At 72.9% G+C, this 114907-nt stretch carries 99 protein-coding genes, 1 tRNA gene and 1 riboswitch (1 of these 101 cut by a window edge); of the genes, 43 read left to right on the top strand and 57 right to left on the bottom strand.

The genetic code is table 11. The annotated features are described in order from the left end of the window. From K7787_RS05350 to K7787_RS05335, 4 genes are all read left to right on the top strand, one after another. Positions 1-3502, top strand: a 3502-nt coding sequence (locus tag K7787_RS05350) for a multifunctional oxoglutarate decarboxylase/oxoglutarate dehydrogenase thiamine pyrophosphate-binding subunit/dihydrolipoyllysine-residue succinyltransferase subunit (protein ID WP_223000632.1), incomplete at its 5' end; no start/stop codon positions are given. Positions 3503-3707: 205 nt separating this feature from the next. After that, a complete protein-coding gene (locus K7787_RS05345; protein WP_014674941.1) occupies positions 3708-3887 on the top strand; it encodes a DUF6104 family protein in 180 nt (59 codons plus the stop codon). 206 nt (positions 3888-4093) lie between these two features. After that, the gene (locus K7787_RS05340) at positions 4094-4987 is read left to right on the top strand and encodes a DUF4097 family beta strand repeat-containing protein (protein ID WP_223000631.1); all 894 of its coding nucleotides are present in this window, start codon (positions 4094-4096) and stop codon (positions 4985-4987) included. Between the two features lies 1 nt (position 4988). Beyond that, entirely contained in the window at positions 4989-6017 is a 1029-nt protein-coding gene (locus K7787_RS05335) for a PadR family transcriptional regulator (RefSeq protein WP_223000630.1), read from the top strand. A 55-nt stretch (positions 6018-6072) separates the two neighbouring features. Here the strand turns inward: K7787_RS05335 and K7787_RS05330 are convergent, their stop codons facing one another. Further along, positions 6073-7038: a zinc-binding dehydrogenase gene (locus tag K7787_RS05330; RefSeq protein WP_019980412.1), complete on the bottom strand. Its 966-nt coding sequence runs from the start codon at positions 7036-7038 to the stop codon at positions 6073-6075. A 369-nt stretch (positions 7039-7407) separates the two neighbouring features. Then, positions 7408-8631 carry an NAD(P)-dependent malic enzyme gene (locus tag K7787_RS05325; RefSeq protein WP_009190581.1) on the bottom strand — a complete coding sequence of 408 codons (1224 nt, stop codon included), beginning with the start codon at positions 8629-8631 and terminating at the stop codon, positions 7408-7410. A 556-nt stretch (positions 8632-9187) separates the two neighbouring features. Between K7787_RS05325 and K7787_RS05320 the strand changes: the two genes are divergently transcribed. From K7787_RS05320 to K7787_RS05310, 3 genes are read left to right on the top strand one after another with little or no spacing between them, the layout of a single operon-like run. Continuing rightward, a complete protein-coding gene (locus K7787_RS05320; RefSeq protein WP_019980411.1) occupies positions 9188-10150 on the top strand; it encodes an ABC transporter substrate-binding protein in 963 nt (320 codons plus the stop codon). 33 nt (positions 10151-10183) lie between these two features. Beyond that, positions 10184-11125 carry an amino acid ABC transporter permease gene (locus K7787_RS05315; RefSeq protein WP_019980410.1) on the top strand — a complete coding sequence of 314 codons (942 nt, stop codon included), beginning with the start codon at positions 10184-10186 and terminating at the stop codon, positions 11123-11125. Then, positions 11122-11928: an amino acid ABC transporter ATP-binding protein gene (locus tag K7787_RS05310; protein ID WP_372456604.1), complete on the top strand. Its 807-nt coding sequence runs from the start codon at positions 11122-11124 to the stop codon at positions 11926-11928. The genes K7787_RS05315 and K7787_RS05310 overlap by 4 nt, the downstream gene beginning before the upstream one ends. A 62-nt stretch (positions 11929-11990) precedes the next feature. On the opposite strand, the gene K7787_RS05305 is transcribed toward K7787_RS05310, so the two are convergent. Next, positions 11991-12767, bottom strand: coding sequence for a class I SAM-dependent methyltransferase (locus tag K7787_RS05305; protein WP_009190577.1), 777 nt, complete (start codon positions 12765-12767; stop codon positions 11991-11993). 100 nt (positions 12768-12867) lie between these two features. Between K7787_RS05305 and K7787_RS05300 the strand changes: the two genes are divergently transcribed. Then, positions 12868-13497 (top strand): CGNR zinc finger domain-containing protein, encoded by a 630-nt coding sequence (locus tag K7787_RS05300; RefSeq protein ID WP_009190576.1) that lies wholly within the window; start codon positions 12868-12870, stop codon positions 13495-13497. On the opposite strand, the gene sodX is transcribed toward K7787_RS05300, so the two are convergent. Continuing rightward, on the bottom strand, positions 13401-13835 hold the full coding sequence (gene sodX / locus K7787_RS05295) for a nickel-type superoxide dismutase maturation protease (RefSeq protein WP_009190575.1): 435 nt from the start codon (positions 13833-13835) through the stop codon (positions 13401-13403). The two genes, K7787_RS05300 and sodX, sit on opposite strands and share 97 nt — an antisense overlap. 145 nt (positions 13836-13980) lie before the next feature. Between sodX and sodN the strand changes: the two genes are divergently transcribed. Next, positions 13981-14376 carry a superoxide dismutase, Ni gene (gene sodN, locus K7787_RS05290; protein WP_009190574.1) on the top strand — a complete coding sequence of 132 codons (396 nt, stop codon included), beginning with the start codon at positions 13981-13983 and terminating at the stop codon, positions 14374-14376. 306 nt (positions 14377-14682) lie between these two features. Continuing rightward, positions 14683-15429, top strand: a complete 747-nt coding sequence (locus K7787_RS05285; RefSeq protein WP_223000629.1) for a VOC family protein — start codon at positions 14683-14685, stop codon at positions 15427-15429. 8 nt (positions 15430-15437) lie between these two features. Here the strand turns inward: K7787_RS05285 and K7787_RS05280 are convergent, their stop codons facing one another. The 3 genes from K7787_RS05280 to K7787_RS05270 form a co-directional block, all read right to left on the bottom strand. Then, positions 15438-16133, bottom strand: a complete 696-nt coding sequence (locus K7787_RS05280; RefSeq protein ID WP_223000628.1) for a GNAT family N-acetyltransferase — start codon at positions 16131-16133, stop codon at positions 15438-15440. 316 nt (positions 16134-16449) lie between these two features. Further along, positions 16450-17613, bottom strand: coding sequence for a family 2 encapsulin nanocompartment cargo protein polyprenyl transferase (locus tag K7787_RS05275; protein ID WP_223000627.1), 1164 nt, complete (start codon positions 17611-17613; stop codon positions 16450-16452). A 118-nt stretch (positions 17614-17731) separates the two neighbouring features. Continuing rightward, positions 17732-19138 carry a family 2B encapsulin nanocompartment shell protein gene (locus K7787_RS05270; RefSeq protein WP_009190570.1) on the bottom strand — a complete coding sequence of 469 codons (1407 nt, stop codon included), beginning with the start codon at positions 19136-19138 and terminating at the stop codon, positions 17732-17734. A 212-nt stretch (positions 19139-19350) separates the two neighbouring features. Between K7787_RS05270 and K7787_RS05265 the strand changes: the two genes are divergently transcribed. Further along, positions 19351-20268, top strand: a complete 918-nt coding sequence (locus K7787_RS05265) for a 1-aminocyclopropane-1-carboxylate deaminase/D-cysteine desulfhydrase (protein ID WP_223000626.1) — start codon at positions 19351-19353, stop codon at positions 20266-20268. A 13-nt stretch (positions 20269-20281) separates the two neighbouring features. On the opposite strand, the gene K7787_RS05260 is transcribed toward K7787_RS05265, so the two are convergent. Continuing rightward, entirely contained in the window at positions 20282-21877 is a 1596-nt protein-coding gene (locus K7787_RS05260; protein ID WP_009190568.1) for a Na+/H+ antiporter, read from the bottom strand. 81 nt (positions 21878-21958) lie between these two features. Here K7787_RS05260 and K7787_RS05255 point away from each other — a divergent pair, with 81 nt between their 5' ends. From K7787_RS05255 to K7787_RS05245, 3 genes are all read left to right on the top strand, one after another. Further along, the gene (locus K7787_RS05255; RefSeq protein ID WP_009190567.1) at positions 21959-22219 is read left to right on the top strand and encodes a UBP-type zinc finger domain-containing protein; all 261 of its coding nucleotides are present in this window, start codon (positions 21959-21961) and stop codon (positions 22217-22219) included. Positions 22220-22468: 249 nt separating this feature from the next. Beyond that, the gene (locus K7787_RS05250) at positions 22469-22885 is read left to right on the top strand and encodes an ATP-binding protein (protein WP_009190566.1); all 417 of its coding nucleotides are present in this window, start codon (positions 22469-22471) and stop codon (positions 22883-22885) included. Between the two features lie 17 nt (positions 22886-22902). Beyond that, on the top strand, positions 22903-24072 hold the full coding sequence (locus K7787_RS05245; protein WP_223000625.1) for an RNA polymerase sigma factor SigF: 1170 nt from the start codon (positions 22903-22905) through the stop codon (positions 24070-24072). A 176-nt stretch (positions 24073-24248) separates the two neighbouring features. Here K7787_RS05245 and K7787_RS05240 read toward each other — a convergent pair whose 3' ends face one another. Next, positions 24249-24737, bottom strand: coding sequence for a hypothetical protein (locus tag K7787_RS05240; protein ID WP_009190564.1), 489 nt, complete (start codon positions 24735-24737; stop codon positions 24249-24251). Positions 24738-24873: 136 nt separating this feature from the next. Between K7787_RS05240 and K7787_RS05235 the strand changes: the two genes are divergently transcribed. Both K7787_RS05235 and K7787_RS05230 read left to right on the top strand, forming a co-directional pair. After that, positions 24874-25842 carry a diacylglycerol/lipid kinase family protein gene (locus tag K7787_RS05235; RefSeq protein WP_019980397.1) on the top strand — a complete coding sequence of 323 codons (969 nt, stop codon included), beginning with the start codon at positions 24874-24876 and terminating at the stop codon, positions 25840-25842. Between the two features lie 319 nt (positions 25843-26161). After that, on the top strand, positions 26162-26419 hold the full coding sequence (locus K7787_RS05230) for a WhiB family transcriptional regulator (protein WP_003992873.1): 258 nt from the start codon (positions 26162-26164) through the stop codon (positions 26417-26419). Positions 26420-26755: 336 nt separating this feature from the next. Here the strand turns inward: K7787_RS05230 and K7787_RS05225 are convergent, their stop codons facing one another. Further along, the gene (locus tag K7787_RS05225) at positions 26756-28222 is read right to left on the bottom strand and encodes a sensor histidine kinase (protein ID WP_019980396.1); all 1467 of its coding nucleotides are present in this window, start codon (positions 28220-28222) and stop codon (positions 26756-26758) included. 972 nt (positions 28223-29194) lie between these two features. On the opposite strand from K7787_RS05225, the gene nagB reads away from it, so the two are divergent. The 7 genes from nagB (at position 29195) to K7787_RS05190 (ending at position 37542) form a co-directional block, all read left to right on the top strand. Then, on the top strand, positions 29195-29980 hold the full coding sequence (gene nagB, locus K7787_RS05220; RefSeq protein WP_009190561.1) for a glucosamine-6-phosphate deaminase: 786 nt from the start codon (positions 29195-29197) through the stop codon (positions 29978-29980). Positions 29981-30311: 331 nt separating this feature from the next. After that, on the top strand, positions 30312-31076 hold the full coding sequence (locus tag K7787_RS05215) for a GntR family transcriptional regulator (RefSeq protein ID WP_009190560.1): 765 nt from the start codon (positions 30312-30314) through the stop codon (positions 31074-31076). Between the two features lie 150 nt (positions 31077-31226). Further along, positions 31227-31490: a DUF3311 domain-containing protein gene (locus K7787_RS05210; protein WP_223000624.1), complete on the top strand. Its 264-nt coding sequence runs from the start codon at positions 31227-31229 to the stop codon at positions 31488-31490. Further along, positions 31487-33115 (top strand): monocarboxylate uptake permease MctP, encoded by a 1629-nt coding sequence (gene mctP, locus K7787_RS05205; protein WP_223000623.1) that lies wholly within the window; start codon positions 31487-31489, stop codon positions 33113-33115. The genes K7787_RS05210 and mctP overlap by 4 nt, the downstream gene beginning before the upstream one ends. 207 nt (positions 33116-33322) lie before the next feature. Beyond that, on the top strand, positions 33323-33829 hold the full coding sequence (locus K7787_RS05200) for a GNAT family N-acetyltransferase (protein WP_223000622.1): 507 nt from the start codon (positions 33323-33325) through the stop codon (positions 33827-33829). A gap of 62 nt (positions 33830-33891) precedes the next feature. After that, a riboswitch (cobalamin riboswitch) is annotated at positions 33892-34028 on the top strand. Between the two features lie 122 nt (positions 34029-34150). Beyond that, positions 34151-36523, top strand: a complete 2373-nt coding sequence (locus K7787_RS05195) for a ribonucleoside-diphosphate reductase subunit alpha (protein WP_223000621.1) — start codon at positions 34151-34153, stop codon at positions 36521-36523. Then, entirely contained in the window at positions 36523-37542 is a 1020-nt protein-coding gene (locus K7787_RS05190; protein WP_169437757.1) for a ribonucleotide-diphosphate reductase subunit beta, read from the top strand. The genes K7787_RS05195 and K7787_RS05190 overlap by 1 nt, the downstream gene beginning before the upstream one ends. Here the strand turns inward: K7787_RS05190 and K7787_RS05185 are convergent. Continuing rightward, the gene (locus tag K7787_RS05185; RefSeq protein ID WP_199293653.1) at positions 37455-37724 is read right to left on the bottom strand and encodes a hypothetical protein; all 270 of its coding nucleotides are present in this window, start codon (positions 37722-37724) and stop codon (positions 37455-37457) included. The genes K7787_RS05190 and K7787_RS05185 overlap by 88 nt on opposite strands. 93 nt (positions 37725-37817) lie before the next feature. Here K7787_RS05185 and K7787_RS05180 point away from each other — a divergent pair, with 93 nt between their 5' ends. After that, on the top strand, positions 37818-38783 hold the full coding sequence (locus tag K7787_RS05180) for a helix-turn-helix domain-containing protein (protein ID WP_223000620.1): 966 nt from the start codon (positions 37818-37820) through the stop codon (positions 38781-38783). A 71-nt stretch (positions 38784-38854) separates the two neighbouring features. Here the strand turns inward: K7787_RS05180 and K7787_RS05175 are convergent, their stop codons facing one another. The 10 genes from K7787_RS05175 to K7787_RS05130 all read right to left on the bottom strand — a co-directional run bounded on the left by K7787_RS05175 (position 38855) and on the right by K7787_RS05130 (position 49222). Further along, complete coding sequence (locus K7787_RS05175; protein ID WP_169437759.1) at positions 38855-40231, bottom strand: bifunctional albaflavenone monooxygenase/terpene synthase; 1377 nt, start codon at positions 40229-40231, stop codon at positions 38855-38857. Beyond that, positions 40228-41313, bottom strand: coding sequence for an epi-isozizaene synthase (gene cyc1, locus K7787_RS05170; RefSeq protein ID WP_223000619.1), 1086 nt, complete (start codon positions 41311-41313; stop codon positions 40228-40230). The genes K7787_RS05175 and cyc1 overlap by 4 nt, the downstream gene beginning before the upstream one ends. A 285-nt stretch (positions 41314-41598) precedes the next feature. After that, complete coding sequence (gene def / locus K7787_RS05165; RefSeq protein WP_009190551.1) at positions 41599-42249, bottom strand: peptide deformylase; 651 nt, start codon at positions 42247-42249, stop codon at positions 41599-41601. A 59-nt stretch (positions 42250-42308) separates the two neighbouring features. After that, a complete protein-coding gene (locus K7787_RS05160) occupies positions 42309-43289 on the bottom strand; it encodes a tetratricopeptide repeat protein (RefSeq protein WP_009190550.1) in 981 nt (326 codons plus the stop codon). Between the two features lie 105 nt (positions 43290-43394). Next, entirely contained in the window at positions 43395-44633 is a 1239-nt protein-coding gene (locus K7787_RS05155; RefSeq protein WP_223000618.1) for an HD-GYP domain-containing protein, read from the bottom strand. After that, a complete protein-coding gene (locus tag K7787_RS05150; protein WP_223000617.1) occupies positions 44630-46063 on the bottom strand; it encodes an HD-GYP domain-containing protein in 1434 nt (477 codons plus the stop codon). Before K7787_RS05150 ends, K7787_RS05155 begins: the two co-directional genes overlap by 4 nt. 225 nt (positions 46064-46288) lie before the next feature. Continuing rightward, positions 46289-46603 carry a mycothiol system anti-sigma-R factor gene (gene rsrA, locus K7787_RS05145; RefSeq protein WP_009190547.1) on the bottom strand — a complete coding sequence of 105 codons (315 nt, stop codon included), beginning with the start codon at positions 46601-46603 and terminating at the stop codon, positions 46289-46291. After that, positions 46600-47295, bottom strand: a complete 696-nt coding sequence (gene sigR / locus K7787_RS05140; protein WP_009190546.1) for an RNA polymerase sigma factor SigR — start codon at positions 47293-47295, stop codon at positions 46600-46602. The genes rsrA and sigR overlap by 4 nt, the downstream gene beginning before the upstream one ends. Before the next feature lie 316 nt (positions 47296-47611). Beyond that, positions 47612-48334, bottom strand: a complete 723-nt coding sequence (locus K7787_RS05135; RefSeq protein ID WP_223000616.1) for an alpha/beta hydrolase family protein — start codon at positions 48332-48334, stop codon at positions 47612-47614. Between the two features lie 72 nt (positions 48335-48406). Further along, a complete protein-coding gene (locus K7787_RS05130; protein WP_164389121.1) occupies positions 48407-49222 on the bottom strand; it encodes an SOS response-associated peptidase in 816 nt (271 codons plus the stop codon). A gap of 49 nt (positions 49223-49271) precedes the next feature. Here K7787_RS05130 and K7787_RS05125 point away from each other — a divergent pair, with 49 nt between their 5' ends. The 4 genes from K7787_RS05125 to K7787_RS05110 all read left to right on the top strand — a co-directional run bounded on the left by K7787_RS05125 (position 49272) and on the right by K7787_RS05110 (position 53205). Next, positions 49272-49994: a M50 family metallopeptidase gene (locus K7787_RS05125; RefSeq protein ID WP_009190543.1), complete on the top strand. Its 723-nt coding sequence runs from the start codon at positions 49272-49274 to the stop codon at positions 49992-49994. Between the two features lie 284 nt (positions 49995-50278). Next, positions 50279-51607, top strand: coding sequence for a 3-phosphoshikimate 1-carboxyvinyltransferase (gene aroA, locus K7787_RS05120; RefSeq protein ID WP_009190542.1), 1329 nt, complete (start codon positions 50279-50281; stop codon positions 51605-51607). 16 nt (positions 51608-51623) lie between these two features. Beyond that, on the top strand, positions 51624-52637 hold the full coding sequence (gene rsgA, locus K7787_RS05115) for a ribosome small subunit-dependent GTPase A (RefSeq protein WP_009190541.1): 1014 nt from the start codon (positions 51624-51626) through the stop codon (positions 52635-52637). Between the two features lie 244 nt (positions 52638-52881). Beyond that, positions 52882-53205, top strand: a complete 324-nt coding sequence (locus K7787_RS05110) for a DMT family transporter (protein ID WP_009190540.1) — start codon at positions 52882-52884, stop codon at positions 53203-53205. Positions 53206-53251: 46 nt separating this feature from the next. Here K7787_RS05110 and K7787_RS05105 read toward each other — a convergent pair whose 3' ends face one another. Then, the gene (locus tag K7787_RS05105; RefSeq protein WP_223000615.1) at positions 53252-53992 is read right to left on the bottom strand and encodes a TetR/AcrR family transcriptional regulator; all 741 of its coding nucleotides are present in this window, start codon (positions 53990-53992) and stop codon (positions 53252-53254) included. A 230-nt stretch (positions 53993-54222) separates the two neighbouring features. Here K7787_RS05105 and hisN point away from each other — a divergent pair, with 230 nt between their 5' ends. Continuing rightward, on the top strand, positions 54223-55023 hold the full coding sequence (gene hisN, locus K7787_RS05100) for a histidinol-phosphatase (RefSeq protein WP_223000614.1): 801 nt from the start codon (positions 54223-54225) through the stop codon (positions 55021-55023). A gap of 149 nt (positions 55024-55172) precedes the next feature. Further along, positions 55173-55568, top strand: coding sequence for a CBS domain-containing protein (locus tag K7787_RS05095; protein ID WP_019980377.1), 396 nt, complete (start codon positions 55173-55175; stop codon positions 55566-55568). A 133-nt stretch (positions 55569-55701) separates the two neighbouring features. On the opposite strand, the gene K7787_RS05090 is transcribed toward K7787_RS05095, so the two are convergent. Next, positions 55702-57153, bottom strand: a complete 1452-nt coding sequence (locus K7787_RS05090) for a catalase (RefSeq protein WP_223000613.1) — start codon at positions 57151-57153, stop codon at positions 55702-55704. A gap of 144 nt (positions 57154-57297) precedes the next feature. On the opposite strand from K7787_RS05090, the gene K7787_RS05085 reads away from it, so the two are divergent. Then, positions 57298-57714: a Fur family transcriptional regulator gene (locus K7787_RS05085; RefSeq protein ID WP_169437767.1), complete on the top strand. Its 417-nt coding sequence runs from the start codon at positions 57298-57300 to the stop codon at positions 57712-57714. 126 nt (positions 57715-57840) lie between these two features. On the opposite strand, the gene K7787_RS05080 is transcribed toward K7787_RS05085, so the two are convergent. The 3 genes from K7787_RS05080 to K7787_RS05070 form a co-directional block, all read right to left on the bottom strand. Next, positions 57841-57914 (bottom strand) — tRNA-Met (locus tag K7787_RS05080). A gap of 202 nt (positions 57915-58116) precedes the next feature. Next, positions 58117-59949: a tetratricopeptide repeat protein gene (locus K7787_RS05075; protein WP_199293657.1), complete on the bottom strand. Its 1833-nt coding sequence runs from the start codon at positions 59947-59949 to the stop codon at positions 58117-58119. Between the two features lie 215 nt (positions 59950-60164). Further along, positions 60165-63140, bottom strand: coding sequence for a UPF0182 family membrane protein (locus tag K7787_RS05070; protein WP_223000640.1), 2976 nt, complete (start codon positions 63138-63140; stop codon positions 60165-60167). Positions 63141-63315: 175 nt separating this feature from the next. Between K7787_RS05070 and K7787_RS05065 the strand changes: the two genes are divergently transcribed. Then, on the top strand, positions 63316-63858 hold the full coding sequence (locus K7787_RS05065; protein WP_043261277.1) for a PPA1309 family protein: 543 nt from the start codon (positions 63316-63318) through the stop codon (positions 63856-63858). Between the two features lie 93 nt (positions 63859-63951). Here the strand turns inward: K7787_RS05065 and K7787_RS05060 are convergent, their stop codons facing one another. From K7787_RS05060 to K7787_RS05045, 4 genes are all read right to left on the bottom strand, one after another. Beyond that, positions 63952-65046 carry a YlbL family protein gene (locus tag K7787_RS05060; RefSeq protein ID WP_169437768.1) on the bottom strand — a complete coding sequence of 365 codons (1095 nt, stop codon included), beginning with the start codon at positions 65044-65046 and terminating at the stop codon, positions 63952-63954. Positions 65047-65108: 62 nt separating this feature from the next. Next, positions 65109-65273: a hypothetical protein gene (locus tag K7787_RS05055; protein WP_223000612.1), complete on the bottom strand. Its 165-nt coding sequence runs from the start codon at positions 65271-65273 to the stop codon at positions 65109-65111. A 173-nt stretch (positions 65274-65446) separates the two neighbouring features. Further along, positions 65447-65908: a molybdenum cofactor biosynthesis protein MoaE gene (locus K7787_RS05050; RefSeq protein WP_223000611.1), complete on the bottom strand. Its 462-nt coding sequence runs from the start codon at positions 65906-65908 to the stop codon at positions 65447-65449. A 250-nt stretch (positions 65909-66158) separates the two neighbouring features. Next, a complete protein-coding gene (locus K7787_RS05045; RefSeq protein WP_009190525.1) occupies positions 66159-67271 on the bottom strand; it encodes an SDR family oxidoreductase in 1113 nt (370 codons plus the stop codon). Between the two features lie 191 nt (positions 67272-67462). Between K7787_RS05045 and K7787_RS05040 the strand changes: the two genes are divergently transcribed. After that, entirely contained in the window at positions 67463-68956 is a 1494-nt protein-coding gene (locus K7787_RS05040; protein ID WP_223000610.1) for a zinc-dependent metalloprotease, read from the top strand. Then, positions 68953-69468 (top strand): NUDIX hydrolase, encoded by a 516-nt coding sequence (locus tag K7787_RS05035; RefSeq protein WP_223000609.1) that lies wholly within the window; start codon positions 68953-68955, stop codon positions 69466-69468. The genes K7787_RS05040 and K7787_RS05035 overlap by 4 nt, the downstream gene beginning before the upstream one ends. Positions 69469-69577: 109 nt before the next feature. Here the strand turns inward: K7787_RS05035 and K7787_RS05030 are convergent, their stop codons facing one another. The 4 genes from K7787_RS05030 to K7787_RS05015 all read right to left on the bottom strand — a co-directional run bounded on the left by K7787_RS05030 (position 69578) and on the right by K7787_RS05015 (position 73503). Continuing rightward, the gene (locus K7787_RS05030) at positions 69578-70333 is read right to left on the bottom strand and encodes an AIM24 family protein (RefSeq protein WP_009190522.1); all 756 of its coding nucleotides are present in this window, start codon (positions 70331-70333) and stop codon (positions 69578-69580) included. A gap of 15 nt (positions 70334-70348) precedes the next feature. Next, positions 70349-71029, bottom strand: coding sequence for an AIM24 family protein (locus K7787_RS05025; RefSeq protein ID WP_164391513.1), 681 nt, complete (start codon positions 71027-71029; stop codon positions 70349-70351). Positions 71030-71040: 11 nt separating this feature from the next. After that, complete coding sequence (locus tag K7787_RS05020) at positions 71041-72777, bottom strand: TerD family protein (protein ID WP_223000608.1); 1737 nt, start codon at positions 72775-72777, stop codon at positions 71041-71043. Positions 72778-72906: 129 nt separating this feature from the next. Next, positions 72907-73503, bottom strand: coding sequence for a M48 metallopeptidase family protein (locus K7787_RS05015; protein WP_043261274.1), 597 nt, complete (start codon positions 73501-73503; stop codon positions 72907-72909). 239 nt (positions 73504-73742) lie between these two features. Between K7787_RS05015 and K7787_RS05010 the strand changes: the two genes are divergently transcribed. Together K7787_RS05010 and K7787_RS05005 are read left to right on the top strand one after the other, a co-directional pair. After that, complete coding sequence (locus K7787_RS05010; protein ID WP_223000607.1) at positions 73743-74957, top strand: TOMM precursor leader peptide-binding protein; 1215 nt, start codon at positions 73743-73745, stop codon at positions 74955-74957. Beyond that, positions 74950-76326 (top strand): ABC1 kinase family protein, encoded by a 1377-nt coding sequence (locus tag K7787_RS05005; protein WP_223000606.1) that lies wholly within the window; start codon positions 74950-74952, stop codon positions 76324-76326. Before K7787_RS05010 ends, K7787_RS05005 begins: the two co-directional genes overlap by 8 nt. A gap of 96 nt (positions 76327-76422) precedes the next feature. Here the strand turns inward: K7787_RS05005 and K7787_RS05000 are convergent, their stop codons facing one another. From K7787_RS05000 to K7787_RS04980, 5 genes are all read right to left on the bottom strand, one after another. Then, positions 76423-76770: a hypothetical protein gene (locus tag K7787_RS05000; RefSeq protein ID WP_223000642.1), complete on the bottom strand. Its 348-nt coding sequence runs from the start codon at positions 76768-76770 to the stop codon at positions 76423-76425. A gap of 141 nt (positions 76771-76911) precedes the next feature. Further along, positions 76912-77235, bottom strand: coding sequence for a putative WhiB-interacting protein (locus tag K7787_RS04995; RefSeq protein ID WP_009190517.1), 324 nt, complete (start codon positions 77233-77235; stop codon positions 76912-76914). Then, positions 77232-77600 (bottom strand): WhiB family transcriptional regulator, encoded by a 369-nt coding sequence (locus K7787_RS04990; protein WP_009190516.1) that lies wholly within the window; start codon positions 77598-77600, stop codon positions 77232-77234. The genes K7787_RS04995 and K7787_RS04990 overlap by 4 nt, the downstream gene beginning before the upstream one ends. A gap of 173 nt (positions 77601-77773) precedes the next feature. Then, positions 77774-78097, bottom strand: coding sequence for a hypothetical protein (locus tag K7787_RS04985; protein WP_009190515.1), 324 nt, complete (start codon positions 78095-78097; stop codon positions 77774-77776). Between the two features lie 166 nt (positions 78098-78263). Beyond that, on the bottom strand, positions 78264-80486 hold the full coding sequence (locus tag K7787_RS04980) for an ATP-dependent DNA helicase UvrD2 (RefSeq protein ID WP_223000605.1): 2223 nt from the start codon (positions 80484-80486) through the stop codon (positions 78264-78266). A 180-nt stretch (positions 80487-80666) separates the two neighbouring features. Here K7787_RS04980 and K7787_RS04975 point away from each other — a divergent pair, with 180 nt between their 5' ends. Further along, complete coding sequence (locus K7787_RS04975) at positions 80667-80909, top strand: mycoredoxin (protein WP_009190512.1); 243 nt, start codon at positions 80667-80669, stop codon at positions 80907-80909. 111 nt (positions 80910-81020) lie between these two features. Here the strand turns inward: K7787_RS04975 and nudC are convergent, their stop codons facing one another. The 5 genes from nudC to K7787_RS04950 all read right to left on the bottom strand — a co-directional run bounded on the left by nudC (position 81021) and on the right by K7787_RS04950 (position 91480). Further along, positions 81021-81965: an NAD(+) diphosphatase gene (nudC, locus tag K7787_RS04970; protein WP_043261270.1), complete on the bottom strand. Its 945-nt coding sequence runs from the start codon at positions 81963-81965 to the stop codon at positions 81021-81023. Positions 81966-82123: 158 nt separating this feature from the next. Beyond that, entirely contained in the window at positions 82124-83527 is a 1404-nt protein-coding gene (locus tag K7787_RS04965) for a dipeptidase (RefSeq protein WP_164388858.1), read from the bottom strand. Between the two features lie 10 nt (positions 83528-83537). After that, a complete protein-coding gene (locus K7787_RS04960) occupies positions 83538-87131 on the bottom strand; it encodes an ATP-dependent helicase (RefSeq protein WP_223000604.1) in 3594 nt (1197 codons plus the stop codon). Between the two features lie 185 nt (positions 87132-87316). Continuing rightward, complete coding sequence (locus K7787_RS04955) at positions 87317-90898, bottom strand: ATP-dependent helicase (RefSeq protein ID WP_223000603.1); 3582 nt, start codon at positions 90896-90898, stop codon at positions 87317-87319. Between the two features lie 162 nt (positions 90899-91060). Further along, the gene (locus K7787_RS04950) at positions 91061-91480 is read right to left on the bottom strand and encodes an MGMT family protein (protein WP_247720542.1); all 420 of its coding nucleotides are present in this window, start codon (positions 91478-91480) and stop codon (positions 91061-91063) included. A 186-nt stretch (positions 91481-91666) separates the two neighbouring features. On the opposite strand from K7787_RS04950, the gene K7787_RS04945 reads away from it, so the two are divergent. Further along, on the top strand, positions 91667-94606 hold the full coding sequence (locus tag K7787_RS04945) for a lysylphosphatidylglycerol synthase domain-containing protein (protein ID WP_223000601.1): 2940 nt from the start codon (positions 91667-91669) through the stop codon (positions 94604-94606). 87 nt (positions 94607-94693) lie between these two features. Further along, positions 94694-96253 (top strand): alpha/beta hydrolase, encoded by a 1560-nt coding sequence (locus tag K7787_RS04940; RefSeq protein WP_223000600.1) that lies wholly within the window; start codon positions 94694-94696, stop codon positions 96251-96253. A 93-nt stretch (positions 96254-96346) separates the two neighbouring features. Here the strand turns inward: K7787_RS04940 and moeZ are convergent, their stop codons facing one another. The 12 genes from moeZ to K7787_RS04885 all read right to left on the bottom strand — a co-directional run bounded on the left by moeZ (position 96347) and on the right by K7787_RS04885 (position 112036). After that, positions 96347-97525 (bottom strand): adenylyltransferase/sulfurtransferase MoeZ, encoded by a 1179-nt coding sequence (gene moeZ / locus K7787_RS04935; RefSeq protein ID WP_164387823.1) that lies wholly within the window; start codon positions 97523-97525, stop codon positions 96347-96349. A 63-nt stretch (positions 97526-97588) separates the two neighbouring features. After that, positions 97589-98374: a spherulation-specific family 4 protein gene (locus tag K7787_RS04930; RefSeq protein WP_043261266.1), complete on the bottom strand. Its 786-nt coding sequence runs from the start codon at positions 98372-98374 to the stop codon at positions 97589-97591. Continuing rightward, entirely contained in the window at positions 98362-99324 is a 963-nt protein-coding gene (locus tag K7787_RS04925) for an NAD-dependent epimerase/dehydratase family protein (protein ID WP_009190500.1), read from the bottom strand. The genes K7787_RS04930 and K7787_RS04925 overlap by 13 nt, the downstream gene beginning before the upstream one ends. A 445-nt stretch (positions 99325-99769) precedes the next feature. After that, the gene (locus K7787_RS04920) at positions 99770-101014 is read right to left on the bottom strand and encodes a hypothetical protein (RefSeq protein ID WP_223000599.1); all 1245 of its coding nucleotides are present in this window, start codon (positions 101012-101014) and stop codon (positions 99770-99772) included. 104 nt (positions 101015-101118) lie between these two features. After that, on the bottom strand, positions 101119-102840 hold the full coding sequence (locus tag K7787_RS04915; RefSeq protein ID WP_223000598.1) for a DUF3492 domain-containing protein: 1722 nt from the start codon (positions 102838-102840) through the stop codon (positions 101119-101121). Between the two features lie 264 nt (positions 102841-103104). Continuing rightward, on the bottom strand, positions 103105-104739 hold the full coding sequence (locus K7787_RS04910; RefSeq protein ID WP_223000597.1) for a dipeptide ABC transporter ATP-binding protein: 1635 nt from the start codon (positions 104737-104739) through the stop codon (positions 103105-103107). Then, entirely contained in the window at positions 104736-105743 is a 1008-nt protein-coding gene (locus K7787_RS04905; RefSeq protein ID WP_223000596.1) for an ABC transporter permease, read from the bottom strand. The genes K7787_RS04910 and K7787_RS04905 overlap by 4 nt, the downstream gene beginning before the upstream one ends. After that, positions 105740-106873: an ABC transporter permease gene (locus K7787_RS04900; RefSeq protein ID WP_223000595.1), complete on the bottom strand. Its 1134-nt coding sequence runs from the start codon at positions 106871-106873 to the stop codon at positions 105740-105742. Before K7787_RS04900 ends, K7787_RS04905 begins: the two co-directional genes overlap by 4 nt. Positions 106874-106877: 4 nt before the next feature. Further along, positions 106878-108596 (bottom strand): ABC transporter substrate-binding protein, encoded by a 1719-nt coding sequence (locus tag K7787_RS04895; protein ID WP_223000594.1) that lies wholly within the window; start codon positions 108594-108596, stop codon positions 106878-106880. 198 nt (positions 108597-108794) lie between these two features. Continuing rightward, on the bottom strand, positions 108795-108887 hold the full coding sequence (locus K7787_RS32380) for an Ms4533A family Cys-rich leader peptide (protein WP_019980341.1): 93 nt from the start codon (positions 108885-108887) through the stop codon (positions 108795-108797). Between the two features lie 57 nt (positions 108888-108944). Then, positions 108945-109997 carry a DUF3152 domain-containing protein gene (locus K7787_RS31580; protein ID WP_223000593.1) on the bottom strand — a complete coding sequence of 351 codons (1053 nt, stop codon included), beginning with the start codon at positions 109995-109997 and terminating at the stop codon, positions 108945-108947. A 944-nt stretch (positions 109998-110941) separates the two neighbouring features. Next, positions 110942-112036 (bottom strand): alpha/beta fold hydrolase, encoded by a 1095-nt coding sequence (locus K7787_RS04885; protein ID WP_223000592.1) that lies wholly within the window; start codon positions 112034-112036, stop codon positions 110942-110944. Between the two features lie 195 nt (positions 112037-112231). On the opposite strand from K7787_RS04885, the gene K7787_RS04880 reads away from it, so the two are divergent. From K7787_RS04880 to K7787_RS04865, 4 genes are all read left to right on the top strand, one after another. Then, entirely contained in the window at positions 112232-112459 is a 228-nt protein-coding gene (locus K7787_RS04880; RefSeq protein WP_043261261.1) for an Rv3202a family protein, read from the top strand. A 306-nt stretch (positions 112460-112765) separates the two neighbouring features. Then, positions 112766-113410, top strand: coding sequence for a TetR/AcrR family transcriptional regulator (locus K7787_RS04875; RefSeq protein WP_009190489.1), 645 nt, complete (start codon positions 112766-112768; stop codon positions 113408-113410). A 161-nt stretch (positions 113411-113571) separates the two neighbouring features. Then, positions 113572-113799, top strand: a complete 228-nt coding sequence (locus tag K7787_RS04870) for a DUF3107 domain-containing protein (RefSeq protein WP_019980336.1) — start codon at positions 113572-113574, stop codon at positions 113797-113799. A 186-nt stretch (positions 113800-113985) separates the two neighbouring features. After that, the gene (locus tag K7787_RS04865; protein WP_050790764.1) at positions 113986-114306 is read left to right on the top strand and encodes a hypothetical protein; all 321 of its coding nucleotides are present in this window, start codon (positions 113986-113988) and stop codon (positions 114304-114306) included. Between the two features lie 111 nt (positions 114307-114417). On the opposite strand, the gene K7787_RS04860 is transcribed toward K7787_RS04865, so the two are convergent. Then, positions 114418-114907: the 3' portion of a ferritin-like fold-containing protein gene (locus K7787_RS04860; RefSeq protein ID WP_009190486.1), read on the bottom strand. Its footprint extends 266 nt past the window's final position; the window shows 490 of its 756 coding nt (coding positions 267-756); its start codon lies off the right edge, out of view; it ends in the stop codon at positions 114418-114420.

Below are 114907 nucleotides of genomic sequence, written 5' to 3'. Positions count from 1 at the left end.
GCAGCCCGCCGCCCCGGCTCCGGCCGCCGCACCGGCGAAGGCCGCGGCGCCCGCGAAGGCTCCGGCGCCCGCCAAGGCCCCGGCGCCCGCCAAGCCGGCCGCCGCCAAGCCCGAGCCCGCCGCCGCCTCCCCCGAGGGCCCGGAGTTCGTGACGCTGCGCGGCCCGTCCGCCGCGGTCGCCAAGAACATGAACGCCTCCCTGGAGCTGCCCACGGCCACGTCCGTGCGCGCCGTCCCGGTGAAGCTGCTGTTCGACAACCGCATCGTCATCAACAACCACCTCAAGCGGGCCCGCGGCGGGAAGATCTCCTTCACGCACCTGATCGGGTACGCGATGGTGCAGGCCATCAAGGCCATGCCGTCGATGAACTACTCCTTCGGGGAGAAGGACGGCAAGCCGACCCTGGTCAAGCCGCCGCACGTCAACCTCGGTCTCGCCATCGACCTGGTCAAGCCCAACGGCGACCGCCAGCTCGTCGTCGCGGCGATCAAGAAGGCCGAGACGCTGAACTTCTTCGAGTTCTGGCAGGCCTACGAGGACATCGTCCGCCGCGCCCGCGACGGCAAGCTGACGATGGACGACTTCACCGGCGTCACCGTCTCCCTGACCAACCCCGGCGGCCTCGGCACCGTGCACTCCGTGCCGCGCCTGATGCCCGGCCAGTCGGTGATCATGGGCGTCGGCTCCATGGACTACCCGGCGGAGTTCCAGGGCACCTCCCAGGACACCCTGAACAAGCTCGGCATCTCCAAGGTCATGACGCTCACGTCGACCTACGACCACCGGGTGATCCAGGGCGCCGCCTCCGGCGAGTTCCTGCGCCAGGTCGCCAACCTGCTGCTCGGCGAGAACGGCTTCTACGACGAGATCTTCAAGGCGCTGCGCATCCCCTACGAGCCGGTCCGCTGGCTCAAGGACATCGACGCCAGCCACGACGACGACGTCACCAAGGCCGCCCGCGTCTTCGAGCTGATCCACTCCTACCGGGTCCGCGGCCACGTCATGGCCGACACCGACCCGCTGGAGTACCGCCAGCGCAAGCACCCCGACCTGGACATCGTCGAGCACGGCCTCACCCTGTGGGACCTGGAGCGCGAGTTCGCCGTCGGCGGCTTCGCCGGCAAGTCGATGATGAAGCTGCGCGACATCCTCGGCGTGCTGCGCGACTCGTACTGCCGCACGGTCGGCATCGAGTTCATGCACATCCAGGACCCCAAGCAGCGCAAGTGGATCCAGGACCGCGTGGAGCGCCCGCACTCCAAGCCGGAGCGCGAGGAGCAGCTGCGCATCCTGCGCCGGCTGAACGCGGCGGAGGCCTTCGAGACCTTCCTGCAGACCAAGTACGTCGGCCAGAAGCGGTTCTCCCTGGAGGGCGGCGAGTCGGTCATCCCGCTGCTGGACGCGGTCCTCGACTCCGCGGCCGAGTCCCGCCTGGACGAGGTCGTCATCGGCATGGCCCACCGCGGCCGCCTGAACGTGCTGGCGAACATCGTCGGCAAGTCGTACGCGCAGATCTTCCGCGAGTTCGAGGGCAACCTCGACCCGAAGTCGATGCACGGCTCCGGCGACGTGAAGTACCACCTGGGCGCCGAGGGCGTCTTCACCGGCCTGGACGGCGAGCAGATCAAGGTCTCGCTGGCCGCGAACCCCTCCCACCTGGAGACGGTCGACCCGGTCATCGAGGGCATCGCCCGCGCCAAGCAGGACATCATCAACAAGGGCGGCACGGACTTCACCGTCCTGCCGGTGGCGATCCACGGCGACGCGGCCTTCGCGGGCCAGGGCGTGGTGGCCGAGACCCTGAACATGTCGCAGCTGCGCGGCTACCGCACCGGCGGCACGGTCCACATCGTCATCAACAACCAGGTCGGCTTCACCGCCGCCCCGGAGTCCTCGCGCTCCTCGATGTACGCCACCGACGTGGCCCGCATGATCGAGGCCCCGATCTTCCACGTGAACGGCGACGACCCGGAGGCCGTCGTGCGCGTGGCGCGGCTCGCCTTCGAGTTCCGCCAGGCGTTCAACAAGGACGTGGTGATCGACCTCATCTGCTACCGCCGCCGCGGTCACAACGAGTCGGACAACCCGGCCTTCACCCAGCCGCTGATGTACGACCTGATCGACAAGAAGCGCTCGGTGCGCAAGCTCTACACCGAGTCCCTGATCGGTCGCGGCGACATCACCCTGGAAGAGGCCGAGCAGGCGCTCCAGGACTACCAGGGCCAGCTGGAGAAGGTCTTCACGGAGGTCCGCGAGGCCACCGCGCAGCCCGCCGTCCCGGCCTCCGCCGACCCGCAGGCCGGCTTCCCGGCCGAGGTCGACACGGCGATCTCCGCCGAGGTCGTCAAGCGGATCGCCGAGTCCCAGGTCAACCTCCCCGAGCACTTCACCGTCCACCCGCGTCTGCTGCCCCAGCTGCAGCGCCGGGCGGCGATGGTCGAGGACGGCACCATCGACTGGGGCATGGGCGAGACCCTCGCCATCGGCTCGCTGCTGCTGGAGGGCACCCCGGTCCGGCTGTCCGGCCAGGACTCGCGCCGCGGCACCTTCGGCCAGCGCCACGCGGTCCTCATCGACCGCGAGACCGGCGAGGACTACACGCCGCTGCTGTACCTCTCCGACGACCAGGCCCGCTACAACGTCTACGACTCGCTGCTCTCCGAGTACGCGGTCATGGGCTTCGAGTACGGCTACTCGCTGACCCGCCCGGACGCGCTGGTGATGTGGGAGGCCCAGTTCGGCGACTTCGCCAACGGCGCCCAGTCGGTCATCGACGAGTACATCTCGGCCGCCGAGCAGAAGTGGGGCCAGACCTCCGGCGTCACGCTGCTGCTGCCGCACGGCTACGAGGGCCAGGGCCCGGACCACTCCTCGGCCCGGATCGAGCGCTACCTCCAGCTGTGTGCGCAGAACAACATGACGGTCGCGATGCCGACCCTGCCGTCGAACTACTTCCACCTCCTGCGGTGGCAGGTGCACAACCCGCACCACAAGCCGCTGGTGGTCTTCACCCCGAAGTCGATGCTGCGCCTGAAGGCCGCCGCCTCGAAGACGGAGGAGTTCACGACGGGCCGCTTCCGCCCGGTCATCGGCGACGCCTCGGTCGAGGCGAACGCCGTGAAGAAGGTCGTCTTCTGCTCCGGCAAGGTCTACTACGACCTCGACGCCGAGCGGAAGAAGCGCGGCGTGACGGACACCGCGATCATCCGCATCGAGCGCCTGTACCCGCTGCCGGGTGCCGAGCTGCAGGCGGAGATCAAGAAGTACCCGAACGCCGAGAAGTACCTGTGGGCCCAGGAGGAGCCGGCCAACCAGGGCGCCTGGCCGTTCATCGCCCTCAATCTGATCGACCACCTGGACCTGGCGGTCGGCGCGGACGTGCCGCACGGCGAGCGCCTGCGCCGTATCTCCCGCCCGCACTCCTCCTCTCCGGCCGTGGGTTCCGCGAAGCGGCACCAGGCGGAGCAGGAGCAGCTGGTGCGCGAGGTGTTCGAGGCGTAGCCGCCGCCGCGGGCGTCCTCGTCCGCGGGTCGCACATGGCCGGGCCGCATCCCCGAGTGGGGGGTGCGGCCCGGCCGCTTTCGCGGGGGGGGGTGGTGCGGGCGGCCCCGCTTTCGCGGTGGGTGGTGCGGGCCGGGGCGTCCCGGGTGCCGGGCGCGCGGACCGGGCGTTTCCGCGGACTTTCGGCGCACTTATCCTTGGGCGCATGTACTTCACTGACCGTGGCATCGAAGAGCTGGAGAAGCGGCGGGGCGAGGAGGAGGTCACCTTCGAGTGGCTGGCCGAGCAGCTGCGGACCTTCGTCGACCTGAACCCGGACTTCGAGGTTCCGGTGGAGCGGCTGGCCACCTGGCTGGCGCGGCTGGACGACGAGGAAGACGAGTAGGGCCGGGACGGCCCGGTATCGGAGGCCCGGACGGGCCGGACCGGTGCCGGCCGGGCGTGGGCCGGTGGCCCGACTGCGAGGCGCTCCTTCGGGGGCGCCTCTTTCGTGTGTCTTGACTTTCCGTGTCCGCGATATATCGTGTCTGGTGGTGGACACGATATGGCGTGTCGCGTCACCGTTCCGGTCCGTCCCAGGAGGTCAGCACCATGTCCGAGTGGTCCGTGGGGGAGCCCAGGAAGCTCACCTTCGACAAGCCCGTGACCGAACTGCACGTCCGCATCGTCAACGGCACGGTGAACGTCGTGGGCACGGACGACGACTCCGCCCGCTTGGAGGTGTCCGAGATAGAGGGACCTCCCCTGCTGGTCACCCAGCAGGGCGGCGCCCTGACCGTCGCCTACGACGACCTGCCCTGGAAGGGCTTCCTCAAGTGGCTCGACCGCAAGGGCTGGCGGCGCAGCGCCGTGGTCTCCCTGGCCGTCCCGGCGAGCACGCGGGTCGAGGTCGGGGTGGTCGGCGCCGCCGCGGTGGTCTCCGGGATCGACGGCCGCACGGAGGTCAGGGGCGTCACCGGCGACACCACGCTGGTGGGCGTCACCGGCCCGGTGCGCGCCGACACCGTCTCGGGCAGCGTGGAGGCGCAGGCCCTCTCCGGGGACCTGAGCTTCCACTCGGTCTCCGGTGACCTGACGGTGGTCGAGGGCGCCGGCTCCTCGGTGCGGGGCGACTCGGTGAGCGGTTCGATGATCATCGACATAGACCCGGCGAGCCGGCCCACCGACATCTCCCTGACGAACGTCTCCGGTGAGATCGCCATCCGGCTGCCCCACCCCGCGGACACCCGGGTGGAGGCGAACACCGCGAGCGGTTCGGTCTCCAACGCCTTCGAGGACCTCCGGGTGAACGGCCAGTGGGGCGCCAAGCGGATCACCGGCCGGCTGGGGACGGGCCAGGGCAGGCTGAAGGCGACGACCGTCTCCGGCTCCATCGCCCTGCTGCGCCGCCCGCAGGCCGCGGACGACTCCTGGGGCTCCGCTCCGGGCGGGACCGGCCCCGCCGACGACCCGGCCGACGGCACGACCGACAAGAAGGTGCTCTGACATGCCTCCCGTCTTCGCCCATGGACGTCTGCGGCTGTATCTGCTCAAGCTGCTCGACGAGGCCCCCCGCCACGGCTACGAGGTGATCCGCCTCCTGGAGGAGCGCTTCCAGGGGCTGTACGCGCCCTCGGCGGGCACCGTCTACCCGCGGCTGGCCAAGCTGGAGGCCGAGGGCCTGGTCACCCACACCACCGAGGGCGGCCGCAAGGTCTACGCCATCACGGACGCCGGCCGCGCCGAACTGGCCGACCGCAGCGGGGAACTGGCCGATCTGGAGCTGGAGATCCGCGAGTCGGTCGCCGAACTCGCCGCCGAGATCCGGGCCGATGTGCGCGGCGCGGCGGGCGATCTGCGCCGGGAGATGCGCGCGGCGGCCTCCGCGGCCCGGCAGGGTGCGGCGAAGGGCGGCTGGGAGTCCGGGACCGGCGAGGCGGGCGGCGCGGGCGACGAGAAGGAGGCCTGGCGGGCCGCCAAGGAGGAGATGCGCCGGGTCAAGCAGGAGTGGAAGGAGCAGGCCCGACGCGCCAAGGACGAGAGCCGGCGGGCCCGAGAGGAGGCCCAGCGGGCACGGCGCCAGGCCAAGGAGGCGCAGGAGCGCGCCCGGGCTCAGGCGCAGGAGGAGTTCCAGCGCGTCGCCCGGCGCCTCCAGGAGCAGGTGCAGGACCACTTCGCGCGGGGCGACTGGCCGACGGGGGTGCGCGAGGGACTGACCGAGATCGCCAAGGAGTTCGGCGACTTCGGGAAGAACTTCGCGTTCGGCCGCCCGTCCGCCGGTGAGGCGGCGGGGCGCGCCGAGTACTCCCAGACCCCGGAGGACTTCCCGGCCGCCTATGAACCCTCGTGGGCGCACGAGGACTTCACCGGCGACCCGGCCCGCGATCTGGACCGGCTGCTGGACCGCTTCCGCGACGACATCCGGGACGCGGCCCGCGACCAGGGCGTCACGACCGATCAGCTCCGTGAGGCCCGCCGCCATCTGTCGACGGCGGCGGCCCACATCGGCGCCCTGCTGCGCGGCCCGAAGGTCTGAGAGCCACACGGCCGGAAGGTCTGAGAGCCACGCGGCCTGACGGTCTGACGGGTGCTCAGGACGAGGTGAGGACGATCTTTCCGAACTGGTCGCCGGCGGCCAGCCGTTCGAAGCCCTCGCGGGCGCGGTCGAGCGGCAGCACCTCGTCGATGACGGGGCGGACGCCGGTGGCGGCGCAGAAGGAGAGCAGGTCCTCCAGCTCGTCCTTGGTGCCCATGGTGGAGCCGACCACCTTGAGTTCCAGGAAGAAGATCCGGGTCAGCTCGGCGTGGGAGGGCCGGTCGCCGCTGGTCGCGCCGGAGATGACGAGGGTGCCGCCGGGGCGCAGCGACTTCACCGAGTGGGACCAGGTGGCCGCGCCGACGGTCTCGATCACGGCGTCCACCCGCTGCGGCAGCCGCGCCCCGGCCTCCACCGCCTCCACGGCGCCGAGTTCCAGGGCCCGCTTGCGCTTGGCCTCGTCGCGGCTGGTGGCGAAGACCCTGAGGCCGGCGGCCTTGCCGAGGACGATCGCGGCGGTGGCGACACCGCCGCCGGCGCCCTGCACCAGGACCGAGTCACCGGGGCGTACGCCCGCGTTGGTGAACAGCATCCGGTAGGCGGTGAGCCAGGCCGTGGGCAGGCAGGCGGCCTCCTCGAAGGAGAGTTCCTTCGGCTTGGGCAGGATGTTCCAGGTGGGGACGGCGACCTGCTCGGCGAAGGTGCCCTGGTAGCGCTCGGTCAGGATGGAGCGGGGCTCCTCGGGGCCGACGCCGTGGCCGCTCTGTCCGATGACGGAGTGGAGGACGACCTCGTTGCCGTCCTCGTCGACGCCCGCGGCGTCGCAGCCGAGGATCATGGGCAGCTTGTCCTCGGACAGGCCCACGCCCTTGAGGGACCAGAGGTCGTGGTGGTTCAGTGAGGCGGCCCTGACGTTGACGGTGCTCCAGCCGGGGCGGGCCTCGGGGGCCGGGCGCTCCCCCGACTCCAGTCCGTTCAGCGGCTGGTCGCGGTCGATTCGGGCGGCATAGACAGCGAACATGACCTTGACGATAGGCCCGCCCCGCCCGTCACGGAACCGACCGCCCCTGTGACACACACCCTCTTGCCAACGATGCCGTGCGTGCGGCGGGACATACGGCGCCGCGTTCCGCCGGATGCGCAGCCGCTGCGCCGGCGAGGTGGGCCACCGAGCCCGCCCCTCTTCCCCGTGCGCGTACGGCCGGGTGCGCCGGCCCTCCCCGGGCGCGCGTCCCGTCGAGCGCGTCACCCGTATGGCCGACTGGGGGCCGCCCTGTTCGCACCCCGTTCCGCGCTACGGGCCGTCCCCGGTGGCGTGCCCGGGCACGTGAATGGCCCCGCCCTTGCGGGCGGGGCCATCCGGGTTCGTACCGGCTCGTGCCGGGTCACCTCAGCGGCGGGCGACGCCCTCCGCGCGGGCCGCCGCGGCGACCGCCGCCGTGACGGCGGGGGCGACCCGCTCGTCGAACGGCGAGGGGATGACGTAGTCCGCGGCCAGGTCGTCGCCGACGACCCCGGCCAGCGCCTCGGCCGCCGCGATCTTCATGCCCTCGGTGATCCGCGACGCCCGCACCTGCAGCGCGCCGGCGAAGATGCCGGGGAACGCGAGGACGTTGTTGATCTGGTTGGGGAAGTCGGAGCGCCCGGTGGCCACGACCGCCGCGTACTTGTGCGCGACCTCGGGGTGCACCTCGGGGTTCGGATTGGCCATCGCGAAGACGAAGGCGCCCTTCGCCATGGAGGCGACGGCCTCCTCGGCCACCGTGCCGCCGGAGACGCCGATGAAGACGTCGGCGCCGTTCAGCGCGTCCTCCAGCGTCCCGCTGAGGCCGGCCTTGTTGGTGAACTCGGCCAGCTCGCGCTTGACCGGCGTGAGGTCCTGCCGGTCGGCGGAGACGATGCCCTTGCGGTCGGCGACCGCGACATCGCCGATGCCGGCCTCGACCAGCATCTTGGCGATGGCGACACCGGCCGCGCCCGCGCCGGAGATGACGGCGCGCAGCTCGGCGATGGTGCGCCCGCTCAGCCGGGCCGCGTTGCGCAGCGCGGCGAGGGTGACGACCGCCGTCCCGTGCTGGTCGTCGTGGAAGACCGGGATGTCGAGGCGCTCCTGGAGCTTGCGCTCGATCTCGAAGCACCGCGGCGCCGAGATGTCCTCCAGGTTGACGCCGCCGAAGGACGGCGCGAGCCGCACGACGGTCTCGACGATCTCGTCGGCGTCGGTGCAGTCGAGGGCGATCGGCACCGCGTCCACGCCGCCGAACTGCTTGAACAGGATCGCCTTGCCCTCCATCACCGGGAGGGAGGCTTCGGGTCCGATGTCGCCGAGGCCGAGCACGGCCGTCCCGTCGGTCACGACGGCGACGACGGACGACTTCCACGTGTAGTCGTTGACCAGGTCCGGCTGCTCGGCGATGGCGGTGCACACCCGCGCTACGCCGGGCGTGTACGCCAGGGACAGGTCGTCCTTGTCGCGGACGGGCACGGTGGCCTGCACGGCCATCTTGCCGCCGCGGTGCAGCGCGAACGCGGGATCGAAGGAATCCAACGGCTCTGCCCCGCCGTCCTGATCCGTACTGCTGTCGCTGCGAGGATTGACGATCTCCGCTGCCACTTGGTTTTACCCCTTAATTGTTCATGGTTTGAGGGTGGCCACTCCTGGTGAGGGGTGGGCGGGACCGCGCACAGCCCTGTGAGTGATGCTTCGGGCGCATACGCGTCGGGCGCGCCGCACACGCGCCCTGAGCCCCAGGATGAGGGGTGTAAAGAACCTTCATACCGGACGGACGGCGTCGGCGACGAGTCCATAACGCGAAGGTCACATGACGACGCCCCGACACTTGGCCCAATATGGGGACAAGTGCTCGTCGAATGTTTGACAAGGCCCTGGAATCACCCAAAAGACGTGTTCCTTTGATCCACATCCCGAGACGGACAGCAGATCTTCCGGCCGGAAGAAGGCATTCCCGCAGATGATCCGGCCTTGCTGGGGCGCATAGGAGGGGTTCGGAGGTCTCCCGTTATCCGATTTTGACATGGCGAGTCCCCTGATTGGCGCATCCCGAATGGCAAGATGCGTCAATCGCACGAGGTCGCGACACCCGAAGGTGTGTTGTCGTCGACCCCACCACCCATCGGCAACGCCACCCATCCGCCGGAGGAGAACCACCATGACCGCACGCTCCACCCGTCGTACGACCACCGCCAAGCACTCCCGTCTGGCAGCGGCCGGTGCGATCGCGGTCGCAGGCGCCCTGATCCTCACCGGCTGCGGTGACCAGACCAAGGACACGGACAAGTCGTCCGACAACGCGTCGGCCGCCTCGGCGCCGCTGGCGAGCAAGCTCCCGGCCTCGATCCGCGACAAGGGCGTCATCCGGGTCGGCTCCGACATCTCCTACGCCCCGGTCGAGTTCAAGGACGCCTCCGGCAAGGTCGCCGGCATCGACCCGGACCTCGCGGACGCGATGGGCAAGCAGCTCGGCGTGAAGTTCGACTTCCAGAACGGCACCTTCGACGCCCTGCTCACCGGCCTGCGCTCCAACCGCTACGACATCGCGATGTCGGCGATGACGGACAACAAGAACCGCCAGGACGGCGTGGACCCGACCACGGGCAAGAAGGTCGGCGAGGGCGTCGACTTCGTCGACTACCTCCAGGCCGGCGTCTCCATCTACACCCGCAAGGGCGACACCAAGGGCATCGCCTCCTGGTCGGACCTGTGCGGCAAGAAGATCGCCGTGGAGCGCGGCACCGTCTCCGAGGACCTCGCCAAGTCCGAGACGAAGAAGTGTCCGGCCGGCAAGAAGATCACCATCCAGGCCTTCGACGACAACCAGCAGGCCGAGACCCGCCTGCGCTCGGGCGGCGCCGACGCCGTCTCCGCCGACTTCCCGGTCGCCGCCTACGCGGTCAAGACCTCCGGCGGCGGCAAGGACTTCGAGATCGTCGGCGACCAGGTCGAGGCGGCCCCGTACGGCATCGCGGTCGGCAAGTCGAACACCCAGTTGCGGGACGCCCTCCAGGCCGCGATGGACGCCGTCATCAAGAGCGGCGAGTACCAGAAGATCCTGGCCAAGTGGGGCGCCCAGGACGGCGCCGTCCAGCAGTCCGCCGTCAACGGCGGCAAGTGACCGCCCCCGCGCGGCCACCGAAAGGCAACACCTGTGAGCGCTGACATCGACAAGACGGCGGAGCCCAAGGGCACGCCCCCCGCAGGACCGCAGGCCGTGAAGGCCATCCCGGTCCGTCACTACGGGCGGTACGTCACCGCCGTCATCGCGATCGCCCTGCTCGCCGCGATCATCTACGCCTTCAGCCAGGGCAAGATCAACTGGCAGGCCGTCCCCGACTACTTCTTCGACGACCGGATCACCACCGGCGTCGGCAAGACCCTCCTGCTGACGGTCCTGTCGATGCTGATCGGCATCGTCGGCGGCATCGTCCTCGCGGTGATGCGCCTGTCGAAGAACCCGGTGACCTCGTCCATCGCCTGGTTCTACATCTGGTTCTTCCGCGGCACCCCGGTCCTGGTCCAGCTGTTCCTCTGGTTCAACCTGGGCCTGGTCTTCGAGTACATCAACCTGATGCCGTTCTACAAGGACTACTGGTCGAACTTCATGACGCCGCTGCTGACGGCGCTGCTCGGCCTGGGTCTAAACGAGGCGGCGTACATGGCGGAGATCTGCCGCGCCGGCCTGCTCGCGGTCGACGAGGGCCAGACCGAGGCGGCCCACGCGCTCGGCATGAGCCACGGCAAGACCCTGCGCCGGATCATCATTCCGCAGGCCATGCGGGTGATCGTGCCGCCGACCGGCAACGAAGTGATCAACATGCTGAAGACGACCTCGCTCGTGGCGGCCGTCCAGTATCCCGAGCTGTTCCGCTTCGCCCAGGACATCGGCACGGTCTCCGGCGCCCCGGTGGAGATGTACTTCCTCGCCGCCGCCTGGTACCTGATCCTCACCTCCGTGCTGAGCGTCGGCCAGTACTACCTGGAGCGCTACTACGCACGCGGCTCCAGCCGCAGCCTGCCGCCGACGCCGTGGCAGAAGGTCAAGGCCAACATGTTCTCCATCGGCCGGCCGAAGGGAGCCGTGGGCGCATGAGCGACAAGCTCACGAAGCAGGACGCCACCCCGCGCGACACCACCGTCGCGATGGTCAAGGCGGAGGGCGTGCACAAGTCCTTCGGCCAGGTGGAGGTGCTCAAGGGCATCGACCTGGAGGTGAAGCCGGGCGAGGTGTTCTGCCTCATCGGCCCCTCCGGCTCGGGCAAGTCGACCTTCCTGAGGTGCATCAACCACCTGGAGAAGATCAACGCGGGCCGGCTGTACGTGGACGGCGACCTCGTCGGCTACCGCCAGCACGGCGACAAGCTCTACGAGCTGCGCGACCGCGAGGTCGCCATGAAGCGCCGCGACATCGGCATGGTCTTCCAGCGCTTCAACCTGTTCCCGCACATGACCGCCGTCGAGAACGTCATGGAGGCGCCGGTCCAGGTCAAGGGCGCGAGCCGGGCCGAGGCCCGGGAGCGGGCGATGGGCCTGCTGGAGCGGGTGGGCCTGGCCGAACGCGCCGGCCACTACCCCTCGCAGCTGTCCGGCGGCCAGCAGCAGCGGGTGGCGATCGCCCGGGCCCTGGCCATGGACCCCAAGCTGATGCTGTTCGACGAGCCGACCTCGGCGCTCGACCCGGAGCTGGTCGGCGACGTCCTCGACGTCATGCGCGACCTCGCCGAGTCCGGTATGACGATGGTCGTCGTCACCCATGAGATGGGCTTCGCCCGCGAGGTGGGCGACAACCTCGTCTTCATGGACGACGGCGTGGTGGTCGAGTCCGGCCACCCGCGCGAGGTCCTGACCAACCCGCGGCACGAGCGCACCCAGTCGTTCCTGTCGAAGGTGCTGTAACCCCGGCGGACGCGGAAAGGGGCGGTACGGGATTCCCGTACCGCCCCTTTCGCCGTGGTCGGCTACTTCAGCGCCAGCAGCAGCGTGTCCGACGGGGAGCACCAGACCGGGCGGGCCTCGGCGAAGCCCTTCTCGCGCAGCACGCGCGCGTGCCAGGCCGGCGACGGCATGTCGCCGTCGGCGTGCTCGCCGTAGATCTCGAACCGGCGGGCGGTCGGCTCGGCCAGCACCGGGTCCTGCGCGGCCAGCTGCCACCACTCGGCCCAGTCCAGCGCGCCCCCGTCCCTGGCCCGATCCATGCGGGCGTGCCGCTGCGCGCGCTCGGCGGCGTTGATCCGGGGGGTGGTCTCGTCGATCATGTGGTCCGCGTTCATGAAGACGCCGCCGTCGCGGACGAGGTCCGCGATCGATCCGTACAGGGCCGCGAGGGGTTCGCAGTGCAGCCAGTGCAGGGCCGTCGCGGTCAGGACGGCGTCGTAGGAGTCGTGCGGCAGCTTCGCCGTCCAGTCGGGGTCCTTCAGGTCGGCGGTGACGAAGGAGACCCGCTCGTCGCCCTCGAAGGTGCCGCGGGCGATGGCGAGCAGCGCCGGGTCGAGGTCGACGCCGGTGCTGGTGGCGCCGGGGAAGCGGGCGAGCAGGCGGGCGGTGATGGTGCCGGTGCCGCAGGCGAGGTCGAGGACGCGCGGCGCGGTGCCGACGAGGGCCTCGACCATGTCGAGCATGATGCGGAAGCGGTCCTCGCGGTCCGGCATGTACCACTCCTGCTGCCGGTCCCAGCTTCGCTGCCAGGCCTGCCAGTCGGCTCCCGCAGCGGTGAGGTCCGGGTGCGTGTCCGTCATCGTCGCCCTCCCTGACGTAGGTCGCGTAATACCCTGGAAGCACGACCGTCTGTTACAAGGTCGTGCCCACGACCATAGGGCACACCGGTAAGGACTACAAGTGGAACTGGCCTATTACTCGGACTACGCCGTCCGTCTCGTCAACACCGAGGAACCGGCCCGGGGGAAGGACACCCTGACGTCGGTGGAGGCGGTCCGGGAGCTGTTCGGCGCCAACGGCTCGGCGGCCCGCCGCGCCACCGAGGCCGATGTGACGCGCTTCCGCTCGGTGCGGGCCCGGCTGCGGGCGGTCTTCGAGGCGGCCGACCAGGGCGACGAGACCCTGGCGGTGGCGCTGCTGAACTCCCTGCTGCTGGAGTTCCCGGTGAGCCCGCAGATCTCCGGGCACGACTACCGGGACGAGGACGGCCGCCCGCTGTGGCACATGCACCTGGCCGACCACCCGTCGAACGCCACGGCCGGCTACGCGGCGATCGCCGCGATGGGCCTCGCCTTCCATCTGACGGAGTACGGCGTGGACCGGCTCGGCCTGTGCGAGGCCGCGCCCTGCCGCAACGCCTACCTCGACACTTCCACCAACCGCTCGCGCCGCTACTGCTCCGACCGCTGCGCCACCCGGGCCAACGTGGCCGCCTACCGCGCCCGCAAGCGCCTGGAGGCCGACCGGTCGGCGAACACGGGCCTGGCGGCCGACAGCGCCCAGCGCACCAGCGCCGGCCCGAAGCGCTGACCGGGCCGCCGCGGCCGGTAGCGGAACCACACCTTCCCGAGCACCAGCTCCTCGGGGACGGCGCCGTAGTCGGTGCTGTCGCCCCCGGCGTACGCGTTGTCCGCGAGCACCCACCAGCCGCCCTCGCGCCGCTCCGCGGCCCGTTTGACGACCAGCAGGTCCTGCTGGAACGGATGGCGCAGGACGATCACGTCACCCGGCCGGATGCGCGCCCCGTACCGCACCAGGAGCCGGTCGCCGTGGTACAGCGTCGGCACCATGGACGGCCCGGTCACCTCGGCCAGCCCGAAGGGCACTACGGCGGCCCCGCGCTCGGTCTCCTGCGACAGCTCCGGCATCCCCGGCACCTCCCCGGTCCGTTCGTCCACCAGTCTCAGTCTGACCCTGGACTTTTGTCCTAAGCCCAAGGGGGCACCCGAGAAATCACGCCTTGCAGGGAGTAATGTCCCACCTGAGAAGACGATCACGAGGAAGGAATGCTCCATGCTTTCCCGCCTGTTTGCCCCCAAGGTCAAGGTCAGCGCCCACTGCGACCTGCCCTGCGGCGTGTACGACCCGGCCCAGGCCCGCATCGAGGCGGAGTCGGTGAAGGCCGTTCAGGAGAAGATGGCCGCCAACGAGGACCCGCAGTTCCGGGTGCGTGCCATTGTCATCAAGGAGCAGCGCGCCGAGCTGGCCAAGCACCACGTCTCCGTGCTGTGGAGCGACTACTTCAAGGCCCCGCACTTCGAGAAGTACCCGCAGCTGCACCAGCTGATCAACGACACCCTGAAGGCCCTCTCGGCCGCCAAGGCCTCCGCCGACCCGGCGACGGGCCAGCAGGCCCTGGACCTCATCGCCGAGATCGACAAGATCTTCTGGGAGACCAAGAAGGCCTGAACCCCAGGCTTCGGCGGCGGCCCCCTCACCGGGGCCGGCGCCCAGAGCGTGACCCAGGGAGGCCCGGCCGCTTCGCGCGGCCGGGCCTCCGCTCGCGTTCTGGGAGATCGTCTGGGAGATCCTCGGCGGTGTGGCCGACCGAGGGGGAGAGTGGTCCGGGGCAGGGAGCGTGGTCCGGGGCCGCGGAGGGCGGTCGGGGCGCCGAGGGCGGTCGGGGCTCGGAGGGCAGTCGGGGTGGTCGGCCCGCGACGGCCGGCTCACGGCGGTCGGCTCGGGGGTGTCGGTTCGGCGGCCTACGATCGGCGTATGAGCATCCGCTGGACCTACGCCTTCGTCGACCGGCCCGCCGCGCGGTTCGCCCGTGCGCTGGAGTTCTGGACGGCCGTCACGGACACCCGGCTGTCCGAACTCCGTGGCGATGAAGGGGAGTTCACCACATTGCTGCCGGACGGCGCCGATCCGTGCGTCAAGGCGCAGGCCGTCGGTCCGGGGGACGGTGGCGCGCATCTCGACCTCGTCGGCGAGGACGTCCGGGGAGTGATGGCGGCGGCGGTGCGGCTCGGGGCCGTGATCGTCGCCGATCACGGCGAGTGGGCCGTACTGCGGTCGCCCGGTGGGCAGTTGTTCTGCGCGGTGCCCTGGGGCGGGGAGTCCGTGCGTCCGCCCGTCGTCCGGGGCAGCCGGCTCGATCAGGTGTGTCTGGACGTCCCGCCCTCCGCCTTCGCCGCCGAAGTCGCCTTCTGGGGCGGGCTGCTGGACGACTGGGAGTCGCGGCCCGGCTCCCGGCCCGAGTTCCACGTCCTCACACCGCCGCCCGGCCTCCCGGTCCGCCTCCTGCTGCAGCGCCTGGACGGGGAACGGCCCGCCGGCGCCCATCTGGACCTCGCCTGCGCGGACATCGCCGCCACCCGCGCGGACCACGAGCGGCTGGGCGCCACCCATGTGGCCGACCATCCGCACTGGACCGTGCTGCGCGACCCGGCCGGCGGTCTGTACTGCCTGACCGGGCGGGACCCGGAGACGGGCGGGCTGCCCGCCGCCGGGCGGGGCTGAGGCGGGGATCAGTTCCCGAGAGGCTTCGCCGCGTTGGCCGTGGGCGCGGGACCGGTGCGGGGTTCACGCCACATGGGCCACATCTGGGGGCCGTCGGGGAGGTCGAGGGTGCGGCCGGTGAACGTGAATCCCAGCCGCTCGTACAGCTTGGTGCTGCGGGTGCTGCTGGCCTCCAGATAGGCCGGCAGTCCCTCCCGGTCGCAGCGGTCGAGGACGTGCCGGATCAGCGCGCCGCCCAGTCCCTCGCCCTGCCGCTCCGGTGCGACGCCGATCATCCACAGGTATTCGTGGGCACGGCCGGCCGGGTGCGACGCGGCCAGCAGCCGGGCGATCTCCTCGACCCGGGGGTTCGCCGGGTCCACGGACTCCCGCATCCGCACCGCGTCGTCGGCCTCGTCGGCTCCCACGGGCCCGTCGGGGCCCTCCGGTGCGGCGGCCGTGCCGCCTTCGTCCGGGCCCTCGTGGCCGTCGGCCGGTACGGACAGCCAGAGCGCGCACGCCGAGCCGTCCTCGGTGACATCGATCCGGCCCTCGGCGAGGACGATGTCGGTGAAGGCGGCCATCAGCCGGTGGTGGGTCGTGCGGCGGTACTCCTCGCCGGGGAAGACCCAGCCGCTCACCGGGTCGTCCTGGAACGCCTCGTCCAGCAGCAGCACGATCAGCTCCCGGTCGCCGGCGCCCGCCGCCCGAATCGCCACGCCCATCTTCCGCCCCTCTGCCCTCGAACTTCCTCAGAAGCAACGGGAGTTGAGCGTACCCGGGGAACGGGCCGGGTGAGGAGCGGGCCCCGCACACCGTGGGGAAGTGCGGGACCCGCCGGGCCGAAGCCGCCAAGGTCCGTACGGGGTCAGGAGCCGTACGGACCCGGCGACTCCGGGGTCTGCGTCCGCCCGTCCGGGTTCTCCATGGGGAAGCTCCGTCCCCGCCCCGGGGATTCCCTGTGGAGTTGCGGACTCGCGGAGTCGCGGCGCTGTGGAGTTGTGCCGTCGCCCGGCGCCGGCAGCGATGCCGGCGCCGGCGTCAGCTGGTGCGTCTGGTCACGAACTCGGCCAGGGCCAGCAGGCCCCCCGCCGCAGCGGGGTCCGGGATCGCCCGGGACAGTTCGTGGACCGCCTGGGCCATCCGGTCGGCCGCCTGGGACTGGGTCCAGTCCCGGCCGCCCGCCCGCTCCACCGCCAGCGTGGCGCGCTCCTCCTCCCCTTCCCGGTGGGGCCGGGCGTACAGCTCGGCGAGTTCGGCGGCCGCCGGGGTGCCGGAGGTGAGCGCGGCGACCACCGGCAGGGACTTCTTGCGGGCGGCGAGATCGGCGCCGGCGGGCTTGCCGGTGCGCTCCGGGTCGCCCCATATGCCGATCACGTCGTCGATGAGCTGGAACGCGAGCCCGGCCTGCCGGCCGAAGGCGTCCAGCGCCCGCACCTCCTCCTCGGCCGCCCCCGCGTACAGCCCGCCGACGGCGCACGCACAGCCGAGCAGCGCGCCCGTCTTGGCCTCGGCCATGGCGAGCACTTCGGCGAGCGTCACCTCCGTCGGCGCCCGGCTCTCCAGCGCCGTGTCCGCGTGCTGGCCCGCGCACAGCTCCACCACGCAGGCGGCGAGCCGGGCGGCGGCGGCCGGTGCGGCCGGGTGCGGGTCCTCGGCGAGCAGCCGCAGGGCGAGCGCCTGGAGGGCGTCCCCGGCGAGGATGGCGTCGGCGTCGCCGAACACCTTCCACACGGTGGGCCGGTGCCGCCGGGTGGTGTCCCGGTCCATCACGTCGTCGTGCAACAGCGTGAAGTTGTGGACCAGTTCCACCGCCGCGGCCGCCCGGACTGCGGCCGCCCGTCCCCGCGCCCCGCCGATCGCGTGGGCCGCGGCCAGGACCAGCGCCGGACGGATCGCCTTGCCCGCGTTCCCCGTGGCGGGGGTGCCGTCGGCGTGCTCCCACCCGAAGTGGTAGCTCGCGATCCGGCGCATGGACGGGGGCAACGAGGCGACCGCCGACCGCAGTTCCGGGTCGACGGACGCGCGGGCGCGGTCCAGGATCACCGCCGCGTCCTGCCCGTCGGGCGCACCGGCCGGTGCGCCGTCGGGGCCGGGGGCGGGCCGGGGGAACGGCACGGGCGCCGTCCCCGCCCGCCGTGCCGGCGCCGCGTCGCCGAGGCCACCGGGTGGTCGTGGTGTCGTCTCCGTCATGAACTCGGCCATCCGCTCCCCCTCGGAGAGTCCGCGAACACTGGTGGCTGCGCTGCCGGTACCGGGTCCCTGCCCCCGTGGTGTCCTACCCGGAGCGGCGGGCGGGGACACCGCGGGCGGGCGGGGAGCGTCAGCGCCAACGGCCGACCTCGATGTTCTCCAGGACGCCCAGCGCGTCCGGGACCAGCACGGCGGCCGAGAAGTACGAGGTCACCAGGTACTTGATGATTGCCTGCTCGTTGATGCCCATGAACCGCACGGACAGGCTCGGCTCGATCTCGTCCGGAATGCCCTGGGCGCGCAGTCCGATGACGCCCTGGTCCTCCTCGCCCAGACGCATGGCGATGATGGAACTGGTCCGGGCCTCGGTGACCGGGATCTTGTTGGACGGGAAGATCGGCACCCCGCGCCAGGTGGGGATGCGGTTGCCGCCCATGTCGATGGTCTCGGGCACCAGGCCCCGCTTGTTCAGCTCGCGGCCGAACGCGGCGATGGCGCGCGGGTGGGCGAGGAAGAGCTTGGTGCCGCGGCGCCGGCTGAGCAGCTCGTCCATGTCGTCGGGGCTCGGCACGCCGTCGTGCGGCTGGATCCGCTGGTCGTACTCGCAGTTGTGGAGCAGGCCGAAGTCACGGTTGTTGATCAGCTCGTGCTCCTGGCGCTCCTTCAGCGCCTCGACGGTCAGCCGGAGCTGCTGCTCGGTCTGGTTCATCGGCTGGTTGTAGAGGTCGGCCACGCGGGTGTGGATGCGCAGCACGGTCTGGGCGATGCTCAGTTCGTACTCGCGGGGCCGGGCCTCGTAGTCGACGAAGGTGTGCGGGATGTCCGGCTCGCCGCTGTGGCCCGCGGCGAGGTCGACCTCCTTCTCGCCGTACTTGTTGGTGCGCTGGCCGGGGATCGAGCGCAGCCGCCTGAGGTGGTCGCGCAGCGAGGCGGCGCGCTCGGAGACTTGCTCGAAGTCGTGCCGGGACAGGACGAGGACGGTGCAGGTGGTGTCCGCGCGGACCGTGTACTCCCAGATGGCGTCGGAGTCCAGGAGCGCGTGCTCGCCGAAGTAGGCGCCGTCGGCGAGGATGCCGAGGACCTGGTCGTCGCCGTAGGGGCCGGTGCCGACCTTCTCGGCGCGGCCGTGGACGAGGAGGTAGACCTCCTCCAGCTGGTTGCCGAACGAGGCGATCACCTGGCCGGCGCCGATCTCGCGCTGCCGGCAGCGCGAGGCGAGTTCGGAGAGCACGTCGTCGTCCTCGTACCCCCGCAGCGCGGGCAGTTCGCCGAGTTCGGCGGGGATCACCTCGACCCGGTCGCCCGTCTTGACGAAGGTGATCCTGCCGTCGCCGACGGCGTAGGTGAGCCGCCGGTTCACCCGGTAGGTACCGCCCTGCACATCGACCCAGGGCAGCATGCGCAACAGCCAGCGCGAGCTGATCTCCTGCATCTGGGGTACGGACTTGGTGGTGGTGGCCAGGTTCCGCGCGGCCGCCGTGCCGAGGCTCTGCTGCGGCCGGCCCTGCTCCGCACGGACCTCTTCGCCTACCGACATAGAGAATTGCCCTCCCGATCATGCCAGGCGCTCGATCGGCGCCCGCATCGACTTGCACGCACCAGCCTTCCATCACGCACCGTGTCGGTGCTATTACACGAAAGAGCGGGAATGGATCACCGCCGGGCCGGGCAAAGGCGGTGGTCCGGGCCGGCCCCTGCGCCGTTGCGCCGCCCCGTGCGCTCCCCGGCCCGCTCCGGGACAATGGCCCGGTGACCAGCACCACCGCCCCCGGCCCCGCCGCACTGTCCCCCCGGCTGCCGTCGCCGCTGCAGGAGCTGGCCGACGACCGCTTCACCCGGCGCGGGCTGCGGCTGCTGCTCAAGCGGGACGATCTGATCCACCCGGAGCTGGTCGGCAACAAGTGGCGCAAGCTCGCCCCCAATCTGGCGGCCGCGGCCGGCCGGACGGTCGTCACCTTCGGCGGCGCGTACTCCAACCATCTGCGCGCCACCGCCGCCGCGGGCCGGCTGCTCGGGCTGCCCACCGTCGGCGTGGTGCGCGGACACGAGCTGGCCGGCCGTCCGCTCAACCCGTCCCTGGCCCGGTGCGCGGCCGACGGGATGCGGCTGCACTTCGTGGAGCGCTCGATGTACCGCCGCAAGGCCGAGCCGGAGACGCTGGCGGCGCTGCTGGAGGCGGTCGGCGTGCGGGACGCCCATGTCGTGCCGGAGGGCGGCAGCAACGCGCTCGCGGTGCGCGGCTGCCGGGCCCTCGGCGCGGAACTCGGCGCGCACGCCGACGTGGCGGCCGTGGCCTGCGGAACCGGGGGCACCCTGGCCGGTCTGGCCGCCGGTCTGCCGCCGGGCCGGCGCGCCCTCGGCATACCGGTCCTCAAGGGCGGCTTCCTGGGCGCGGAGATACAGGCCCTGCAGCAGGAGGCCTTCGGCGCGCGTCGGGGCACGTGGTCGCTGGACGAGCGGTTCCACTGCGGCGGGTACGCCCGCACCACGCCCGAGCTGGAGTCCTTCGCCGCGGACTTCTCCGCCCGCCACGGCGTCCCGGTCGAACGCCTCTACGTCGCCAAGCTGCTGTACGCGCTGGTCGCGCTGGCGGCCGAGGACGCCTTCCCGCGCGGGACGACGATCGCGGCGGTCGTCACGGGCCGTCCCTTCCCGGACCAGCCCTGAGGCGGAGACACCCCTACGCCGTCTCCCGGTAGACCGCCGCCTCCTCCAGGTCCAGGCGGCGCAGCAGGGTGCGCAGCATCTCGTCGTCGATGTAGCGGCCGTCGCGCAACCGTACGAACACCTCCCGTTCGGCGCCGATCATGTCCCGGGACAGGCGGCGGTAGGTGTCGTCGACCGATTCCCCGGTGACCGGGTTGGTCTGGCCGAGGCGTTCCCAGACGGCGTTGCGGCGGCGCTCCAGGACCGCGCGGAGGCGTTCGGCCAGCGGCGGGGGCAGGGTGTTGCGCTCGTCGGCGAGCAGTTCCTCCAGGCGCTGCTCGGCGGCCAGGGAGGCCTGTGCCTGGGCGTTCGCCTCGGCGAGGGTGGCGGCCCGCGCGTCGCGGCCGGGGAACTTCAGCAGGCGGATCAGCGGGGGCAGGGTCAGGCCCTGGACGACGAGGGTGCCGATGACGGTGGTGAAGGTCAGGAAGAGCAGCAGGTTGCGCTGCGGGAAGGGGCCGCCGCCGTGCACCGTGACCGGGATGGAGAAGGCGATGGCCAGCGACACCACGCCCCGCATGCCGGCCCACCCGGTGACCATCGCGCCCCTCCAGGTGGGGTTCTCCTCCCGCTCGCGCACCCGCCGGGACAGCAGCCGGGGCAGGAACGTCGCCGGGTACACCCAGACGAACCGGGCCGCGACGACCACCAGGAAGAGGACGACCGCGTACAGGACGGCGTCGGCGCCGGAGTACGTGTCGAGGCCGCGGACGACGACCGGCAGCTGGAGGCCGATGAGGGCGAAGACCGCCGACTCCAGGACGAAGGCGACCATCTTCCACACGGCCTCCTCCTGGAGGCGGGTGGCGAAGTCCACCTCCCACGCGCGGTGCCCGAGGTAGAGGGCGACGGTGACGACCGCGAGGACGCCGGAGGCGTGCACCTGTTCGGCGACGCCGTAGGCGACGAACGGGATCAGCAGGGAGAGGCTGTTCTGCAGCAGCGCTTCCTTCAGATGGGTGCGCAGCCAGTGCAGGGGGGCCATCAGCACCAGGCCGACGCCGACGCCGCCGACCGCCGCGACCAGGAACTCCTCCACTCCCCCGGCCCAGGTCGCGCCCTCGCCGACCGCCGCGGCCAGGGCGACCTTGTAGGCGGTGATCGCGGTGGCGTCGTTGAGCAGGGACTCGCCCTGGAGGATCGTGGTGATCCGGGAGGGCAGCCCGACCCGGCGGGCCACCGCCGTCGCCGCGACCGCGTCCGGCGGCGCCACCACGGCGCCCAGCACCAGGGCGGCCGTCAGCGGCAGGTCCGGCACGATCAGATAGGCGGCCCAGCCGACCACGAAGGTCGCGAAGAGCACGTAGCCGACCGAGAGCAGCGCCACGGGCCGCACCTGCGCGCGCAGGTCCAGGTAGGAGCTGTCGATGGCCGACGTGTACAGCAGCGGGGGCAGCAGCAGCGGCAGGACCACCTCGGGGTCGAGGGCGTAGTCGGGCACCCCGGGGACGTAGGAGACCGCCAGTCCGGCGGCGACCAGCAGCAGCGGCGCCGGCACCGGGGTGCGCCGGGCGGCCCCGGCCACCGCGGCGCTGCCCGCCACCAGCAACAGCAGCGGCATCACGTCCATCGTCCTCGCCCGCCCATCGTCGTCTCGTCCCGTCCGCTCGTTCCACGTGGTCGCGGGTGCGGAAGTCGTAATCTGGCAATCATGAAACAGTGCACGCACACCGGCGCGCTGCCGAACCCGGAGCCCGACCCCCGCAGCGAGACGTGCCTGGAGTGCCTGGCCGAGGGCACGCACCCGGTCCAGCTCCGGCTGTGCCTGACCTGCGGCCACGTGGGCTGCTGCGACTCCTCGCCGAACCAGCACGCCACCAAGCACCACAAGGACACCGGGCACCCGGTGATGCGGACCTTCGAGCCCGGCGAGGACTGGCGCTGGTGCTTCGTGGACCACGTACTCGTGTGACCGGGGTTCCGGACGGTTCGGGGGTCTGACGTCTGGGTACGTCAATCCGGCGCGCGCTGTTCCCATTTGAGCCCGCCGAACCCCTAGACACGGAGCGTATCCGTGCGTTTACTATGAGTGACAGCAGGGGTTGGGGTCCCAGGGACAGTAATGTCGAGAGCGCGGTAGCGTCACCGCTGAACCACGCGTCGCGTGACCCGGGGGGCGACCCTCGGCCCCGTAAATGCTTGTACCACCTTGGAGGTGAGGGTGTCCCAGATCGCAGGCGAGCCCGCGGCGAACCAGGACTTCGTGGAGGTCCGGCTGCCGGCTGCGGGTGCCTACCTGTCGGTGCTGCGGACGGCCACGGCCGGCCTCGCGGCCCGTTTGGACTTCACCCTGGACGAGATCGAGGACCTGCGCATCGCGGTGGACGAGGCCTGCGCGATCCTGCTCCAGCAGGCCGTGCCCGGCTCGGTGCTCAGCTGCGTCTTCCGGCTGGTCGACGACTCGCTGGAGGTCACCGTCTCGGCCCCCACCACGGACGGCCACGCGCCCTCGCGGGACACCTTCGCCTGGACCGTCCTGTCCGCGCTCGCGGGCAAGGTCTCCTCCGCGGTGGACGAGGACAAGACCGTTTCGATCAGCCTCTACAAACAGCGCGGCGCGGGACCCGGGCCGGCGTGAGGAACGGGGACGGGCCGGTGCGGGACGAAGAGCGCGGCACACGGGAACTGCCGGCCGAGGGCGGGTCGCCGCCCCGCGCGGACGGGGCCGGGACCCCGGCCGGAGACGGTCCGGGCGGTCCGGCGGGGAGCGCGCGGCCGGCCGCGGGCATCGACGGCATCCCCGAGCAGGCCAGGCCGCACCCGGACGACGAGGCCGCGGGCACCGCTGCCGCGGGCGAGCGTCCGGACGACGCCGTACGGGGCGCGCCGCCGCCGGTGCGCGGCGGGGCCTCCGCAGGCCGGAGGGGTCCCGCCACCCACGCCACGCCGAAGGCGGGGGAGGAGGCGAGGGCTCGGGGAAGGGCGACGGGCGGGACGATGAGCGAGCACGAGCGGAACTCCGAGGACGGCACACCGAGCGTGCCCAGCGTGCACGGCACGCACCACGACGGGCACGACCGCAGTGGCGCACGCGCGATGTTCGTGGAGCTGCGCGCTCTGAAGGAGGGCAGCCCGCAGTACGCCGAGCTGCGCAACCAGCTGGTCCGGATGCACCTGCCGCTCGTCGAGCATCTCGCGCGCCGCTTCCGCAACCGCGGGGAGCCGCTGGACGACCTCACCCAGGTCGCCACCATCGGCCTGATCAAGTCGGTCGACCGCTTCGACCCGGACCGCGGCGTGGAGTTCTCCACGTATGCGACCCCGACGGTCGTCGGCGAGATCAAGCGGCACTTCCGGGACAAGGGCTGGGCGGTGCGGGTGCCGCGCCGGCTCCAGGAACTGCGGCTGGCGCTCACCACGGCGACCGCCGAGCTGTCCCAGCTGCACGGCCGCTCCCCCACGGTGCACGAGCTGGCGGAGAAGCTCGCCATCTCCGAGGAGGAGGTCCTGGAGGGCCTGGAGTCGGCCAACGCCTACTCCACGCTGTCCCTGGACGTCCCCGACACGGACGACGAGTCCCCGGCGGTCGCGGACACCCTCGGCGCGGAGGACGAGGCGCTGGAGGGGGTGGAGTACCGCGAGTCGCTCAAGCCGCTGCTGGAGGACCTCCCGCCGCGCGAGAAGCGGATCCTGCTGCTGCGGTTCTTCGGCAACATGACCCAGTCGCAGATCGCGCAGGAGGTCGGCATCTCGCAGATGCACGTCTCCCGGCTGCTGGCCCGCACCCTGGCCCAGCTGCGGGACAAGCTGCTGGTGGAGGAGTGACACCGCGGCGGAATCGGCCTCACGGCCACTGACGGCCGGGGCGCGCCGCCCGCGCGGGGCCGCGCCGCGCCCGGGGCCGCTCCTACGCAGACACGGTCTTCCGGGCTGCCCCTACGGAGACACGGTCTTCCGGGCCGCCCTCGCGGGGGCGCCGTCCGGGGCTGTGACGCCGGTCGCTAGCGGCGGCGCTGGTCGCTCTCGCTCTCCTGCGTGCGGCCCGGGCCCTTGATGCCGAGGGCCAGGGTCGTCGCCGGGTTGACGAGCAGGACCAGCGAGGTGATCGCTACCGCCGCGAGCGCGATGCCCGCGGGGACGGCCATGCCGTCCGCCTTGAGCAGGTTGTAGGCGACGGGCAGCGCCATGATCTGGGTGATGACGGCCGGTCCGCGGCTCCAGCCGCGCCGCAGCAGCAGCCCGCGGGCGGCCAGCAGCGGCAGCAGCGCGAGCACGAGCACGGTGATCCCGCCGGTGACGGCCTGCTGCCGGTCGTCGCCGTCGCCCGTGATGCCGAGGACGAGCATCCAGAGGCCGCCGGCGAGCAGCGCGAGCGCCTCCAGCCCGCACAGCGCCGCCGCGTACGTCAGCCGCCGCGGGCGCGGCCCGGCGGGGTCCGCCGGGTCCGTGGTGCCGACGGTGCCGGAAACGGATTTCTGCTCACTGCTCACCCCTGAAGGGTAGCCCTCGGGGCCCGGGCGCAGGCCGCGCGGGCCGCGCCGCCGTGTCCGGACTCACGCCGGTTCGTCTTACCCGATCCCTACCTCGGCCTGGGCGGAGTACTAACCAGTAGGTACCCTGCAATCCATGCGTGCACTTCTCGTGGTCAATCCGGCGGCAACCACCACAAGCGCACGTACGCGCGACGTCCTGATCCACGCGCTCGCCAGCGAGATGAAGCTGGAGGCGGTCACCACCGAGTACCGCGGCCACGCGCGCGACCTGGGCCGGCAGGCCGCGGACAGCGGCGAGATCGACCTGGTGGTCGCCCTCGGCGGCGACGGCACCGTCAACGAGGTGGTCAACGGCCTGCTGCACCGCGGCCCCGACCCCGAGCGGCTCCCCCGCCTCGCCGTGGTGCCCGGCGGTTCCACCAACGTCTTCGCCCGCGCCCTGGGGCTGCCCAACGACGCGGTGGAGGCCACCGGCGCGATCCTGGACGGCCTGCGGGAGGGCAGCGAACGCACGGTCGGTCTGGGTCTGGCCTCCGGGACGCCGGGCACCGAGGACGCGGCCGTGCCCGAGCGCTGGTTCACCTTCAACGCCGGCCTCGGTTTCGACGCGGGCGTGGTCGGCCGGGTCGAGCAGCAGCGCGAGCGCGGCAAGAAGTCCACGCACGCGCTGTACGTGCGACAGGTCGTCCGCCAGTTCCTCGGCGAACCGAACCGCCGGCACGGCACGATCACCCTGGAGCGGGACGGCGAGGACCCGGCCACCGATCTGGTGGTCGCCATAGTCTCGAACACCTCGCCGTGGACGTATCTCGGCAATCGCCCGATGTACACGTCGCCCAAGGCCTCGTTCGACACGGGGCTCGACGTGCTCGGGCTGAGCCGCCTCTCGACGGCCGCGGTCGCCCGGTATGGCACGCAGTTGCTCACTTCGTCCCCGGAACGCGGACCCCAGGGCCGGCACGCTCTGTCACTGCATGATCTGAGCCGCTTCACCTTGCATTCGAAGGTGCCGCTCCCCCTCCAGATGGACGGCGACCACCTGGGACTGCGAACGAGCGTGACGTTCACAGGCGTACGCCGTGCACTGCGTGTGATTGTGTGAGTGGAAGGGCCGAAAGTCCTTTCACTCGAACGTTTAGGCCAGGGTCCACCCCATGGAAGTACGGCTGTGACCTAGTCGACACCGAGGAATCAAAAAAAACTTTCCGGAAGGGGTTGTATCCGTCGCCGAGGTTTGCGAGTCTCTACATGGCGATCGGGGCGGCCCACCACACGGGCCCCAGAGATCACCGGAACCCCTCTTCAAACCACAGGACCACGCCAGGGCAACCTGACGGTCGGCCCTTCACTTGTTGAGGGATTCGTGAAAGCGTTCACATTCACAAGCAACTTGCACGTAATACCAAGGAGAGGTAGCAGCCATGGACTGGCGTCACAACGCCGTTTGCCGCGAGGAAGACCCCGAGCTCTTCTTCCCCATCGGCAACACCGGTCCTGCGCTGCTGCAGATCGAGGAAGCCAAGGCCGTCTGCCGTCGCTGCCCGGTGATCGAGCAGTGTCTGCAGTGGGCGCTCGAGTCCGGTCAGGACTCCGGCGTCTGGGGTGGTCTCAGCGAGGACGAGCGCCGCGCGATGAAGCGCCGCGCCGCCCGCAACCGGGCCCGTCAGGCCTCCGCCTGACAACAGCCACCCCGCTGACAGCCTGAGCTTGGCGGCGCGTACAGCGAGTACGCATCTCCCGCCCCCGAGCCGCAGCGCGCAGTACCCCCCGGTGGCCCCCCGCTCTTCGAGCGGAGGCGCCCGCCGACAGGGGAAGCACGAAGCGACTAGCCCCGGACCTTTCGAGGTTCGGGGCTCTTTGCTGTGCCCCCTGCCGAAAGGCCGTGCTTCCGGTCCGGAGCTCATGCTCCCCGCCGGAAGGCCGTGCTCCTGCTCCGAAGGCCGTACTCCCCGGCCCAACGGCCCCGCCCGAACCGGAGTTGCCGCCCGGTCCGGGGATCTCACCGCGCCCGGCGGCTACTTGTGGGCCTGGACCGGGATGTCGAGGATCACCCGCGTGCCGCGGTCCGGGGCCGGGACCATGTCGAACGTGCCGCCCAACTCCCCCTCGACCAGGGTCCGTACGATCTGGAGGCCGAGGTTGCCGGAGCGGTGCGGGTCGAAGCCCTCGGGCAGTCCGACCCCGTCGTCCTGGACGGTGACCAGCAGCCGGGACTCGCGCGAGGTGCCGCCGCGGACCGCGGAGACCTCGACCGTGCCGGTGTCGCCCTCCCGGAAACCGTGCTCCAGCGCGTTCTGCAGGATCTCGGTGAGCACCATCGACAGCGGGGTGGCGACCTCGGCGTCCAGGATGCCGAACCGGCCGGTGCGCCGGCCGGTCACCTTGCCCGGCGAGATCTCGGCGACCATCGCCAGCACCCGGTCGGCGATCTCGTCGAACTCCACCCGCTCATCCAGGTTCTGAGACAGCGTCTCATGCACGATGGCGATCGACCCGACCCGGCGCACGGCCTCCTCCAGGGCCTCGCGTCCGCGCTCGGAGCCGATCCGCCGGGCCTGGAGGCGCAGCAGGGCCGCCACCGTCTGGAGGTTGTTCTTGACCCGGTGGTGGATCTCCCGGATCGTCGCGTCCTTGGTGATCAACTCCCGCTCGCGGCGGCGCAGTTCGGTGACGTCGCGGAGCAGCACCAGCGAACCGATGCGGGTGCCCTTGGGTTTGAGCGGGATGGCCCGGAACTGGATCACCCCGTCGCTGGCCTCGATCTCGAACTCGCGCGGCGCCCAGCCGCTGGCCAGCTTCACCAGCGCCTCGTCCACCGGGGCGCGGGACGGGGCGAGTTCGGCGGTGGCCTCGCCCAGGTGGTGGCCGACGAGGTCGGAGGCGAGGCCGAGGCGGTGGTAGGCGGACAGGGCGTTGGGCGAGGCGTAGTGGACGATGCCGTCCGCGTCCAGCCGGATCAGTCCGTCGCCGACGCGCGGCGAGGCGTCCATGTCGACCTGCTGGTCGGGGAAGGGAAACGTTCCGGCAGCGATCATCTGCGCCAGGTCCGAGGCGCTCTGGAGATAGGTCAGCTCCAGCCGGCTCGGGGTGCGCACGGTGAGCAGATTGGTGTTGCGCGCGATCACGCCGAGGACGCGGCCCTCGCGCCGGACCGGGATGGACTCGACGCGGACCGGGACCTCCTCGCGCCACTCCGGGTCGCCCTCGCGCACAATCCGGCCCTCGTCGAGCGCCGCGTCCAGCATCGGGCGGCGGCCACGCGGCACGAGGTGGCCGACCATGTCGTCCTGGTAGGAGGTCGGGCCGGTGTTCGGGCGCATCTGGGCGACCGAGACATAGCGCGTGCCGTCCAGGGTGGGGACCCACAGGACCAGGTCGGCGAAGGAGAGGTCGGAGAGCAGCTGCCACTCCGAGACCAGCAGATGGAGCCACTCGAGGTCGGAGTCGTCGAGCGCGGTGTGCTGGCGTACGAGTTCGTTCATGGAGGGCACGTCTGCGAGCGTACCCGGGCGTTCGTACGGTCTCGAAATATCCGGCGGCGCGGCCTCGGCGTCCGGCGGCGGGGCCTCGCGTCCCGGCCGGCGTACGGCCCCGGAGACACCCGCGGGCCGCGGCGCCTGGGAGGGACCCTCAACCCTCCCGGCACCGCAGCCCGGAGCAATATCGGCCGTGGGGTGTGCGGTCCCGGTCGGCCGAAGGATGAGGAGCCGGAGCAGTCAGGGCAGAGAGCACCGGTTCCTCGGTCCGTCCTCCTGTGCGGGGAGGACGGAGGCTCATACGTTCTGTGTGTCGCTCGTCTGTCGGTCGTCTGGCGCTCGCGGCGGGTGGCGCCGCGCGGGTTCCGCTGTTCGAGGGACGTCTCCTCGATTCTGGACTAGACCACTGCGCCTGTCCATGAGCGGGGAGGGTGTTCGTCGTCCTTTCTCGCCGAGCGGACGGACCGGTGGGGCCGGAATCGTCCGGCCGGCCGGACGCCGGAGCGTCACCGGACAGCAGCCTAGCCCGCGCGACCCCGCCACGGGGCTGCTTGACGGCGGCAATTTCGCCGAGTGCCCCCGGTCACGCCCTTCTCGCGCCGTCGCACGCCCGTCGCGCACGCACACCGCACGTGCGCGTACACGGCGCGTGAGACCGGGCGCGCGGCCCGGGGCGAGGGGCGCGCAGGAGGCGTGCGACGGCGCGTGAGGCCGCGGTCGGCGGACGGTGTCGCGGGCGGCGGACGGTGTCGCGGGCGGCGGACGGTGTCGCGGGCGGTGTGCGAGATCGCGGGCGGCGTACGGCGGCGTCTTGATCGGCGTCCGGCGGAGGCCGCGCGGCATGCGGCCAAAACCGCGCGGCAGGCCCCCCGGAGCCCGCGCCCCACAAGGGCCGTTCTGCTAGATTGGTCTAAACCACAGGCCCCTCGTACCGGGTCAGGTCCTCTCCTCGGCTCTCCTCAGATCGGCAGGCCCAGCGTGGAAGTTGTCATCGTTCCGGACGCCGCAGCGGGCGGCGAGCTCATCGCCGAGGCCATGGCGCGGCTGCTGCGGCGCAAGCCCGACGCGCTGCTCGGCGTGGCCACGGGCTCCACCCCGCTCCCCGTCTACGAGGCGCTGGCGGCGAAGGTGCGCTCCGGCGCCGCGGACACCTCGCGGGCGCGGATCGCCCAGCTCGACGAGTACGTCGGGCTGCCCGCCGACCACCCCGAGTCCTACCGTTCCGTGCTGCGCCGCGAGGTGCTGGAGCCGCTGGGGATCCCGATGGAGGCGTTCCTCGGTCCGGACGGCACCGCCGAGGACGTCCAGGCGGCCTGCGAGGCGTACGACCGGACGCTGGCCGAGGCCGGCGGCGTGGACCTCCAGTTGCTCGGCATCGGCACGGACGGGCACATCGGTTTCAACGAGCCGTGCTCCTCGCTCGCCTCGCGGACGCGGATCAAGACGCTGACCGAGCAGACCCGGGTCGACAACGCGCGCTTCTTCGACGGCGACGTCGACCAGGTGCCGCACCACGTCATCACCCAGGGCATCGGCACCATCCTGGAGGCCCGGCACCTGGTGCTGCTGGCGACCGGCGAGGGCAAGGCGGACGCGGTCGCGGCGACCGTGGAGGGTCCGGTCGCGGCGGTCTGCCCGGCCTCGGCGCTCCAGCTGCACCCGCACGCCACGGTCGTGGTGGACGAGGCCGCCGCCGGCAAGCTGAAGCTCGCCGACTACTTCCGCCACACCTATGCCAACAAGCCGGAGTGGCAGGGCATCTGAGCTGAACCGGGCGGGGGCGCCGGGCCCGCACCGACGGGCCGGCGCCCTCGCCCGTCGGCCCCCGCCCGTCGGCCGCCGCCTCCGGTGTGCCGCACTCGCCGCGCCCCGCCGCACGCCCGCGCCCCCGGGCCGCGCCCCGCCGACGTGCCCGGACCCCCCGGCCGCTGTCCTCATGACGGACGTTGGACTAGACCAACCTGGGTCACGGCGGTATACAGAGGAGATCACGGAGCGTGCGGGTGAGCACCCGGCACAAGAAGCCGTGCCACGATGTGAGCCGTGGCCGATGGGGATGTCGGTCGCTTCGGCACCTGAGCCGGGAAGGCGGAGCATGAGCACCGACGTCAGCAGTGCGGAGAACGAGGGTGGGGCGACCGTCCGTACCGCGCGCGTGCCCAAGTACTACCGTCTGAAGAAGCATCTGCTCGACATGACCCAGACTCAGGCTCCGGGGACGCCGGTGCCGCCGGAGCGCACGCTGGCGGCCGAGTTCGACACCTCGCGCACCACTGTGCGCCAGGCGCTGCAGGAGCTGGTGGTCGAGGGCCGGCTGGAGCGCATCCAGGGCAAGGGCACCTTCGTCGCCAAGCCGAAGGTCTCCCAGGCGCTGCAACTCACCTCCTACACGGAGGACATGCGCGCCCAGGGCCTGGAGCCGACCTCGCAGCTGCTGGACATCGGCTACATCACCGCCGACGACCGGCTCGCCGAGCTGCTCGACATCACGGCCGGCGGCCGGGTGCTGCGCATCGAGCGGCTGCGCATGGCCAACGGCGAGCCCATGGCCATCGAGACCACCCATCTGTCGGCCAAGCGCTTCCCGGCGCTGCGCCGCAGCCTGGTGAAGTACACCTCCCTCTACACCGCCCTCGCCGAGGTCTACGACGTCCACCTCGCCGAGGCCGAGGAGACCATCGAGACCTCGCTGGCCACCCCGCGCGAGGCCGGGCTGCTCGGCACCGACGTGGGCCTGCCGATGCTGCTGCTGTCCCGTCACTCGCTGGACCGCGGCGGCGAGCCGGTGGAGTGGGTGCGCTCGGTCTACCGCGGCGACCGCTACAAGTTCGTCGCGCGGCTCAAGCGCCCCATGGACTGAGGTCCTGGACCGAGGTCCCGGACCGGACCGGCCCCGCCGGGGGCCGTCAACCGGTATGCGGACAAGGGGTTCCGTTCCCGCGGCGCCGTGACCTAGATTGCCTGCGCATTGCACCGATGGTCAGTGGTCAGCGAGGGGACGGAGCCGCACATGTCAGATGCCTCAGGAGTCGGCAGAGGGGCGGTGACGCCCGTGCGGGTCGTCATCGGCCTCTGCCTCGTCGCCCCGTTCGTGGCGATGCTCTGGGTCGGTTCGTACGCCAAGACCGACCCCACGTTCATCGGCATCCCGTTCTTCTACTGGTACCAGATGCTGTGGGTGGTGCTGTCCACGATCCTCACGGTGATCGCGTACCGGCTCTGGCAGCACGACCAGCGCGCCCGCGCGGCCCGGAAGGGCGGTGCGGCCCAGTGAAGGACGGCGTCAACGGCGTCGCGCTCGGCGTCTTCATCTTCTTCTTCGTCCTCGTCACCGCGATGGGCTTCCTCGCCGCCCGCTGGCGCCGCGCGGAGAACGAGCACAGCCTGGACGAATGGGGCCTGGGCGGCCGGTCGTTCGGCACCTGGATCACCTGGTTCCTGCTCGGCGGCGACCTGTACACGGCGTACACGTTCGTGGCGGTGCCCGCGGCGATCTACGCGACCGGCGCGGCCGGCTTCTTCGCGGTGCCGTACACGATCCTGGTCTACCCGCTGATCTTCACGTTCCTGCCGCGTCTGTGGTCGGTGTCGCACCGGCACGGGTACGTGACGACCTCCGACTTCGTGCGCGGGCGGTTCGGCTCCAAGGGGCTGTCGCTGGCGGTGGCGCTCACCGGCATCCTCGCCACCATGCCCTACATCGCGCTCCAGCTCGTCGGCATCCAGGCGGTGCTGGACGTGATGGGCGTCGGCGGCGGCGAGAACACCAACTGGTTCGTCAAGGACCTGCCGCTGCTGATCGCCTTCGGCGTGCTGGCCGCGTACACGTACTCGTCGGGGCTGCGCGCGCCGGCGCTGATCGCGTTCGTGAAGGACGCGCTCATCTACATCGTCATCGCGGTCGCGATCATCTACATCCCGATCAAGCTGGGCGGCTTCGACGACATCTTCGCCAAGGCCGGCGACGCCTTCGCACAGACCAACCCGGCCACCGGCAAACCGCGCGGCGCGGTCGTGCCCGGCGAGGCGAACCAGTGGACGTACGCCACCCTCGCCCTCGGTTCCGCGCTCGCGCTGTTCATGTACCCGCACTCGATCACCGCGACGCTGTCCTCGCGCAGCCGTGAGGTGATCCGCCGCAACACCACGATCCTGCCGCTGTACTCGCTGATGCTGGGGCTGCTGGCGCTGCTGGGCTTCATGGCGATCGCGGCCGGTGTGAAGGTGACCAACGGGCAGCTGGCGATTCCGCAGCTGTTCGAGGACATGTTCCCGGACTGGTTCACGGGCGTGGCGTTCGCGGCCATCGGCATCGGCGCGCTGGTGCCGGCGGCGATCATGTCGATCGCGGCGGCGAACCTGTTCACCCGCAACATCTACAAGGACTTCATCAAGCCGGACGCGACGGCCAAGGAGGAGACCCGGGTCTCCAAGATCGTGTCGCTGCTGGTGAAGGTGGGCGCGCTGATCTTCGTCCTGACGATGGACAAGACGGTCGCCATCAACTTCCAGCTGCTGGGCGGCATCTGGATCCTGCAGACCTTCCCGGCGCTGGTGGGCGGCCTGTTCACCCGCTGGTTCCACCGCTGGGCGCTGCTCGCCGGCTGGGCGGTCGGCATGGTCTACGGCACGGTCGCGGCCTACGGCGTCGCCTCGCCGACGCAGAAGCACTTCGGCGGCTCGGCCAAGGAGATCCCGGGCATCGGCGAGATCGGCTACATCGGCATGACGGCGTTCGTGCTGAACGTGGTCGTGGCGGTGGTCCTCACCTTCGTCCTCAGGGCGCTGAAGGCCCCCGAGGGCGTCGACGAGACCAGCCCGGAGGACTACGTGAAGGACGCGGGCGACCCCGGCGTCGCGGTGGAGCTGCCCCCGGCCACGGCCGGCAGCGCCCACTGACCCACCCGGACCCACCCGGACCCACGCGCGCACCCGAAGGGCCGCCGGAGCCTCCTCCGGCGGCCCTTCGCCGTCCCCGCGGCCCCACCGGCGGGCCTTCGCCGTCCCCGCAGCCCTTCGCCGTCCCCGCGCCACCGCCTCCCCGGTGGCCCGCACCGCCGGGAAAACCGGCGGCCCCCCACCCTGCCCCTGCGGCAGACTCCCCGCATGGACATCGTGGTGCGGCGGGCCGAGCCCGCGGAGTACGAAGTGGTCGGGGAGATCACCGCGCAGGCGTATCTGCGGGACGGGCTGCTGGATTTCGGGGAGGACGACGAGTACCTCGGGGAGCTGCGGGACGTGGCCAAGCGCGCCGCCGCGGCCGAGGTGCTGGTGGCCGTGCGGGACGGCGATGTGCTCGGCGGAGTCGCCTTCGTGCCGTCCGGCGGTCCGATGGCCGACATAGCCGGGCCCGGCGAGGCCGAGATCCGGATGCTCGCGGTCGATCACGCGGCGCGCGGCCGGGGCGTCGGGGAGGCGCTCGTACGGGCCTGTGCGGACCGTGCTCGGGCCACCGAGGGGTGTGTGCGCCTGATCCTGTCCACCCAGCCCGCCATGCACGCCGCCCACCGCCTCTACGAGCGCCTGGGCTTCGTGCGCACCCCGGAACGCGACTGGCAGCCCCTCCCGAATCTCCTGGACCTCTCCCTGCTCACCTACGCGTTGACGCTCTGACACGCTCTGCAGTCGCCACGACACTAGATATGGGGGTGGCTTTCTCACCCGGCACAAGATGTATGCTCGTCCTCGCTGTCGTCGCAGGGGAATCCGGTGTGAATCCGGAACTGTCCCGCAACGGTGTACTCGTACACGTATGCCCTTATGGCCGTGTACGTGCGTCAGTCCGAGGACCTGCCGACAGTGCGCCCGGCCGTCCGGCCCGGGCGCCTGACGTCCGGGCCTCGTGGAATGGGCCGGTGGACGCGACGCCGCGTGCGCTCGTGTACTGCCGCATGCCCTCGGCGAGGCCCCGTGCCGAGCGAGGGAGAGCCCCAAGTGACCATCGCGCCTGCGGATCCGGCCTCAGTCGTCGACCGCCTGGAGACCGACGGTCCCGGAGCCGCGCTGCTGCGGACCCTGACCGAGCTGACCGCCGACCTCCCCGACGCCGACCCCGGCCGGGTCGCCGCCGCCGCGCTGCGCGGCCGCTCCGCGCGGGCCGACGAGGCCGAGCTGCGGGAGCTGGCCACCGAGGCGTCCGCCGGGCTCATCTCCGAGGACCCCGCCTACTCGCGGCTGGCGGCCAGGCTGCTGACCCTCACCATCCGCGCCGAGGCCGCCTCGCAGGGCGTCACCCGCTTCACCGAGTCGGTCGCCGTGGGCCACCGCGAGGGGCTGATCGCCGACCGCACCGCCGAGTTCGTGCGGCTGCACGCCGAGCGGCTGGACGCGGCCGTGGACCCGGCCGCCGACGACCGCTTCGGCTACTTCGGCCTGCGCACCCTGCACAGCCGCTACCTGCTGCGGCACCCGATCACCCGCAAGGTGATCGAGACGCCCCAGCACTTCATGCTGCGGGTGGCGAGCGGTCTCGCGCAGGACGCCACCGACCACGCGGTGGACGAGGTCACGGCGCTCTACGGGCTCATGAGCCGCCTGGACTACCTCCCCTCCTCCCCTACGCTCTTCAACTCCGGCACCCGGCACCCCCAGATGTCGTCCTGCTATCTGCTCGACTCCCCGCAGGACGAGCTGGACAGCATCTACGACCGCTACCACCAGGTCGCCCGCCTCTCCAAGCACGCCGGCGGCATCGGCATCGCCTACTCCCGCATCCGCTCCCGGGGTTCGCTGATCCGCGGCACCAACGGCCACTCCAACGGCATCGTGCCGTTCCTGAAGACGCTGGACGCCTCGGTGGCCGCCGTGAACCAGGGCGGCCGGCGCAAGGGCGCGGCGGCGGTGTACCTGGAGACCTGGCACTCGGACATCGAGGAGTTCCTGGAGCTGCGGGACAACACCGGCGAGGACGCCCGCCGCACCCACAACCTCAACCTCGCGCACTGGGTCCCGGACGAGTTCATGCGCCGTGTGAACGCCGACGGGCAGTGGTCGCTGTTCTCCCCCTCGGACGTGCCCGAGCTGGTGGACCTGTGGGGCGCGGAGTTCGACGCCGCCTACCGCGCGGCCGAGGAGAGGGGCCTGGCCAGGAAGACGATGCCGGCCCGCGAGCTGTACGGCCGGATGATGCGCACCCTGGCGCAGACCGGCAACGGCTGGATGACCTTCAAGGACGCCGCCAACCGCACCGCCAACCAGACGGCCGAGCCGGGCCACGTGATTCACTCCTCGAATCTGTGCACGGAGATCCTGGAGGTCACCGACGACGGCGAGACCGCGGTGTGCAACCTGGGGTCGGTCAACCTCGGCGCGTTCGTGCGCGACGGGGACATCGACTGGGAGCGGCTGGACGAGACCGTCCGCACCGCCGTGACCTTCCTGGACCGCGTGGTCGACATCAACTTCTACCCGACCGAGCAGGCGGGCCGCTCCAACGCCCGCTGGCGGCCGGTGGGCCTGGGCGCCATGGGCCTGCAGGACGTCTTCTTCAAGCTGCGCCTGCCCTTCGACTCGGCGGGGGCCAGGGCCCTGTCCGCCCGGATCGCCGAGCGGATCATGCTCGCCGCCTACGAGGCCTCCGCCGATCTCGCCGAGCGGCACGGGCCGCTGCCGGCCTGGGAGAAGACCCGCGCCGCCCGGGGCGTGCTGCACCCCGACCACTACGACGTGTCCCTGACCTGGCCCGAGCGGTGGACGGCGCTGCGCGAGCGGATCGCGGCCGTCGGCATGCGCAACTCGCTGCTGCTGGCGATCGCGCCGACCGCCACCATCGCCTCGATCGCCGGCGTCTACGAGTGCATCGAGCCGCAGGTGTCCAACCTGTTCAAGCGCGAGACGCTCTCCGGCGAGTTCCTCCAGGTCAACTCCTACCTGGTGAACGACCTGAAGGCGCTCGGCGTGTGGGACGCCCGCACCCGCGAGGCGCTGCGCGACTCCAACGGCTCGGTGCAGGACTTCGCGTGGATCCCGGCCGACGTCCGGGCGCTGTACCGCACGGCGTGGGAGATCCCGCAGCGCGGCCTGATCGACATGGCCGCCGCCCGCACCCCGTTCCTGGACCAGGCGCAGTCGCTGAACCTGTTCCTGGAGACGCCGACCATCGGCAAGCTCTCCTCGATGTACGCGTACGCCTGGAAGCAGGGCCTGAAGACGACGTACTACCTGCGCTCGCGCCCGGCGACCCGGATCGCCCGCGCCGCCCAGGGCCGGACGCCCGCCGAAGCCGCCCTCCCCGCCCAGCAGACGGCCGACCCCGACGCCGTCGCCTGCTCCCTGGAAAACCCCGAGTCCTGCGAGGCCTGCCAGTAATGACCACCACCGACCGCACCCAGAACCTGCTCGACCCGGGCTTCGAACTGACCCTGCGCCCGATGCGCTACCCGGACTTCTACGAGCGCTACCGGGACGCCATCAAGAACACCTGGCACGTGGAGGAGGTCGACCTCCACTCGGACGTCGCCGACCTCGCCAAGCTGACCCCGGGCGAGCAGCACCTCATCGGCCGTCTGGTGGCCTTCTTCGCCACCGGCGACTCGATCGTCGCCAACAACCTGGTGCTCACCCTGTACAAGCACATCAACTCCCCGGAGGCGCGCCTGTACCTGTCGCGCCAGCTGTTCGAGGAGGCCGTGCACGTCCAGTTCTATCTGACCCTGCTGGACACCTATCTGCCCGACCCGGACGACCGGGCGGCGGCCTTCGCGGCGGTGGAGAACATCCCCTCCATCCGCGAGAAGGCGGAGTTCTGCTTCAAGTGGATGGACTCGGTCGAGAAGCTGGACCGGCTGGAGACCAGGGCGGACCGCCGGCGGTTCCTGCTGAACCTGATCTGCTTCGCCGCCTGCATCGAGGGCCTGTTCTTCTACGGCGCCTTCGCCTACGTCTACTGGTTCCGCAGCCGGGGCCTGCTGCACGGCCTGGCCACCGGCACCAACTGGGTGTTCCGCGACGAGACGATGCACATGTCGTTCGCGTTCGACGTGGTGGACACCGTCCGCAAGGAGGAGCCGGACCTCTTCGACGACCAGCTGGAGCAGCAGGTCGCCGACATGCTGCGGGAGGCCGTCGAGGCCGAGCTGCAGTTCGCGCGCGACCTGTGCGGTGACGGCCTCCCGGGCATGAACACCGACTCCATGCGGCAGTACCTGGAGTGCGTCGCCGACCAGCGTCTGACCCGGCTCGGCTTCGCCCCGGTGTACGGCTCGGAGAACCCCTTCTCCTTCATGGAGCTGCAGGGGGTTCAGGAGCTGACCAACTTCTTCGAGCGGCGCCCGTCGGCGTACCAGGTGGCGGTGGAGGGCACCGTCGACCTGGACGAGGACTTCTGAGGCTCCCGTCGCTTCAGGGCCTCACGGGACTCCTGGTCCGCGTGTTCCCGCCGCGCCCGCCGGATCTGGCGGTCGATGCGCTTGTCGCGCACGACGCCGAGGGCCGAGGGGAGCGCCATCAGGACCAGGAGTCCGAAGGTCGCGAGCAGTCCGATGAGGGCTTGGATCTGGTCTGTGTTCATGCAGACCACTCTCGCGCCGTGGCCGCCTCACCGTGAGTGGCAGGACTGCCGTACACCTTTCAATTCCTGCCACTCAGGGTGCACACTGGCGGCATGCTCCACAACGTGGCGACCGTCCTGCTCGACGGTGTGCACCCCTTCGAACTGGGCGTCGTCTGCGAGGTCTTCGGGATCGACCGCAGCGACGACGGGCTGCCCCGCTACGACTTCGCCGTGGTCTCCGCCGAGGGACCGGCGCTGGGCACCCATGTGGGCGGGCTGACCGTCACCACGCCCTACGGCCTCGACCGGCTGGAGGAGGCCGACCTGATCGCCGTGCCGGCCGGGAACGACTTCACGACCCGCGTCTACCCGCCCGCCCTGCTGGACGCCCTGCGCCGGGCCGTGGAGCGGGGGGCGCGGGTGCTGAGCGTGTGCTCGGGGGTGTTCGTGCTGGGCGCGGCCGGGCTGCTGGAGGGGCGGCGCTGCGCGGTGCACTGGCACCACGTGGACGAGCTGCGCCGGCAGTACCCGCACGCGGTGGTGGAGCCGGACGTGCTCTACGTGGACGAGGACCCGGTGATCACCTCGGCCGGGACGGCCGCCGGCATCGACGCCTGTCTGCACATCGTGCGCAAGGAGCAGGGCCCGGAGGTCGCCAACAAGATCGCCCGGCGGATGGTGGTGCCGCCGCACCGGGACGGCGGGCAGGCGCAGTACATCGAGCGGCCGCTGCCGAAGTCGCCGTGCGACACCGTCGGCGAGGTGCTGGTCTGGATGGAGCAGCACCTCGACCAGGAGGTGACCGTCGAGCAGCTCGCCGCTCGCGCGCTCATGTCGCCGCGCACCTTCGCCCGCCGCTTCCAGCAGGAGACGGGCACGACGCCCTACCGGTGGATCCTCAGGCAGCGGGTGCTGCTGGCGCAGCAGTTGCTGGAGGGGACGGACGAGACGATGGACGCGATCGCCGACCGGACCGGGTTCGGGACGGCGGCGGCGCTGCGGCACCAGTTCGTGCGGGCGCTGGGCACCACGCCGAACGCCTACCGGCGTGCGTTCAGGGGCCCGCAGGCCGCCTGAACGCACGCCGGGCGCGGCCGGTCCCGCCGCCGCGCGGCCGGTCGTGGCCGGTCAGCGGGGCTCGTGGCCGGTCAGCGCGGCCGGGTGTGCAGCAGCAGGCGGCGCGGGCGCAGGGTGATGCCGATACGCGGCCTGGGGTCGGAGCCGGGCGCCTGTTCGAACCGGAGGGCGGCGGCGACGGCCCCGGTGAGCAGGGTGAGTTCGGCCATCGAGAAGTGGTCGCCCGGGCACTTGCGGTTGCCCACGCTGAACGGGCTCATCGCGTACTTCGGCACCTCCTTCGACTGCCCCGGCAGCCAGCGGTCCGGGTCGAAGTCCTCGTGCCGCGCGAAGGAGCGCCGGTCGCGCTGGATGGCGTAGGGGCTGTAGATGACGTCCGCCCCCGCCGGAATGCGGTATCCGCCCAGCTCCGTGTCGGCGACCGCCCGGCGCGTCAATATCCATACGGCCGGATACAGGCGCAGCGTCTCCACGACGACATTCCCGGTGTACGTCAGTTTTCGGACGTGCTCGAATGCGACCGGGCTGCCTTCCGTGACCGTTTCCACCTCCTCGCGGATCTTGTCGCCGAGTTCCGGGTACTCGGTGAGAGCGAGGAGCAGGGACATGATCGTGGAACCGACGGTTTCGCTTCCCGCGGTGAGGATGGCAATGACCTGATCGTGGATCTCCTGTTCCCCGATGGGATCGCCATTCTCGTCCGTCGCCTCCAGCAAAGCCGTCAGCAAATCGTCCGGCTTTTGACCGCTTGCCCGGCGGTCGGCGACGATCTCGTCCACCAGGAGATGGAAATCGGCCAATGCCCGGTTGAATTCGAGGTTCGAGCGCAGCGGGAGCTTGTAGAGCGGGCCGAGCGGGACGACCATGCGCTGGTACATGCCGCTGAACAGGGTGGCCAGCGCCGCGCAGATGCGCTCGGCGCGGTCGTCCATGTAGCTGCCGCGCATCAGGCAGCGGGCGGCGACGCGGACGGCCGCCCGGAAGGACTCGGTGGTGACGTCGAGGACGTCGGCCCGGCCCCAGCGCTCCACCAGCGCGTGCGCCTCCTCGGTCATGATCGGCCCGTAGGCGGGGATCGCGTCGAGCCGGAAGGCGGGCTGGATGGTGCGCCGCTGGCGGCGGTGGAGCGGGCCGTTGGCGGTGGCCACGCCCTCCTTGCCGAGCAGGTCGCCGAGGGACTCCCACAGCGGGCCGGCGACGATGAAGTCGGGGTTGAGCGCCAGCGCCCCGGTGAGGGCGGGCGCGGTGACGGCGTAGAGCGTCTTGGGGCCGAGCCGGAGGCGGACGACGTCACCGTGGTCGCGCAGCCCGGTCAGGAAGGCCAGCGGGTCGCGGGCCAGTTTCAGTCCGTGGCCGAGGAAGGGGATCCCTCCCGCCGCCACCGGCGGCTCGGGCGGGCGCCCGTCCGCCCGGCGCCGGTCCTCGGGTTTGACCGATTCGACGGTCATTTCTCACCTGCCGTTTCGTTGCTGACGTACGGGGGTGTGGACCGGTCGTCCCAGCTGTCGACCATGTACCGGCCGGACTCGTGGTGGAACCAGTAGACGGAACTGAACCAGTTCCGCATGTTCGCGACACAGGACAGCACGGCCGCGCCGATTTCCTTTCCGCGTACCGTGCCGTCTGCCAGACAGTCCGCGAAGCGTAACGCCTCCTGCTCCGCGACAAGGAATTCGGAAATGCATCCCTCGACCCGGCGGCGGAGTTCCGCTATCGCCTCCTCCAGGCTCAGCCCCTCGTGTTTGACAAGACTTATGCCGAGGTTGTGGACCTCGTCGCCCGCGATTTCCTTGGGCAGTGAGCACAGGTCGTTGTACCAGGCGGCGAATTCCTGGCTGAGGAGTGCCGGGCGCCGGTAGGCGGGGTTCTTCCGGACGGCGTCGGGGAGTTCGAGGCCCGCGCTCGGCTCCAGCAGATCGGTCCAGATCCAGTGCGCGAAGGTGAGCCGGCGCAGCGCCAGGTACTCCTCGACCGTGGGCACGACGCCCTCGGTGCGGTTGTGGAACTCGCGGTCGTAGGCCTCGATCACCGCGTGGAAGTGCCGGGCGAAGCGGGCGTTCCAGGTCGCCGGCAGGAAGCCGTACAGCCGCAGCACGCTGTCCGCGAAGGCCGCGACCAGGGTGTCCGGGTGGTGCAGATGGTCCCGGGGCGAGTCGAGCGCCGTGTGCAGCGCGCGGCGCAGCCGCCGCCAGGCGACGGGCCGGCCGTGGACGATGTCGCGGTCGTGCCGGTCGTCCCAGACGAAGAACCACGCGCTGTAGTCGGCGATGGCCTGGAGGACCTCGTCCGGGGCGCCGAGGTAGTAGCCCGCCATGAGGTCGGTGTAGCGCAGGCCGTCGGCGTGCTGCTCCACCTTGTCCGCGGGCATGAGCCGCATTTCCAGCAGCCAGCCGCGGGTGTTCTCCTGGAGCCGGGGCCAATAGGCGTGCAGCCGCCTGGGAAACTCGGCCTCGATCACCGGGAGCGCCAGGGACGGCGGTACCGCGACCGCCGTGGATGTCGATGTTGTGCTGTATGGGAAAGCCGGCACGAACAACCCCTCTCAGCCGCCGGCGGCGCCCGCCCCCTGCTGTGCCCGGCGCACGCCGTCCTGTATCCCCGTCCTCCCATTCAGCACCACAACTGACCGTTCTGGGAACGGATTTGGCCCGCCCATCGTCGGGGATGCCGAGAATATCCCCTTGTGTGACTGATTTGATTCGACGAATGCGCACAAAGGATCGAACAGGGGCGGCACATGAGTACGGCGCCTGACCGTCCGTCCGGTCAGGCGCCGTTCACCGGGGTCACTCGTGCCCCGACCGCCGTGCGGGGATCAGTCGTTGGCGACCACGGGGTAGCGCGGCTCGTTCTCGGCCATCTGCCGCAGCGCGTCCTTGCGCTCGCGCTTGGAGAGCCGGTCGATGTACAGCTGCCCGTACAGATGGTCGGTCTCGTGCTGCAAACAGCGTGCGAAGTAGCCGGTGCCGCGCACCTTGATCGCGTTGCCCCGCTCGTCCTGGCCGGTCACCTCGGCGTAGTCGGGGCGGGCCAGCGGAGCGTAGGCGGTCGGCACGGACAGGCAGCCCTCGTTGCTGTCGTCCAGCCGGCGCCGGTCGGCGGGCAGCTCGACGAGCTTCGGGTTGCAGACCACGCCGACGTGCCGGACGCCCTCGTCGTCCATGCAGTCGTAGACGAAGACCTTCAGATCCACGCCGATCTGGTTGGCGGCCAGGCCCACGCCCTCGGCGGTGCGCTGGCTGGCGAACATGTCCGCGACCAGCTGCTGCAGCTCCTCGCCGAACTCGGTGACGTCCTTGCACTCCTTGTGCAGGACGGGGTTGCCGACGACCGTGATCGGCCGCGAGGCGCCGCGCTCGCGCCAGGCCGCCTCGCGCTCCTCGCAGTCCTCCGTGTCGACGACCCAGCCCTCGTCGTCGACGGGGAGCACGCCCGCGTGCTGCTGTTCGGTGTCCTGCTGCGCCATGACCGACGTACGCCTGCCTTCCTGGGATGACTGATGCCGAATAAGAGTACGGGGAATCCTCAGCAGACCTCTTCCAGGTCCCGCCAGTCCCGCGAGTCCGGGCTGTCCGCCACCCAGCCGTCCAGCAGCCCCCTGACCAGGGACGCCGGCGCGGCCACCCCGCACTCCCGTTCGGGCACCCACAGCTGCCCGTCGGTGCGATGGCCCAGCGGTCCGGGATGCCCCGGCTCGCTGTGGTCGTGCGGGTCCAGGTGCACGCCGTCGCCCTCGTCGGACGGCATCCGCGACTCCGAGCACGTCCGGCACAGCAGCCGGACGGAGGACGACCAGTCCTCGGCGGCGAACCCGGCGTCGGCGGCGAGCTGCTCCAGGGCGTCCCGGTCGGACTCGGTGGCCGCCTCCAGCAGCACCACCCAGGTGGGCACCGGCGAGGGCGCCCACAGCTCGATCTCGTCGAAGACCGGGTAGCTGTGCCCGGCGGCGGTGGTCCGCTCGCCGTGCGGCACGCCGTCGTGCAGCACGACCTCGCCCCAGCGCCGCCCGGAGGACGGCAGCGGGATGGACAGCACCTCGATCCGGGCGGGGTCGAGCCGCCGGCCCCACACCACCTCGGCCTCGCCCTCCGGCGACAGCCGCACCGCCGCGCTGCCCAGCTCCATGCCCAGCGGCTCGCCCGCGGCGGTCGCGCCGCCGGGCACCTTCAGGCCGTAGGCCTGCCAGGCCCGCCGGGCCAGCGGCCAGTCCTGCAACGCGGTGGCGGCGATGCCGACGTTCCACCAGTCGGGCGCGCCGGTCTCCTTCTCCAGCAGCGCCACGGCCCGCAGCCCGGCCGCCCTGGCCTGTTCCCAGTCGTGCCGGAACTTGTGCAGCAGGGCGAGGTTGAACCAGGACTCCGACAGCCAGGGTTCCAGGTCGGCGGCGCGCGTCAGCAGAGCGCCCGCGTCCTCGTACCGGCCGTCGCCGATCAGGGTGAACGCGCGGTCGGTGGCCTGCCGCCAGGAGGCGGAGGGCCGGTGCCGTCCCTTGCCGAAGATCCTCACGATTCCTGCCTGCCAGTTCCGTCGATTGGGCTGGCTCTGCCCCCGGACACCCTTTCCTTTCGCATCCAACCACGTACGGCTTCAGCGGCGCTCATTACCCATGGGTTACCCCGTCACGGGCGACGGAAGACTCTCCCGTGCGAGCACCCGGGCCAGCGCCTCGACCACCTCCGGGGCGTAGTCGTCCGCGGGGGCCAGGCGCAGTTCCTCCAGCGCGGTGAGGGGGCCGCCGGGTCCGGCGTGCCGCGCCTTCTCGTCGTAGGCGTTGACCGCCCGGACGATGCGCGCGGGCAGCGGCTGCTCCGGGCAGGGGTCGGCCTGCCGTTCCACCACGACCGCGACCTCCGTCCCCACCCCGCTCTGGCGCACCACGGCCCCGCCGAGCAGGGCGATCCGGCGCTGCTCCTCGGCGGGCAGGTCGGCGGTGGCGCCCGCGGGCACCGGATCGACCAGGCTGAGCTGCCCGATGTCGTGCATGAGCGCCGCGTGCTCCAGGACGGTCAGCTCGGGCTCGGTCAGCCCCAGCTCGCGCCCCACGGCCCGGCTGAGCGCGGCGACCCGCCGGGCGTGTCCGGCCGGGGTGTACCCGGCGACCTCGGTGGCCCGGGCCAGCGAGGCGATGGTCTGCCGGTAGGTGTCCCGCACGGCCGCGTACCGGCGCAGGGACAGCTGGGCGAGCAGCAGCGGCAGCGCGAGGACGGGCAGTGCCCACAGGCCGACGACGGCGACCGCCAGGGCCATCACCGCGCCGGTCGCGCACACCGCCGGGCCGATGCCGACGAGGCCCCGCAGCTCCTCGCGCAGCAGCGGGCCGAACGGCCAGCGGGTACGGCAGTGCGGCGGCGCGGCGGCGAGCACCGCCCCGCACAGGGCGGTCAGCACCAGCAGCGCGACCAGCAGCAGGGCGTACGCCGGTCCGACCCAGCCGCGGAACGCCCCCTCGCCGTACAGCGGCTGGAAGCAGACGGCGGCGAAGAACACGGTGAGCACGCGCCGCGCCAGGTGGTCCAGGGTCGGGCCGCGCCCGCACGCGATGTGCGGCACGCTGCCGAGCAGGGCGGCGCCGAGCACCACGGCGACGACCTGGAAGACGCTGTGGTGTCCGGTGTGCCCGGCGTTCTCGCCGAGCAGCGCGTACGACAGCGCGCCCGCGGCCCCGAGCGGCGCGGCCTCGCGGACGTGCTCCCCGGTCCACCGGGTCAGCTCCCCGACGAGCACGAGCACCCCGAAGGCCAGCGCCGTCCCGCGCTCCGCCAGGCCGCTCCACAGGGTGACGCCGAGGGACAGCAGCGCCACGAGGAGGGCGGCGCCCCGGATGAGGTCCGCCAGCCGGCACTCCCTCACCGACGCGCCCTCCGGCGGCCGGGCTCGGAGCCGGCCTCGGCCTCGGACTCGGCCTCGGGTCCGGGTGACGCGGGGTGCGGGGGCTGCGGGTGCTGTGAGTGCTGCGGGGTGCGGTCGTCCTGGTCGTCGGCGGCGGGCGGTGGGACCGGGGGCGTGGCCGGTGTGCGCGGGGGCGGTGGGGCGGGGTCCGCCGTGACCGACGGGCGCCAGCCGTGCCGGTCGACGGCGCGGGTCAGCGCGGTGACCATCCGCGGGTCGAACTGCGCGCCCGCGCACCGCTCCAGCTCCGCCAGCGCGGCGCCGACCGGGCGGGCCCGCCGGTAGGACCGGGTGGACGTCATCGCGTCGAAGGCGTCCGCGACCGCCACCACCCGGGCGCACTCGGGGATCTGGCCGCCGCTCAGGCCGTAGGGGTAGCCGCTGCCGTCCAGCCGTTCGTGGTGGTGGAGGATCGCGGCGCGGGCCTCGTCGAGGAAGGAGATCCCGCGCACCATCTCGTGGCCGTACTCGGGATGCAGTTCGATCACCCGCCGCTCCTCGGGCGTCAGCGGGCCGTCCTTGCGCAGCAGCCGGGTGGGGACGCCGAGCTTCCCGACGTCGTGCAGGATGCCGGCGAACCGGAGCACCTCGACGCGCTCGTCGGCCATGCCCAGCTCGCGGGCGATCAGCACGGAGGCCTGCCCGACCCGCTCGCTGTGGCCGCGCGTGTAGCCGTCCTTGATGTCGACCGCCTGCACCAGGGCGCGGATGGTGGCCTGGTGGGCGGCGCGCTCGCGGTGGTACTGCGCGTACGCCCACCAGGTGACGTACATCGGCAGCAGGACGAGGAGGGCGGCGACCGGGCCGTAGCGGCTGCGCCAGAGCACGGCCATCATCAGCCCGGCGAGCCCGTGCACCGCGACGGGCGCCAGCGAGCGGGCGAACAGCTCCCGCGAGGCCCGCAGCGCCCCGACCCGCTCGGTGAGCGCGCGGACGCCGCCGTCCAGCGCGCTCAGCACCAGGCAGAACACCAGGACGGCGACCGCGGCGGGCAGCAGGGCGTAGGGGAAGTCGGAGGCGACGACCGCGTCACGGCCGCCCAGCTCCCAGTGCGTGCGGGCGGCGGCCCACACGGCGAGCGCGAGCTGCGCCGCCCGCCAGAGCCGGCGCAGCGCCTCGGGCCGCTGTCCGGTGCGCGCGAGCAGCGCCCCGGGCAGCGGGACGCAGGCGGCGGCGGGCGGCGGCAGCAGGAAGACGGCGGCCAGCAGGACGGGGTAGAACGGCCCGGCGAGCTGCCGCGGGGCGAGCCGCTTGCAGCCGGCGTACAGCGCCGCCAGCAGGGCGACCACCCACCAGGGGGCGTGGGTCGCGGGCAGCGGCAGCAGACAGACCAGGGCGGCCAGGACGGCACAGGCGACGTACGCGCGAGCCCGTAAGGGAACGGCCTCCATGACGCCCCTCCCCCGGGTCATGCCTGTCCACGGCCAGTGGGTCCGAGCCTAGGCCGGGCGAGGGGGCATCCGCGGGCCGATAACCCGCGGATTAGCACGTACGAGTGATGGGCGGTCAGAGAGTGGACGCCCGTTCGGTGCGGCACGCCGGGCTCGGGGCTCGCGCGGAGCATCCGGCGAGGGCCGGGCTCGGGGGCGGCGGAGCATCCGGCGCGAAGGTGCGGCTCAGGTCTCCTGCGGAGCGCCCGGCGGGGGCATCACGTCACGGCCGGCGCCGCCCGGGTCGCCGGAGCGGATCAGCTGGATCCGCCCCATGACCTTGGCGCGCAGGTCGGCGGGCACGTCGTCGTGTCCGCAGCACCGCTTGACCAGCTTCTTCACGGCTTGCTCGAGGCCGTACTTCTCGAGGCACGGCGAGCACTCCTCGAAGTGGTGCTCGAACTTGGTGCGATCGACTTCCGGCATCTCACTGTCGAGGAACTCGTACAGATGGTCGAGTACCTCACTGCAGTCCGTCTCATGCGGCTCTCCGCAGCTCATGAGCCCGAGCCTTTCGCTTCGTTCGACTTGCCGGCGCCGGCGGGGACCAGTCCGCGATCGCGGGCGTAGTCCTCGAGCATGCCGCGCAGTTGACGGCGGCCCCGGTGCAGCCGGGACATCACCGTGCCGATGGGTGTCCCCATGATGTCCGCGATCTCCTTGTACGCAAAGCCCTCGACATCGGCGAGATACACGGCGATGCGGAATTCCTCGGGGATCGCCTGGAGCGCTTCCTTCACGTCCGAGTCGGGCAGGTGGTCGAGCGCCTGCGACTCGGCGGAGCGCAGACCCGTCGACATGTGCGACTCGGCGCGGGCCAGCTGCCAGTCCTCGATCTCCTCCGCGGCGCTGCGCTGGGGTTCGCGCTGCTTCTTGCGGTAGGAGTTGATGAACGTGTTGGTGAGGATGCGGTAGAGCCAGGCCTTGAGGTTGGTGCCCTCGCGGAACTGGTGGAAGGACGCGTACGCCTTGGCGTACGTCTCCTGCACCAGGTCCTCGGCGTCGGCGGGGTTGCGCGTCATGCGCAGCGCGGCCGAGTACATCTGGTCGAGGAATTCGAGCGCGTCCCGCTCGAAGCGCGCGCTGCGCTCGGCGGTCGACTCCGCGGACGCGGACGCGCCTGTGCCCTGGCCCTCGGGCAGCTCCGCCTGGCCGTCGTCGGTCCCTGCGTCGGTACCGGGAACCGGACCCACCTCCTCAAGCGATGTCGTGAGACCGAGAGCGGTCCCACTCGTTTCGGAGGATAGACGACGACTCGTGCCCGCCGCCCCTCGAATAGGGGCGGCCTTGGCCGCGTGCAGCACGGTCCACTCCAGGTCGGCGCGGCTGCCGCGGCCGGCCTCGGACTCTGCCGGGCGCGCCCCCTCCACCGGATGGCGGGCGATGGGCGGGCAGACGGTGCACCCCATGCGGCGGACTCCCTCTCCTACGACTTCGGTGCCGGCGACCAGCACTTCCGTCCCGCTCAACAGCGGCGGCTCGCCCGGCATTCCCGGCCGTCGGCCGACGTCACCCGAGTGCCGCGGTCCACCGGGTCACGGCGTCCGTGAGCAGGGTCAGCGCCTGCTCCTGCCCGGTGTCCGCGCGCTTGGGCACCGCGAAGCCGTGGTCGGCGCCGGGGATCTCGACCAGCTCGTAGCGGCCCTCGGGGAACTCCGCCGGCCTGCCGAACGGGTCGTTGCCGCCCTGGACGACGAGGGTGGGCGCCCCGGCGCCGAGCAGTTCGGCGGCCCGGGACTTCTCCGGCCGGCCCGGCGGGTGCAGCGGGAAGGAGAGCGCGAGCACGGCGTGCGCGCCCAGCTCGGCCGCCGTACGGCAGGCGACCCGCGCGCCGGCGCTGCGGCCGCCCGCGATCACCGGCAGCCCGGCCCCGGCGAGGGTGGGCCACACCCCGCGCCAGCCGGTGTCGAGCGTCTTCGGCGCGGGCGCCACCTTCTTCCCGGCCACCCGCCAGGGCTGCTCGACGAGGGCGACGGTGACGCCGTGCGCGGGCAGGACCCGCGCGAGGGCCTGCAGGTCGCGGGCCTCGATGCCGCCGCCCGCGCCGTGGCTCACGGCGAGGACGAGCCGGGCACGCTTCGCCCGGCGCCAGGTGACGCGGGCCGCGCCCGCCTCCGTCTCGACGGTCTCGACGGCGTCACCGGTCGTGCTCGTGCCGGAGGCCGCCTCGGCCCCCTCGGCCGCCGCGGTCGTCGTCTCGGGGATCGTGTCGGCGTCGTCTCCCGTGCTCACGTCGTCTCCCGTGCTCACGTCGCGGTCGTCTCGGTCAAGGTCGTCTCAGTCAAGGTCGTCTCAGGGGGCACGTCAGAAGAGTGTGCCCTCCTCGGGGGCGGGCAGCTCCTTCAGCAGCTCCGGTCCGTTGTTGCGGACGTTGCTGACGGCGGTGGACACCGGGTAGGCGCGCATCAGGCCGGGCGGCGGCGGGGCCAGCAGCGCGCGCAGTTCCTCCGGGTCGGTGCGGGCCGGGTCCAGCCAGGCGTCCCAGCGGTCGGGGGTGAGCATCAGCGGCATCCGGGGGTGGATGTCGGCGAGCGAGCGCGGTCCCTCGGCGGGGGCCACCCCGAGCGGGGTCTGCTCGGCCTCCGTGGTGATCACCGAGCAGGTCGCCCACCAGGCCTGCGGGTGGTCGTCGGGCAGTGTGCGGTCGCGCCAGAACTCGTAGAGCCCCGCCATCGCGAACACCGAGCCGTCGGCGGGGGTCACGAAGTACGGCTGCTTGCGCGGGCGCTTGCGCCGCCCCTCCACCTCCAGCTCGCGCTCCTGCTCGCCGGTGACCCACTCGTAGTAGCCGTCGGCGGGCACGATGCAGCGCCGGGCGGCGAAGGCGCGCCGGTACGACGGCTTCTCGTGCACGGTCTCCGCGCGCGCGTTGATCATCCGGGCGGCGCCCTCGGGCGACTTCGCCCACGACGGCACCAGGCCCCACTTCAGCGTGCGCAGCTGGCGAACCGGCCGCCGGTCGGCGGCGTCCTTCAAGGGGCGGTCCAGGACGACGTGGACCTCTTTGGTCGGGGCGACGTTGTAGTCGGGGGCGAGGGTCTCCTCCGGCTCCCACTTCTCGATCTCAAAGGTTGCCGCGAGATCCTCGGGTCCGCGACTGGATGCATACCGTCCGCACATACGTGCAACACTGCCAGACCCCGCCCCGCTCAAGGAGCCGCTTCGCACCATGGACCGCCTCGCCGCGACCGCGCTGCCCGACCTCTGGGACCGGCTCCTCGGCACCCAGCCCTCCCCGGACCGGTGGGTGGTGATCGGCACCGCGCTCGTCGCGCTCGCCGTCGTCGTCCCGGCCGCGCTGTGGCGGGTGGCGCGCAATGCCGTCACGATCGCGCACGAGGGCGGCCACGGGCTGGTGGCCCTGCTCACCGGCCGCACCCTGACCGGGATACGCCTGCACTCCGACACCAGCGGCCTCACCCTGAGCCGGGGCAAGCCGTACGGCCTCGGCATGATCCTCACCGCCGCCGCCGGGTACACCGCTCCCCCGCTGCTGGGGCTCGGCGGTGCGGCGCTGCTCGCCGTGGGCCGCATCACGCTGCTGCTGTGGGTGGCGACGGCGCTGCTGCTGGCGATGCTGGTGATGATCCGCAACGCCTACGGGGTGCTGACCGTGGTCCTCACCGGCGGCACGTTCCTGCTGGTGTCGTGGCTGGCCGGGCCGCAGGTGCAGGCCGCGTTCGCGTACGCGGTGGTGTGGTTCCTGCTGCTCGGCGGGGTGCGGCCGGCCTTCGAACTCCAGGTCCGGCGGGCCCGCGAGGGCGCCGGGGAGTCGGACGCCGACCAGCTGGCGCGGCTGACGCACGCTCCGGCGGGACTGTGGCTGTTCCTGTTCCACGCCGTGTCGCTGTGCTCGCTGATGGGCGGGGGGCGGTGGCTGCTGGGGCTGTGAGGGCGGCGGCGGCTGAGGCTGTGAAGGCGGCGGCTGCCGGGGCGGTGAGGGCCGGGGTCGCTGGTGCTGCCGGGGCTTTGAGACGGCGGTGCGCCGCGGGGTCAGCGCTCACGCGGTGAACGCGGCGGCGGGCTACGGGCCGGGCGTCCACGCCGGGAGCGCGGCGGGGTGCGCGGGGCGCGTGCCCCGGCCGGTGCGCGGGGCGTGAGCCCTCCCGCGCCCCCGCCCCGTGGCCGCAGGTCCGCGGGACGGCCGGGCCGACCGCCTCCTTATAGAGTGGGCCCATGGCCTCGAACCCCGCTCACACCGCCCTCTGGCCCGCCCCGCACGCGAGCGGAGCCGTCGACGCGACGGTCCACGTGCCCGGGTCGAAGTCGGTCACCAACCGCGCCCTGGTGCTCGCCGCGCTCGCCTCGGAGCCGGGCTGGCTGCGCCGCCCGCTGCGCTCCCGCGACACGCTGCTGATGGCCGGGGCCCTGCGGACGATGGGCGTCGGCATCGAGGAGACGGTGTCCTCCGCGTCCGGCGCGGGCGCCTCGGGCGAGGCATGGCGGGTGATCCCGGCGGGGCTGCACGGCCCGGCGACGGTCGACGTGGGCAACGCCGGCACGGTGATGCGCTTCCTGCCGCCGGTGGCCGCCCTGGCCGACGGCCCGGTCCGTTTCGACGGCGACCCGCGGTCCTACGAGCGTCCGCTGCACGGCGTCATCGACGCGCTGCGCGCGCTCGGCGCCCGGATCGACGACGACGGCCGCGGCGCGCTGCCGCTGACGGTGCACGGCAGCGGCGCCCTGGACGGCGGCGCGGTGGAGATCGACGCCTCCTCGTCCTCCCAGTTCGTCAGCGCCCTGCTGCTGTCCGGCCCGCGCTTCAACCAGGGCGTCGAGGTGCGTCACGTCGGCGCCACGCTGCCGTCGCTGCCGCACATCCGGATGACGGTGGACATGCTGCGCGCGGTGGGCGCCCAGGTGGACACCCCGGAGTCGGGCGGCGAGCCGAACGTGTGGCGGGTGACGCCGGGCGCGCTGCTCGGCCGGGACCTCACCGTGGAGCCGGACCTGTCGAACGCGCAGCCGTTCCTGGCGGCGGCGCTGGTTACCGGCGGCAAGGTGGTCGTCCCGGACTGGCCCGCCCGCACCACCCAGCCGGGCGACCGGCTGCGGGAGATCTTCACCGAGATGGGCGGCTCCTGCGAACTCACGGACTACGGACTGGTGTTCACCGGCTCCGGCGCGGTGCACGGCATCGACGTGGATCTGAGCGAGGTCGGCGAGCTGACTCCGGGCATCGCCGCGGTCGCCGCGCTCGCGGACTCCCCCTCCACCCTGCGGGGCGTGGCCCATCTGCGGCTGCACGAGACGGACCGGCTGGCCGCGCTCACCAAGGAGATCAACGAGCTGGGCGGCGACGTCACCGAGACCGCCGACGGACTGCACATCCGGCCGCGCCGGCTGCACGGCGGGATCTTCCACACCTACGACGACCACCGCATGGCCACCGCCGGCGCGATCATCGGCCTGGCGGTCGAGGGCGTCCAGATCGAGAACGTGGCGACGACGGCGAAGACCCTGCCGGACTTCCCCGAGCTGTGGACCGGGATGCTCGGGGCGTAGGACACGGGGAACAGTCATGCGCCGCTACGGCAAGCACACCGACGAGGACGACATCCGCTCCCGGCCCAACCGCCGGGGCAACCGTCCGCGGACGAACATCCGCCCGAAGCACGAGGACGCCGCCGAGGGCATGGTCCTCACCGTCGACCGGGGCCGGCTGACCTGCCTGGTCGACGGCCGTACGATCCTGGCGATGAAGGCCCGCGAACTGGGCCGCAAGGCCGCCGTGGTGGGCGACCAGGTGGCCCTGGTCGGCGATCTGTCCGGCAAGAAGGACACCCTCGCGCGCATCGTCCGCATCGAGGAGCGCACCTCGGTGCTGCGCCGCACGGCGGACGACGACGACCCGTACGAACGCGTGGTCGTGGCCAACGCCGACCAGCTGGCCATCGTCACCGCGCTCGCCGACCCCGAGCCGCGCCCGCGGCTGATCGACCGCTGCCTGGTGGCGGCGTTCGACGGCGGCCTGGAGCCGCTGCTGGTGATGACCAAGTCGGACCTGGCCCCGCCGGACAAGCTGCTGGAGCTGTACGGGCACCTGGACATCCCCTACGTCGTCACCAGCCGCGAGGAGCTGGAGACCGGCGACGCGGCGGACCGGGTGCGGGAGTTCCTCGCCGGGCGGGTCACGGCGTTCGTGGGCCACTCCGGCGTCGGCAAGACCACCCTGGTCAACGCGCTGGTCCCGGAGGACCGGCGGCGTGTCACCGGCCATGTGAACGCGGTGACCGGCCGGGGCCGGCACACCACCACCTCCGCGCTCGCACTGCCCCTGGCGGGCGACGACGGCGGCTGGGTCGTGGACACCCCGGGCGTACGGTCCTTCGGGCTCGCCCACATCGACCCGTCCCGGGTCATCCACGCCTTCCCCGACCTGGAGCCCGGCACGGCGGGCTGCCCGCGCGCGTGCAGTCACGACGAGCCGGACTGCGCCCTGGACGCGTGGGTGGCGGACGGGCACGCGGACCCGGCCCGGCTGTACTCGCTGCGCCGGCTGCTGGCCACACGGGAGCGCACGGAGGGCGACTGACGGGGCCGGGGGCGGTGGCCTGGGTGGGAGCCCCGGGCGGTGACCTGGGCGGGGGCCGCGGGGCGGGGCGTGTCCGGGGGCCTCGGGCGGTGCGGCGGGGCGGTCGGCGACGCGGGTCTCGGTCGACGCGTCAGGCCGGTCGGTGACCTTGGCGTTGTTTGCCCCGGTGCCGGGCCGGTAAGTGCATAATCGCACCGAGCCGGAGCGGCCACGGATACGCGGGACGACACACGGAGGACGGCACATGGCGTGGCTGCTGGTCATCGTCGCGGGACTGCTCGAGACCGGCTTCGCGGTGTGTCTGAAACTCTCCCACGGCTTCACCCGGCTCTGGCCGACCATCGCCTTCAGCTGCTTCGCCCTCGGCAGCTTCGGACTGCTCACGCTGTCGCTGCGCAAGCTGGACGTGGGGCCCGCGTACGCGGTGTGGACCGGGATCGGCGCGGCGGGCACCGCGATCTACGGCATGGTCTTCCTCGGCGATCTGGTGTCGGTGCTGAAGATCGTCTCGATCAGCTTCGTGATCATCGGCGTGATCGGACTCCAGCTGTCCGGCTCCTCGCACTGAGCGCCCCCTGCCTCCTTCGGATGCGGGGAGCCTCGTGGCGCGCGGGTCAGGCCGTGCGCCGGTGGTGCAGTGCGCCGCGCACCAGTTCGGCGATCCCGCCCTCGTCCGGCGGGGCCGCCACACAGGACAGCGCGAGACGGAACACCAGTTCGCACACATCGGCCGGAACGGCGCCCGCCGCCCCCGGAGCGGACACGGCGGCCACGGCACGGTCGCGGACCGCCGCGAGGAGACCGCCGGGTGACAGCACCGGACCGTCCGCCCGGCGCTGCGGCGGCACAGCGCGCAGGGACGGGGGCGGCGTACGCGGCGACGGGGACGCGGGCGCGGGCGCGGGCGGGGGCGCGAACGGCGGTACGGGTGCGGGCGCGGCGGCCGGCGCGAGCGGCGGATCGAACAGCGGGTCGTACGGCGGCATGGGCGCCGCGGCCGGTGCGAGCGTGCGCGGCGGCGGGGGCAGCCGGTCGCTCCAGCAGCCGGTGAGCAGGGCCTTGACCAGCGCGTTCCCCTGCGCGGCCGAGGCGGTCCACTCGGCGGCGGCGGTCAGCCGCTCGTACGGGTCGGCGGGCGGAGGGGCGAGCGCGCGGTCAATCCCGGCGAGGAAGCCGGCCGCCTCCCTGCGCACCAGCGCCCGGGCGAGCCCGTCCTTGCTGCCGAACTCGTTGTAGAGGGTCTGCCGGGAGACCCCGGCCGCCGCGGCCACGTCCACCATCCGCACAGCCGGCCACGGCAGGCGCGCCAGCGCCATGTACGCGGCGTCCAGCAGGGAATCCCGCGCTGCAGGCATCGTCGCCTCCCCGGACCGAGCGGCTCCGCCCCCAGATTTGAGGCGGCCCCGGGCACTGTCAAGGGTTCCCGGCGCACCCCGCGCGGAGCGCGCCCGGCTCGCGCGCGGCCCGCGCCGCGCGCCCCGGCCGTGGCGCGGACCGCCCGCGCACTGGTCCCACCGCGTGGACCCGGCGCCGCACGCCCCGCCCCTGGTGGCCCCGCGCAGGGCCGGGCCGATACCGTTCCCCCATGCCCGACTACCTCGATGACCTGCGTCTGGCCCACGTCCTCGCGGACGCCGCCGACGCCGCCACCATGGACCGGTTCAAGGCCCTCGACCTCAAGGTCGAGACGAAGCCGGACATGACTCCGGTCAGCGAAGCGGACAAGGCCGCGGAGGAACTGATCCGCAGTCAGCTCCAGCGCGCCCGCCCGCGCGACGCGGTCCTCGGCGAGGAGTACGGCGTCGAGGGCACCGGCCCGCGCCGCTGGGTGATCGACCCGATCGACGGCACCAAGAACTATGTGCGCGGCGTCCCCGTGTGGGCCACGCTGATCTCGCTGACGGAGGCCGGCGAGGGCGGCTACCAGCCCGTCGTCGGCGTCGTCTCCGCGCCCGCGCTGGGCCGCCGCTGGTGGGCCGCGAAGGGGCACGGCGCCTTCTCCGGCCGCAGCCTGTCCCAGGCGTCCCGGCTCCAGGTCTCGAAGGTGGCGAAGCTGGCGGACGCGTCCTTCGCGTACTCCTCGCTCAGCGGCTGGGAGGAGCAGGGCCGGCTGGACGGCTTCCTGGACCTGACCCGCGAGGTCTGGCGCACCCGGGCCTACGGCGACTTCTGGCCCTACATGATGGTGGCCGAGGGCTCGGTCGACTTCTGCGCCGAGCCCGAGCTGTCGCTGTGGGACATGGCCGCGAACGCGATCGTCGTGACGGAGGCCGGCGGCACGTTCACCGGTCTGGACGGCCGCCCCGGCCCGCACAGCGGGAACGCCGCCGCGTCGAACGGGATCCTGCACGACGAGATGCTGGGGTATCTCAACCGGCGTCACTGAGGCACGAGGGACGCCCGCGCACGCCCCCGGTCAGGCTGCGTGCGCCCTCTTGTTGACCCTTGCTCTGCCTGCCACTCTGAGAGTCCCCCCACTTGTGAACTTGTGAATCCTTGCACTAAGGGGATTCCAGGAGGAGGTGGCTCCATCCCATGCTCGTCCGCGACGCCATGAGCACGGTGGTCCTCACCATCGGCCCCGCCCACACCCTGCGGCAGGCAGCCGCCCTGATGTCCGCGCGCCGCGTCGGCGCGGCCGTGGTGCACGATCCCGACGCCGGCGGCATCGGCATCCTCACCGAACGGGACATCCTCAACTCCGTCGGCCTGGGCCAGAACCCGGACAGGGAGCACGCCCACGCCCACACCACCACCGACGTCGTCTTCGCGGCCCCGTCCTGGACGCTGGAGGAGGCGGCCCGCGCCATGGCGCACGGCGGCTTCCGCCATCTGATCGTCCTGGAGGACGGCGAGCCGACGGGCGTCGTCTCGGTCCGCGACATCATCCGCTGCTGGGCGCCGACGCGGCAGCCGGCGTCGGCGCTCTGACACGGGGCCGCGAGAACGGCGCCGGTACGGGGCGCCGAGGGCGCGTACGACGCCGACCGCCGCGTACGACAACGGGCCGGGCCCCCGGAGGGACCCGGCCCACTGCCCACGACAAGCGGTCCAGTCGCTGGAATCAGCCGCGCAGGGCCTGGACCGCGGCTTCCAGCCGCTTGCCGAAGTCGTCGTCCGCCTGGCGGAAGTTGTTGATCGCCCGGTCGACGATGTCCTCGCGCGAGACCTGGGAGATGGCGCCCGCCAGGTTGCCGATCAGGCGGTCCTTCTCCGCCTCCGTCATCAGCCGGTAGAGGTTGCCGGCCTGGACGAAGTCGTTGTCCTCGGCGTGCACCGGCGCCTCGTGGTCGCCGGTGACGCCGGAGACGGGGACCGGCTGCCACAGCGGCCGGCCGGTCTGGGCGGGGCCGCCGAAGCTGTTCGGCTCGTAGTTCTTCGCGCCCTTGTGGCGGCCGTCGTAGAGGTAGCCGTCACGGGAGTTGGTGCGCGCCTCGGTGGCGTGCGGGCGGTTCACCGGCAGGTGGTCGGCGTTGATGCCGACGCGGTAGCGGTGCGCGTCGCCGTAGGCGAAGAGGCGGCCCTGGAGCATCTTGTCGGGGGACGGGCCGATGCCGGGCACGAAGTGCGCCGGGGAGAAGATCGACTGCTCGACCTCGGCGAAGACGTTCTCCGGGTTGCGGTTCAGCTCCAGCTTGCCGATCTCGATGACCGGGTAGTCCGCGTGCGGCCACACCTTGGTCAGGTCGAACGGGTTGAACCGGTAGGTCGCGGCCTCGGCGGCGGGCATGATCTGCACGCCGACGGTCCAGGACGGGAAGTCGCCGCGCTCGATCGCCTCGCGCAGGTCGCGCTGGTGCGAGTCGGGGTCCTTGCCCGCGAGGACGTCCGCCTCCTCGGCGGTCAGGCACTTGATGCCCTGGTCGGTCTTGAAGTGGTACTTGACCCAGAAGACCTCGCCGGCCTCGTTGTTCCACTGGTAGGTGTGCGAGCCGAAGCCGTCCATGTGGCGGTACGACGCCGGGATGCCGCGGTCGCCGAACAGCCAGGTCACCTGGTGCGTGGACTCGGGCGACAGGCTCCAGAAGTCCCAGACGTTGTCCGGCTCCTGCGAACCGGTGTACGGGTCGCGCTTCTGGGTGTGGATGAAGTCGGGGAACTTGATGGCGTCCTTGATGAAGAACACCGGGGTGTTGTTGCCGACGAGGTCGTAGTTGCCGTCCTCGGTGTAGAACTTCAGCGCGAAGCCGCGCGGGTCGCGGACGGCGTCCGCGGCGCCGAGGTTGCCGGCCACGGTGGAGAAGCGGAGGAAGGTCTCCGTCTGCTTGCCGACCTCGGAGAGGAACGCGGCCCGCGTGTACCGGGTGACGTCCGCCGTGACCGTGAAGGTGCCGTAGGCGCCGGCGCCGCGGGCGTGCACCACGCGCTCCGGGATGCGCTCGCGGTTGAAGTGGGCGAGCTTCTCCAGCAGGAGCTGGTCCTGGACGAGAACAGGGCCGCCGGCGCCCGCGGTCTCGCTGTTCTGGTTGTCGGCGACCGGAGCGCCGGCCTCCGTCGTGAGCGGTCCCTGGGTCACGTCGCCTCCTGCTTGCACTTTCGTCTGATCCTGTCGCTTGGCCAAAGCCATGCTCGATCCTACAATGGACAATGTCTAAGTCAAGTAAGGCTCCAAAGTCACACTCGTTCGGGATCTGTTCCCCTTGCTGTTAGGCTGGTGGGTATGAGCGACCTTCTGGAACGGCTGCGCGGACGCGGATGGCGGATGACCGCGCAGCGTCGCGTCGTGGCCGAGGTCCTGGACGGCGAGCACGTGCACCTGACGGCCGACGAGGTCCATGCGCGCGCCGTGGCGAAGCTGCCCGAGATCTCCCGCGCGACCGTGTACAACACGCTCGGCGAGCTGGTCACGCTGGGCGAGGTGCTGGAGGTCAGCACCGACAAGCGCGCCAAGCGGTACGACCCGAACGCCCACCGGCCGCACCACCACCTGGTGTGCGCCCGCTGCGGCGCGATCAAGGACGTGCACCCGAGCGGCAACCCGCTGGCGGATCTGCCGGACTCCGAGCGCTTCGGCTTCACGGTCTCGGACGTCGAGGTGACATACCGCGGCATCTGCCCGAACTGCGCGTCGGCCTGACGACGGCGAGAAGCCCCGGCACCGTGCGTGCCGGGGCTTTGTGCTGCGCACCCGCGAACGCGTCCCCCCGGACGCGCAAACACCGAGGGCCGGAATCCTGATCGGATTCCGGCCCTCGGCCTTCAGTAGCGGGGACAGGATTTGAACCTGCGACCTCTGGGTTATGAGCCCAGCGAGCTACCGAGCTGCTCCACCCCGCGTCGATGAACTGAACACTACGTGCTGCACGCCCCCTGAAGCAAATCGCTTCCGCGAGCACCGGCAACCCCGCCTCGCGGGAGCCGGCACCTCCGCCCCGCAAGCGCCGACAGGTCCGCCGCCGCGCGGGCCGGGAAGGGGGATGGCCCCCGGCCCGGCACGGGCCGATGGAAGGGCGGCCGTCCCCGGCCCGGGAGGCCGGCGCTACGCCGACAGTTCCTCGCGCAGGGCGTCCCGGAGGCGGGTCGCCCGTTGGGCCACCTCGCGGGGGCCGAGGGCCGCGGCGCGGTCGGCCCAGCGCTGGCCCTCGGTGAGTTCGCCCCGACGGGCGTGGACGAGGGCGAGGCGCAGCGCCGCGCGGCCGTGCCCGGCCTCGGCGGCCCGGGTCCACCACACGACCGCCTCCGGCTCGCTGCCCTCCCGGGCGAGCAGCAGCCCCAGGTTGAAGGCGCCGTTGCGGGAGCCGGCCTCCGCCGCGGTGCGGTACCACCGCGCCGCCTCGACCACGTCCCCGCGGGCCGCGGCGAGCATCCCGACCCGCACCTGCGCGCGCCGGTGCCCCTGGGTCGCCGCCCGCTCGTACCACTCCTCGCACTCGGTCTTCTCGTGGACCGCCGACTCGCCGAGTTCGTGCGCGGGCGCGGGCGGGCGGCGGGCGTCGAGCACGGTCGCCAGCCGGTACGCGGCCTCCGCGCTGCCCCCGCCGGCCGCGCAGCGCAGATGCCGTTCGGCCTCCTGCTCGTCCCCGGCGCGCAGCCGGGCGATGCCCACCTGGAGCGCCGCCTCGGTGTGCCCGGCGGCGGCGGCCCGCTCGTACCAGCGCAGCGCCTCGGCGGTCATGTCCCGGCCCGCGTAGAGGATCCCCAGGTTGAACGCGGCGTCCACGCTGCCGGCCTCGGCCGCCTTGGAGAACCACGGCTCGGCCCCGGCGGTGTCGCCGACCTGGAGCAGCAGGACGGCGAGCGCGTTGGCGGCCTCGCGGTGGCCGGCGTAGGCGGCGCGCCGGTACCACTGCTCGGCCTGGGAGGTCCGGCCCTGCTCGGCGCAGAGCAGGGCGAGGTTGTAGGCGCCGTTCACGTCGCCGGCGTCCATCGCGGCCCGGTACCAGCGCTCGGCGGTCTGGGTCTCGCCGCGCTCGGCGTGCAGCGCGCCGAGCGCGTTGGCGGCGTTGCCGTCGCCGTCCTGGGCGGCGCGCAGCCACCACACGGCGGCGCTCTCGGTGTCCCCGGCGTCGCGCAGCAGGAAGCCGAGCGCGCAGGCGGCCCGCGGCTCGCCGTCCTTGGCGGAGGTCAGGTACCAGCGGCCGGCCTCCTTCAGCTCGCCGCGGCCCTCCAGGATCGCGCCGAGGTGCAGCGCGGCGCGCCGGTGGCCGCGGGCGGCGGCCTGCCGGTACCACTGCTCGGCCTCGGTGCGCAGTTCGGCGGCGTCGGCGTCCGCCGCGGTCTCGGCGGCCCGCCGGTCCAGTGTCCGGGCCAGCCGGTACGCCGCCTCGCGGTGGCCGTGCTCGGCGGCGATCCGCATCCAGCGCTCGGCGTCGGCGTCGGCGCGGTGTTCCAGCAGATCGGCGAGCGCGTAGGCGCCGAGCACGTGCCCCTGTTCGGCGGACTGGCGCAGCCAGTACTCGGCGGCGGGTTCGTCGCCGCGCTCGCGGTGGTGCCGGCCGAGCGCGTGCGCGGCCGGAGCGGAGCCGGCGACGGCGGCGATCCGCCACCAGCCGGCCGCCTCGTCCGGGTAGCCGCGCTGCTGGAGCAGGACGCCCAGGTTGTTGGCGGCGGCGCGGTCGCCGGCCGCGGTGGCGGCCCGCAGATGGGGTTCGGCTCCGTCGAGGTCGCCCCGGCGCAGCAGCATGGCGCCGAGGACGCTCATGGCCTCGGCGTCGCCCGCTTCGGCGGCGAGCCGGCGGCGCGCCAGCTCGGCGACCTCGTCGGCGGCGGCGCCCGTCTCGTCCCGGGCGCCGTCCACGATCTCCGCCGGATCACCGGTCTGCGCAAATCGCCCTGAATCGAACAGAGTTACCTTGTCCCCCATAACGTCCATCGTCGCACCACCCGCAACCCGGGTACACCTGGTATACCGCAGCCAGTGAGGTCACTTCAGCGTTTTGTCGACATGCCCACAGAGAGACAAGTCAAACACAGATGGCCCAACTCCCCACGGCGGCGCGGCGGTCCTGCACGTCGGCACATCCGTTCGCCCACGAACGGAAGGCCCGGGTCCGCACCGGACCCGGGCCTCGTGACCGTCCACGGCGATCAACCGCCGCTCTTGTCACCGCTCTTGTCGCCGCCCTCGGCAGCGCTGCTCGCGCCGCTCCCGCTGCCGCTCTTCGCGCCGCCCTTGTCGCCGTTCTTGGCGCTCGAGCCGGCCGCCTTGTCCGCCTCGGCCTGCGCCTTCTCGGCGCGCTGGAGGGCCGCCTGGAGCCTCTTCTGGGCCTCGTCATAGGCCTTGAAGTCGGGCACCTTCAGCGCCTTCTGGCCGTCGTCGAAGGCCTTCTGGGCGTCCTTGAGGGCCTGTTCGACCGTCGGGCTGGCCGTACCGGGCGGATTCTCCGTGCCGGTGCCCGGCGGCGGGTTCTCCGTCCCCGAGGTCCCGAAGATCTTGTCGAGGGCCTCGCCGAGCGTGTTCTCGAACGCGGTGGTGCCGCCGAAGCTCACCAGGACCTTGCGCATCAGCGGGTACTTGAGCTGCCCGCCGCGCACATAGACCGGTTCGACGTAGAGCAGGCCCCCGTCGAGCGGGATCGTCAGCAGGTTGCCGTACTCGATCTCCGAGTCGCCGCCTCTGATGAGCCGGACGAACTCGGCGATGTTCTGCTGCGAGTTGGAGTTGAACTGGCTCTGCACCTGTTTGGGGCCGCCGACCGTCGTGCTCGCCGGCAGCTTCAGGATTCTGATCTTGCCGTAGTCGGGGGTGCCCGCCTGGGAGTCCACCGCCATGAACGCGCTCAGCGCCTCGCGCCCGTTCGGCGTGAAGGTCGTCGTCAGCGAGAACGCCTGTGCCTGCTGGTCGGGCATCTTCATCGTCAGGTAGTACGGCGGCACCGAGTTGCCCGACTTGTTGGTCGGGTCGACCGGCACACGCCACACCTCGCTGCCGCTGAGGAAGGTCTGCGCGTCCGTCACGTGGTAGCGGGTGAGCAGCTCGCGCTGCACCTTGAACAGGTCCTGCGGGTAGCGCAGATGGGCCATCAGATCGCCGGAGATGGCTGTCTTGGGCTTGACCGTGTCGGGGAACGCCTTCATCCAGGTCTTCAGGACCGGGTCCTCGGTGTCCCACTGGTACAGCTTGACCTCGCCGGTGTAGGCGTCGACCGTCGCCTTGACCGAGTTGCGGATGTAGTTGACCCGGTTCTGCTGGGCCACCACCGCGCGCTGGTCGTTGTTGTAGGTCAGCGAGTCCGCCGTGGTGTCGCCGAGGGTCGTACGGGAGGCGTACGGGTAGCCGTTCGTCGTCGTGTAGGCGTCGACGATCCACTGGATGCGGTGGTCCACCACCGCGGGATAGGCGTCGCCGTCGATGGTCAGCCAGGGCGCGACCGCCTCGACGCGCTCCTTGGGCGTGCGGTTGTACAGGATCCGCGAACCGTCGCCGATGGCGCCGGAGTAGAGGATCTGCGGCTCGCCGAACGCCACCGCGTACGCCGCCCGGTTGAGCGTGCTGGACAGGCTGACGCCGCTCTTGCCCTGGTAGGTGGTGGTCGCCTCGCCGTCGCCTGCCGGGTAGTCGATCTCCTTCTGGGGGCCGCCGACGATCGAGTAGGTGGTGGTCTTCTCGCCGTAGTAGACCCGCGGTTCGTAGGTGCCGAGGTCGCCGGTGGAGGGGACGTTCTTCTCGGTGAAGACCGGCTCGCCGTTGCTGGTCTCGGTGCCCTTGGCGGCGACCATGCCGTAGCCGTGGGTGTACCGGAAGTGGGTGTTGATCCAGTTCTTCTTGACGCCGTCCAGGTTCAGTTCGCGCAGGCCGACGACCGTGTCCTGGACCTTGCCGTCCTTGCCGGCGTACCGGTCGACGTCCAGGTTGTTCGGGAAGGCGTAGTAGCCGCGGATCTGCTGGTTCTGCTGGAAGGTCGGCGAGACGATGTTGGGGTCGAGTATGCGGATGCTCGCCGCGTCGTCGACGTCGTCGCGCAGCGAGGACTTGTCCTTCGTCGTGCTGTTGCCGTCGTAGCCGGTCACCTGGGTGTCGTCGATGCCGTACGCGGCGCGCGTCGCCTTGATGTTCTTCGCGACGTACGGCGCCTCCTTGGCCTGCTCGTTGGGCTGGACCTCGAACTTCTGGACCAGCGCCGGGTACAGGCCGCCGATGAGGATCGCCGAGAGCACCATCAGGCCGAAGCCGATGACGGGCAGCTGCCAGGTGCGCCGCCACAGGGTGGCGAAGAACAGCAGCGCGCAGATCACCGCGATGCAGAACAGGATCGTCTTGGCCGGCAGATAGGCGTTGGCGTCGACGTACCTGAGGCCCGTCCAGTCGCCGGTCGCCTTGAAGTCGCTGGACTTGACCGCGAGGCCGTACCGGTCGAGCCAGTAGGCGACGGCCTTGAGGGCGACGAACACGCCGAGCAGCACCGACAGGTGTCCGGTCGCCGCCGCCGTGGCCCGCGGGCCGGGGCTGGTGACCCGCAGGCCGCCGTACAGGTAGTGGGTCAGCGCGGCGGCGATCAGGGACAGCACCGCCGCGGCGAAGCCGAAGCCGAGCAGGAACCGGTACCAGGGCAGGTCGAAGGCGTAGAAGGAGATGTCGAGGTGGAACTGCGGGTCCGTCTTGTGGAACGGGACGCCGTTGACCCACATCAGCCAGGTCCGCCACTGGCCGGCGGCGGAGGCGCCCGCGACCAGGCCCACCAGGGCGGTCACCCCGCACAGCAGCCACCGCCGGTAGGGCGCGATGCCCATCCGGTAGCGGTCGAGGTTCTGCTGCTCCAGCGACATGGCGCTCAGCGGCGGCCGCAGCCGGTGGGCCAGCCAGACGTTGAAGCCGACCGCCGCGGCCATCAGCAGCCCGAAGACGAAGAACAGCCCGATCTTGGTCGTCAGGGTGGTGGTGAAGACCGACGAGTAGTGCACCGACCGGTACCAGAGCCAGTCCGTCCAGAAGCCGGCGAACATCGTGAACGCCATGGCCAGGACGGCCAGGACGCCCAGTGTCATCAGCAGGGTCCTAGCTCGCCGGGACGGGCGGCCGACTCTGATCCGCGGCCCCGTGGGGCCCCCGCCGCGGTCCGGCATCTGGAAAGCCAAGGTGCGCACCTCGAAAGTTCGCTGTTGGTCACTGTGGTCGCGTCAGGCCCCCGTGCTCGCGGACCCCACGGTGCGCCCTGGGTTCCCGGGCCCACACCTATGCAACTTACTCACCGCTTACTCGGTTCCCGATTTCGGCCGGTAACGAGGCAGGATTGTGACCATGTCCAACACCCCCATGGCGGCGAACCCGCTCACCCGGGCCGTGCTCGAGATCGACGAGTACGCCTCCGGCCTCGGCTGGGATCAGCCCGCTCGCCTCTTCGCCCTCGTCGACACCGCGCGGCTGCGGACCCAGGAACCCGCCCTCGCGGCCCAGCTCGGTCTGGAGGACGAGCAGGAGACCTCCGGTCTCACCCCCATCGAGCAGGACGAGATCCCGTCGGGCCAACCGCTCGACGAGTTCCTCGCCACCATCGCCTGGCCCGACGCCGTGGCCGGCTGCGCCCTGACCGTGGAGCGCCTGATGCTGCCGCCGTCCGCGGAGGCGCAGGTCCCGCAGGGTCTGAACGAGGCGAAGCTCGCCGAGTGGGTGGCCGCCCACCCCGAGCGCCAGGAGGTCCGCATGACGGTCGCGGTCCTGCGCGACGGTGCCCGCGAGTCGGCGCTCAGGCTGCGCGAGAAGGACTCCCCCACGGAGGTCCTCACCGGCTCCTCCCTGGTGCCGGGGCTGGCGGACGCGCTGGCGGCGACGTTCGAGGAGTGAGGCCCGCGCCCGGGTCCGCGGGGGCGCGTGTCCCCGCGGGCGCCGGGGGCGTACGCCCCTTGGGGCGCGGGAGGGCGCTGCGCGCCGGGGCGCTCAGCCCTTGGTGCACTTCGGCAGGTCGGCGGTCTTGCCCGCGCTGATGTCCTTGAGGGCGCCGAGGGCGTCGCCGATGGTCTTCACCTTGACCAGGGTGAGCCCGGAGGGGGTGTCCGAGGCCGCGGCGGCGCAGTTGTCGGCGGGCGTGAGGAAGTACTGGGCGCCCTTGTCGCGCGCGCCGACCGTCTTCATCTCGATGCCGCCGATCGGGCCGACCTTGCCGTCGTCGTCGATCGTCCCGGTGCCGGCCACGAACTTCCCGCCGGTCAGGCTGCCCGGGGTGAGCTTGTCGTAGATGCCGAGCGCGAACATCAGACCCGCGCTGGGGCCGCCGACATCGGCGAGCTTGATGTCGATCGTGAACGGGAAGGTGTGGTCGGTCCCGGCGGAGATGCCGACGACGGCCCGCCTGGCCCCGGTGTCGTGGGACTCGGCCGTGGTGAGGGTGACGTCCTTGGTGACGGTCGCGTCCTTGTTCTGCTTCGCGGCGGCGGCCTGGTCCTTGGCGGGGACGATGGTGAAGACGACCTTCTGCCCCGGCTTGTGCGCGGTGACCAGCTTGGCGACGTCCGCGGGCTGCTTGACGGCGGTGCCGTCCACGGCCTTGATGACGTCACCGGCGTGCAGATTGCCCTGGGCCGGACTGTCCTTGACGACGGTGGAGACGATCACCCACGACTTCACCGGGATGCCCAGTTCCTTCAGCGCCGCCACCTTGGCGCTCTCCTGGGACTGGCTGAACTCCTCGGCGTTCTCCTGGGTGGACTGCTGCTCCGTCTTGCCGTCGGGGTAGAGCGTGTCGTGCGGGACGATCTTGTCGTCGTGCGCCAGCCAGCCGTAGACGGCCTCGGCCAGGTTCATCCGGTAGTCGGCGCTGGTGACGCGGACGGTCGTCATGTTGAGGTGCCCGTCCGTGGGATACGTCCGGTGCCCGGAGATCTGCAGCACCGGCTCGCCGCCGTGCTCGCCGAGCGTGTTGACCGTCGGTCCCGGGGACATCTCCGAGTACGGCACGGGGAGGAAGACCCCCGCGCACAGGAGCGCGATCAGCATCAGGGTGGAGGCGAGCATCGTCGCGGTGCGGCGTGGCATGTCTCGACAGTACGTGACGGACCTGTCCGCGCACCGTCAGGGCCGCCGTCCGCGCAGCGGCCTCAGGTGCCGGACGTGGACCTCTCCATGGCCTCGCGGAACCGGGCGTACCCGTCCAGCTCGGGCCCGTCGCTGCGTATCCTGCGGGTGCGGTTGGCCCAGCTCCCCCACAGGGCCGCGGCTATCGCCGCCACCAGCGGAATCAGCAACCAGGCGAGCGCCGCCATGCCGACCTCCCAACGTCGATCGACCGATCGCAACTGACTGATCAGCAGATTAACCATCCGCTCTGACAACGCTCATGCCCGGGGTGCGGTTACGCAAGCCGGACCGCGCGGTCGATGGCCCGCACGGGTAGCGGGCCGGCCGCCCGCGGGCCGGAGTCATGAGGGTGAAGGCCCTAGCAGGCGCCGACCCACTCCTCGGTGCCGTCGGAGAACCGCTGGTGCTTCCAGATCGGCACCTCGTGCTTGAGGTCGTCGATCAGCTTCCGGCACGCCTCGAAGGCCTCCCCGCGGTGCGGGCAGGACACGGCGACGACGACGGCGAGGTCCCCGACCCGCAGGTCCCCCACGCGGTGCACGGCGGCCAGCGCGCGCACCGGGTACTCGGCGGCGACCTTCTCGGCGATCCGCCGCATCTCGGCCTCGGCGCTGGGATGGGAGGAGTACGCGAGGGCGTCCACGTCGGCGCCGTTGTCGTGGTCGCGCACGGTCCCCACGAAGAGCGCGGTCCCGCCGGCGGCGTCGTCCCCGACGGCCTTGAACACCTCGTCCAGCGAGAGCGCGGTGTCCCGGACGGCGATCAGCTTGATGGGATCGTCGGCGGCGTGCTCGCCGGGGTGATCGTTGCTCGGAGCCATACCCCCATCGTGCCGCACCGCGCCGACCCCCCGGAATAGCGTCATCACCCGGCACGCACGCGTGCACGTTTGTGAGGTCCTACAGGGACCCGGCCCGTCCGGCGCTCGGGGACGAGGCCGTTCAGGCCGACAGCGGGGGTCCGGGGGCGGCAGTCACCAGGGATGCTGGGGTCCCCTGCTCGGGCGAAGCCGAGAGCTTGAGGGAGGGCAGGAGCGGCGGGGGCGAGAAACGCCCCCGGCACCCCCGCCCTCAGATCCGCCGCCGAGCCTTCCGGGCCCGCCGCACGACAGCCGCCGCGCCCAACAGGGCGACCGTCGCTCCCGCGGCCCCCGCCGCCGTCGCGTCCTTGCGCCCCAGCCGCCGCCCGACCACGGTGTGCCGCCCGGACACCTCCTCCAGCAGCTCGGCCAGCACCGCCTCATTGGTCCACTTGGGCCGCCACCCCGCGTCATGCAGGCGGCTCCCGCTGACCACCCACGGGTACATCGTGTACGCGAGGTCCCCCGCAGGCGACGGCGTGAGCCCGATCCGGTGCAGCCGGGCCGCCGCGCCGAGCGCGACCGCCGACGGCAGCTCCATCCGCCGGATCCCGCTCAGCTCCTCGACCTCCTCCTGCTCCAGCCACCCGTCGCACCCCACGGCCAGCTCCCCGTCGACCTTCTCCAGCACCGCGTACTCCAGCGCCCCGCACAGGTCCTCCACGTGGCAGAACTGCCACGCCGGCCGCGACCCGGCCACCACCAGCAGCCGCGGCGACTCGAAGTACCGGGTCAGCGCGGTGTCGGTGCCGCCGACCAGCACGGCGGGGCGCACCACGGTGACGTTCAGCCCGGGATGCGCGCGCGGAGCGCGGCGCGCCAGCCGCTCGATCTCCAGCAGGTCGCCCACCCCGGTCGCCTCCGCCGTCGCCCGCAGCTCCGCGTCCTCGGACAGCGGCAGCTCGTTGTCCGGCAGTGCGCCGTACACCATCGCGGAGGTGCACAGCACGACCCGGTGCACCCCGGCCGCAGCGGCCGCGGTCAGCACGGTCTGCGTGCCCCGCACGTTGTACGCCGTACGGGCGGCGGCGTCCGTCTCCAGGTCGAGGTCGAGCGCCAGGTGCACCACGACGTCGGCGCCGCGCAGCTTGTCGGCGATGGCCGGGTCGCGCACGTCCAGGATGTGCCAGCGCGCCGCGTCGCACTCGCCGCGCCGCTCGTCGATGGCGATGACCTGCCGGATCTCCTCGGAGGCGGCCAGCCGCTCGGTGAGCAGGGCGCCGACGCCGCTCGCGGCTCCGGTGACCGCGACGACGGGCCCGCGCACGGCGGGGGTGCTCTCGTGGTTTCGCGCTGCGCGAACCTGTGGATCTGGGGAACTCACCGGGCGTCTCCAGCGGTTGTCTTCCATACGGGCGCGAATGACGCGTACGTACCAGGTGGCATCCATCCTGCCGCAGGCGCCGTGTCGGCGGAGCACCGAGGCCCTATCCGCCCGCGGTGTCTACGCTGGGTGGTGATGTCGGGCAGCCGCGCCGCCGGAGAAGCCGGTGGCCTTACCAGCCGAGGAACCCCGTGAGTGACACCCCATTCGGATTCGGCCTTCCGCCGGAGGAGCCGGACGACGGCGACGAGGGCAAGAAGAAGGACCAGCAGAGCGGTGGTGAGCAGGGACCGGCCAACCCGTTCGGTTTCGGGCTGCCCGGGGCCGGAGGCCTTGGCGGGCCCGGCGCCGACAATCCGCTCGCAGCCATGTTCGGCTCGCTGAACCCCACCGACCTGGGCGCCGCGTTCCAGCAGCTCGGCCAGATGCTCTCCTACGAGGGCGGCCCGGTGAACTGGGACATGGCCAAACAGATCGCCCGCCAGACGGTCGCGCAGGGCACGCCGGACGGCGCCAAGGACGCGAGCGTGGGCCCCGCCGAGCGCGCCGCCGTCCAGGAGGCCGTCCGGCTGGCCGACCTGTGGCTGGACGACGTGACGTCCCTGCCGTCCGGCGCGGCCTCCGCGGTGGCCTGGTCCCGCGCGGAGTGGGTCGAGGCGACGCTGCCGGCCTGGCAGGAGCTGGTCGACCCGGTCGCCGAGCGGGTGGGCACCGCCATGGGCGATGTGCTGCCCGAGGAGATGCAGGCCATGGCCGGCCCGCTGATCGGCATGATGCGCTCCATGGGCGGCGCCATGTTCGGCACGCAGATCGGCCAGGCCGTCGGCGTGCTGGCCGGCGAGGTGGTCGGCTCGACCGACATCGGCCTGCCGCTGGGCCAGGCCGGCCGGGCCGCGCTGCTGCCGCTGAACATCGAGAAGTTCGGCAAGGACCTGGGCGTCCCGCAGGACGAGGTGCGGCTGTACCTCGCCCTGCGCGAGGCGGCCCACCAGCGCCTGTTCGCGCACGTGCCGTGGCTGCGCTCGCACCTGTTCGGCGCGGTCGACGGCTACGCGCGCGGGATCAAGGTCGACACGGCGAAGCTGGAGGACGTGGTCGGCCAGTTCGACCCGCAGAACCCCGAGCAGCTGCAGGACGCCCTCCAGCAGGGCATGTTCCAGCCGGAGGACACCCCGGAGCAGAAGGCCGCCCTGGCGCGCCTGGAGACCGCTCTGGCGCTCGTGGAGGGCTGGGTGGACGCGGTGGTGCACGCCGCCGCCAAGCCGCGTCTGTCGTCCGCCGACGCGCTGCGCGAGACGCTGCGCCGCCGCCGGGCCTCGGGCGGTCCGGCCGAGCAGACGTTCGCCACGCTGATCGGTCTGGAGCTGCGCCCGCGCCGGCTGCGGGACGCCTCCCGGCTGTGGGCGTCGCTCACCGACGCGCGCGGGGTGGACGGCCGCGACGGCCTGTGGGCCCACCCGGACATGCTGCCGACCGCCGCCGACCTGGACGACCCGGACGGCTTCGTGCACCGCGAGCAGCTGGACTTCTCCGAGCTGGACAAGATGCTCGGCGAGGCGGCGAGCGGCGGCTCCGGCGCCAAGCCCGACCTGCACAAGCCTGACCCGCACAAGAAGGACGCGGCCGAGGACGGCAAGGGCGACGACGGCGAGGGCGACGACGGGAAGGGCGACGGCGCCGAGTGAGCCTCCACGACGACGCGGTCCTCGTCCTCAAGGGGTACGAGAACCAGCCGGAGCTGCGCGACGCCTACCTCGACCACCTCGCGGCCCACGCGGACGGCCTGTGGAAGGCCTGCGGGGCCGGGCACATCACGGCGAGCGCCCTGGTGGTCGATCTCGAGCGCGGCCGGGTGCTGCTGACCCTGCACCGGAAGCTGCGGATGTGGCTCCAGATGGGCGGCCACTGCGAACCGGGCGACCCGACGCTGGCGGCCGCCGCCCTGCGCGAGGCGACCGAGGAGTCGGGCGTCGAGGGGCTGACCCTGCTGCCCGGCGGCCCGGTCCGGCTGGACCGCCACCTCACCCCGTGCGCCTGGCACCTGGACGTCCAGTACGCGGCGATCGCCCCGCCCGGCGCGGTAGAGGCCATCAGCGACGAGTCCCTGGACCTGCGCTGGTTCGCCTACGACGCGGTCGCGGAGGTCGCCGACGACTCGGTCGTCCGTCTGCTGACGGCGACCCGCGCGAGGCTCTGACGCACGGACGTGGGCCGAGGCTCTGACGCGTAGACGTGTGTAAGGGGTGACCGCCTGGGCGGTCACCCCTTACGTCTGCCTGCTCCGCCCGTCGGGCGTCAGGCTGGGTCTAGCTCCAGGCGTTGCCCTGGTTCTGGCCCCGCGCCCCCTGCTGGCCCATGCCGAACTGCGCGGCGAGTCCCTGCCCGATCACCGCGTTCTGCGGCGGCAGCAGCTCGCTGGGCTGTACGAGGGCGTAGCCGCTGCCCATGAAGCTCAGCTCCCAGCCCTCACCGGTGTTGCCGCGCCGCCGCCACACTCCCGAGGAGTGCGTCTGGGCCTGCATCTGCACCCGCAGTCCGGTGGACCAGGCGACGATGGCGTCGGCGTCGCAGTTGACGTACTTGTCGGGCGTCACCTGCATCAGCAGCGGCGCGCCGGAGGTCATCAGGGCGACCTTGCCGCGGCCGGTGATGTTGAGCTGGTACTTCCCGGAGCCGGAGATGCCGTACGTGCTGTCGACCGCGATGACCTCGTGGTGCAGCGAGGAGTCCATCGCCAGCACGTAGCTGCTGTCCACCGTCAGACCGTCCTGCTCGACGTCCATCACATGGACGTACTGGGCGAGGTTGGCCAGGTAGACCGTGCCCTGCCCGTGGCAGCGCATCAGGTCCAGGCCCTCGCCGGTGCGGGCGCGGGCGTAGGCCTGGCTCGTGTTCTGGTACTCGGCGTCGAACTCGACGAGGCCCTGGTAGGCGACCATGGTGCCCTTGCGGGCCAGGATGTCGTCGTGGCCCTCCAGGACGACGCGGAGCATCTGCTTGTTCTGCAGGCTCCAGCGCTCCTGGGTCTGGACGTCGTTGTGGGCGAAAAGCGGGCTCTGCATGTTCCTGTCTCCCCCTCAGCCCCGGACCCGCAGGCGGTCGGTGCTGTCCTCGCTGGGCTGCACGACGACGATGCCGGTGCCGGAGAAGGCCATCTGGTAGGCCTCGCCGCTGCCCCGGCCGATCAGGGACTGCGCCTTGAAGCTGCGCTTGCCCTTGACCTTCAGGTTCGGCGACCAGGCGACGAGGGCGTCCGGGTCGACGTAGGTCTCGTTCTCGCCGCCGCCGCAGTCGACGACGATCGGCTTGCCCCGGGAGGTGAGGGCGACCCAGCCCTGCCCGGAGATCTTCGTGTTCCACAGGCCCTGGCCGGCGAACTTGGCCAGTCCCTTGACCCGCTCGACGCCCCACTGGAGGCTCGCGTCGAAGGCCAGCAGGTTGGTGGCGTTCACCGAGATGGCGTCGCCGCCGAGGTTGATCACGACGACGTCGGCGCCGTAGTCGGCGAGGTAGAGCAGGCCGTCGCCGGCGCACTTCATCAGCGGGGCGCCCTCGCCGGTGATCCAGTCGCGGGCGATCTGGCGCACGGCCGGCGGGTTGGGCTCGTACTGGATGAAGCCTTCGTAGGCGACCATCGACCCCACGCGCGCGAAGAGGTCGTTGCCGGTCTGCATGGCGACCTTCAGCATGTGGCTGCCGTGGTTCTCCATGCGGGCGGTGACGGGTGCGGGGGCGTAGCCCGCGAGCGGCTGGTTCATGACGGGCTCCCTCAGACCTCGTACGGCTGGACCACGACGAAGTTGCCGGGCGCGGCCCGGAACTGCAGGTTGACGCCCTCTCCGGTGTGCCCGGGGTAAGCGTTGCGGCGCATGCGCACCTGGCTGGAGACGATCACCTGGGCGGCGGCGGACCAGGCGACGACGGCGTTGGAGTCGACGAACGTCGTCGGGGTCACCGGCAGCACGACGGGTGTGCCGTGGGTCTTGACGACGATCGTGCCGGTGCCCTGGAACTGCATGGTGAACAGGGCGCCGCCGGGAATGCCGTGCCCCTCGATACGGCGGACCTCGTACTGCAGGCTCTCGTCGAAGGCGAGGACGTTCTCGGCGGAGACGCAGATCGCGTCGCCCTGGAGTTCGACCGGGTGCAGATGGGTGGACTCCTCGGCGAAGAACACCTGGCCCTGGCCGGTGCAGCGCATCAGCTGCATCTCCTGACCGGTGGCGTTGCCGACGATGCGGCCGGCGAAGCCCGCGCCCTTGTAGCTGAAGTCGACCTTGCCCTGGTAGAGCACCATGCTGCCCTGGCGGGCCAGGACGGGCTGGCCGCCGATGCCGAGGTCCGCGCGGATCAGCTTGCCGTTCTGCGGGGTCCAGCGCTGGCCGGTCGGCGTCTCCTTGAACTTGTCCAGCGCGGCGGCCACACCCGTGCCCTGCGGGGCGGCGGTCTGCGGGGCGCCGTAGGGCGCGGCCTGACCGGGGACCTGGCCGTACGGCGGCTGTCCGTAGCCGGGCGGCGGTGTGGGCTGGCCGTAGCCCGGCGGGGGCGTCGGCTGGCCGTAGCCGGGCGGCGGGGGCGCGGCGGGGCCGGGCGGCTGATGGCCGTACGGCGGCTGCTGGCCGGGGTGCCCGTAGGGCGCGGGGGCCGGCGGGGGCGGCGGGACGGTGCCGCCGGGGGGCGGGGTCAGGGGCGCGACGATGGTCGGCGCGGCGTGCACGGAGGGCGGCTGCGGCGCGGGCGGCGGCGGTGGGGTGACGCCCGGGGGCGGCGCGAAGCCCTGCGCGGCGGGCTGCGGCACGGGAGCGGGCGGCGGGGTGGGCGCCTGCGGCGGCACGGGCGCGGTGGGGGCCGCGGGCGCGGACGGCACGCCGAACGCGGGCGGGGCGGCGGCCTGGATGGGCGGGGCGAAACCCGGGGCGCCGCCGGTCTGCGGCTGCTGCGGCTGCTGCGGGGCCTGCGCCGGGGCGGGCGCCTCCTCTTCCAGCACCTCGCCGCCGAAGTTCTTCAGCAGCGCCTCCAGTCCGCCGTCGAACCCCTGTCCGACCGCGGCGAACCGCCAGACGTCCTTGAGGTAGATGTCGCCCAGCATCACGGCGCGTTCGGTGGAGAACTCCGACCCGTCGAACGCGTAGCGGGCCACCTCCTCGCCGCCCGCCACGATGCGCAGGTAGCCGGGGCCGACCTGGGACATCTGCCCGGCGCCGTCGATCGTCGCCGTGAAGGACAGCTTGTGGATCTGCGGCGGGATGCGGTCGAGCGTGACCCTGAAGGACTCCGTGTCGCCGGCCTGCGCGCCGAGGAGCTGGATGGACTCCTCGGGGGACTTCGGCTGGTTGAAGAAGACGAAGTACCGGTCGTCCGAGAGCCGCTCGTCGGCGTCGAGGCCGAAGCAGCTGATGTCGAAGGTCAGTCCCGGGGCGGAGATCTGCACGCCGACGTACAGATCCGTGCCCGCGGTCAGGTCGCTGATCCTGGCCTTGTGGCCGCGTTGGAATTCCCTGGGCATGCCTGAGGACCGTCCCCCATCCCGAGTGTGCGAGTGCGTTGCGCCAGGCTAACGGCAAACTCCGACACCGGGCCGGGTCGGTACAGACCCGGTACACAATCCCCGCCCGGCCGTGGCCCGCGCGGGCGGTCAGTCCTCGCCCGGGTCCGGCAGGTGCGGCAGCCGGCCCGCCGCCGCCACCCCTTCGAGATAGCCGCGGGCCCGTTCGGTGCGCGGGTACGCCTCCAGCAGCCGCCAGAAGCGGGGGCCGTGGCCGGGGACGAGCAGGTGGGCCAGCTCGTGCAGGAGGACGTAGTCGACGACGTACTCGGGCATGCCCTTGAGGCGGTGCGAGAGCCGGATGCTGCCCTCCGCCGGTGTGCACGAGCCCCAGCGCGTGTTCTGGTTGGTGACCCAGCGCACCGAGGCCGGGCGCGCGCGGCCTTCGAAGTACTGGGCCGACAGCCGCTCGGCGCGCTCGGCCAGCTCGCCGTCGCCGAGGGAGCGGCGGCTCTCCTGGGCGGCCAGCTTGTCGAGCATGACGTTCACCCAGCGCCGTTCCTCCGCCTCGGACATCCGGGCGGGGATCAGCACGATCGTTCGATCGCCCTCGCGGTACGCGGAGACCGTCCTGCGGCGGCGGTCGCTCCTGCGCACCTCGATCGCGCTCGCCGCCGAGCCGCTCGGCGGCGGGCTCGTCTTGCTGCGCTGGGGCGCTTTGGCGCGGTGCAACGGGTCGGCGGACACGCCCCGACCGTACCGGGTGAACGCGGGGGAAGTCCCGGGTCGAGGACGGTTCCGCACCGATCCCCCACCGACCGTCTGATTCGTACGACGAATACCCCCTGCCTGTGGACAACTTTCCGCACCGATGTCCCGGACCGGGCATGCTGACTCCCGTCGGCGGAACAATGACCGCTTCCCCGGCACATGTGATGTTCCTGACTTGTCTCTTGTCCTTCTCCTTTCGGGCTACGGGGGCTCAAATGCATCCGATGGTGAAGCCCGCGCTGCGGCGCGGCTGGCGGGACCTCGACACCGTGCAGTTCGGGATGACCCCGGCGCACGCACTGACGCTCGGCCCGGTCGACACGGCTACGGGCGGCTTCCTGGAGCTGCTCAACGGCACCCGGGGCCTGCCGCTGCTGCGGGAGGAGGGGCGCCGCATGGACCTGCCGGACGGCCATGTGGACCGCCTCGTACGACGGCTGGCCGGCGCGGGCCTGCTGGACGACGCCCGGGGCGGCGGGGCCGCGGCCGGGGCGCTGCGGCGGGACACGGAGGTCATGGACCGCCTGCGGCCCGACCTCGCCGCGCTCTCCCTGGTGGCCCGCGGACCGGGCGAGGCGATCGACCGGCTGGCCGCCCGGCGCGATCTGCGCGTGCAGGTGCGCGGCGCCGGCCGGGTGGGGGCGGTGCTGGCCGCCCTGCTGTCCGGGGCGGGGATCGGCGAGGTGGACGTGCTCGACGGCGGCCGCGTCGAACCGTGGGACGTCGCCCCGGGCGGGCTGCCCGCCGAGGCCGTCGGCGAACGCCGGGCCGAGGCGGCGCGCCGGGCCGTGCGCCGCGCGGCCCCGGACCGCGGGGCCCGCCGCGGCCGCCGCACCCCGTTCGAGCCGGACGAGCCCGGCCACTGCCTGGTGATCCTCGCCCCGCGCGACGACCTCGGCGTGCACGCGCCCGACCCGTCCGCCGCGGCCTCGCTGATCGCCTCGGGAACGCCCCACCTGTACGCCGGAGTGGTCGAGGCCACCGGGGTGGTGGGCCCGCTCGTCCTGCCCGGGCAGACGGGCTGCGCCGAGTGCCTGCACCTCGGCCGCACGGACCGGGACGCCACCTGGCCGCGGCTGGTCGCCCAGTGGCGCTCGGGCAGAGCCCGTCCCGTGCGCCCCTGCGACCTGGCGCTGTCCACGACGGTCGCCGGGCTGGCCGCGGCGCACGCGCTGGCCTTCCTGGACGGGCAGCCGCCCTCCGGCGCGGGCGTCCGCTGGGAGGTGAGCGCACCCGGGCTGAACTGGCACGGGCGGCCGATCTGGCCGCATCCGGACTGCCCGTGCGGCGCGGCGCGCGAGACCGTGGCGGAAGACACCTCAAAAGAGGGCGAGCCACGCGCGACAATGGCGGGGCAACGGCCGTCACCGACGCCCTGCCGTCAGGCGGAGGCGGCGCGGCCGGCTGGGACTTGGAGGGCGCATGTCTGATCTTCCCCGCAAGGCGGTCACCCGGACCGCCAAGCTCGCCGCGCTCCCGCTCGGCTTCGCCGGGAGAGCGACCTGGGGACTCGGCAAGAGGATCGTCGGCGAGTCGGCGGAGATCGTCGGCCGGGAGCTGCAGCAGCGCACCGCCGACCAGCTCTTCAAGGTCCTCGGCGAGCTGAAGGGCGGGGCCATGAAGTTCGGGCAGGCCCTGTCCGTGTTCGAGTCGGCGCTGCCCGAGGAGGTCGCCGGCCCCTACCGGGCGGCCCTGACCAAGCTCCAGGAGGCCGCGCCGCCGATGCCGACGCGCACCGTGCACGCCGTGCTGGCGGAGCGGCTCGGCGAGGACTGGCGCGAGCTGTTCGTGGAGTTCGAGGACAAGCCGTCCGCGGCGGCCTCCATCGGCCAGGTGCACCGGGCGGTGTGGCACGACGGCCGCGAGGTGGCGGTCAAGGTGCAGTACCCCGGCGCCGGCGAGGCCCTGCTGTCGGACCTGGGCCAGCTGAGCCGGTTCGCCCGTCTGCTCGGCCCGCTGATCCCCGGCATGGACATCAAACCGCTGATCACCGAGCTGCGGGACCGGGTCTCCGAGGAGCTGGACTACGGGCTGGAGGCCGAGGCGCAGCAGGCGCACGCCGTGGAGTTCGAGGACGATCCGGACGTCGTCGTCCCGGCGGTGGTGCACCAGCGCGAGCAGGTCCTGGTCACCGAGTGGATCGACGGCGTGCCGCTGTCGGAGGTGATCGCGGACGGCACCCAGGAGCAGCGCGACCGGGCCGGCCAGCTCCTCGCCCGGTTCCTCTTCTCCGGCCCTGCCCGTACCGGTCTGCTGCACGCCGACCCGCATCCGGGCAACTTCCGGCTGCTGCCCGGCGGCCCGGACGGCGCGGAGGACTGGCGGCTGGGCGTGCTGGACTTCGGCACCGTCGACCGGCTCCCGGGCGGACTGCCGGCGCCGATCGGCGAGTCCCTGCGGATGACGCTGGACGGCGAGGCCGACGCGGTCTACGACATGCTGTGCGCGGAGGGCTTCGTCAAGGAGTCGATCGAGCTGGACCCGGAGGCGGTCCTCGACTATCTGCTGCCGATCATCGAGCCGGCGCAGGCGGAGGAGTTCACGTTCACCCGGGGCTGGATGCGCAGCCAGGCGGCCCGGATCGCCGACCCGCGCTCCCCCGCCTACCAGCTGGGCAAGCGGCTCAACCTGCCGCCGGCGTATCTGCTGATCCACCGGGTGACGCTGAGCACCATCGGCGTGCTGTGCCAGCTCGGGGCGACCGTGCGGCTCAGGGAGGAGCTCCAGGAGTGGCTGCCGGGCTTCGTCGCCGAGCCGGAGGAGGACCTGGAGGACGCGGAGACCGCCGTGGAGGCGTGAGGGGGCCGCGCCGGGCGGGAGCGCTCACCGCCGGGCAGCGGGCAGTGCTCACCACCAGGCAGCGGGCAGTGCTCACCACCAGGCAGCGGGCAGTGCTCACCACCAGGCGGAGTCGAGGCGGCCCTCGATCGCGCGGAGGTGCTCGCGGGAGCAGGCGTCGCAGAAGTAGCGGCGGACGCCGTTCTCCACGGAGCAGGTCCAGGTCGGCGGCGGCCCGTCGGCCGGGGCACCGCACCGGGCGCACGTGACGACCGGAGGCGGCGGGGCGGCACCGTCGTGGCCGGGGGCTTCCTGGTCGGCGTCTTCACGGCCGGTGGCCTCACGGCTGGTGGCCTCGTGGCCGTGGTCTTCGGGGCCGGGTCCGTGGCGGTCGGGCTTCTCGTGGGCGCGGGCCGCGGGGGCGGGCGCCTCTTGGTCGGAGTGGTCTTCGGAAAGACTCGTCACGCCGCGACGATACCGCCGCCGTACCGTCACGGCGGCGCAACGCACCGCGGGGGCCGGTCCGTTCGGCCGGACCGGCCCCCGCGACGGGTTCGCCTCCTGCGGGAGGCGCTCACCGGACGATCAGCGCGGTGAGCGGGTGGATCAGTGCATGACCGCCATGGCGAGCGCGCGGCGGGCGAGGCGCGAGGCGCGCTCCGCGCGGCGCTGCATCCGGCGGGCGGTCACCAGGCGCACGGCGTGGCGTTCCGCGTCCACCTCCCGCAGTCGGTCGTGCATATGCGCACGTGCCATGGCTTCGGGGATGAGTTGCATCTCTCGGGTCCTGTTCTGACGCGAGTCGTTCGCGCCGGTGGTGGTGACGTCTTCGGTCGCGGAGCCGGCGGGCTCGCTGGTGGACGGCTTCATCGGGGCCTGCTTCTGGGGGTCTCGCGTGAGGGGGCGGTCGATCGTTCCGGTGATGTTCATGCTGTGACCGGGTTCTTGCGCGGGCGGCCACGCGGCCGCTTGCGGGCGACGACGACGCCCTGCACGAACAGCTCTCCGCCCCAGACGCCCCAGGGCTCGCGCCGCTCCTTGGCGCCGGCGAGGCAGGCCTCGATCAGCGGGCAGGTGCGGCACAGGGACTTGGCGTACTCCACGTCCGCGGGCGACTCGGCGAAGAAGACCTCCGGGTCGTAGGAGCGGCAGGGGACGGGCACGCCGAGGTTCTCGATGGCGTCGTCGAGCGCGGTGAGCGCGGTGAGGGGGATCAAGGTCGGGTCCTCCGTGAGACCGGGCTTGGGGATCGTGTCGGAAGGCGGTACGGACGGGACGTGCGCTTCGAGTTGCACGGGTCGTCTTCCTCGTCTGGTCGGTCCGGCCGGTGGGCCGGGTGTCGGCTGGGTACCGGGTCTTTTCTTGTCCCGAGGCCCCTTCGCTCCGTCCTCCCCGTTCGGGGAAAACAGAAGGGCCGCGGATCCCGGATGGGGTTCCGCGGCCCTGAAGGCGCCGGCCTGATCGGCGATCAGGCTGGATCACTCCAGGGTTCTGGCCCACGGAAGGCCCACATCAGGTGGTGCTGCGTCGTCTGCTTCCGGTCACCGGCACCGGGGGCCGTAAAGGCATAGGCGGGCGCCTGTGCCGCTACTGCTTCCAGTGCCTTGGTCGGTCGCTCATTGCCCTCGCGGACGACAAGGCCCGCGACGGACAGGGAGGACTCCGGCCGCGCGGCGGAAATGCCGGACAGACCGGTGCCCTGGTCCGAGACGCCGAGCATGCACAGGGAGACGACCGAGCGATCGGTCAGTTTGGCGGTGTTGACGAAGCTGCTGCTGCTGATGCTGATCACTGGAATCGCCTCCTCTCGGCGTCTAGGGGGACCGGGCGATGCCGGGTCCGCATGGATATGCAAGTAGAGCACGAAATCAGGGCCTCAGGAAGGCCGCTGTTCCCGTGGGCAAGAACCTATGGGGATTGCCGGGGCATGCGCAAACTATTTTTTCGACGAGTTGGCATCAGTCCCCGATCTCCTCGCCCGCGGGCTCCTGGCCTGCGCAGATGGCGAGAACATCCGCCCCGTGGCGGCGCAGCTTGCGCATGCCGACGCCGGGGATGCGGGCCAGCTCGCGCTCGTCGTCGGGAGCGGCCTCCGCGATGGCCATCAGCGTCCTGTCGGTGAAGACGCAGAAGGCGGGCTGCCCGCTGCGCCGCGCCTGCTCCTGCCGCCACTCGCGCAGCCGCTCGTACAGGCCCTCGTCCATGTCGGAGGGGCAGTCGTCGCAGCGCATCAGCTTCATCTCGCCGGCGTCGGTGAGGGTCCGCCCGCACACCCGGCACCGGGCCGGGGTGCGCTGCATCCGCCGCTGCACGGGCGCCACGGAACCGGTGCGCCCGGCGGACGCGCCGGACGTGCCGAACCCCCGCTCGACGCCGCCGGAGCCCGCCGGGGCCGCCCGCCCGGCCCTGGCGGCGGAGCCGGGGCGCAGTCCGTCGAGGAAGCGGCTGGGGCGGCGGTTGGGGCGGCCGCCGGGCGAGCGGGCCAGCGACCAGGAGACGTGCAGGCGCTCGCGGGCGCGGGTGACGCCGACGTACAGGAGGCGGCGTTCCTCCTCGATCTGCTCGTCGGTGCGGGCGTAGGCGATCGGCATCATGCCCTCGGCGACGCCGACCAGGAAGACGGCGTCCCACTCCAGGCCCTTGGCGGAGTGCAGGGAGGCGAGGGTGACGCCCTGGACGGTGGGGGCGTGCTGGGAGCTCGCCCGTTCGTCCAGTTCGGCCACCAGGTCGGCGAGGGTGGCGCGGGGCCGGGCGGCGGCGAAGTCCTGGGCGAGGTTCACCAGGGCGGCCAGCGACTCCCAGCGCTCCCGGACGGCGCCGGAGCCCGCCGGGGGCTGCGGCGTCCAGCCCTCGCCGGAGAGCACGGCGCGCACCTGCGAGGGCAGGTCGACGGCGTCGTCCAGCAGATGGTCGTTGCCGCCGAACCGGGCCGCGCCGCGCAGGGCGACGCCCGCCTTGCGCACCTCGGGCCGGTCGAAGAAGCGCTCGGCGCCGCGCAGCTGGTAGGGGATGCCGGCGTCCGCGAGGGCCTGCTCGTAGGTCTCGGACTGGCCGTTGGTGCGGAACAGGATCGCGATCTCGCTCGCCGGGACCCCGGCGGCGAGCAGGTCCTGGATGCGGCGGGCGGCGCCCTCGGCCTCGGCCGGTTCGTCGGTGTACTCGGTGTATTCGGGTTCGGGTCCCGCGGGGCGCTGGGAGACCAGTTCCAGCCGGTGGTCGGCGGCGCGGCCGCGGGCCTGGGCGAGCAGTCCGTTGGCGAGGTGGACGACCTGCGGGGTGGAGCGGTAGTCGCGCACCAGCTTGACGACGGTGGCGCCGGGGTGGCGGACGCGGAAGTCGAGCAGATGGTCGGGGGTTGCTCCTGTGAACGAGTAGATCGTCTGGCTGGCGTCCCCGACGACGCACAGGTCGTCCCGGTCCCCCAGCCACAGCTCCAGCAACCGCTGCTGGAGCGGGCTGACGTCCTGGTACTCGTCCACCACGAAGTGCTGGTACTGGGCGCGGACCTGTTCGGCGATGTCGCGCCGGTCCTGGAGGATGCCGACGGTCAGCAGCAGCACGTCCTCGAAGTCGATGACCGCGCGGTCCCGCTTCAGGTCCTCGTAGACGGAGTAGAGCTGCGCGATCTCGGCCGTGTCGCGCGGTGCTGCGCGGCCGGCCTTCGCGGCTGCGAGGACGTAGTCGGCGGGGACGGTCTGGGTGACCTTGGCCCATTCGATCTCCGCGGTGACGTCCCGCAGCTCGCCCCGGTCCAGCCGGATGCGGCAGGCGGCGGCCGCGTCCGCGACGAACTGGACCTTCCGGTCGATCAGCCGGGGCATGCCGCCGCCGATCGCTTTCGGCCAGAAGTACTGGAGCTGGCGCAGGGCCGCCGAGTGGAAGGTGCGGGCCTGCACGCCCTGCGCGCCGAGCTGGCGCAGCCGGCCGCGCATCTCGCCGGCGGCGCGGTTGGTGAAGGTGACGGCGAGCACGCTGGAGGGCTGGAGGATGCCGGCCCGCACCCCGTAGGCGATGCGGTGGGTGATGGCGCGGGTCTTGCCGGTGCCGGCTCCCGCCAGCACGCACACCGGTCCGTGCAGCGCGGTGGCCACCTCGCGCTGCTCGGGGTCGAGCCCGTCCAGCACGGCGTCGGCGGAGTCCGGTACCTGCGGGAAGAGGGAGGAGTGCGTTGCTGCTGTCACACAGCCATGCTGCCAGGTCCGGTGAGACGGCCGGGGCGGTTGTCCACAGGCAGGGCCTTGCGGTCGTACTAATGCGACAGGTATCACCCCCCATACCCCCCGAGGGAATGACGGACCGATGCCGTACGTTGCCTCACTGCGACCAGAACGTCCCCGACCCGCCGAAGGAGCACGAGAGACATGCCGGGCACCGTGACGATGTACAGCACGACGTGGTGCGGCTACTGCCGCCGGCTGAAGAGCCAGATGGACCGCGAAGGCATCGCGTACACCGAGATCAACATCGAGCAGGACCCGGAGTCCGCCGCCTTCGTCGAGAAGGCGAACGGCGGCAACCAGACGGTTCCCACCGTGCTCTTCGAGGACGGCTCCACGCTGACGAACCCGTCGCTGGCGCAGGTCAAGCAGAAGATCGGCGTCTGAGGCCGAGCGGCCCCGCGCCGTATGCGAAGGCGGCCCCCGAGGTCATCGGGAGCCGCCTTCGTGTGTTCCGCGTCGTCCGGAGGCGTCGTCCGGAGGCGTCGTCCGGGAGGCTCAGACGAAGCTCCTGGTCGGCAGGGGCTTGCCGTACCACAGTTCGATCAGCCGGGCCGCGATGGAGATGCCGTAGGGCGGCAGGACCTCGCCGGACTCGAAGGCCGCCCGCAGTTCCTCGCGGGAGAACCAGCGGGCCTCGTGGATCTCGTCGCCGTCGACGTCGATCTCCGTCGAGGTGGCGTGCGCCATGAAGCCGAGCATCAGGCTGGACGGGAACGGCCAGGGCTGGCTGGCCACGTACTCCACCCGGCCGACCGCGATGCCGACCTCCTCCTGCACCTCGCGGCGCACGGACTGCTCGATGGACTCGCCGGGCTCGACGAAACCGGCGAGCGTGGAAAAACGGCCCTCGGGCCAGTGCACCTGGCGGCCGAGGAGGATGCGGTCCTCGTCGTCGGTGACCGCCATGATCACCGCGGGGTCGGTGCGCGGGTAGTGCTCGGCGCCGCACGCCGGGCAGCGCCGGATGTGGCCGGCGGCGGCGATCACGGTCCGCTCGCCGCAGCGGGAGCAGAAGCGGTGCAGCCGCTGCCAGTTCTCCAGGGCCACCGCGTGCACCATCAGGCCCGCGTCGCGCGGCGACAGCAGCAGCCCCGCCTCGCGCAGTCCGGCCGCGCGGGCGGACTGGTCCATACGGCCGGGCAGCGAGTCCTTCTGCAGCGCGAAGTAGCTGACGCCGTCCGCGTCCGTGCCGAGGAAGTAGCGGTGCGCCTCGGTGAGCGGGGCCTCGAAGGAGGGCGTCATGACGAGTTCGGTGCGGCCGTCGGCCGTCTCGTCGATGAGCACCTGGCCGCCGGAGACCACGAAGCAGCGCGTCGAGGGGTGGCTCCAGGCCGCGGCGAGCCAGGCCTCGTCGAGCCGGTGGTGGGCGGCCCGGTCGACGCCGCTGGGCGCGGTGAGCGAGACGGGGCGGTCGGTGGTGTGGTCGGTCCAGGTGGTCACGGGTGCTTCCAACTCCCCCAGTGCGGCAACGGTGGTGTTCGGCGGCGGTTCGGCGGGACGTGGGACGGGAGGCGGACGGGTCCGGGGGCCCGCGCGGGGCGCGGCGGCTCCTTCAGTGTGCTCCGCGCGGGACGGCGCCCCGTACGGCGGCCGCTGTCTCAGGGCGCCTCGCGCCAGTGCTCGGCGAGGTCGCCCCACAGGTACGCGCTGGTCTCGACGCCCTTGAACAGCAGGTCCAGCTCGACCTTCTCGTTCGGGGCGTGCCAGCCGTCGGAGGGGACGGAGATGCCCAGGAAGAGGACGGGCACGCCGAGCACCTCCTGGAGGTCGGCGGCCGGACCGGAGCCGCCCTCGCGGGTGAAGCGGACCGGCACGCCGAAGGCGCGGCCCATGGCGCGGACGACGGACTGGAGGGCCGGGTGGTCCAGCGGGGTCAGGCACGGGCGCGTGGCGCCGCCGAACACCGTCTCGTGCCGGATGCCGTCGGGCACCTGCTCGTCCACCCAGGCGCGGACGGCCTTCTCGATCCGGTCGGGGTCCTGGCCGGCGACCAGCCGGAAGGTCAGCTTGACCATCGCCGAGGCGGGGATGATCGTCTTGCTGCCGGCGCCCTGGTAGCCGCCGCCGATGCCGTTGACCTCGGCGGTGGGGCGGGCCCAGACGCGTTCCAGGGTGGTGTAGCCGGCCTCGCCGGAGGTGGCGTGGGACTTGGCGGTGCGCAGCCAGCGCTCCTCGTCGAAGGGCAGTTCGGCGAAGAGCGCGCGCTCGCGGTCGGTCAGCTCCACGACGCCGTCGTAGAAGCCGGGGACCGCCACGCGCGCGTGCTCGTCGTGCAGGGCGGCGACCAGGCGGGCGGCGGCGGTGGCCGGGTTGGGCACGGCGCCGCCGAAGGAGCCGGAGTGGATGTCCTGGTCGGGGCCCCGGAAGTGGATCTCGCACTCGGCGAGGCCGCGCATCCCGGTGCACACCGTCGGGGTGTCCTCGGACCACATGCCGGTGTCGGAGACGACCACGGCGTCGGCGGCCAGACGGTCGGCGCGGCTCTCCACCAGGGCCCGGAAGTGCGGGGAGCCGGACTCCTCCTCGCCCTCGATCAGCAGCTTGAGGTGGACGGCCGGGGCGGTGCGCCCGGTGGCGGCGAGGTGGGCGCGGACGCCGAGGGTGTGGAACAGCACCTGGCCCTTGTCGTCGGCCGCCCCGCGCGCGTAGAGGCGGCCGTCGCGGATCTCGGGCTCGAAGGGCTCGCTGTGCCAGCCGTCCTCGCGGGCGGCCGGCTGCACGTCGTGGTGGCCGTAGACGAGGACGGTGGGGGCGTCCGGGTCGTCGGACGGCCACTCGGCGAAGACGGCCGGGGCGCCGTCGGTGGGCCAGACCTCGGCGGTGGTGAAGCCGGTCTCCAGGAGCTTGGCGGCGAGCCAGTCGGCGCTGCGCCGTACGTCGGGCGCGTGGTCGGGCTGGGCCGACACGGAGGGGATGCGCAGCCACTCGGCGAGGTCGTCGAGGAAGGCGCTGCGGTGCTGCTCGATGTACGTGCGGACGGCGCTGTCCGGGGTCTGGCTCATGCTCACGAGCCTAGCGGCACTCGGTGCCATCCGGTTCGGGCGGTTCGTCACACTGCCCCTCCCCGGCCGGCTCCCCCAGCAGCAGCCGCTCCAGCGCGGCGCGGTCCGGCAGTCCCTGCGGGCGCACCACCTCGCCGGTGCGCACGTACACGAACGCGGCCGTGACCCGCTCCGGCGGGACGCCCTGCTGCTCGGCCCAGGCCAGCCGGTACACCGCGAGCTGGAGCGGGTCGGCGGTGCGCGAGCGGTTCGTCTTCCAGTCGACGATCTCGTACGTCGCCTCCTCGCCGTCGCCCTCCCGGTAGACGGCGTCGATCCGGCCCCGGACGACCCGGCCGGCGATCGCGAGCTGGAACGGGGCCTCGACGCGCAGGGGCGTGCGGTGCGCGTACTCGGTGCGTTCGAACGCCTCCTTGAGCGCTTCGAGGTCGCGTTCGTCGGCGATCTCGGCGTCGGCGCCGGGCAGCTCCTCGGGTTCCAGCATGGGCAGGGTGAGCGCCTCGAAACGGGTCTCGACCCAGGCGTGGAAGCGGGTGCCGCGGCGGGCTGCGGGCTGCGGGGGGCTCGGCATGGGGCGCGCCAGCTCCCGCGCGAAGGCCTCCGGGTCGGCGGCCAGGCGCAGCAGCTGGGACGCGGTCAGGGTGGTCGGCAGGGGGACGTCGGTGACGCTCTGCCGGGCGCGGCGCAGCTCCCCGGCGAGCGCGTCGAGGTCGCGGTCCCAGGAGGCGACGGTGCGGGCTTCCTCCGGGGTGAGGGCGTCGGGTCCGAGGCGGTCGGGCTCAAGGGCCGGGGGCTCGGGTGCGGGGGCGGCTTCGGGTCCGGGGCGGGCGGGGGCGGTGTCGTGCGCGGGACGGCCCACGGCCGGGGGCTCGGACTCGTCCGGGGGCGGCGTCTGGTGCGGGATCGCGGGGCGGTCGCCGCTCCAGTCGTCCCAGTCGCCGGGGTCCTCGCCGTCGAGGGGGGCGTCCTCGTCGTACGGGGGTGCGTAGGGCGGCTCGTCGTACGCGGGCTCGTCGTAGGGCGGCTCGTCGTCCTCCGGGGGCGGGGGCCAGTCCGGGTCGTCGTACGTCGGGAGGGCGGCCTGCGGGGCGTCCTCCGCGCGCGCGGTGAGGGCGTCCAGGTGGGCGCGGACGGTCGCGGCGGCCTCGCGGCGGCGGCGCAGCGCGGTCTCGTCCAGGGGCAGGGGCCAGACCTGGTCGGCTGCGGCCCGGTGCAGGGCCGGGTTCTCCTCGCCCTCGGCCGGTTCGTCCGCCCACGCCTCGATCTCGCCGTACCCGGCGGCGCAGTGGTCGTACAGCGCCCGGAGGAAGTCGGACGGGCCGCGGGGCTTCTTCTGGCTGGGGCCCCACCAGTGGCCGGAGCCGAGGAGCAGGGAGCGGGGGCGGGTGAAGGTGACGTAGCCGAGGCGCAGTTCCTCGGTGTGCTGATGGTCCTTCATGGCCTCGTGGAAGGCCTTCATGCCCTTGGCGTCCCAGGCGCCGACGTCGGGGAGGGTGTCGGCGTCGCCGCGCAGCGCGTGCGGGAGCACCTTGGCCTGGGCGGTCCACTTCTCGCGGCCCTGGGCGCTGGGGAAGGTGCCGGTGACCAGGCCGGGGACGGCGACGACGTCCCACTCCAGGCCCTTGGACTTGTGCGCGGTGAGCACCTTGACGGTGTTCTCGCCGCCGGGCAGCGCGTTGTCGAGGCCCTTCTCGTACTGGGCGGCGGTGCGCAGGAAGCCGAGGAACGCCAGCAGGGACGCCTCGCGCTCGTTGGCGGCGAAGGAGGCGGCGACGTCGAGGAAGTTCGACAGGGTCTCGCGGCGGCGGGCGGCCAGGGCGTGCGGGGACGCCGACAGCTCCACCTCCAGGCCGGTGACGGCCAGCACCCGGTGCAGTACGTCCATCAGCGGGTCGGACAGCGCGCGGCGCAGCTCGCGCAGTTCGGCCGCGAGCCGGGCGAACCGGACCCGCGCCTCCGGGGAGAACGGCAGCCCGTCGTCGTCCCCGCGCCCGTCCAGCGGGCTCTCCAGGAACGTGTCGAGGGCGTCGGCGAGCGAGATCACCTCGGCCGGGTCCACGCCCTCGACGGCCTCGGCGAGCCGGCGGTCCGGGTCGTCGTCGGCCACGCGCGCGTGCGCGACGAGCAGCCGGGCCCGCCGGCCGAGGAGCGCGAGGTCGCGCGCGCCGATCCGCCAGCGCGGTCCGGTCAGCAGCCGCACCAGCGAGGCGTTGGCGCCCGGGTCCTGGAGGACCTCGCAGACGGCGACGAGGTCGGCCACCTCGGGCAGGTGCAGCAGCCCGGACAGGCCGACCACCTCGACGGGCACGTCGCGGGCGACCAGGGCGCCCTGGATCTCGGCGAAGTCGCTCGCCGTACGGCACAGGACGGCGATCTCGCCGGGCGCCTTCCCGGTGCGCACCAGATGGGCGACGGAGTCGGCGAGCCAGGCGATCTCCTCGGCGTGGGTGGGCAGCAGCGCGCAGCGCACCAGGCCGTCGCGTTCGGCGCCGGGGGCGGGGCGCAGGGCCGCCACGCCCGCGTGCATGGCGCGCAGCGGTGCGGCCAGGCCGTTGGCGAGGTCGAGGAGGCGGCCGCCGCTGCGGCGGTTCTCGCTGAGCGCCTGCCGGGCGGCGGGGCGGCCGTCGGCGTGCGCGAAGTGGTCGGGGAAGTCGTCCAGGTTGGCGACGGAGGCGCCGCGCCAGCCGTAGATCGCCTGGCAGGGGTCGCCGACGGCGGTCACGGGGTGCCCGGTGCCGCCGCCGAAGAGGCCCGCCAGCAGGATGCGCTGGGCGACCGAGGTGTCCTGGTACTCGTCGAGCAGGACGACCCGGAACTCCTCGCGCAGCAGCCGGCCGACCTCGGGGAGCTGGGCGAGCCGCGCGGCCAGGGCGATCTGGTCGCCGAAGTCGAGCAGGTCGCGTTCCCGTTTGGCGGCCCGGTAGCGCAGCACCAGCCCGGCCAGTTCGCGGCGGGCGGCGGCCGTCTCGGGGACCTTGCGCAGATCGGCGTTGGACAGCTTGGCGGTCGCCAGCTCGTCCAGCAGCCCGGCGTCCCAGGCGCGCAGGTCCTCGGGCCGTACGAGGTGTTCGGCGAGTTCGGCGTCGAGCGCGAGGAGGTCGCTGACCAGGTCCGGGAAGGAGCGGGTCAGCGCCGGATAGGGGCCGGGGGCCTCGCGCAGCACGCGCGCGGCGAGCTGGTAGCGGGTGGCGTCGGCCAGCAGCCGGGTGCTCGGTTCGAGTCCGATGCGCAGACCGTGGTCGGTCAGCAGCCGCCCGGCGAAGGCGTGGTAGGTGGAGATCACCGGCTCGCCCGGCGGGTCGTCCGGGTCGATGACGTCGGGGTCGGTGACGCCGGCCCTGATCAGCGCCTTGCGGACGCGTTCGGCCAGCTCGCCGGCGGCCTTGTTGGTGAAGGTGAGGCCGAGCACCTGTTCGGGGGCGACCTGACCGGTGCCCACCAGCCAGACCACGCGGGCCGCCATCACGGTCGTCTTGCCGGACCCGGCGCCGGCCACGATCACCTGCGGGGCGGGCGGCGCGATGATGCAGGCCGTCTGCTCCGGGGTGAACGGGATCCCCAGCAGCTCCTTGAGCTGTTCCGGGTCGGTGATACGGGCGGGCACGTCGAAGAGGCTAACGGCGGGCACCGACAGCGGGGGCCGGGCCAACTCGCCGGGTCAGGGAAACCGCAGGTCAGCGGGGGTGGTGCGGTTCGTCACGTGCTCTGTTCGCCACGTGACCCCTTCTTCCCGCGCGTCCCTTCGCCACGTGACCTCCTCGTCCCGCGTGGCCGCTGCGACGCGTGCTGCTATTCCACGACGTGGCGGCCCTCGGGGCGGGCGCTGCACGAGGCGCGGAACGAGCAGTGCGCGCAGTGCTGCCCGGCGCTCGGCGTGAACCGCTCGTCCAGGACCTTGCCCGCGGCGGTCGCCAGCAGATCGCCGACCCACTCCCCCTCCAGCGGCTCCTGCGCCTGCACCTTGGGCAGGGCCTCGCCGCCGTCCCGCTTGGCCGCGCCCTGGCGCAGCTGGACGAGTTCGGCGCCGCCCGGCTCGGGCCGTACGCCGTCGAACGCCTCGTCCACGGCGCCCTCGCGGACGGCCAGCTGGTAGACGGCCAGCTGCGGATGGCGGGCCACCTCGGCGCCGGTGGGCGCCTGCTTGCCGGTCTTGAAGTCGACGACGTAGGCGCGGCCCTCGCCGTCCGCCTCCACCCGGTCCATGGAGCCGCGGATGCGCACCTGGTGCTCACCGGCCGTCAGGGTCACGTCGAACGTGTGCTCGCTGGCCACCGCGGTGCGGCCGGAGCGGTCCAGGACGTGCCATTTCAGGAAGCGTTCGAGCGCCACGCGCGCGTTGTCCCGCTCCTGCGCGGACTTCCAGGGCGCGTCGAAGGCGAGCGCGTTCCAGACCGTCTCCAGGCGCTCCATGAGGACCGCGAGGTCGGCGGGGGTGCGGCCGGAGGCGACCTCGTCGGCCAGGACGTGCACCACGTTGCCGAACCCCTGGGCGGCGCTCGCGGGCGCGTCGGCCTTCACCTCGCGGCCGAGGAACCACTGCAGCGCGCAGGTGTTGGCGAGCTGGTCGAGGGCGCTCCCGGACAGCACGACGGGCTGGTCGCGGTCGCGCAGCGGCACCTTGCTCGCGGTCGTCTCCGCCAGGCCCCACCAGCGGTCGGGGTGCGCGGCGGGCACCAGCGGGCGGCCCTCGTCGTCGGCGAGCGCCGCGAGCCGGGCCAGCCGGCGCGCGGCGGCCTCCCTGAGGGCGTCGGACGCGGCCGGGTCCACGGTCGTGGCGCGCAGCTCGGCGACCAGCGCCGCCACGGACAGCGGGCGGCGGGGGCGGCCGGTGACGTCCTGCGGCTCGACGCCGAGTTCGGTCAGGAAGCGGGAGGGCTGGTCGCCGTCGTCCGCGGGCGCCTTCACCGCGGTGACGACCAGCCGCTCACGCGCGCGCGTGACGGCCACGTAGAACAGCCGGCGCTCCTCGGCCAGCAGCGCGCCCGGGGTGAGCGGTTCGGCGAGTCCGTCGCGGCCGATGCGGTCGGCCTCCAGCAGGGAGCCGCGGCGGCGCAGGTCCGGCCACAGGCCCTCCTGGACGCCCGCGACGACGACCAGCCGCCACTGAAGCCCCTTGGAACGGTGCGCGGTCATCAGGCGCACCGCGTCGGGGCGTACGGCGCGGCGGGTGAGCGTGTCGGCGGCGATGTCCTGCGCCTCGATCTCCTCCAGGAAGTTCAGCGCGCCCCGGCCGCCGGTGCGCTCCTCGGCGCGCCCGGCGGTCGCGAACAGCGCGCACACCGCGTCCAGGTCCCGGTCGGCGTTGCGGCCGGCGGCGCCGCCGCGGCGCGCGGCCCGCTCCAGGCGGCCGGGCCACGGCGTGCCCTCCCACAGGTCCCACAGCGCCTCCTCGGCGGTGCCGCCGCCCGCCAGCCGCTCCCGGGCCTTCCTGAGCAGCGCGCCCAGGCGCTGCGCGCCCCGCGCGTACGCCGGGTCGTGCGCGACCAGGCGCTCCGGTTCGGCGAGCGCGCGGGCGAGGAGTTCGTCCGAGGGGGGCGGTACGGGGTTGCCGGCGGCCCGCTCCTCCTCGCGCAGGGCGCGGCCGAGGCGGCGCAGATCGGCGGCGTCCATGCCGGCGAGGGGGGAGGCGAGGAGGGTGAGGGCGGTCTCGGTGTCGAGCCAGCAGGGGGCGGGGACCTGGGGAGGCTGGGGGGCGGCGGGGTCGTCCTCGGTACGCGCCTCCGCCGCTTCCGGGGCCGCCGCGTCGGTCTCTGTCGCCTCGGATGCCGCCGCGTCGGGCTCCGCCGGCTCGGAGTCCGCCTCCGCCGCTTCGGCCCTCGCCGGTTCGGCCTCCGCCGCCCCGGACCCCGGGGCCTCGGCCTCCACAGTGCCGGGCTCCGATGCCGTAGCCGCCTCCGCCGCCTCGGACGACCGGTCCGCCTCCGCCGTCCCGGACGCGCCGTCCGCCTCCGCCCCCGTCGTCCCGGCGCGCTGCGTCGCCTCCGCCGTCGCGACCGCGCGCAGGGCCGTCAGCAGGGGGGCCACCGCCGGTTCGTGGCGCAGGGGCAGGTCGTCGCCGTCCACGTCCAGGGGGACGCCGGCCGCCGTCAGGGCGCGCCGGAGCGTGGGTATCGTGCGGGCGCCGGCGCGCACCAGGACGGCCATCTCGCCCCAGGGGACACCGTCCTCCAGGTGGGCGCGGCGCAGGACGTCGGCGATGTTGTCCACCTCGGCGCCCGGCGTCGGGTACGTGTGCACCTCGACCCGGCCGCCGTCCCGCGCGGGGACCAGCTCGCGGTGGGCGCGGACCTTGTCCGCCGGGAGGCGGGTGAGCGGCATGCGCTGGGCCAGCAGCCGGGTCGCGGCCAGCAGCGCGGCCCCGGAGCGGCGCGCGGTGCGCAGCACCGCGACGGGCGCGGGAGTGCCGTCCGCGCGCGGGAAGGCCTGTGGGAACTGCAGGATGCCGTTCACGTCCGCGCCCCGGAAGGCGTAGATCGACTGGTCGGGGTCGCCGAAGGCGAGCAGGGTGCGGCCGCCCCCGGCAAGCGCCCGCAGCAGCCGTACCTGGGCCGGGTCGGTGTCCTGGTACTCGTCGACGTAGACCGCGTCGTACCGCGCGGCGAGCCGGTCGGCGACCTCGGGGCGGCGGGCGAGGAGGACCGCGCGGTGGACGAGTTCGGCGTAGTCGAGCACGCCCTGGAGGTCGAGGACGTCGAGGTACTCGGCGAGGAAGACGGCCGCGGCCTGCCAGTCGGGGCGGCCGATGCGGCGCGCGAAGGCGGCCAGCGCGTCGGGCCCCAGCCCCAGTTCGCGGCTGCGGGCGAGGACCGCGCGGACCTCGTCGGCGAAGCCGCGGGTGGTCAGGCAGGCGCGCAGCTCGTCCGGCCAGCGCACGTGCGCGAGGCCGAGCCGCTCCAGGTCGACCTGGCCCGCCAGGAGATCGCGGACGGTGACGTCCTGCTCGGGGCCGGACAGCAGCCGCAGCGGCTCCACGAACAGCCCGCTGTCCTGGTGGGCGCGGACCAGGGCGTAGCAGAACGAGTGGAAGGTGGTCGCGCGGGGCGCGTGCGCGGCCCCGGTGCGCAGCGCCATGCGGTCGCGCAGCTCGACGGCGGCCTTGCGGCTGAAGGTCAGCACCAGGATCCGCTCGGGGTCCTGGCCGCGGGCGACGCGGCGGGCGACGGACTCGACCAGGGTGGTGGTCTTTCCGGTGCCCGGACCGGCGAGGACGAGCAGCGGTCCGGCCTCGTGGTCGACGACGGCCTGCTGCGCCGCGTCCAGGCGCGGGGGTTCCGGCGCCGCCGGAGGGGTACGCACCAGCCGGTAGGCGCCGCGGTCGCCCTGCCGTACCTGGAGGTGCGGCAGGGGCCGGGTGGTGGAGGGGGTGCTCACGTGGTTCGCCGGTCCTGGTGGGGTGCTGGGGTCTGTCGCTGCCGGCGCCGGGCGCCGTGGTTGCGGAGGTACTCTCCCGAACGTACGGCATGTCCGGAACGTGCCCGGATTCGCCCGTACGGGCCATGGGCTCCCCTCGGGGCCGCCGGATGGCGGAAGCTGTCAGGTGTGACCCTGCGCACGTCCACCGCTGTCGCCGCCGTCGCCGCCGTCGCCGCCGTCGCCGTCCCAGCGTGCCCGCCGCATGTCGAGCCGGGGCAGATGGCCCTCGGCCGTCCTGCCCGCCTCGCGCAGGGGCGTGCCCTCCGCGCGGTAGTGGTCGAGGGCGCGCAGTTCGTGGCCCGGGAGCAGTTTTCCGTCGGAGCGGACGACCCGCCACCAGGGCACGGCTCCGCCGTAGAGGGCCATCACCCGCCCGACCTGGCGGGGGCCGCCGGCCTCCAGCCATTCGGCGACGTCGCCGTACGTCATGACGCGGCCCGGCGGGATCAGCTCGGCGACCTCGAGGACCCGCTCGGCGTACTCGGGCAGCGCCTCGGCGGGCTCCGCGCCGCCGTCGCCCCCAGGGCTCACTTCGCTCATCCGCCCCATCCTGCCGCACCCCACCGACAGCGCGAGGTGCCCGCGGCAGCACGGGCCCCTCGCCGCGACGCCGCGCTTCGGGCAGACTGGCGGACCCCGCACCTGCACCCTGATGCCCCCGAGTGTCGGTGGGGCATGCCACCATCGTGCGGGCGGTGACCGGTGATACGAGACCAAGAAGAGAGCATGAAGCAGCAGGGTGTGCACCCCGACGGCGCGGAGGGCACCTCTGGGGTCTCGTCGCGCCCGGACACCGGCGCGAGCGGCGCCGGCCAGGACCAGGACCGGGACCAGGACCGCGAGTCCGGCGACGACCGTGCGACCGGCCGGGACCGTACAGCCGACACGAACGGTACGGCCGACACGAACCGTACGACCGGCGACGACCGTGCGGCCGGCCGGGACGGCCGTGCGGCCGATGAGCAGGCGGCCGCGGCGCGGCGGAAGCCGGAGGACGGCCCGGAGGTGACCCACATCGACGAGGTGGAGGGCGACGAACCGCTGCTCCCCGCGCGCGTGCACCGTCCCTCGGACCTGATGCGGCTCCTGGTGGGCGTGCTCGCGATCGTGGTCCTGCTGGCGATCGCCGCGTTCGCGCACGGCACCACCTCGGGGCTCGAACAGGACATCAACAAGGGCACCGGGCAGGCGCCCGACCTGCTCATCAAGATCGCCGGTCTGGTGTCCAGCATCGCGATCCTGCTGGTGCCGGTCGCCTTCGCGATCGAACGCCTGATCAAACGCGACGGGCTGCGCATCGCCGACGGCGTCCTCGCGGCGGTCCTCGCCCACGGGGTGACGCTCGCCACCGATCTGTGGGTGGCCAAGGCCGCCCCGCACTCGATCCAGGAGGCGCTCACCCAGCCCTCCCCCGGCGATCTGCACGCGCTGACCGACCCGGTGCACGGCTATCTCGCCCCGGTCATCGCGTACATGACGGCCGTCGGCATGTCCCGGCGGCCGCGCTGGCGTTCGGTGCTGCTGATCGTGCTGCTGCTGGACGCCTTCTCGATGCTGGTCACCGGCTACACGACACCGTTCTCGATCATCCTCACGGTGCTGATCGGCTGGACCATCGCCTACGGCACCCTGTACGCGGTCGGCTCGCCGAACGTCCAGCCCACCGGGCGGACCCTGATGGCGGGGCTGCGCACGGTCGGCTTCCACCCCGTCAGCGCGGCCCGCGAGGAGCTGGCCGAGACCGCGGCGGAGAGCGGCGACCGGGGCCGGCGCTACTTCGTCACCCTGGAGGACGGCCCGCCGCTGGACGTCACGGTCGTCGACCGCGAGCAGCAGGCGCAGGGCTTCTTCTACCGGGTGTGGCGCAACCTCACCCTGCGCGGCTTCGCCACCCGCAGCAGCCTCCAGTCGCTGCGGCAGGCCCTGGAGCAGGAGGCGCTGCTCGCGTACGCGGCCATCGCGGCCGGCGCCAACGCGCCCAAGCTGATCGCGACCTCCGAGCTGGGTCCCGACGCCGTGATGCTGGTCTACGAGCACACCGGCGGGCGCACCCTGGACTCGCTGGCCGACGAGGAGATCACCGACGAGCTGCTGCACCACACCTGGCAGCAGGTGCGGGCGCTGCAGTCGCGGCGCATCGCGCACCGCAGGCTGGCGGGGGACGCGATCGTGGTGGATCGTTCCGGCAGGGTGGTCCTCACCGATCTGCGCGGCGGCGAGATCGCGGCCGGCGACCTGCTGCTGCGCATGGACGTGGCGCAGCTGGTGACGACGCTCGGCCTGCGGGTGGGCGCCGAGCGCGCGGTGGCCTCCGCCGTGGGCGTCCTCGGTCCCGACGCGGTCGCCGACTGTCTGCCGATGCTCCAGCCCATCGCGCTGACCCGCGGCACGCGCGCGACGCTGCGCAGGCTGGCGCGGGAGCGGGCGCAGCGGGAGCGCGAGGCGGTCCTGGAGGCGTCCCGGCAGGCCAAGCAGGCCCGGCTGGAACAGGCCGCGAAGGACGCCGGACCGGCCTCGGCGGACACCTCGGGAACGGCCGTCGATCTCACCAAGACCGACAGGCGCGACAGACGCGACAAGGTCGCCAAGAAGGCCGAGCGGGCCGAGGCGCGGGCCGAGAAGCGGGCCATCGACGAGGCCATAGAGGAGGCCCGCGAGGAGGATCTGCTCACGCAGATCCGGCACCAGGTGCTGCGGATCAGGCCGCAGGCGCCGGTCGAGCCGGCCCGGCTGGAACGGGTGCGGCCGCGCACGCTGATCAGTTTCATCGCGGGCGCCATCGGCGCGTACTACCTGCTGACCCAGCTCACGCACATCCAGTTCGACACGCTGTTCGCGCACGCCCAGTGGGGCTGGCTGGTGGCGGCGGTGCTGTTCTCGGCGCTGAGCTATGTGGCCGCCGCGATGGCGCTGCTGGGGTTCGTGCCGGAGCGGGTGTCCTTCGTGCGGACCGTGGCGGCGCAGGTGGCCGGGTCGTTCGTGAAGATCGTCGCGCCGGCGGCGGTCGGCGGCGTGGCCCTGAACACGCGCTTCCTCCAGCGCTCCGGCGTGCGCCCCGGGCTCGCGGTGGCGAGCGTGGGCGCGTCGCAGTTGTTCGGGCTCGGCTGCCACATCCTGATGCTGCTGTCGTTCGGCTATCTGACCGGGACCGAGAAGACGCCGTCGCTGTCGCCGTCCCGGACGGTCATCGCGGGTCTGCTGACGGTCGCGGTGCTGGTGCTGGTGGTCACCTCGGTGCCGTTCCTGCGGAAGTTCGTCGCCACCCGCGTGCGGTCGCTGTTCGCGGGCGTGGTGCCGCGCATGCTGGACGTGCTCCAGCGGCCGCAGAAGCTCGTCACCGGCATCGGCGGCATGCTGCTGCTGACGGCCTGCTTCGTGATGTGCCTGGACGCGTCGATCCGCGCGTTCGGCGACGAGTCGACGTCGCTGAGCATCGCCAGCGTGGCGGTCGTCTTCCTGGCCGGCAACGCCCTCGGCTCCGCCGCGCCGACCCCGGGCGGTGTGGGCGCGGTCGAGGCGACGCTGACGGTCGGTCTGATCGCGGTGGGGCTGCCCAAGGAGGTGGCGGCGCCGGCGGTGCTGATGTTCCGGCTGCTGACGCTGTGGCTGCCGGTGCTGCCGGGCTGGCTGGCCTTCAACCATCTGAGCCGCAAGGGGTTCTTGTAGGACCCCGGGCCGGTCCCTCCGTGCGCCGGGTAGCCCGGACGGCCCGCGTCCCGCGCGGGCGGCCGCGCGCGGCGTGAGGATGGAGGCATGCCGAACCCCCGCGGGCTGCGCGCCGCCGCCCTGACCTCGACCGCCGTCCTGCTGGCCGCCCTGATGGCGGGGTGCGGCGACGACACCGATCCCGGCGGCGGGCCCGCGGGCGGCGACCCGGCGACGCAGAAACTGACCTGGAAGGACTGCCCGCCGCCCGACGCGGCCGAGGGCGGCGGCACGGCGCCGTCCCCGCTGCCGGGCGGCGGCGCCTGGCAGTGCGCGACGATGCGGGCGCCGCTGGACTGGGACAAGCCGAAGGGCGAGACGATCGGCATCGCGCTGATCCGGGCCAGGGCGAGCGGGCCGGGCAAGCGCATCGGCTCGCTGGTCTTCAACTTCGGCGGGCCGGGCGGCTCGGGCGTGAGCACCCTGCCGGCGTTCGCCGCGGACTACGCCAAGCTGCGCACCCGCTACGACCTGGTCAGCTTCGACCCGCGCGGGGTGGGCCGCAGCGCGCCCGTCGTCTGCGAGAGCGACAGCCAACTCGACCGGTACTTCCAGCAGGACGCCACGCCGGACGACGCCGCCGAGCGGACGACGTACCTGAAGAACACCGAGCAGTTCAACGCGGCGTGCGAGAAAAACTCCGGGAAGGTCCTCCCGCATGTGCGCACCACCGACGCGGCCCGCGACATGGACCTGATGCGCCAGGTGCTCGGCGACGACAAGCTGCACTACTTCGGCATCTCCTACGGCACCGAGCTGGGCGGCGTGTACGCCCACCTGTTCCCGCACACCGTGGGCCGCGCCGTCCTCGACGGCGTCGTCGATCCCACGCAGGACCCGGAGCAGAGTTCGCTCGGCCAGGCCAAGGGGTTCCAGCTGGCGATGGACAACTTCGCGAAGGACTGCGTGTCGCAGGTCGCCGACTGCCCCATCGGCGACTCCCAACAGGACGTGGAGAACCGCATCGCCGCGCTGCTCAAGAAGCTCGACGCCAAGCCGATCCAGGGCGTCTTCCCGCGCCGCCTGACCCAGACCGCCGCGACCAACGGCATCGCGCAGGCCCTCTACTCCAAGGAACTGTGGCAGCCGCTCACCGAGGGCCTGGAGGACGCCTACGACGGCGACGGCAGGATCCTCATGCTGCTGTCCGACGCGATGAACGGCCGCGACCAGAACGGCGAGTACAGCAACATCACGGCGGCGAACGTCGCCATCAACTGCGCCGACGAGAAGCAGCGGTACGACACGGCGTACGTGCAGAGGAAACTGCCCGAGTTCCGGTCCGCCTCACCGCTGTTCGGCGAGTTCCTGGCCTGGGGCATGCTCAGCTGCGCGAACTGGCCGGTCAAGGGCGCGGCCGACCACCCCGACGTGAGCGCGTCCGGCTCGGCGCCGGTCCTCGTCGTGGGCAACACGGGCGATCCGGCCACCCCGTACGAGGGCGCGCGCAAGATGGTGGACGCCCTCGGCAAGGGCGTCGCCGTCGAGTTGACCTACAAGGGCCAGGGCCACGGCGCCTACGACAGCAAGAACAAGTGCGTCCAGAACGCCGTCAACGGCTACCTCCTCGACGGCAGACTCCCGTCGGCGGGCACGGTGTGCTCCTGACGGACCCCGGCCCGGACGACGCCACGGGGGCCGCATGCGCCTGGGCGCGTGCGGCCCCCGTGGACGTGGGACCGGGAGGGTCGAGCCGGAGGCTCAGTACACCGGCTTGTGCGGTTCGATCTGGTTGACCCAGCCGATGACGCCGCCGCCGACGTGGACCGCGTCGGCGAAGCCCGCGGACTTCAGGACGGCGAGGACTTCCGCACTGCGGACACCCGTCTTGCAGTTCAGGACGATCTTCTTGTCCTGCGGGAGGCCCTCCAGGGCGTTGCCCATGAGGAACTCGTTCTTCGGGATGAGGCGGGCGCCCGGGATGGCGACGATCTCGAACTCGTTCGGCTCGCGGACGTCGATCAGTTCGATGTTCTCGCCGTCGTCGATCCACTCCTTGAGCTGCTTGGGAGTGATCGTGGAGTCGGCCGCCGCCGCCTGGGCCTCCTCGGAGACGACGCCGCAGAAGGCCTCGTAGTCGATGAGTTCGGTGACAGTCGGGTTCGCGCCGCAGACCGCGCAGTCCGGGTCCTTGCGGACCTTGACCTGGCGGTACTGCATCTCCAGGGCGTCGTAGATCATCAGGCGGCCGACCAGCGGCTCGCCGATGCCCGCGAGGAGCTTGATGGCCTCGTTGACCTGGATGGAGCCGATCGACGCGCACAGCACGCCGAGGACGCCGCCCTCGGCGCAGGAGGGGACCATGCCCGGGGGCGGCGGCTCCGGGTAGAGGCAGCGGTAGCAGGGGCCGTGCTCGGACCAGAAGACCGAGGCCTGGCCGTCGAAGCGGTAGATCGAACCCCAGACGTACGGCTTGTTGAGCAGCACGCACGCGTCGTTGACCAGGTAGCGGGTCGCGAAGTTGTCCGTGCCGTCGACGATCAGGTCGTACTGGCTGAAGATGTCCATCACGTTGTCGGCTTCGAGCCGCTGCTCGTGCAGGACGACGTCGACGTACGGGTTGATGCCCTTGACGGTGTCGCGCGCGGACTCGGCCTTGGAGCGGCCGATGTCCGCCTGGCTGTGGATGACCTGGCGCTGCAGGTTCGACTCGTCGACCTCGTCGAACTCCACGATGCCGAGCGTGCCGACGCCCGCCGCGGCCATGTACATCAGCGCCGGCGAGCCCAGTCCGCCGGCGCCCACACAGAGCACCTTCGCGTTCTTCAGCCGCTTCTGCCCGTCCATCCCCACATCGGGGATGATCAGGTGGCGGGAGTACCTGCGAACCTCGTCTACGGTGAGCTCGGCAGCCGGCTCGACCAGGGGTGGCAACGACACGGGGACTCCGTTGGTCGGTCAATCACTACGGTTGTTCTCCCCGTAACACTGCCACGCCCTTCTTCATTCCGAGACACCTGTTCCGGTACGCGAGACGATCTCATCCCAGTAGCCGGGCAGCCCCTCCCAGGGACGGGCGTGCCGGCCGTGATCCGTCCGGTCGGTGAACCAGATCGTCGCCGCCCCCTGCCAGCGGGCGATGCGCAGCGCCTCCTCCAGGTGGCCGCGCGGCACGCTGTGCACGAAGTGGCAGAAGCGCTCGGGCGGATACTCGGCGGTCCACTCGGCCACCTGCGACCAGCGGTAGTCGTGCCACGCCCCGCTGAAGGTCACCAACTGGTCGGCGTTCTCGGCGTAGCCGGGGTACGGGTGGGTGCCGTGGCCGAGGACGATGTGCGCGTCGCGGTGCAGCGCGCGCAGCGAGGCGACCGTACGGCGGACCTCGGGCAGCGTCACGCGGTCGGCGGGACAGTGCTCCAGCAGGAACCCGTCGACCCGGTACCACTCCAGGTAGCGGTGCGCGTCGGCGATCAGTTCGATACGGGAGCGGGCGCCGTAGGCGGTGTCGAGGTGGCCGAGGACGCGGACGCCCGCGTTGCGCAGCCGCCCGGCGGCGTCCAGGCAGTGCGGGTCGGGCCGTACGCCGGGGCCGCCGTGGGCGACGTCGAGGACGGCCCAGTCCAGCGGGGTCCCGGGCCGGGCGAGCGCGTTCCACTCGGCGGACGCCAGCAGGGGGTGGGCGCAGCCGGGCGCGCCGAGGCCGGTGCGCAGCCCGGTGCCCGGGCCGCCGTCCGTCAGGGTGCCCGCCGGGTGCGACGGCATCCCCGCTCCGTCCGTCAGATGCGGCATGCCGCCTCCATCCAGATGTCGGCCAGGGACTCCTCCAGGCTGATCCTCGGGCGCCAGCCGAGCCGGTCGCGGGCGGTGCGCACATCGGCCTGCTGCCAGCTGCCGCAGCCGTCCGGGTACGGGTACGCGACCGGCGCGGGGTGGTCCGGGTCGTTGCGGGGATGGCCGATGGGGCCTCTGAGGTGGCCGCCGGGCGGGCCGTCGAGTTCGAGGAGGGTGCCGCCGTAGCCGGCCACGCGGGCGAGGACCGAGGCGGCCTCGCGCAGCCGGACGGCGCGGCCCGAGCCGATGTTGATGACGCCCTGCGCGGCCGAGAGCGAGGCCGCGTGCACGGCGCGCGCCACGTCGCGGACGTCCACGAAGTCCCGCTGGACGCCGAGGCCGCCGAGCTTGAGGTCGCTGTCGCCGGACTGCATCGCGCGGCGCATGGCCTCGGCGAGCCGGCCGAGCGGGGAGCCCGCCGGGGTGCCGGGCCCGGCGGGCGAGAACACCCGCAGGACGACGGCGTCGAGGCCGGAGCCGAGGACCAGTTCGGTGGCGGCGAGCTTGCTGACGCCGTACGGGCCGCCGGGGCGGGGCACGGCGTCCTCGGCGGTGGAGGAGCCGGGCTGGCTCGGGCCGTACTCCGCGCCGCAGCCGATCTGCACCAGGCGGGCGCCGCAGCCGCTGCGGCGCAGGGCCTCGCAGACGGTGGCGACGGCGACGGTGTTGTGCCGGGTGAGTTCGCGGGCCCCGCCCCGGGTGGCGCCGGCGCAGTTGATGACGACGCCGGGGTGGACGGCGTCCAGGAAGCGGGTGAGCGCGCCCGGACTGCCGGTGGCGAGGTCGAAGCGGACGTCGGCGTCGTCGCCGCGGCCGAGGGCGGTGAGCTGGACGGCCGGGTCGGCGAGCAGGCGGTCGGCGACGAAGCGGCCGAGGTATCCGTTGGCTCCGATCAGCAGAACCCTCATCGGGCGGCTCCCGGGGTGTGCGCTCCGGTGGCTCCGGATGCTCCGGACGCTCCGGATCGGGCGGTGGTCATCTGGTGTTCTCCTTCGAAAAGGGTGGTGCGATCGGCTCCGGCGGTACGGCCGGTCGCCGGCGACGCGCGGTGGACCGGCTGTGCCTGCGGCTCCGGTCCGGTGCGGTCGGGGGTGTCTGCGGGGGTGCGGCAGCCTGCGCCGACGGGGGCGCGGAGGTGGTCCGGGCCGGCTGCGGTGCGGGGGCCTGCGCCTGCGGTGGCGTGCAGGTTTGTGGCCGCGGTGGCGTGGGGGCTTGTGGCCGCGATGGCCTGGGGGCTTGTGGCCGCGGTGGCCTGGGGGTTCGCGGGTGCGGTGGCAGGGGCGTTCGCGGGTGCGGGTGCGGGCGTGCGGGTGAGGCGGCGGGCGTTCGTGGCGGCGGCCGGTCCCCGGGCCGTCACCGCTGCCCCTCCGTCCTCGCGTGCGCCGAGGCCCGGCTCAGGTTGCGGGTCGCGTGGACCAGCAGGGCCAGGGCCGCCGCGCCGCAGGCCAGCGCGGGCACCCCGCCCGGCCCCCACGCGGTGACGACGGTGTCGACCGGGACGGCGAGCGCGTCGCAGCCCGGCAGGCGGCCCGCGAAGACGCTCGCCTGAGCCGTCGCCTCGGCCGCGGCGGCGGTGCCGAGGGCGACGGCCGGGGCGTGGGTGAAGCCGTGCACGGTGAGGAGGCGGGCGAGCAGCAGCAGGGCGCCGAGCGCGAGGACCTGGGCTTGGCCCGCAGGCTCGTGCAGGACCGCGCCGCACCCGGCGAGCAGGGCGGCCAGCGCTCCCAGGAACAGGGCGAACAGCCCCAGCAGCAACGGCCGTACGGAGGCGGCGAACTCGTCCAGACCGCGGCTGGCGGTCAGCCGCCGCCGGGCGCGTACGGCGAAGAGGTGGGCGGTGAGCACCGCGGGGGCGCAGGCGAGGGCGAGCGCCAGTACGGGGGCGGCGGCCAGGGGCCAGGGGCCGGTGGCGGTGCCGTCGGGCAGTCCGTCGGGGCCGCCGCCGACGGCCGCGTCGAGCAGGCCGTCGCCGAGCGCGGCGTAGCCGACGAGCCAGTACGTCCAGGCGCGGGTGCCGGGGGGACGGGCGCCGGGGGCACGGTCGCCCGACGGACGCCGGACGCCCGTGGCCAGGGGGCCGCGGCGGAGCACGGCGCGCACCGCCAGGGCGACGGCGAGGACCGCGGCGGCGGCCACCGTCAGGCGCGTACGGCCCTCGGTCAGCCGGAGTCCGGCGAGGCCGGCCGCGCACAGCGCGCCGGGGAGCAGGGCGAGCAGGAACGGGACGAGCCCGGTCCGGGGTTCGTCGGCGGGCCTCGGGTACGGCGCCGTCTCCGTGTCGCGCGCGATGCGGGCGTACATCTCCTCGGCGAGCGAGAAGACGTCGCGGTGCCGGAAGCGGGCGGCGGTGCGGTCGGTGACGCCGTGCGCCTCCAGACCGGCGGCGATCTCCAGCGGATCGACGGCGTGTTCGCACAGGTCGCGGTGGCGGCGCATCAGCACCTTGACGGGATCGGCCCCCGCGCGCGGGGCGGCGACGGCGGCGCGCGAAGAGCCTCCGGCGCTCGCGGAGGCCTCGGCGAGCGCGGAGCCGGCAGCCCCCGACGACGCGCGCACCGACGTGGACGCCCCCGCGGCCGTGGTGTCCTTCGCAGCCACACAGTCCGCCGCAGCCGCCGAGGCAGCCGCGGACGCCGAAGTGCTCACAGACCGCGCCCCGTCCAGGACCGGCTCCTGCCGCGGCCGGCCGCCTCTCGGTTCCGTCATCGCGCGGCCTCCGTCCCCGCCCCAGCGGCCCCGGCGAGGGAGGTCGCCGCCCACGCGGGGCCGCCCCGGGCCGCGCGCGGCGTCGCGGCGGGCGCGCCGGTCCAGTGGCCGGCGACGTGCGCCTCGGCCGGGGCCGCGAACGGCAGCGGCTCGCCCGCGCGGTCCAGCACCACGCGCCGTACCGGGCTCTGCGCGACGATCTCCAGGTAGAGGCCGTGGAAGGCGGCGACGTTCTGCTCGACGGTGAACAGTTCGAGCGCGCGGGCGCGCGCGGCGGCGCCCAGGCGCGCACGGCGCTCGGGGTCGGCCAGCAGTGTCGCGCACGCCTGAGCGAGCGCCCGTGGATTGCGTGGGGGCACGACCAGTCCGGTGCCGCCGACGACCTCGACGACCGCGCCCACGTCCGTGGAGACGGTCGCGCGCCCGCAGAGCATGGCCTCGACCAGGCCGAGCGGGAAGCCCTCCACGACGCTGGACAGGACGATCACCGAGCCGGCCGCGTAGGCGTCGGCGGGGGTGGGCGCCTCGGGGCCGCCGGTCTCCTCGAAGGAGACCGGGTTCTCGCCGGCGGTGTGCGGTCCCGTGGCCTCGTCGGGGAAGAGCTGGGCCGCCACGGCCTTGCAGTGGGCGAGGTAGGCGGCCCCGTCGGGGCCGGTCGCCGAGCCCACGATCCGCAGCCGCGCGTGCGGCAGCGCGGTGTGCACCTGGGCGAAGGCGTGCAGCAGGGAGACGAGGTCCTTGGCGGGCTCGACGCGGCCCACCCACACCAGCGTGTCCGGGTCGGCGGTCTGCGGGGCCTCGCCGACCTCGGTGAAGGGGGCCGCGTCCATGCCGGGGTGGACGGTGCGCAGCCGGGCACGGTCGGCGCCGCAGCGCTCCTGCCAGCGGCGGGCGTGGGCGTTGCCGTGGGTGACGAGGGCGGCCCGCTGGTAGACCTCGGCGGCCAGGGCGCCGTGGAAGGCGGCGAGCAGGGCGCGGACGGCCGGGGCGGCGCCGGTGGTGCCGGAGGCCAGGTAGTGCGAGCGCAGCGGTACGCCGTGCTCGGTGACGAGGAGGGGGATGTCGCAGAAGTGGCGGGCGAGGAGTCCGGGCAGCGCGGTGGTGCCGCCGGCCGCCGTGTGGCACAGGTCGGCGGCGCCGAGGCCGTCCTCCTCGTGCCAGTCGAGGGAGAGGGGGCGCAGGGCGCGTTCGAGGTGGGCGGCGACCGCGAGGAGGTCCGGGACGCGCGCCTGGCGCGCGGCGCGCTGTGCGCCGGGCGCGCGGCAGGCGCGTTCGAGGGCGCGGACGGCGGTGTCCGAGCGCAGCGCGCCCGGCAGTCCGCCCTCGTCACGGGCGAGTTCGGCCAGTCCGTAGAGCGCCCTGGCGAAACGGTCCGCCTGGGTGTCCCGGCCGGTCCGGCGGGCCGGGTCGGCGAGTTGGGCGTTGCTCGCCGTGACCAGGGCGGCCGCCAGTTCGCCGTAGCACTCGGCGAAGCGCCGGCGCGCGCGGCGGCCGTAGCCCGCGCGGTCCTCGTCCGAGGTCCACAGGGGCGCCGTACGGACCCGGGCGACCTGCGGCGGCAGCGGGCGCCAGCCCTCGTCCTCCTGCTGCCGGGTGCGGCTGAGCGCGTAGAGGTCGAACTCGTGCTGCCCGAGCCCGTGCACGAGCCGTTCGCACCAGAGTCCGGCGTCACCGCTCACATACGGATAGCCACTCTCCGTCACCAGTCCGACGCGCACGCGTGCACCCCCGATCTCCTTCGTCCCCAGGGCCTCTCGTGTCGATCAGGCCGGTGGATGGCCGCCGGGCGGTGCCGGCGGCGTACAGCGGGACGAAGGTATGCGGACATGCCGGTGGCGCGACGGACGGTTGTCCATCGCGCCACCAGAAGGGGTGAACGGTCGTGACTTTCCCGTGCGGGTCGCGTTTGACCGCGCTAGCGGCTCGCGGAGCTACCCGCCGTCACCCTGTGAGCCTCCCCAGCGGGGGTCCTCCGCGTGCCCTCAGGCCGTGGCCGGCTCCCGGCGGGCGGCCCGGCGGCGGGCGGCCGCCTCGGGGTCGAGCGCGGGCACGGCGGCCAGCAGCTGCCGGGTGTACGGGTCGCGCGGCGCGCCGTAGACCTCGTCGGCCGGGCCCTCCTCGACGATCCGGCCGCGGTGCATCACGGCGACCCGGTCGCTGACCTGGCGCACCACGGCCAGGTCGTGGGCGACGAACACGAGGGCGATCCCCAGTTCCCGCTGCAACTCGCCGAGCAGGGCGACGACCTGGGCCTGGGTGGTGACGTCGAGCGCGGAGACGGGCTCGTCGCACACGATGACCTTCGGGTCGGCGGCGAGGGCCCGGGCGATGCCCACGCGCTGGCGCTGGCCGCCGCTGAACTCGTGCGGGTAGCGGTCGTAGTGCGCCCCTTCGAGCCCCACGCGCTCCAGCAGTTCCGTCACCCGCCGGCGGATGCGCCCCTCGTCGCGCTCGCCGCGCGCCCGCAGCGGGTCGGCGACCGACTCGCCCACGCTGCGGCGGGGGTTGAGGGAGGACACGGGGTCCTGGAAGACCATCTGCACGGCCGGGTCCACCCCGCGCCGGGCGCGGCCCTCGAACCGGACCTCGCCGGCCGTCGGCTCCAGCAGCCCGACCAGCATCCGGCCGAGCGTCGTCTTGCCGCTGCCGCTCTCCCCCACGACGCCGAGGGTCTCGCCCCGGCGCAGGGTCAGCGAGACCCCGTCGACGGCGGTGAGCGTCCTTCGGCCCCGCCCGAACTCGCGGCGCAGTCCCGTCGCCTCCAGGACCGCCTCGCCTTGCCCGGAGTCCGCCTTCCGGGTCTCGCGCGGGGCGTCCACGCGCGGGACGGCGCCCAGCAGTTCCCGGGTGTACGCCGCCGACGGGGCCCCGAGGACGGCGGTGACCGGGCCGTGCTCGACCGCCCTCCCGTCCCGCATGACCAGCACCTCGTCCACGCTCTCGGCGGCGACGCCGACGTCGTGGGTGACGAGCAGCAGGCCCATGCCGGTCTCCTCGCGCAGCGTGTGCAGCAGGTCGAGGATCTGCGCCTGGACGGTCACGTCGAGCGCGGTGGTCGGCTCGTCGGCGATCAGCAGATCGGGTTCGCAGGCCAGCGCCATGGCGATCAGGGCGCGCTGGCGCATGCCGCCGCTGAACTCGTGCGGCCGCGCGCGGGAGCGCCGGGCCGCGTCCGGGATGCCGACGCGCTCCAGCACCCGCACGGCACGCGCGCGTGCCGCACGACGTGAGGCACGCGTATGGACGCGGTACACCTCGGCGATCTGGTCGCCGATGGCGTAGTACGGGTCGAGCGAGGACAGCGGGTCCTGGAAGACCATGGCGGCCTTCGCGCCGCGCAGCCGCCGCAGTTCCTCGCCGGACGCCCGCTGGACGTCGGTCCCGGCGACCAGAACCGAGCCGCGCACCCGCGCCCCGGTGCCGTGGTGCAGTCCGAGCAGTGCCGAGGCGACCGTCGACTTGCCGGAGCCGGACTCGCCGACCAGCGCGAGCGCGGCGCCCCGCGCCAGCCGGAAGGAGAGTCCGTCCACGGCGCGCACCTCCCCGAACTCCACGCTCAGATCGGTCACTTCGACCAGGTTCGTACGGGCGTCGCCCGTGGTTTGGACCGGGCTCATGCGAGCACCACCCGTCGGTCGGCCACCGCGAACAGCACGTCCGCGACGGTGTTGGCGATGACCACGAAGAAGCCGACGACCAGGACCATGCCGACGACCACCGGCAGGTCGACGACGTTCACCGCGTGCACCAGCTCCTGGCCGATGCCGGGCAGGCCGAAGAGGGTCTCGGTGAGGACCGCGCCGCCGACCGCCGAGCCGACGTTGTTGGCGTTGAGCGCGATGACGGGCGCGAGGGCCCCGCGCAGCGCGTGCCGGCCGACGACCGACCGCTCGCCGACGCCGTAGGCGCGGAAGGTGCGGATGTGGTCCTCGGCGAGCGTCTCCAGCATGCTGGCGCGGGTCAGCCGGGCGAAGGCGGCGGCCTCGATCAGGGCGAGCGAGAGCCAGGGCAGCAGCAGGTTCCAGGCCCACTGCTCGGGGTCGTCGGTGAGGTTCACGTACTGCGGGAAGGGCAGCCACTGGAACTCGCCGCACACGACGATCATCAGGACCAGTCCGATGACGAACACGGGGGTGGCCGTGCCCGCGAGGGTGAGCGCGGTGAGCACCCGCTCGGAGGTGCGGCCGCGCCGCCAGGCGGAGAGCACCCCGGTGCCGACGCCGAGGACGAGCCACAGCACCATCGCGCCGGCGACGAGGGACAGGCTCACCGGGAGCTTGGCCGTGATGATGCTCATGACCTGCCGGCCGCTCTGGTAGGAGACCCCGAGGCAGGGCGCCGGGCAGTGCTCCACCGAGGTGCCGGTGGAGTAGTCGTGGCCGGCGACGAGGCCTTCGAGGAAGTGCCAGTAGCGCACGTGCAGCGGGTCGTCCAGGCGCAGTTGCTGGGCGACCTGGTGCAGCTGTTCGGGCGAGCAGCGCGGGCCGCAGGTGATCTGGGCGACGTTGCCGGGGGCGGCGTAGAAGACGACGTAGACGATGACCGAGAGGGCGAAGAGGGTGGCGACGGCGCCGAGGACGCGGCGCAGCACGAAGCCGGTGAGTCCGCCGAAGACGCTCATGCGGTCTCCTCCTTGTCCGTGCCGGCCGCGCGCGCTTCCGCGCCGGTCCCGGCCGTGCGGGGCTGCGTGTCCGTCCCGGCCGTGCGGGGCCGCGGGTCCGTCCCGGCCGTGCGGGGTCCGGCCGCGGTGTCCGGGGTCTCGGCCCCGGCCTCCCGCTTGCGGCCGGTGCCCACGCGCAGGCGGGAGGCGGCGCGCGGGTCCAGGGCCGTGCGCACGCCGTCGCCGAGGACGGTGAGGGCGACGACGGTCACGAACAGGGCGCCCGCGGGGAACAGCAGGTACTGCGGGGCGGCCTGGTACCAGACGTCGGCCGCGGTGAGCATCTGTCCCCAGGACGGGGTGGGCGGCTTCACGCCGACGCCGAGGAAGGACAGCGCGGCCTCGACGGCGATGTTGGTGGGGACGAGCAGCGCGGCGTAGGTGATGACCGGGGCGGCCAGTCCGGGCAGCAGTTCGCGGCGGGCGATGCGCCAGGCGCCCCAGCCGCTGAGCCGGGCGGCGGCGACGTGGTCGAGGCCCTTGAGGGTGAGCGTCTGGGCCCGGACGATCTTGGCGATGTTGCCCCAGGCGATGAGGCCGATGACGAGGGCGACCAGGACCGGGCGCGGGAAGCTCTGCGGCACGATCGCGAGCAGCGCCAGCGACATGATCATCAACGGCATGGCGACGATGATGTCGGTGAGCCGGCTCAACAGTTGATCAACCCAGCGGTTGCCGAGCGCGGCGGCGACGCCGACGGTGACGCCGAGGGCGATCTGCACGACGGTCGCGGCGAGCGCGACGCCGAGGGAGACCCGCGCCCCGTACACGAGCCGGGCGAACAGGTCGCGCCCGGTCTGCGGTTCGACGCCGAGCCAGTGGTCGGCGCCGGCGCCGCCGAAGGAGCCGACGGGCACTCCGCCGCGCGCGGAGTCGATCAGGCCGGGGTGGTAGGTGGTCGGGTCCTGGCCCTCCAGGGCGGTGAGCAGGGGCGCGGCGAGCGCGACCAGGACGAGCAGGGCGACGACGACGGCCGCGACGAGGGCGGCGCGCTGCGCGCGCAGCCGCCGCCAGAACGGGCGGGCCCCCGGGGCCGCCGGGACGGAGACGTCCGTCGCGGCGGCCTCGGAGGCGGCGAGTACCTCACTCACGGCGTCACTTCACCGCGACCTGGGAGATGTCCAGCACGCCGGTCCAGTCGCTGATCACGATGTTCTTGACGTCCTTGCCGTACAGGCGCTTGTAGACGGGGTGGAACAGCGGCACGGTCAGGGCCTGCTCGCCGATCTTCTTGTCCAGTGCGCCCCACCGCTGGGCGGCGGCGTCAAGGTCGGTCAACTTGTTGATCGCGTCAATCTCGGCATTGACCGACTTGTCGTTCAACTGGCCGGTGTTGAAGTTCGCGCCGTCCTTGACGATCTGCCGGCCGTCGAAGATCGGGGCGAGGAACGGGCCGCCGGAGGGCCAGTCGGCGCCCCAGTGGGCGAGGAAGAAGCCCGGCTCGCTCTTCACGTCGTGGATCTTGCTCTTGTAGTCGTTCTCCTCCAGCCCCTGCAGCTTGACGGTGATGCCGGCCTTCTTGAGCGCGTCCTGCAGGGCGGTCGCGATCTCCGGGCTGGTCTCGAAGTCCTTGCTGTTGGAGTGGGTCAGGGTGACGGTGAGGCCGTTCTTGTAACCGGCCTCGTCGAGCAGTTCCCTGGCCTTGGCCGCGTTGCCGGAGGCGCCCGCCGGGAAGGGGTCGTAGGGCGTGTAGCCGAAGGACTTCTGGTTCGGCAGGAAGGTGGTGGCGGGCTCGGCCAGCGCGGAGCCGCCGGCCGCGTTCACGACCGAGGAGCGGTCGACGGCGTAGGCGATCGCCTGGCGCACCTTCGGGTTGTCGAACGGCTTCACCTTCGGGTTGAACGCGATGTAGTTCGTGTAGCCGAAGTGGCCGGTGCCCACGCGCGCGGCGAGCGCCTTGTCGCCGCTGACCTTGGCGAGTTCGGCCGGGCCGAGGTTGGTGTCGGTGGTGACGGCGGCGGCGTCCGCGCCCTGGGAGGCGGACAGGCGCTGGTTGATCACCGAGGAGTCGAGGCCGGAGCGTACGTCGATGCGGTCCGGATAGGCCTTGCGCTCGGCGTCCGTGGCGGCCGACCAGTGGGGGTTGCGCTCCAGGACCAGGTGCTCGCCGTCGTTCTCGTTCTTGACGACCTTGTACGGCCCGGAGGAGACCGGGTGCTCCTCGTACTTGGTGCCGGTGTCCTTGCTCTTGGGCACCGGCGTGAACTGCGTCTGGGTGGCCAGGAACGGGAACTCGCCCTCGGGCTTGTTCAGATGGAAGACGATGGTCCGGCTGTCGGGCGTCTCGATCGCGGCGAGGCCCTTCTTGTCCTTGTACGGCCCCTGGTAGTCGGCCGCGCCGACCAGCCAGTCCCGCAGGTAGGGCGCGCCGCCGGAGAGTTCGGGGGCGAAGGAGCGCTCGATGCCGTACTTGATGTCGGCCGAGGTGATCGGCGTGCCGTCCTCGTACTTCAGCCCCTCCTTGAGGGTGTACGTCCACACGGTCGCGTCCTTGCTGGGGCGCCCGGTGTCGGTGGCGAGGTCGGGCACGACCTTCGCGCCGGCGGCGCCGTTCTCGCGGTTGCGGGTGGTGAGGGTGCGGAAGACGAGCGAGGGGACGTTGCCGCCGCCGGAGGTGTAGAGGCGGGCCGGGTCGAAGTCCTCCTGCGGCTGGGCGTTCAGGACGCTGAGGGTGCCGCCCTTGTGGGGCTGCGCGTCGCCGCCGGTGCTCTTGGCATCGTTGTCCTCGGGCCCGCAGGCGGCGGCGCCCGCTGCCACGACCAGGCTGACGGATGCCGCGGCCACGCGGCGGGCTATGACGGACGTTTGACGCATCGGAGTGACGACCTCTCGGAGGACTTGTCCCGGATCGCGAGACAGATTGACGAGGAGTGAGACGAACGTGAGCAGACGTCCGCCTCGGCGCGAGTCGTCGAGAGGCCGCGGACGGAAGGCCGCGCTCAGAACTGGAGCACGGAGGGGCCGTTCACGGTGAAGGGATGAGCGATGCGACGCACGCGCCGGGGGCGGGCGTCAGCGACAGTGGATGTCGGCCACGCAGAGAGCGGTCACGCCGAAGAGCGCCAGCTCGATGGCGGCGCTGTTGACGGCATGACGGGACCACATGCGCAGCAATATGTACGACCATTCGCCACATTGTCAACGTGATCCACACGTTGACGGTCAACTGGCGGGATAGGGCCAGGCGTTGGGCAGACAGTGGATTCCGTCGTGGTCGAGGAACTTCGTCTGCTGCTGCATGACCGGCGCCAGGGCGCCGTCCTTCTGACAGGTGACGTGGTTGTAGCCGAGCCGGTGGCCGACCTCGTGGTTGATCAACATCTGCCGGTAGGCGTACATGGCGTCGCCGTAGGTCTTGGAGCCCTGGGCCCACCGGTACGCGTTGATCATCACGCGTTCGGTGGCGGCGGAGTCGCAGGAGACGTTGTCCTCGGTGGTGTCCAGTCCGGACTTGGCGCACCAGGCCGCGGTGGTGCCCGGGCTCGCGAGGGTGATCACGAAGTCGGGCCGGCCGGAGGAGATCCGCTCGAAGGTGCGGGCGCCGCCGTGGGCCCAGCTGCGGTGGTCGTTGAGGGTCTTCTGCACGGCGTCGGCGAACAGCTGCCCCTCCAGTCCGAGGCCCTGCTCGATGTCGACGCGATAGGTGTACTTGCGTCCCGTGCCCGGCGCCTTGGCGAAGCCCGGCACCGTCTCGAACTTCCCCGAGCCCTTGAGAGCGGGGCTGAGCGGGTACTTCGTGTCCATCTTCTCGGCGTACGTCAGCGTCACCGCGCGCGGGGACGGTGTCGCACTCGCCCCGCCGTCCGCCGCCGTGGTGCCGCGGAGGTCGCCGGCGCCGCCCGGGGCGGCCTGCGTACGGGCGCCGGAGTGACCGTCGGCGACCTGTCCGGCGACGACGACGGCGAGCACGGTGGTGACCGCGGCGGCGGCGATGCCGGTGAACGTCCGGCCCTTGGGGACGACGGCTTTGCCCCGGACGGGCGGTTCGGCGTCCGGTTCGACGCCGTCCGCGGGGCCGTCGGCGGTGAAGTCCTCCCCGTTCCGCGCGGGCGGGACTGCGGCGGTGGCGGCGGTTTCCGCCGTGTCCGGGCGCTGCGGGCCGCCGGAGGGCCGGGGCGCGAAGACGTCGTCGTCCTCGTCGAAGGCGTCGAGGTAGTCCTGGCGGGGGCCGGGGCCGCCCGGGGGCGCCTGCCGCTGCCGCGGGATGGGCAGCACGGGACCCGCGGAGGGCGCCGCGCCGACCGTGCCGGCACCGCCGCGCCGACCCCGCCGGCCACCGTCCGCGTCCTCGCTCCGGGAGCCCAACCGCCCCCAGCCGCCCCCGGCTTCCCGCTGCTCGGGATGTCCCCCGCGAGCCTGCGGGACGCCGTGAGCGGGGGTGCCGTCGGGGAGACGGGGGACGCCGTGGGCCGGGACGCCATGGGCCGGGGTGCCGTCAGGAAGCCGGGGAACCCCGCGCGCGGGGCTGCCGTCCGGGAAGCGCGGGACGCCGTGGGCCGGCGTACCGCCGGGGACGCGCGGGACGCCGTGCGCGGGGGTGCCGTCGTGAAGGTGCGGGACGCCACCGGCGGGCGTGCCGTCAGGAAGGCGCGGAACGCCGTGCGCAGGGGTCCCGTCGGGGAGACGCGGGCCTCCGTGGGCCGGGCCGCCGCCCGGCCACTGCTGTCCGGGCGCCGGGACCGGTCCGCGAGCGGTTCCCCGCCCCGGCGGCACCGCACCCTGCGGCCCCCGGCCGCCCGGCGTCACGCCCTGCTGCCCCCGACCGCCCTGCTGCCCCCGGCCGCCCGGCACCGCACCCCGGGGCCCGCGGCCGCCCTGCTGCCCGCGACCATCCGGCATCCCGTCGCCGGGCGCGCGCACCGCGGCCTGGCCCGGCATCGCGCCCGGCCCGGCGACCGCACCCGGGCCCGGCCGGACCGGCAGCCCCTCCTGACCGCCGTCGCGCGCCTCGGGACCGCCCCGGCCCTCCCGGCGGCCCCACCGGCCTCGCCGCTCCTGACCGTCCCGGCCGACACGGCTGTCCCGGCCGTCCTGGCCGCCCTGACTCGCCGGGCCGCCGAGCCCGCCCTGGCCGTCGCGGCCGTCCCGTCCTGCAGTTGTCTCCGCGCTGTCGCCCTTGGGGGCGGGTCCGCGGCGGCTGTGGCGTCCCACCTGGCCCCTCAGCCCCCCAAGCCCGTACTCGTACCAGAGGCCCCGGCATCGGGGGCCGTCCCGCCACCGTCGGCTCCCGCCCTCGGCCCCGCCGACTCCTCCTCCGCCGTGCCGTGCGGCGCCGTACCGCGTCGCGCCGGCCGCGCCCGCTGCCCGGTCTCCGTCAGCAGCTCGCGGAAGGCGGTCGCGACCGTCTCGGGGTACTCCATCATCGCCACATGGCCCGCGTCCGGCAGGGTGAGCAGCCGGGAGTCGCGGAACGCCCGCGCCGCCCGCCGCGCCATCCGGAAGCCGACGAGCTGGTCCCGGCCGCCGTAGACCAGCAGGGTGGGGGCGAGCACCCGTTCGGCCTGACGCCACAGCCCGTGCTGGCCGCCCAGTGTGTACGCGTCCACGATCCCGCGCGCGGAGCGTGCCATCGCGTCCCAGAAGTACGGCAGCTGGAGGCGTCGTTCCATCTCGCGCACCGCGGTGCGGAACCCTTCGGGCGTCACCCGCGCGGGGTCGCCGTAGCACAGGGCCATGACGCCGCGGACCCGCTGCTCGGCCGTCCACTCCTTGGTGAGCCGGGTGAACAGCGCGGCCACACCCGGCAGGGCGAGCAGCCCGGTCGGCACGGCGGAGCGCTGCACGCGCAGCTCGGGCAGCGCGGGCGACACCAGCGTGAGCGTGCGCACCAGGTCGGGGCGGAGCGCGGCCACGCGCGTGGAGACGGCGCCGCCCAGCGAGTTGCCGAAGAGGTGGACGGGGCCGCGGCCGGAGGCGTCGAGGAGGCGGATCACCGCGCGCGCGTGGGCCGTGACCGAGTAGTTGCCGTCGTCCGGCGGCGGGGAGTCGCCGAAGCCCGGCAGGTCGACGGCCTCGCCGTCGACGGCGTCGTCCAGCAGGGCCATCAGCGCCGACCAGTTCTGCGAGGAGCCGCCGAGGCCGTGCACGTAGAGCGCGGGCGGCAGGCCCTCGCGCGCGGGGGGCCGGGAGCGCACGTTGAGGGTGATGCCCGGCAGCTCGACCGAGCGCTGCCGCTCGCCCTCCTCGACCGAGACGGGCGCCACCCTGGGAAGGACGTTGGCGGGCGGCACGGGAGGCAGCTCGGTCGAAGACATGCGGCAATGTTACGAGACGATCACGTAGTGGCTCATGTGTTCGCCGTCACAAATAGGTTGCATGCCGCCGCGGAGGACCCCTGTTCGGGCCGTGCGCGGCATGGCATCCGGATCGGGTGTCTCCTACGCTCGTACAGAGGGCACCCGCACAGCCCCCGCTTCTTCCGGGGACGTCCACCAGAAGGGAGCCCAGCAATGGCATTCGACCCGACCGATCCCGAGACGTTCGAGGACGAGACCGCCACCGAGAACGGCACCGAGATCGACGTCGAGGCCCCGGAGGGCGACGCGGCCGAGCAGAAGGCCGACATCGCGCCGGAAGAGGACGACTCGCTGACGGATGTGGACCCGGACCGCGGCAGCGAGGCCGATCTCATCGAGCAGGCACGGGTGGTCTCCCTCGACGAGGACGACTACCGGTGACGACGCCGGCCGCCGCGCACCGTCGACGGCGCGGGTGACCGGGGACGGCCACCGGTGACGCGGGCCCGCCGGTGAGCGGCACGCTCACCGGCGCCGCGCCCGCCCGCGCGCGGGGACGGCATCGCCGGGCAGCGGCGCGGGAGGGCGTCCGGCCACGTCCGGCCTGGAACCATGTGGCGCGTTCTGCGCCGGTTTCGGAACCGTCCGGTCCGTGAAATTTCGTGCTCGCACCGCGCACAGTACGGTTACCGAAAAGTACGATGGCGGCGCGGCGCACACCGCACAGGGACGACTTTGGGAGGCGGCGTGACAGCCATCGAGCAGACAGAGGCGGCACGCCCGCGAGGCACGCGCCTGCCGCGCCGTGCCCGACGGAACCAGTTGCTGGGCGCCGCGCAGGAAGTCTTCGTGGCGCAGGGCTACCACTCCGCCGCGATGGACGACATCGCCGAGCGCGCCGGCGTCAGCAAGCCGGTGCTCTACCAGCACTTCCCCGGCAAGCTCGACCTCTACCTCGCCCTGCTGGACCAGCACTGCGAGTCGCTGATCCAGGCCGTGCGCAGCGCGCTCGCGTCGACCACCGACAACAAGCAGCGCGTGCGGGCCACGATGGACGCCTACTTCGCGTACGTGGAGGACGACGGCGGCGCCTTCCGGCTGGTGTTCGAGTCGGACCTGACGAACGAGCCCGCGGTGCGCGAGCGCGTCGACAAGGTCACCAACGAGTGCGCCGAGGCGATCTGCGAGGTCATCGCCGAGGACACCGGCCTCTCGCGCGCGGAGTCGATGCTGCTGGCCTCGGGTCTCGGCGGTCTCGCCCAGGTGGTGGCCCGCTCCTGGCTGCACAGCGACCGCAGCGTCCCGCGCGACCAGGCGGTGCAGTTGCTGGCGTCGCTGGCCTGGCGCGGCATCGCCGGTTTCCCGATGCACGGCAGCGACCAGCAGCACTGAGCGTCCACCGACGCCACCGAGCGCGGCCGCGGGTTTGTTCCCGCCCCCTGTTCGCTCCTGGCGTGCCCCGGCGGAGCGTGTTCGTCCCCTCACCGGGCTAATGTGTGCTGGGTACGGCGCGGAAGGTCGCGCACTTCACTGACCGTCGGAGGGACATAGCCGTGGAGGTCAAGATCGGCGTGCAGCACGCGCCCCGCGAGATCGTTCTGGAGAGCGGTCAGAGCGCCGAGGAGGTCGAGCGGGCGGTGGCCGAGGCGCTGGCCGGCAAGTCGCAGCTGCTGTCCCTCGTGGACGAGCACGGCCGCAAGGTGCTGGTCCCGGCCGAGCGTCTCGCGTACGTCGAGCTGGGTGAGCCGGCGCCGCGCAAGGTGGGCTTCGGCGCGCTGTAGGCGCGAAGGCGACAGGATCATGAGGAGGGGCCCGGCGGTTGCGCCGGGCCCCTCCTCATGCCCGCCCGCCGGGCTGCTGATGCCGTCGTCCCGGGCCCGCCGTCCGAAGGCGTCCGGCGCCCGGCGGGCGCACGGGAGATTCACAAACAGCCCACAGAGGAGGGTTGTGTTCCGCAGGTCAGGGGTATGACCGGGTACGACCGTCAGCACCGGCCGACCGTGTGGGAGGGAACCGTGTTGTTCTTCGAGGCGCTCGGCTCCGCCGTGCTGGGTCTGCTGTTCGGGCTGGCGGTGTTCCGCCGTCTGGCGCACCGGCTGCCGTCCCGGCCGCTGGTGCTGTCGACCGGCGTCGCGGGCGCCCTCTTCGGCGACTTCGTCACCCACAGCGCGCTCGGCTCCGCGTCCGTCCTGCCGAGTCTGCTCGGCGCGGTGGTCGTCTCGGCCGCCTCGCTGTCGCTGCTGCTGCGCCCCGCGGGAAGGCTGCGCCGACGATCGGCGACGGCCTGATCCGCCGCCGGCGTCGGCGCACTCCCTGACCCGCGTTCCCTGACCCGCGCTCCCTGACAGGTTCCCGGAGGACACCCGATCGGCGCCCTGCGGTAGAGGACGGAGCGGACCTCAGGCGGCCAGACCCAGCGCGGACATGCGCTTGGTGTGCGCCTCGGTGATCCGGGAGAACATCCGGCCGACCTCGGCGAGGTCGAAGCCGTCGGCGACGCCGCCGACCAGCATCGTGGACAGCGCGTCCCGGTCGGCCACCACCCGCTGGGACTGCGACAGGGCCTCGCCCATCAGCCGCCGCGCCCACAGCGCGAGCCGGCCGCCCACGCGCGGGTCCGCGTCGATCGCCGCGCGCACCTTCTCCACCGCGAACCCGGCGTGCCCGGTGTCGTCCAGGACGGCCAGCACCAGTTCACGGGTGTCGGAGTCGAGACGGGCGGCGACCTCCCGGTAGAAGTCGCTGGCGATCGAGTCGCCGACGTACGCCTTGACGAGCCCCTCCAGCCAGTCCGAGGGCGCCGTCTGCTTGTGGAAGCCGTCGAGCGCGGCCACGAACGGGTCCATCGCCTCGGTCGGCTCCGCGCCGATCTCGGTGAGCCGGTCGCGC

Origin of the sequence: Streptomyces sennicomposti (assembly GCF_019890635.1) — a bacterium.
Classification (GTDB): domain Bacteria; phylum Actinomycetota; class Actinomycetes; order Streptomycetales; family Streptomycetaceae; genus Streptomyces; species Streptomyces sennicomposti.
This window is presented reverse-complemented; position numbering and strand designations above follow the sequence as displayed.

Coding starts and splice junctions, on each gene's coding strand:
- K7787_RS05345 (WP_014674941.1), top strand. CDS start 3,708: ATGTACTTCACTGACCGTGGCATCGAAGAGCTGGAGAAGCGGCGGGGC.
- K7787_RS05340 (WP_223000631.1), top strand. CDS start 4,094: ATGTCCGAGTGGTCCGTGGGGGAGCCCAGGAAGCTCACCTTCGACAAG.
- K7787_RS05335 (WP_223000630.1), top strand. CDS start 4,989: ATGCCTCCCGTCTTCGCCCATGGACGTCTGCGGCTGTATCTGCTCAAG.
- K7787_RS05330 (WP_019980412.1), bottom strand. CDS start 7,038: ATGTTCGCTGTCTATGCCGCCCGAATCGACCGCGACCAGCCGCTGAAC.
- K7787_RS05320 (WP_019980411.1), top strand. CDS start 9,188: ATGACCGCACGCTCCACCCGTCGTACGACCACCGCCAAGCACTCCCGT.
- K7787_RS05310 (WP_372456604.1), top strand. CDS start 11,122: ATGAGCGACAAGCTCACGAAGCAGGACGCCACCCCGCGCGACACCACC.
- K7787_RS05305 (WP_009190577.1), bottom strand. CDS start 12,767: ATGACGGACACGCACCCGGACCTCACCGCTGCGGGAGCCGACTGGCAG.
- sodX (WP_009190575.1), bottom strand. CDS start 13,835: ATGCCGGAGCTGTCGCAGGAGACCGAGCGCGGGGCCGCCGTAGTGCCC.
- sodN (WP_009190574.1), top strand. CDS start 13,981: ATGCTTTCCCGCCTGTTTGCCCCCAAGGTCAAGGTCAGCGCCCACTGC.
- K7787_RS05285 (WP_223000629.1), top strand. CDS start 14,683: ATGAGCATCCGCTGGACCTACGCCTTCGTCGACCGGCCCGCCGCGCGG.
- K7787_RS05280 (WP_223000628.1), bottom strand. CDS start 16,133: ATGGGCGTGGCGATTCGGGCGGCGGGCGCCGGCGACCGGGAGCTGATC.
- K7787_RS05275 (WP_223000627.1), bottom strand. CDS start 17,613: ATGGCCGAGTTCATGACGGAGACGACACCACGACCACCCGGTGGCCTC.
- K7787_RS05270 (WP_009190570.1), bottom strand. CDS start 19,138: ATGTCGGTAGGCGAAGAGGTCCGTGCGGAGCAGGGCCGGCCGCAGCAG.
- K7787_RS05260 (WP_009190568.1), bottom strand. CDS start 21,877: ATGGACGTGATGCCGCTGCTGTTGCTGGTGGCGGGCAGCGCCGCGGTG.
- K7787_RS05255 (WP_009190567.1), top strand. CDS start 21,959: ATGAAACAGTGCACGCACACCGGCGCGCTGCCGAACCCGGAGCCCGAC.
- K7787_RS05235 (WP_019980397.1), top strand. CDS start 24,874: ATGCGTGCACTTCTCGTGGTCAATCCGGCGGCAACCACCACAAGCGCA.
- K7787_RS05230 (WP_003992873.1), top strand. CDS start 26,162: ATGGACTGGCGTCACAACGCCGTTTGCCGCGAGGAAGACCCCGAGCTC.
- K7787_RS05225 (WP_019980396.1), bottom strand. CDS start 28,222: ATGAACGAACTCGTACGCCAGCACACCGCGCTCGACGACTCCGACCTC.
- K7787_RS05215 (WP_009190560.1), top strand. CDS start 30,312: ATGAGCACCGACGTCAGCAGTGCGGAGAACGAGGGTGGGGCGACCGTC.
- K7787_RS05210 (WP_223000624.1), top strand. CDS start 31,227: ATGTCAGATGCCTCAGGAGTCGGCAGAGGGGCGGTGACGCCCGTGCGG.
- K7787_RS05200 (WP_223000622.1), top strand. CDS start 33,323: ATGGACATCGTGGTGCGGCGGGCCGAGCCCGCGGAGTACGAAGTGGTC.
- K7787_RS05190 (WP_169437757.1), top strand. CDS start 36,523: ATGACCACCACCGACCGCACCCAGAACCTGCTCGACCCGGGCTTCGAA.
- K7787_RS05185 (WP_199293653.1), bottom strand. CDS start 37,724: ATGAACACAGACCAGATCCAAGCCCTCATCGGACTGCTCGCGACCTTC.
- K7787_RS05180 (WP_223000620.1), top strand. CDS start 37,818: ATGCTCCACAACGTGGCGACCGTCCTGCTCGACGGTGTGCACCCCTTC.
- K7787_RS05175 (WP_169437759.1), bottom strand. CDS start 40,231: ATGACCGTCGAATCGGTCAAACCCGAGGACCGGCGCCGGGCGGACGGG.
- def (WP_009190551.1), bottom strand. CDS start 42,249: ATGGCGCAGCAGGACACCGAACAGCAGCACGCGGGCGTGCTCCCCGTC.
- K7787_RS05150 (WP_223000617.1), bottom strand. CDS start 46,063: ATGGAGGCCGTTCCCTTACGGGCTCGCGCGTACGTCGCCTGTGCCGTC.
- rsrA (WP_009190547.1), bottom strand. CDS start 46,603: ATGAGCTGCGGAGAGCCGCATGAGACGGACTGCAGTGAGGTACTCGAC.
- K7787_RS05130 (WP_164389121.1), bottom strand. CDS start 49,222: ATGTGCGGACGGTATGCATCCAGTCGCGGACCCGAGGATCTCGCGGCA.
- K7787_RS05125 (WP_009190543.1), top strand. CDS start 49,272: ATGGACCGCCTCGCCGCGACCGCGCTGCCCGACCTCTGGGACCGGCTC.
- aroA (WP_009190542.1), top strand. CDS start 50,279: ATGGCCTCGAACCCCGCTCACACCGCCCTCTGGCCCGCCCCGCACGCG.
- rsgA (WP_009190541.1), top strand. CDS start 51,624: ATGCGCCGCTACGGCAAGCACACCGACGAGGACGACATCCGCTCCCGG.
- K7787_RS05110 (WP_009190540.1), top strand. CDS start 52,882: ATGGCGTGGCTGCTGGTCATCGTCGCGGGACTGCTCGAGACCGGCTTC.
- K7787_RS05105 (WP_223000615.1), bottom strand. CDS start 53,992: ATGCCTGCAGCGCGGGATTCCCTGCTGGACGCCGCGTACATGGCGCTG.
- hisN (WP_223000614.1), top strand. CDS start 54,223: ATGCCCGACTACCTCGATGACCTGCGTCTGGCCCACGTCCTCGCGGAC.
- K7787_RS05095 (WP_019980377.1), top strand. CDS start 55,173: ATGCTCGTCCGCGACGCCATGAGCACGGTGGTCCTCACCATCGGCCCC.
- K7787_RS05085 (WP_169437767.1), top strand. CDS start 57,298: ATGAGCGACCTTCTGGAACGGCTGCGCGGACGCGGATGGCGGATGACC.
- K7787_RS05075 (WP_199293657.1), bottom strand. CDS start 59,949: ATGGACGTTATGGGGGACAAGGTAACTCTGTTCGATTCAGGGCGATTT.
- K7787_RS05070 (WP_223000640.1), bottom strand. CDS start 63,140: ATGCCGGACCGCGGCGGGGGCCCCACGGGGCCGCGGATCAGAGTCGGC.
- K7787_RS05065 (WP_043261277.1), top strand. CDS start 63,316: ATGTCCAACACCCCCATGGCGGCGAACCCGCTCACCCGGGCCGTGCTC.
- K7787_RS05060 (WP_169437768.1), bottom strand. CDS start 65,046: ATGCCACGCCGCACCGCGACGATGCTCGCCTCCACCCTGATGCTGATC.
- K7787_RS05055 (WP_223000612.1), bottom strand. CDS start 65,273: ATGGCGGCGCTCGCCTGGTTGCTGATTCCGCTGGTGGCGGCGATAGCC.
- K7787_RS05050 (WP_223000611.1), bottom strand. CDS start 65,908: ATGGCTCCGAGCAACGATCACCCCGGCGAGCACGCCGCCGACGATCCC.
- K7787_RS05030 (WP_009190522.1), bottom strand. CDS start 70,333: ATGCAGAGCCCGCTTTTCGCCCACAACGACGTCCAGACCCAGGAGCGC.
- K7787_RS05025 (WP_164391513.1), bottom strand. CDS start 71,029: ATGAACCAGCCGCTCGCGGGCTACGCCCCCGCACCCGTCACCGCCCGC.
- K7787_RS05020 (WP_223000608.1), bottom strand. CDS start 72,777: ATGCCCAGGGAATTCCAACGCGGCCACAAGGCCAGGATCAGCGACCTG.
- K7787_RS05010 (WP_223000607.1), top strand. CDS start 73,743: ATGCATCCGATGGTGAAGCCCGCGCTGCGGCGCGGCTGGCGGGACCTC.
- K7787_RS05005 (WP_223000606.1), top strand. CDS start 74,950: ATGTCTGATCTTCCCCGCAAGGCGGTCACCCGGACCGCCAAGCTCGCC.
- K7787_RS04995 (WP_009190517.1), bottom strand. CDS start 77,235: ATGAACATCACCGGAACGATCGACCGCCCCCTCACGCGAGACCCCCAG.
- K7787_RS04975 (WP_009190512.1), top strand. CDS start 80,667: ATGCCGGGCACCGTGACGATGTACAGCACGACGTGGTGCGGCTACTGC.
- K7787_RS04965 (WP_164388858.1), bottom strand. CDS start 83,527: ATGAGCCAGACCCCGGACAGCGCCGTCCGCACGTACATCGAGCAGCAC.
- K7787_RS04950 (WP_247720542.1), bottom strand. CDS start 91,480: ATGAGCGAAGTGAGCCCTGGGGGCGACGGCGGCGCGGAGCCCGCCGAG.
- K7787_RS04945 (WP_223000601.1), top strand. CDS start 91,667: ATGAAGCAGCAGGGTGTGCACCCCGACGGCGCGGAGGGCACCTCTGGG.
- K7787_RS04940 (WP_223000600.1), top strand. CDS start 94,694: ATGCCGAACCCCCGCGGGCTGCGCGCCGCCGCCCTGACCTCGACCGCC.
- K7787_RS04930 (WP_043261266.1), bottom strand. CDS start 98,374: ATGCCGCATCTGACGGACGGAGCGGGGATGCCGTCGCACCCGGCGGGC.
- K7787_RS04925 (WP_009190500.1), bottom strand. CDS start 99,324: ATGAGGGTTCTGCTGATCGGAGCCAACGGATACCTCGGCCGCTTCGTC.
- K7787_RS04910 (WP_223000597.1), bottom strand. CDS start 104,739: ATGAGCCCGGTCCAAACCACGGGCGACGCCCGTACGAACCTGGTCGAA.
- K7787_RS04905 (WP_223000596.1), bottom strand. CDS start 105,743: ATGAGCGTCTTCGGCGGACTCACCGGCTTCGTGCTGCGCCGCGTCCTC.
- K7787_RS04895 (WP_223000594.1), bottom strand. CDS start 108,596: ATGCGTCAAACGTCCGTCATAGCCCGCCGCGTGGCCGCGGCATCCGTC.
- K7787_RS32380 (WP_019980341.1), bottom strand. CDS start 108,887: ATGTGGTCCCGTCATGCCGTCAACAGCGCCGCCATCGAGCTGGCGCTC.
- K7787_RS04885 (WP_223000592.1), bottom strand. CDS start 112,036: ATGTCTTCGACCGAGCTGCCTCCCGTGCCGCCCGCCAACGTCCTTCCC.
- K7787_RS04880 (WP_043261261.1), top strand. CDS start 112,232: ATGGCATTCGACCCGACCGATCCCGAGACGTTCGAGGACGAGACCGCC.
- K7787_RS04865 (WP_050790764.1), top strand. CDS start 113,986: ATGACCGGGTACGACCGTCAGCACCGGCCGACCGTGTGGGAGGGAACC.